Here is a 115,343-nt window from a genome sequence, read left to right as displayed (position 1 = left end):
CCCTTAAGGAGACACTGTGGACGATGGCTGCGAGTCTCGTGACGGGACTTGTGCTTGCTTTGTTTGCGGTTATTCAATCCCCGTTTAATGCCATCACGTCATTAATCGGGGTGGGCGTTGTTATTATGTATTTCCGCAAATTTGATCGTACCGGGCATCGGGTTACTTTTGTCATATTCAGCATACTGTATTATGTACTGAGTGTTTTCATGATCGCTGTCTATCAATATATTCCTGCCCAAACGTAAATGACCTGATCTTCGGGCTTGTCATTGTGGAATAGGGATCGAAGGTTCCGCATAAATATGGTTACATGAGCAGGTTTCTCATGTAGCCTTTTTTGTCGTGTTTGAGGTAAAGAAGGCCTGAAGCATAGGATACGGCGGACGCATGAGCATGATGGGGAGGGTGAATTATGAAATTTTACACATTCAAACTGCCGAAGTTTTTGGGAGGGTTTGTAAAGGCAATTCTTAATACGTTTCAAAAGAACTGATCCGATTGATAAGGTAACAGGGAATACCGCCGCTTTGGCTCAGTCTTATCTGGAATTCGTACCTGCGAAGCGCCATGCGGCGGCCATTCACATGTTAATGAGCGTATTCAAGAATCCCTTTTTTGAATACCAAAAAAGCACCTGCAAGGAACAAGGTGCTTTTTGCTTACCCGATTTATAGTAGCTTTGCGTGATTATACGCGAGTCACTTTACCGGCTTTCAGTGCACGGGTGCTTACGTATACACGTTTTGGTTTGCCGTCAACGAGAATGCGGACCTTCTGAACGTTTACGCCCCAAGTACGACGGTTACGGTTGTTAGCGTGGGATACGTGGTTACCGGTGCCCGGTTTCTTACCTGTCACATAACATTTGCGAGACATAGATTACACCTCCTATCCTAAAATAACCAGTTGCCTTCAGAAACGAAAAGTCATTCCATAAGGACTAAATTGTTCTTCCTGATCATAAAGATCAGGTTTCAGTAGCTAATGGCGTTGTTTAAGCCGGCATGAACCGGATCATTTCCATTACTTAACCTGCATAAAACAATACTTGAATATAATATCATAATTAAAAAAGCTTCGTCAACTGATCCAAAAACTTTATTTATTTCTCCTGTCTAATATAGTACAATGTTGAGTAGTCCATAATACAGTGGTGAACAGGCTGTTGCCGCGAGGAAGTCGGAGAATAAACCGTACTTAGAGGTCGGTGGTCTGCTTTTTGGCAACGCTGTGAGCTGCGGCATTCCATCATTGGCACCAGTCTCCATGCGGCATTCATGCCGGCTCTTGATACCGGTGCATATCCGTATGCCCCGAAGTTAGGGGTGCAGAGAGTGCAGGATATTGGTAGCCCGGCCGCCCAGACCGTTAATCCGGCTGACATGTTGTATTGTATGCCTGTGCCGGACAAGGTATGGACGAAGAATAACGCAGTCCGCGTTAGCGCATGAACAGACCAGACACATCTTGGTGCAAGGTGTTCGTGTATCAAGCTAGGAAGGGGAATTCTCACTTGAGTATACGTTCTTTAAATGGAACAGATTTCACCGCAATGGTACTTGCCGGAGCGGAACAACTTGGACAGCATGCAGAGCACGTCAATTCCCTGAATGTTTTCCCTGTGCCGGATGGTGACACGGGAACGAACATGAATTTGACAATGAGTGCAGGAGTTGCAGAGATTAAAAGAAAAAGTTCTGCCTCCATCGGCGAAGCTGCCGGTATTCTATCGAAAGGCCTGCTTATGGGCGCACGGGGGAATTCAGGAGTTATTCTGTCGCAATTGTTCCGTGGTTTTAGTCGTTCAGCTGCTCCCTATGAGGAACTGAATACGCTCCAATTTGCAGCAGCCCTGCAGAACGGTGTTGACGCAGCTTACAAAGCAGTCGTAAAGCCCGTTGAAGGGACCATTCTTACCGTAGCCAAGGAAGCGGCGAAACATGCCAACTACTACGCAAGACGGACGAATGATATTACTGAATTAATGAATGAAGTTTTGTTAAAAGCAAAAGAAGCACTGGCAATGACTCCGGAATTACTGCCTGTACTGAAACAGGTTGGTGTTGTGGATTCAGGTGGTCAGGGGCTTGTATATATCTACGAGGGCTTTATGGAAGTATTGCTGCAAAGTGACGGAGGGAGTCGTACTTCACTGAACAAAGAAGTAACCCCATCCGCGGCAGCATCTGCTTTGAAACCGGCTGCACCGACAGAAGTGGATATCAAGAAGCCTGCACAGCAGCAGGTGATTGCACCAGAGATGCCATTGTCTGCTCAGGCGAGACTGGAAACGGAAGATATTGAATTCCTGTATGATATGGAATTTTTCATTAACCGCGAGCTTGGAGAGAATGCAGGAGTGGCATTTGATGACGAAGCATTCCGGAAAGCGTTGTCAGTTAATGGGGATTCGATCATTATCATTGCCGATGATGAAGTCATCAAAGTTCATGTCCATTCCAAGACACCAGGCGATGTATTAAACCTGGCGCTGCATTATGGTGAGATTACACAGATTCATATTCTCAATATGCGTGAACAGCATCGGGATCTCTTGACAGCAGGCATGGACATTGCTCCATCACCTGAATTGTTTGCAGAGATTCCACCTGAGGCGGCGCGCAGTATGGAAGAGGCTGTGCTTCCTGCAGATGAGATGGCACCGTATGGTTTTATTGCGGTATCCTCCGGTGACGGTATTGCAGAGATTTTCCAAAGTCTTGGCGTTGATGTTGTTCTGTCCGGTGGACAGACGATGAATCCGAGTACTGAGGATTTTGTAAAAGCCGTTCGTTCCATTGCTGCGGAGCAGGTATTTATACTCCCGAATAACTCGAATATTGTACTGGCTGCGGAGCAGGCTCGTGAATTGCTTGAAGATGAGCGCCGGATTACGGTTATTCCAAGCAAGACCATTCCACAGGGAATGGCTGCTGCTTTTGCTTTCCAGGAAGATGAGTCTGCGGAAACAAACCGTGACCAAATGTTGGAAGCTATTAGCCGGGTACAGTCCGGTCAAGTGACTCATGCGGTTCGTGATACGCAATATGATGAATTGGATATCAAGGCGGGGCACTATATCGGTATTCATAACTCCAAAATTGTAGCGACGGATGAAACTATGCTCCAAGCATGTGAAGGTCTGCTCAAACAGATGATGGAGAGCGGAGATGAAGTGGTGACGATCCTTGAAGGGGACGAAGCTGACCCTGAGGTTACTGCTGCCCTCGCTGCATGGCTTGAAGTACAGTATCCTGATGCTGAGGTAGAGGTACATCTTGGAGGACAGCCGGTGTATTATTATCTGTTCTCCGTAGAGTCCTAATAGCACTCTAGCGAAGAGGAGGAGAGTCATGAGCCACAAAGTTGCGATAGTAACAGACAGTACGGCGGATATTCCCGAAGAACTCATTCGCAAATACGGGATTCATATTGTTCCGCTACGTGTTCTGTTCGGTGAAGAGACCTATGCAGATGGCGTTGATCTGACTTCGGAACAGTTCTACGAAAAGTTGAAGAAGGTATCTGTGTTGCCTACAACTTCACAGCCATCTCCAACCGATTTCATGAATGTGTACCAAGCATTGCTTGATGAGAACCCGGAACGCCCGATTGTATCGATCCACCTGTCATCCGGCATGAGTGGTACCTATCAATCGGCCATGCTTGGCAAGTCTTTGCTGGAGCGTGAGGGTGACATCACCGTGCTGGATTCGAAGTCAGCATCGTATGGATACGGTCTAATGGTGGTACAGGCTGCTGAACTTGCCGAACAGGGCAAGTCAGCAGTCGAAATCGCTGCGGCTATTGAAGGGATGCAAAAATCTCGCAAATTGTTCTTTCTTGTAGATACTTTGGAGTATCTGCAAAAGGGCGGTCGGATTGGCAAAGCTTCAGCCATCTTGGGAACGTTGCTTAACATTAAGCCGATCCTGTCTATTGATGAAGAAGGCGTTATCTACGCAGTTGAGAAAGTCAGAGGTCATAAAAAAGCAATGGCACGCATTATTGAGCTGTTCCAGAAGGATCTTGCAGGCAAACGGGTGAACCTGGCGGTAGGTCATACCGCTGACCCGGGATCAGCGATCGCTTGTGCAGAGCAGCTGCGGGGTCATTTTACACTGAATGAAGTGATCTATACCAATATTGGAGCCGTAATAGGCAGTCATGTTGGACCTGGTGTCATTGCAATCTTTATGTGGCCTGTTCCGGAATGAGGGATTAGACATGAAATTGGAAGAAATATCAGTTAAGCAAATTAACGGCGTGAGTGCTCTCAAAGAGGGAGAGCTTCACGCCTTTGGCATCTCTACTGTTAAAGACCTGCTTGAATATTATCCGTTCCGTTACGAGGATTATCGTCTGCGTTCACTTAGTGAAGTGAAGGATGGGGACAAGATTACGGTCCAGGGACAGGTGATGGGTATTCCTGTATTACAACGATACGGTAAAAAGTCCCGTCTCACCTGTAAGATCATGACGGAAGAGTGGATGATTACAGCCACCTGGTTCAATCGCCATTTCCTCAAAGAACAACTTACCCCCAATCGGGAGATTGTGATTACGGGCAAATGGGAACAAAAACGCATGCAGATGACAGTTACTGACTCGGAGTTCCCCGATAAAGGCGATGGGCGTTCAGGCACACTGCAACCTGTATATTCGGTAACCGGCAAACTGACGCAACAATGGATGCGGAAAACGATCAATCAAGGGTTAATCCAATTCGGAGATATGATTCCCGAGATTCTGCCTCAGTCCTTGATGAAGAAATACAGCTTGATGCCTCGTAAACAGGCGATTGCGGGGATTCATCGTCCACAGGACAACCGGGAAGGTCAACAGGCCAGACAGCGGATGGTGTATGAAGAACTGTTTCTGTTCCAGTTGAAAATGCAGGCGTACCGTGCGTTGAACCGAAATCGCATGGATGGCGTGGTACATACTACGGACAATACGACGATCCGTGAGTTTGTACGCAGTTTACCATTTGAACTGACAGATGCTCAGAAAAAGGTCGAGCTTGAAATTCTGAAGGATATGCGTTCACCCTATGCAATGAACCGGTTATTGCAGGGTGATGTCGGATCGGGTAAAACGGTTATTGCTGCAATTGCCCTATACACGACTGTTCGATCTGGGTTCCAAGGGGCTCTGATGGTGCCTACGGAGATTCTGGCGGAGCAGCATATGCGTTCACTGCAAAAGCTGTTTGAACCGTTTGGGGTAACCGCAGGGCTGTTAACGGGCAGTGTAAATGGACGTAAACGTAAAGATCTGATCGCCTCGTTGCAAATGGGCATGATTGATATCGTGGTGGGTACACACGCCCTGATTCAGGAAGATGTTTTCTTCCGTGATCTGGGTCTTGTGGTGACGGACGAGCAGCATCGCTTCGGTGTGAATCAGCGCAGCGTTTTACGACGCAAAGGATATAATCCGGATGTGTTAACGATGACGGCTACGCCAATTCCACGGACACTTGCGATTACGGCTTTTGGGGATATTGAAGTATCCACGATCTCGGAACGTCCGAAGGGACGGATTCCCATCTCCACGTATTGGGTTAAGCATGAAATGATGGAGCGGGTGCTGGGGTTTATCTCCAGAGAAGTGGATCAGGGCCGTCAGGCCTATCTGATCTGTCCGCTTATTGAAGAGTCGGAGAAGCTGGATGTGCAGAATGCCATTGATCTGCATGTGCAGATGCAGCAGAACTTTCCGAAATATCGTGTAGGTCTGTTGCATGGCCGGATGACGGCTGCGGAGAAAGAAGAGATGATGCGTGACTTCTACAGCAATGATATTCAGTTGCTTGTCTCCACCACCGTTGTCGAGGTTGGGGTCGATGTGCCAAATGCAACGTTAATGGTCATTATGGATGCGGATCGTTTCGGTCTATCTCAGCTGCATCAGCTTCGTGGTCGGGTCGGTCGTGGTGCACATGCTTCCTATTGTGTACTCATTGCTGATCCCAAGACGGAGGTTGGACAGGAGCGCATGAAGGTCATGACGGAAACGGAGGATGGATTCGAGGTATCCCGGCGTGACCTCGATCTCCGGGGGCCGGGTGATTTCTTTGGTACAAAACAGAGTGGATTACCCGAGTTCCGTCTTGCCGATATGGTTGCTGATTTTGCTGTGCTGGAACAGGCCAGAGATGACGTGACCCACTTAATTGAGGATGCGACCTTCTGGACCTCTATGGACTATGCACCTCTGCGCGATTTCCTACAGCAACAGCAAGTATTCAAGGGCGATCTGATTGACTAAAGCTTGCGACGTAAGCTGGTTTTTCGTATTACCTTTGTAAAAAAAGACAAGTGTACAAGCCCTCCCGACATATGAATAAGAAGTGAGTTCATTCTTTTGGGAGGTGCTATACGTTTTGGGTTATCAACAATATGGAATTAGTCCGCAGCTGGTGGAGCGGATCAAATTAAAGATGAAAAATCCCGCTGTCAAAGAGCGTATCAAAAAGTTGATTGATGGCGTGACCAAGTCTGATCTGCAAGATAAGGCCAAGGTCAGAAGGTTGGTCAAGTCTTCGGCAGTCATTATGAATGAGAATTTCTCTCCGGCTCAGGAGGAGCAGTTTGTTGCTTTTGTGCTCGCGCAGAAGATTGATCCAAACAATACGTTTCATTTGATTAAGCTGTGGGGGATGTTTAGGTAGGGATTCTATGTAATGTTGGGTGGGGTAAAACATTCGTTTACACGAGGGCACTACGATGACAGAATAACCTTCCGAGCGCTGTTATCCCCGGATTTTCTGATTGACCCTTTCCAAGGGTAAAATCCGGTGATAAAGGCGCACGCTTCGCTTCTTTAGGTTATTGCTGTCCTCTCCGTTGTTGTGTAAATTGATATATTTTACAAAACCCAAATTACATTCAAGTTGTGTGGTAATTTAGGAAGGGGTGTTTCATTAGTCATGCAGATGACGTAAGGGAACACCCCTTTTTGAACTTATGGTGCCAGGGAGAAGACTGTCAGCTAAGAACCACAACAACGAAAACAAGGAACTGGGCCATCATACATGGCCTAGTTCCTTGTTGTTTGCGGTGAAGGATTTGTGTTGCTTTCGGTATTCCTCTGGGGTCCAACCGGTCAATTTTTTAAACACCCGAAAAAAATATTTTGGATTGTCGTAACCCAGCTGTTTGGCAACCCGGTAGATTTTATCGTCTGTGCTCGTTAAGAGCTGCTTGGCTTGACTGATCCGTAGTCGGTTTACGTAATCAGTGAAGTTCTCGGATGTCTTTTCTTTAAATAAATGACTGAGGTAACTCGGGTTCAGGTAGAACAGGGACGATACCCATTCCAGCGTTAAATCCTTGGTATAGTGATTATCGATATATGTCCTGACGTTGTCGATCACTTGATCTGATGCGTAGGGGTTGTCTTCCTTAAGCAGAAGAGCTGTTCCCGTCAGCACCTTTACCATGTAATGCCTAATGCACTCCATATCGAACGAGACGTTCAGGACGGCCTCCAAGCTGGAAGAGGCGCTACTGTTACCTCCGTTCTGGATATAGTTACTCAGTAGCCGTTTGGTTTCCGTGATAATGTCTCTACACTGCTCCTTCAGGTGGGCAAGCAAAGCGTCAGGCTGGCGTATGTAGAAAGCAAAGAAATCGGTGATGAGCTCTTCCACCTTCGGTACATTCCCGCTCTCTATAAAAAATAACAGTTCATACGTTCGAGCCCACTTCAGTTGATGTAAAGGAATTTGCTCCCGTGAAAATACGTAACATTTTCCAAAATCGGTAATGGCTCGTTCGTCCAACGCAAGGATTGTTTGATGATGAGCTTCTCGGACCCCACCAATGCCTGTATGAGGCAAGCTGATCCCTACACAACAATCCGTAGTTTCGGATTTGTTCAAAATGATACTTGCTGTTTGTTCCGCCATTTTCTGCAAATCAAGCTGGCCTGAGCAACCCAGATCATGCATCAGGAAAAACAATAGCTGATCCGTTTGTGGATGAGGAATGTACAGGCCATTCGAAAAGGTAGGCAGTTGCTGTGCTGTAAGCGGTTGAGGACCATAAATCGTCAAGAAAATGAACTGGTCAGAAGCCATGATGGCGGCAAATTCCGCAGAGCGGAACACAGGTGTTTTGATGGATGAATGGGGAGCCAGCACATAATTCAGGAAGGCTTGCATGTCTGTATCCCTTTTCATCTGCTCCGTTTCTACTTCTCTTAGAACGACTTCCCGCTGAAGAGAGCGCTCCTGTTCGATGGCTTGGATGGCTTGGTGAAGCGTACCGTGGATTTCATCCCGGCTAAAAGGCTTCAGCAGGTAATTTACAACTTTCGCAGAGATTGCTTCCTGCATATAATCAAAATCGGTATGTCCGCTAATGACAATTAACTTGATGCGCGGATATTGCTGGCAGACTGTCCTGATCAACAGCTTGCCGTCGACCTCAGGCATGCGCATGTCCGTAAAGATAATGTCCGGCTTGAACGATTCAATCAAAGCCAAGGCGTCTGCGCCGTTATCTGCTTCGCCTAAGAGTTCAAGCGAGTGCTCAAAAGTCCCGATTTTTTTCAACAAACCTTTGCGGATCAAGGGTTCATCGTCCACAACGATATACGTGTACATCTCTTGGTCACCTCTTTTCCCAATTGGCCGGAATTTCGAGTGTAATTCGAGTTCCTGTATTCAAATCGGTATGAAACGAAAGGCCGTAACCCTCTCCGTAATACAAAGCAATTCGTGAATGCACGTTTTTGATGCCGATGCTTTGTTTATGCCTTTGACCAACGGCGACGAATTCAGGTGGCTGCTGGAGCAATTGTCGAAGTTCTTCCGCTTGTGTTGAGGACATGCCCACGCCATCGTCCCAGATCTCGAACACGATGCTGTCCTCCTGAAACAAACCGGTAATGGTAACGGAACCCTTCCCACGTTTGTTCTCCAACCCGTGATAGATGGCATTTTCCACGAGTGGTTGCAACAGAAGCTTCAGCATGCGACGACTCCGAATTTCCGGGTCTACATTAAGGTTGAACGCGAACTTGTCACCATACCGAATCTGCTGGATGGCCATGTAGTTTTCTACATGTTGAAGTTCTTCACTGACCGGGACCAGCTCGCTATCCGTTTTGATGCTGTAGCGGAACATGTCCCCGAGTGACTTGGTCATCACCACAATACTCTCAACTTCTTCGATCTCGGCAATGCTATTAATCGACTCCAGCGTATTGTAGAGGAAATGGGAGTTGATCTGTGCTTCCAATGCCTTCATCTGGGAGTCCAGCATGAGGATTTTATTCTGGTAACTTTCTCGGATATGCGTATCGATGTCTTTCATCATTTTGTTGAACTCATGGTAAAGGATTCCAATCTCGTCGACTTGCCTCGTTACTTGAGGCTTGATGGTCACAAAACGATGAGATTTGGTTTTGCGCATCAGTTTGGTCAATTCGATGATGGGTTTGGTGATCAGGTTGGATAAGAAAAAGGAAAGCAGAAGGAAAATGACGGCACAGCTTATGGCCACGTATAACAGCAACTTTTGCGAGATGTTGTACTCCTCATACAACCGATCCATAGAGATGTTGGCAATCACGTTCCAATTGCGGCCGGGAACTTTCTGGATTACCGTCATCATGTTATCTTGGATGGATTTGTACTGTGAATTGCTGCCGACTTGATGCGTTGCCGCAGCCAGCGTATCGGAGAGAGGAGTGCTAACTCTACTTCCGTCGCTGGAGTACAAGATCTCGCCAGCGTCGTTCGCCAGATATAGATTGGACAAGCTTGGTGCCGGATTACGTTTTAGACCGTCAAAAATGTTCATACTGCAATCCAGCATAAACACGCCTAGGAACTCGTTGTTGTTGGGATCGTAGAGAGCTCTGGAGAAGCCAATGGATTCCTTGGCGTTAATGATGTAAGGTTTGACGCCAACTTCACCAATATACAAATCGCCTTTACGTTGGATCGTATTTAGATACCACTCATCGCGAAGTGCGACATAATCAAGGCGTAGGTCTGTGCCGCTACTGCCATAGCTTATCCATTTGCCATCTGGTGTGAAAAGGTACAAACCATTGATGTAATTGTAGCCAAGCAGAATGTTTTCAAAGATCAATTTCAATTTGCTGCGGATCATGAATATTTCATATTGATCGTTGGTACCGTTCAACTTGATTAGTTCATCACTCACAGTGCTGTAAGCGGTTGCATTGGAAGACTGCTGAAGGAGTGTGACGGAGATCCGGTCGATGTTCTGCAAAATTTCCTCCATGCTCTTGACCGAATTGCCTATAGTTGTCGACGTCACGAGAGTGGTCTGCTCATTCACCAGCTTCGTGTAACTGCGATAGGAACTGACAGAAACAACGATAATTGGCACGATCGATACGAGGACGAGGACCAGAAAAAGTTTAGTTTTGATGTTGAACAGAATCATACGTGCTCCTCCCGCCATTTGTCAATTCTAAAAATAGTGCACCATACGAGCCAAAGCAAATGCACTTTTGCCCACCGTATGATGAGAATGTGCACAAAGCAAGAATAAACATGAATCGGGGGAATGACAAGATGAAAAAAAGAAAACGACTGTGGTCCCTAACTTTGGTACTGCTCATGATGTTTCTGAGCGCATGTAGCTCCAGTAGTCAGGAGGGGAGCGGTACGGATAATAGCAACGGGAGTTCAGATGAATCAGTAAAGCCGATTACGTTGACGATGATGCTATCGGGAAACAAGGCGTCTGATGGAGAGGATTTCGAGTTGGAAACCTTGCCGCGTCTGGTAAAAGAGAAGTTTCCGAACATTACCCTTGAAGTGCAGAAATTGCCTGATGATCAGTACAATACATCCGTACGTACCAAGCTTGCGGCTGGACAGGGGCCGGATATGTTCTTGATTTTTCCAAAGAATGCAGCTGGCGGCGTCAATGATTTCGCAAAGGCAGGATTTGCTGCTGATCTATCCGATCTGAAGTTCTGGGACAACATCAGCCAAGGAGCGAAGGCAGATATGTCCTATGAGGGAAAACCTTATGGAGTGGCCAAAGGACTAGACTTCCTCGGCGTTTATTACAACAAGGAGTTGTTACAGCAGGCCGGATATTCCGAGTTTCCGAAGGATTGGCCTTCGTTCCTGGAGTTGTGTCAAAAGTTGCAGGCAGCGGGCGTAACACCAATTGCGATGGGTGACAAGGACCCTTGGATGATTCAATTCGGTATGTATCCGATTGCGGCCAATGTCGTGTATCCGAATGAGATGGATTTTGATGTCAAACTGCAGAACGGCGAAAAATCGCTGACTGATCCAAAGTGGGTTCAAACCATAACCAAATACAAAGAGCTCTATGATAACAACTACGTCGTCAAAAACTCGCTTGGCATTGGTAGTGCCCAATCTGCGCAGTTGTTTATCGACGGGAAAGCAGCCATGACCTTTACGGGAACATGGGATTATGCTTCCATGACGTCCAAAGGCGCTGCCGAATTTACTCGCGGATTCGCCTCATTGCCAGGTAACGAGCCGGAACAGCCGGTGTTTGTATCTGCTGCAACATCTGCGGGATACGCTTTGAACGCCAAATCGGCAAACCTGGATGCAGCCAAGGAAGTACTGAACTACCTGTTCGATGGTGAATCAGATCTGTTCAAGGCATTTGTGGAAGCCAACAGTTCCATCAGCGTGTATAAGGACGTAAAACTTGAAAAAGAATTGTTTAAGGAAGTGAATGACAACTATCAACAAACTGGAAATTCCGTCTACTTCAGCAACCAGATGTGGCCAGCCGGAGTATCGGACGTCATGCAGGCAAAGTTTGCCGAAATTATTGCTGGACAGAAAACAACACCGGAAGATGTGGCAAACGCCATGGAAACCAAGTTCAGCGAGCTGTGGAAAAATTAGAACAAAACGATGCTGTCTGCTGTAAAGGGGAGAATGATTGTCCTTCTTCCCTTGCCGCAGGCCCTCTTGGAAAGGATGGAGCAGGATGAGCTCTACTGTAATGAAAAAGTCCATGTACTGGTTTGCTTTGCCGGCATTGATCTTCTACCTGACCTTCTGGATCTTCCCGATCCTGCGGTTGTTCCAGTACAGTATAACGGACTATAACGGGTACGCCCAAGCCTATAACTATATCGGTTTCGACAACTATAAGGAATTGTTCCGGAGCGACATCCTAGGCATTTCTTTAAAAAATACACTGATCTATACGTTCGTCACCGTCATAGCTGGCAATATCATCGGTTTGGCAATGGCATTGCTGTTAAACATGAAAATAAGAGGAACCGGGATTTACCGTTCCCTGGCGTATATTCCCACATTGTTCAGTGCGATTGTCGTCGGCTTTTTGTGGAGTTACGTCTATATGCCGGATTACGGGCTGATTTCTTCCTTTCTCGATAAACTGGGTATCACAAATGAACTGAATTTCCTGGGTGATTACTCTACCGCGCTGTATTCTATTATCTTCGTGGAAATCTGGAAGACGATCGGAACGACAATGATTATCTTCCTTGCAGGACTACAGACTGTTCCAAGCGACCTTTTGGAAGCCGGACGGATTGATGGCTGCGGCTCATGGAGATTGCTACGACATGTGAAGATTCCATTACTGGCAACAGCGATTACAATCAACGTGACGTTAAGTTTGATCAATGGACTCAAAGCGTTCGACTTCCCGTTTATCATGACGAATGGCGGTCCCGGCACGGCTACCAACACGCTGATTTATACTATATACAAGATGGCATTTACCGAACAACTCTTTGGTAAAGCTTCGGCTCTTGGTGTCATTTCCTTTGCCGTAATTATCGTCATTACCGCTGTTTTTGTCCTGAAAATGAACAAACGGGAGGTGTCGGCATGATGCTTCGTAAAGTTTTGGGGAAAGGGTCCGTTCAGGTCGTCGTGTTGTTGGTGATGGCGTTAAATCTGATTCCGTTAATTATTGCCTTTTCGACATCACTCCGAGATCCAAGCAACAACACAAATCCGCTGGTCCTGTTCCAGGAGATGTCCTTTGCAAGTTACAAGGCTGCCTTCGACCGCATGCACTTTCCGGAAGCGCTATGGAACAGCGTGGTGTTAACCGGCGTATCGGTCGTGTTCGTTGTCCTGTTTGCGGCGATGGCGTCCTACCCGATGGCCCGTTTGAAGACAAAGCTAAGCAAGTTCATGTATTTGTTTTTTTTGTCCGGACTCGTGGTACCTGCTCAAATGGTATTGATACCGATCGTGCAAATGATTAATGCGCTGCATATTCCAACGAATCAATATACGCCTATTTTCATGTTCATTACGTGCAGTCTGCCGTTTTCAACTTTCCTGTACACGGGCTTCATTCGAAGCGGTGTGCCTGAGGAGGTAGAAGAAGCGGCGCACATCGACGGGGCGGGATTATTCCAACGGTTCTGGACCGTCGTGTTCCCCTTACTCATTCCGGTAACGGTTTCGGTCATTATTACGCAAGGTGTCTGGATTTGGAACGATTATTTCTTCAATATGATCTTTATTTCCAGCGCAGGAGATTCACCGTTACCGCTGGCCATGCTCGGATTTTTGGGCGATCAGCAAAATCCCACGCAGTGGAACGTCCTGTTTGCAGCGTGCTTTCTGTGCGCTCTACCGTTGCTGCTGGCGTTTCTGTTCCTGCAAAAATATTTTATCGGTGGTATGACCGTTGGGGCGGTCAAAGGTTAAGGAGGACACTGCAATGAGTGAAAATTTGATAAACAAAGCCTGGCTGGAAAAAGCGCAGGGTCTGATGCCGGAGCTTCGCCAGCAGAAGGTCTATCCGGAACACATCGTGAGCGCAGTTCCGGATGCGTCGGCTTTTCAGGGATGGCGTATCGAACCACTCGGCTTAGCAGAACACTTATCGGATCAAGTGCTGTGCAAGGGAGACAGTGTAACGCTGGATTTCGGAGAACATCTCGTCGGTTATCTAACCTTGTCGCTTCTTAACGAGCGCAGTAATGCAGATGCACCTCTCAGGTTGAAGCTCACATTTGGAGAAATGCCCTGTGAGGTCGGTGAGGATTTTGCAGAATATTCGGGTTGGCTTAGCCGTTCATGGCTTCAAGATGAGATCGTGAATGTGGACGTGTTACCCGGCACGCTAACACTGGACCGTCGCTATGCCTTTCGGTATCTGAAAATCGAGGTGGTAGAAACGTCGATCCGTTACGATATTCGAATTAACGATATATATTGCATGACGGTGACTTCAGCAGACATAGGGGTAGTACCTCAATTGCCTGAAGTTATCGACACGGAGCTGCTGGAAATAGATCGCGTGTCCGTGAAGACACTCCGGGATTGTATGCAGACCGTATTCGAAGATGGACCGAAGCGCGATCGACGTTTATGGATCGGAGATCTTCGCCTTCAGGCCCTCGTCAATTATGGAACATTCGGCTGTAATGATCTCGTCAAGCGCTGTCTCTATCTCTTTGCCGGAACAAGATTGGAGGGAGGCCAAGTAGGAGCCTGTTTGTACGAACAACCGGAACCATACGTGGACGACATTTACCTATATGACTATGCGTTGTGCTTTATTGTGACATTATGGGACTATTTTGAGGCTACGAAGGACAGGGGAACGTTGGAAGAACTTTGGCCGGTCGCTCAAGAACAGATTGAAATTGGGCTTAAACGACTCGATGAGCGGGGCATCGTAAGGGATGACGATACATGGTATTGTTTTCTGGACTGGCATGAAGAACTAAATAAACAGGCTGGTGCTCAGGCAGTTCTCATCTATAGTATGAAAAGGGGAAGGTTGATTGCCAAAGAACTAGGGCTGCCGGAGTATGAGGAATGGATTAACGCCCACATCAAAGACGCTGAGCAAGCAGCCCTCACACATCTGTGGGATGGTGAACAGGGCTTTTTCATCAGTGGTGATAAAAGACAGGTATCCTGGGCATCGCAAGTATGGATGGTTCTGGCTGAGATCATGGATGCTCCGACGGCCCGGCAATTACTTGATCGGTTAACGAGTAACGGAGAAGCTATTGGCATGACCACGCCGTACATGGTTCATCATTATGTTGATGCATTGCTTATGTGCGGGGAAGAGGAGAAGGCACTGGAGCAGATCCGAAGGTATTGGGGCGGTATGCTGAAGGATGGAGCGGACACTTTCTGGGAGCTCTACGACCCGGACGACAAAACGTATTCTCCTTATGGCAGCAATTTGGTCAACAGTTATTGCCATGCTTGGAGCTGCACACCAAGTTATTTTATCAGGCGAAATTTTTTATAATTTTGGACTTGAGGTCAACCAGGTACGTCTGGTTGGCCTTTTTGGATTAGTTCCAGGATTAAACTATAGAGCCAGCCATGCCTATTGTTGTTATTTATCTGTTTTTGTTCGTACCGATAAAAGAACGAGTGGCTATTAATGAAGCGATAAATACGAATATTAATATAAAGTTATATGGGTTTCCTTTAAGTATGTAGACTTGAACGATGAGTGTCAGAGTTGAGATGCTTAAGATTATCCGCAGGACAATCGCCGATAAGCGATCAGGATGATGGCTTCGTCTGGAGATAAAATACAGGGTGTACCATAGAAAACTAAAAAGCAGAAGCAAACCTAAGAGTAGAATGGCAAGCATGCTTGAACACCTTTCTGTAATTAATTTCACTCAATAATTGGAATAACATGACAACTAATTATAACATAGGTTTTTCTGGAGTCTGGCATTTTCATAGAAGTGAAGGGATGAACTATCATATGCATGGTGCAGTATAGTTGATGTATTTTCACAGGATGGACTTTGCTTTCCTCCGGGGGGAGCGGTAAACTGTTGCATACGAGCATACGAGCATACGAGCATACGAGCATACGAGCATACGAGCATACGAGCATACGAGCATACGAGCATACGAGCATACGAGCATACGAGCATACGAGCATACGAGCATACGAGCATACGCATACGAGCATACGAGCATACAAGCAACAGCGATCAATGTCATGGATGTTACGTCAAAAAGGCGTGGCTGTGTCGGTATGCATTTTATTTTCAGACAGATGTGGAGGAAGTACGATTGGAAATGTTTACGATGCTGCTGGGTTTATTTGAACGGGCGGCGCTGTTGATTATATTTTTATTCTTTCTGTCGAGGGTGCCGAGATTTAGGCAGATTCTGCAAAAGGGGAAATTAAGGTGGCAGGAGTCTATTGCGGTTACCTTGTTATTTTGTGCTTTTGCCATTTTCGGAACATATACGGGCATTAATGTTGAAGGTTCACTGGTGAATGTACGGATCATCGCCGTGTTATCGGGTGGTATTTTGTTCGGAGCGCCTGTGGGTATTATTACGGGGATAGTCTCCGGGGTGCATCGGTATTTGATCGATATGGATGGAGTTACAGCTATACCGTGTCTAATCACGAGTATTCTGGCAGGTCTGGTCTCCGGTTATATACATAAGTACACGCCCAAGCCTAAGCGATGGATCATCGGTATTGGTGCTGGAATGATCTGTGAAGCGCTGACGATGTTATTAATCTTGTTATTTTCCTATCCTGATCCACTGGGTGCCGATATTGTTTCGAAGATTGCGCTGCCTATGATTCTGGGTGAAGTCAACATTGGGCTGATTGTGCTCCTGGTGCAGAGTGTCGAAGGGGAAAAAGAGATGATTGCAGCCCGTCAGGCGAAGCTGGCACTGGAGATTGCTAACAAAACCTTGCCGTATTTCCGTTCGATTGACGAGGATTCTCTGCGCAAAATTTGCCGGATTATTCAGGAGGATATTCAGGCCGATGCGGTTGCAATTACGGATACCCGGAATGTACTGGCTTATGTAGGATTTGGTGAGGAACGCTATCATATTGGTAATGAGATTATAAGTGAGATGACCAAGCAGACGATATCCAGCGGGGAGATTACGATCAGTAATGATGTCATTGATGAAAAAACACCGGATATCCACTCACTGTTAATCATTCCGCTTAAAGAACGAGGAGACATCACAGGTGCGCTCAAAATCTATTATCGCAAAGCGTACAAAATTACGTATCCATTGCAAACGATGGCTGTAGGTCTGTCGCAGATCATCTCAACCCAGATGGAGGTATCGCGGGTAGAGGAGATCAAGGCTGCTGCCAACAAAGCAGAGCTGCGTGCGTTACAGACAACTATTCATCCTCATTTTCTGTTTAATGCGTTAAATGCGATTGCTTCCTCCATCCGAACCAAACCGGATCGTGCGCGGGAGCTAATTGTGAACCTGTCCGGGTACATGCGTTACAATCTGGAGCTGTCGGATGAGTTAATTGATATTCATAAGGAACTGGAGCAGGTCCGTAATTATGTAGAGATTGAGAAAGCTCGCTTTGGTAGCCGACTGAACGTGATCTATGACATTGATGAGGTCGCGGTGCATATTCCGAGTCTTGTCATCCAGCCGCTCGTCGAAAATGCAATTATTCATGGCATTCTCAAGGTCAAAGGACCCGGGACTGTTCGAATTCGGGTACAGGATTATCCGGAGTTTGTACGAATCAGTGTCAGTGATACAGGAGCAGGCATCAGTGCAGATATTATAGACCGGGTTTACCACGACCGTATGCCTGGTAACCAGATCGGGCTGTATAATGTGCATCGCCGCGTTAAGCTTATCTACGGACAAGGTGTAACCATTACAAGGCTGGAACAAGGAACCGATATTTTATTTGATGTGCCCAAAGGAGATGTCGTAACAAGGTGATGATGGATCAATGAGAGCTCTAATTGTGGAAGACGAGATTCTGGCAAGTGAGGAATTGAATTATTTAATCCAGGAACATAGCCAGATTGAGGTGGTTGACCGCCTTGAAGACGGGCTGGATGTACTGAAATTTTTGCAGGAACAAGAAGTAGATGTCATTTTCCTTGATATCAATATTCCCTCGCTGGACGGTATGATGCTGGCCCATCATATTGGGAAGTTTGCAACGAAACCCTATATTGTATTTACTACGGCGTATAAGGAACATGCAGCGGAAGCCTTTGAGTTGGAGGCGTTTGATTATATTCTGAAGCCGTATGACGAGAAACGAATTGCTGCAATGCTCCATAAGCTGGAGCTCGCATTCAAACGTGATCATGCGCCGGTGGAGCAACATGTTGAGGATGGACCAGCCCCTACGGCGGACGGATCTGCTGCGCATGGTGAACTGGTACGAGAACGAGATACGAATTCCCATACAGACAGAAGAATTAATCTGCTGCGAAATGACAATATTATTGTTACGGATACGGCAGATATCTACTATGCGGAAGCGCAAGAGAAAGTGACGAAGGTATATACCAAAAATGGGGAGTTCACCATGCCAGTGAGCATATCGGATTTTCACAGCCGACTGCCACAGGATACGTTCTTTCGCTGCCACCGTTCGTACGTTGTAAATCTGTCGCAAATCCGTGAAATTGTACCTTGGTTCAACAATACGTATCTGCTCCGTCTGCGCGATTTGGAAGCTGAAGTGCCCGTGAGTCGTGGGAAGGTCAAAGAATTCAGGCAACTCATGCGCATCTAGAAGCATTTCATTCCGCATCTGATGCAACTCATGCTCAAAACGGTGTAATGAATCCCCTTTCATGTATGATTAGCTTGTGAACGCATTCATGTATATGACATCGGCAAAGGGGAGATCACGATGAAAGCAACCATTTCATCCGTTTCATCAACACCTGAATCAACATCTGCACCTACAAAAATGAACCGCTGGCTTATTGTTTTGGGGACCATCATTGTACAAATGGGTCTTGGAACCATCTATACTTGGAGTTTATTTAATCAACCGTTGTCTGATCGTTTCGGATGGGACGTCAGCTCGGTCGCGATAACTTTTTCAATTACCAGTTTTGCTTTGGCATTTGCCACATTGTTTGCAGGACGGTTGCAGGAACGTTGGGGTCTTCAGCGCCTGATCCGTGTAGCCGGGGTTGTGCTTGGGCTGGGTCTTATTCTGAGTTCCCAAGTCACTTCGCTAACACTGCTGTACATTTTGGCTGGATTTGTTGTTGGTTTTGCAGATGGTACGGCGTACATTACGTCACTGTCTAATCTGATCAAATGGTTCCCGGAGCGTAAAGGTCTGATCTCGGGGATCTCGGTCGGCGCCTTTGGTACCGGTAGTTTATTGTTCAAATATGTGAACTCGGCATTGATTGGTGCCGTTGGTCCTGCTCAGGCATTTATGTACTGGGGCATTATCGTTCTGGTTCTGGTCGTTGCGGGATCATTCCTGATTCGTGAAGCGGTTGTTCGTGAACAGGCTCCGGCAAGCAAGGAAGGATCCAAACAAGTCGTGGCACGTCATGACTACACGGTGAAAGAGATGCTGCGTACAAAAGAAGCGTACATGCTGTTTGTTATTTTCTTCACGGCGTGTATGAGCGGTCTGTATCTGATCGGTATTGTCAAAGATATCGGTGTACAGCTTGCAGGTCTCGATGTAGCTACCGCTGCGAACGCAGTGGCCATGGTTGCAATCTTTAACACGGCAGGACGTATTATTCTCGGTGCGCTGTCGGATAAAGTAGGACGAATGAAGGTCATTGCTGGTGCGCTGCTTGTTACAGCCGTAGCTGTCATGACACTTAGTCTGGTTCCACTGACCTTCGGAATTTTCTTCGCCTGTGTCGCGGCCGTTGCATTCTGCTTCGGCGGTAACATTACCGTATTCCCGGCGATTGTGGCTGATTACTTCGGACTGAAGAATCAGAGCAAAAACTATGGTGTGATCTATCAGGGATTTGGATTTGGTGCTTTGGCAGGATCATTCATCAGCGCTCTGCTGGGCGGATTCCATCTAACCTTCATCGTGATTGCTGTACTCTGCGCTGTCTCGCTGTTGCTCGCACTGATCATCACCCCTCCAGGTCAAGGTCGTCGTGCACGTCAACGTGAAAAACAGATGAACCTTAACCCTTCATCACGGGCAAGCTAACAACATGCACTGGAATTACGGAACAGAGAATATTTCTTCATCTTAAAAAGCAAATTAAAAAACAAAATAAACAAAGCGGTCTCCAGACGAGGCCGCTTTTTGGTATCTACAGTTGTCAGATTGCTGACTTGTTGGCCTATCGGACCATCTGGCTGCCTGCAAGCGTGGTGCCCTGTGTGCATTCCATCATTCGCATCTGTTATACTCTAGATGAATTCATCAAGACTAAGACCAAGTTATGTACCCCAGAGGAGGCATATCATGAAGTTCATTAAATACACACAACCTGATTTTGATGATTATTATGCATTGGTTTCCAATATGGAAGTAATGAAACAGATTACAGAACGTGCAATACCGGAGCAAGAGGCGAGAACGCAATTTGAGTCCATGCTGGAGTTTAATGAGCGTTCCACTTGCGGACATTACCGGGTTTTTAGTGAAGATGGTGCCGGTGTGGCGTATGCCAAATTGATTCCGGATCAGGAGGACCCGACCAAGGCTGAGATAGGTTACATGATCCTGCCTGAACATTGGGGCAAAGGCCAAGGCACATCCATAGCGTCACGGTTGATTATTCAGGCACAAGCCGCAGGGATTGGATCCCTCTATGCAGTTATCGATCCGGGTAACGCTGCTTCCCGCCGGATCTTGACCCGCCAGAACTTTGTATCCACCTGGACAGGTGATTACGATGGTCTTCCTGGTGAGATTCTGGAGTTAAATCTTCAAACGAAGCGGTAAAGGAACTGTTCTGAGGGTAATCAGATAATATAGGGCATCTTGCTATGAGATGGCTGAAATTCATTATCACCGTGGGAGTTCACGCATGCACATTTCATGCAAGATGCTTGCTTATATAGAGATGTGGAGGAGATGAGAAATGAGCAATTCAACCATGGAACGTCTGAATGCATTGCTGCCGGAGTGGCTGGAGACCAGTCGTTTGCACACCGGGCAAGGTAAGGTGGCTTCTTATATTCCAGAGCTTGTCAAAGCCTCTCAGGATGAGCTTGGTATACATATCATGGACGCCGAAGGGAACCATGTGTCGGCAGGGGATTGCGGTGTCCCATTTACGATGCAAAGTATCTCCAAAGTATTTACCCTTATTCTGGCCCTGATGGATCATGGGGAAGAAGCGGTTTTCTTTAATGTAGGAAAAGAACCGACAGGCGACGATTACGATTCGATGATCAAGCTTGAATTGGTTGAACCCGGAATCCCGTTCAATCCATTAATCAATGCAGGTGCGATTACGGTGTCCTCGCTTGTTGGAGGAGACTGTAAGGAAGAAAAATCACGCCGCATTCTGGAGTTTTTCCGCAAACTGGCGAATAATGATCAGCTGGGCTATAACGAAGAGGTATTCGAGTCCGAATCAGAGAGCGGTCACCTGAACCGTTCACTTGGTTATTTTCTGAAGCATAATGGTGTAATCAAGGATGACGTGGAAGATGTACTCGCCGTGTATTTCCGTCATTGCTCCATTGAAGTCACCTGTGCAGATTTGGCGCGAATGTCACTTGTTCTCGCCTATAATGGAACAGATCCAATTACGGGAGAAGAACTCATCCCTCGTCGCTATGTTCAGATTGCCAAAACCTTTATGACGACCTGTGGGATGTACAATGCTTCAGGCGAATTTGCCATCGAGGTAGGTTTGCCCGCCAAGAGTGGAGTATCCGGTGGAATTCTGACCCTTGTACCGGGACAATTCGGCATAGGTCTTGTTGGCCCGGCTCTGAATCGCAAAGGCAACAGTATTGCTGGCGTGCATCTGCTCGAGCGTCTGTCCAAGGAATTTGACTGGAGCTTTTTCTAAAAGTTTTTCAGAAAAAAGAAGCTGTACCCTTATATGTAGCCGATGAATCACGTATCCGATATTTTGCTTCTTTAGAACGAAGTGAATGGTCAGGATATGTCTCGTCGGCTATTTTTGGTATTCATCAGGATGTGTAGGAAGGCAGTCCTGCATGTTAACGACTATGCTGCATCTATCATGGACTATCCACAACACCGGGGTGGGTGTATACCCCTTCATTCATTGGCAAGCGCCACATCCGTAATGAGGTTCATTTGAATATCCCGGGACCCATCTTCCATCAGTAGTCTGAGGGTCCGGGCAGGACGGTCCAGCCGAAGCACCTGCCCCGTGTAACGGATATCGTCATGTTCGTGAAACAACGTAATAGTGACTCTATCTCCAAGCATCATCGAGTTGCTGAGCAAACGGGACATTTCTTCCGCGGCCTGGGCATCCAGGGATGGGCGGGTACGAGGAGCAAGTTGTTCCTGATGAAGAATGTAGGCTTCCCGGTGTTCGGGGAGCATCATGCGTGAGGACTCGAAGATACCGTTTTGCTGCAATTTTTTACTCATTTATAATGACCTCCAATTTTATGGGAACGTTCATGGGCTTGCGCGGACGAGCAGAGGGAGGATGCCCGCATGATGGCGGTATCTCCGTACCTGCGCTTGATATCATCCGTGGCACGTTCCAATTCTCTTTTACGTTCACGGTCATCAAACCAGGACAGCTGTACTTCAGAATCGGGTACAAGTCCGGTCAATGACACGCTGATGCGGCGGATGGGTAATCCGTCCCAATGGCGCAGGAACAGAGCTGCTGCCGCATCGTATACTTCATCCGTAATGTTGGTGGGTTCATTCACCTTCATCTGGCGGGAGAAACCAGTTGGCCGATCATAATCCTGTCCGCGACACCCAACGGAGACCACATGACCCATGAGTGATTTGTCCCGGGAACGTCGACTGACGAGTTCCGCCAGTTCAAGCAGTACCACTTTGATATCTTCCCAGGAGTCATAGTCCCGGGGCAGCGTCATCTGATGTCCGATTCCCTGCTGCTGATGAGCATATGTCCCGGGTTTGACCGGGGAATCGTCAATACCGCGGGCGATACGCCACAGTACCTCGCCATTCACACCCCAACGTTCTCTCAGTCGGGACAGTGGGGTCTGGGCCAGATCACCGATCGTATGGACTCCCATCTTGTAGAGATGCTGCGCCATGCGGGAACCGACCATGAACATGTCTCGCACAGGCTTCTCCCAGATGGTTGAAGGCAGATCTTTGCGAGGTAGCGTACAGATGCCTCCAGGGACTTTTTTGGCATACAGATCACAGGCCATTTTGCTAACGACCTTGGTATCGCTGATACCAATTCGAATGTACACACCCGTCTCCTCCATCACTCTGGATTGAATGCTGCGCGCAATCGTCTCGGGGCTGCCAAACAGATCCAGGCTTCCGGTGACATCGAGGAACTGTTCATCAATACTATAGGGTTCCACCAGATCGGTGTAAGACTGAAGGATACGCGTAATATGAAGGGACACCCGAATGTACTCGGCCATCCGGGGGCGAACAACAACAACATCCGGACATTTGGCGAGCGCTTCGCCCAGTCGTTCTGCTGTCGTAATTCCATAGGACTTGGCGAGTGGACAGGCCGCAAGAATAATGCCCGAACGGCGCGCCGGATCTCCCGCAACAACGAGGGGGCGATCCTTGTATTCGGGGTGTGCAGACTTCTCCACACTGGCATAGAATGACTGGCAGTCTGCCAGCATGATGACACGTCTGTCTTGGCGGGGCATAAGACTTCTCTCCTTATTCGTGATGCTAAGCTCTTATGTTAAGAAGCAATTATATTCATTTGAACATCGATAATTAACAGTTTATTTACAGTATGGAACAAGTGTTCTTGTTTTATAAGCATATCCGACAATTCGAAATGCGGCAACCGGAATTATTTTGCAAATTGGACACAATTATGGGTTAGCTATATTAGAGGCAGAAATTAGGAAATAAGATGTGCTTTTTTACATTTAATGTGAGAGATCCATGACTTCCGGGTGATGACCGGGCGTTCATTTGGGTTTTTGTAAAAGGGTTATAAATGGGCACAGTCCTATAGAGGGGGACTGATGTCCTTTTTTGATTTTCTGCATTTTTCAGAAAACCTTGATGTGACGCGGAATATCGCTGATGCGTTATCGGACTATAGTATCAATTTTGTAATCTTTATGGTTAATACTGTAAAATGGTCCGCAACTTTAAAATATAACTCGCGTTTAATGGGGTATGTGTTCAAACGGCAAACGTTGCCTGTACCCGCGTTGCACATAACAATAAAGGTTCCAGAAGTGCAAGATCAGCAGGGTATCTAATCCATGCGATTCCAGCAAATATTAGTGTTTGGGAATCAGACGTATCCTGAAGGCTTTCGGGTGCTAGTTGATGGCGCTTTTTACGAATTATGGGCAGAATGTTCCATTTCATGTTTGCTTCCATCAGCCTAGTTACAAATGCAGAGTCTTAGCGCTATAGTGAGAACTACACCGCTGACATCTCTACCAAGCGGACATCCGAAGCGGAAAGATTCGTAAACTTCATGTTGGACCATTCGATGTTGAAGCAGGATGCATATTAGAGAGGTGAGCAATCTAAAGACATGAGCAGACAAAGACGAAGACGCTGGCTATTAACGGTGTTGACAGGAGCAGTGGTGGTGACCGGTGGGATATTTGCCGGATGGCACTATATGCAACCCAAGCTCGTTACGTACACAGCGGAGAACGGCACGGAGATGAAATTCAAGACCGATGGAGACCGGTTCATGGAATACGGGCCAGATGGAACGTGGAGGGAGATGTTCGTCAAAGGTGTCAACCTGGGCGCAACTTCACCGGGGCATTACCCGGGAGAATTCCCGCTGACCAAAGAGGATTACTTGCGGTGGTTCCAGCAGATCGAGGATCTGGGAGCCAATGTAATCCGGGTATACACGGTTCACGAACCGATTTTCTACTCCGCATTGGTCGAATATAACCGCGGCCGGGAGCAACCGTTATATTTTATACAGGGCATATGGTCACCTGAAGAAGAGTTGATTGAGAAACAGGATGCCTATGCAGCCCATATTGAGCAGACGTTCAAGCAGGAGATTGAAAAGGCCGTATCTGCTGTCTATGGCGATGCGGACATTCCTGCCAAGCAGGGAGAGTCCAGCGGCAAATACAAAACGAATGCAGGAAAATACCTGATGGCCTGGCATGTGGGGACGGAATGGGACCCGGCGATGGTAGACAACACAAACGCAAAACATGCGGACGTACCGCAGTACAAGGGAGTTCATTTCTCGGCGAGTCCAGAAGCGTCACCGTTCGAGAACTGGCTCGCAGAGTTACTGGATCATACGGCGGTCCTGGAGAAGAAGTATGGATGGGAACATCCGATGACCTTCACCAATTGGGTAACGACCGATGTGCTGGATCATCCCGGCGAGCCGCTGTATGAAGAGGATCTCGTCAGTGTAGATGCCCGACATATTCAGCCGGAGGCATGGCAGGGAGGTTATTTTGCAGCCTACCATGTGTACCCGTATTACCCGGATCTGTTCCATATCGATAAAACACTCCAAACGATCAAGGATGAGAACGGTGAGTACAATACGTACAAAAGTTATCTGCGCAAGCTGAAAGCCGAGTTTTCCGATATGCCTGTAATGATTACAGAGTATGGCGTACCCTCTTCTCTTGGTATTTCCCATCTGGGTATGGGCGGACGGAATCAGGGTGGACATAACGAAGTAGAGCAGGGAGATATTGACGCGTCACTGACGCAGGATATCTATGATGAAGGGTACTCGGGAGCAATTGTGTTCATGTGGCAGGATGAATGGTTCAAAAAAACATGGAACACGATGCCACTGGAAATCCCGGCTGATCGCCGTGCATATTGGCTGAACGTACTGACAAACGAGAAGATGTTTGGCCTGCTTGCCATGGACCCCGGTAAACAGGAACAGTTGACCATCGACGGATCACTGGATGACTGGGATGATCTGAAGGATGAAGAGGTCACGACCTGGCAGGGCCAAGTGGACGGCATTCAGGAAATGAAGATGACCCATGATGAAGCCTATCTGTATATTGGGCTGACCTTGGATCAACCGTTTGACCCGGCTAAGACAGTGCTACGAATTGGGACCGATACACTTGCTGGAGGCAGTCAGCCTGACAAGTTACTCCCGGGCCGGACGCTCAGTGATGGTCTTGAGACGGTGATTACACTGGGGCAGGATGAAGAATCACAGGTGGAGATTGCTAAGGATTATGACTTTAATCAGCGTCTGTACGGCAGAGAAGGATACGACATGCTGCCAGATCAGCAGTCCGATTCCGCAGATCCGTTCCACCCATGGAATCTGGCAGTCAGCCTGAGAATGACACCGCCGGATACCCGATCTGCTCATCCATTCATGAATGAAAAGGTCGGAACATTGAAGCGGGGAACGACGGCTCCCGGTCAGCCCGATACGGATTCATTAACGGCATGGCAGTATAACGGCAATCAGGTGGAGATGCGAATTCCCTGGATGCTGCTTGGGTTCGGTGATCCGAGTTCGCTGCAAGCGATCGACTATGGACCGCTCAAGAATGGACGTGAGTTCTCCACAGTTGCTGTGGAAGGCATTACCCTCATTCCGTGGTTAACGGACCGCGCCACGAAGAAAGTATCCTGGCCTGGGGGTGAACAGACGACCCTGGATCTGAAGACATTGCCCGTATATAGCTGGCAGCCTTGGGAGCAGGTGCAGTATAGTGAACGGCTGAAGATAAGCTACGAAAAAATGAAGAAGAGCTATGAAAAAATTCCTAGTTTTCAGATCGAATAAATAAGTATAAAGGAGGACCTTTTCACATGTTTCCAAGTTTGGCTTTGGCCTATCTGTTTTTGTACATCTGTATCGCACTTGTTGTTGTAGGCGTCATCGTATTGTTTGCCATGAAAATGTCCCACAATGGCAAACGACGCAAGACGGCGTTTTATGAATTGAAGCAGCGTGACTACTTCACCTATCTGCAAACAGCTTTGACCGAGAATAGTCCACTCAAATTGCCGCCAGGCAAGCTGGCTCCGCTGGAACGCAGAGTCATTCAGGACAGGCTGATTGAATGGATCGACCAGTTCAAGGGTGAGTATCGCGACAAATTAATCGCACTGTGCCGTGAAGCAGGGTTCGTAGAGCATGATCTGAAGGAACTGGGCCGTCTGCGTTATGGTCGCCAGATTGATGCAGCTTATCGCTTGGGTGGCATGCGTTGTCCCGAAGCTGTTCCGGGTTTGATGGAATTGCTGAAGGATGAGAAACCGGGCCCGATGGCCATTATGATTGGTCGATCCATCTCCAGATGTACGACTCGGCAAGGTGAACTGAAAGACATGCTGGCATTGCTGTTAACCAAAGGCAAGTCCATTCACCATCTGGCAGCCGATATTCTGCTCGAAACGAGTCTGGATACGAGCAGAATTCTAATTGAATTGCTGGAAGACCGGAATCCTGATTTTGTCAAAGTCGGACTGGTTGCCATGTGGGGACAGGCTGTACCTGAAGTGATGCCTGCACTGGACAGACTGGTAGGCGCAGAGCATCAGGATGTACGTGCCGAGGCGGTGAAGCTGTATCTTAGCGCAAGTCCGGCACTCCGGGATGAGACCATTCTGAAGCTGATCCAGGACCCCGATCCGGAAGTTCGCGCCGAAGTGGTACAAGCGCTTGGTTCGAAGCATGCATCTGGCAGTATTCCATTGCTGCGCAAAGCGCTGCGGGATGAGGACTGGAGAGTTCGATATAACAGTGCGGAGAGTCTGAGCAAGCTCGGTGAACCGGGATTCGAAGCACTGTGTCAGGCTGCGGTGCAAGGTACAGTTGCTGAGCGCGAGATTGCGATGCAGCAGATTGAGAGCACCATGCAGCATACGAGAACCGATGACAGAGCTGTAGAGCAGATGATTGCACATAACAAAAAAAGACTGCTGTACGATCGTTATTTTGGCCCTGTCCGAGAGAACAGAACCAGCAAGAAGCGCACAGGTGTCGCTACGGTAGGAGGGGATTACACTGCTTAGGGATCTACTATTAATCTACGGCATGGTCGCAATCTACTATGTTGTTTTTGTAAATACGCTCTACTTTTCCATTCTGGCTTTATCGTTCCGTAACATCTGGACGATCTTCCGGCGGTCGCACTATTCCAAATACAATACATTGTCAGGCTCGGAACTGGTACCTTCGGTTTCTCTGCTGGTACCGGCATACAACGAGGAACTGACGATTATTGAAAATGTGAACTGCCTGATGACGCTGAATTATCCAACATATGAAGTCATTGTGGTGAATGATGGCTCCAGTGATGCGACACTGAATATCCTGTTGGAAGAATATCGTCTGAAGCCAGTACCCAACACGAAGATTCGGGGCAAGATCGCCTGTCAGAAAATTCGTGGGATCTACCACAATCCAGAGTTCCCGGATCTGTATGTCATTGACAAGGAAAACGGCGGTAAGGCCGATTCCCTCAATGCGGGGATCAACCTGTCCCATTATCCATTGATCTCTTCCATCGATGCCGATTCTTTGCTGGAGAAGGATGCCCTGATCCGCATGGCACGCATGTATATGGAGAATCCGGAAGAGACGGTAGCCATCGGTGGAGATGTACGGATCGCCAATGGCTGCAAAATTGAAAACGGGGCAGTGCAAGATGTATCACTGCCAAGCAAGATCTGGCCCATGTTCCAGTCGATTGAATATCTCAAAGCCTTCCTGGGTGGACGGATTGGCTGGAGTCACATGAACGGTCTGATCATTGTCTCTGGTGCCTTCGGCATGTTCCGCAAGGACGCAGTAATCGCCGTAGGCGGATACCGGGATGGTTATCCTGGGGAAGACATGAACATCATCATCAAACTCCACCGTTATATGCTGGAGAACAAATTGAAGTACCGCGTTGCCTTCTGCCCTGAGGCAGTATGCTGGACGCAGGCACCGGATTCCTACCGGATCTTGTCCAGTCAGCGCAAGCGCTGGGGCCGTGGGAACCTGAAGAACATGCTGGAGAATCGGGGCATGCTGTTCAATCCGAAATATAAGGTTATGGGTATGGTGACCATGCCATATAACGTCCTTTTTGAAGCACTCAACCCGTATTTCCGGATTACCGGACTTCTGGCTCTCGCTGGATATGTGCTTCTGGATATGACACAATGGCCGATTCTGGTTCTGTTCGGACTGCTGAACTTTGTGAGTGGTTATCTGCTGAGTGTAGGCGCACTTGTCCTGGAGGAGATTGCTTTCAAGCGTTACAACAAACTCTCCGATCTGGTCAAAATGCTCGTCTACTCCGCGCTGAAATTCGTGGGTTACCATCAGCTGGGCGTACTGTGGAGATTGCAGGGACATGTGCAGTTCATGCAAAACAACAACTCATGGGGTACCATGACACGGCAAAGCTGGTCCGAGGATGAGAAGAAAACAAGCGAAGCCGCTTGATTAAAGAATAATCAAAGCAATTATATGTCCAACTAGACATTTACACGATAACGGAGAGGGCAGAAAAAGCCTGTAGAAGCGAAGCGTGCACCTAAAAGCTTTCTGAAAGAAAGCTGCATCGAAAGCATACCTTTATCCCCGGATTTCCCCTTGTATAAAGGAATCAAAAAATCTGGGGATAACAGTGATCGAAAGGCTGTTCTGTCATCGGAGTGTCAGTGTAAATAATATTTTTTGGACTTATATAGATAATCGAGGAGAAGGGTGGAAAAGAACATGCCAAATACGGCGACATTGCAGCGTGAGGCTGCCGTTAATGTGTACCGAAGTGTAGAACAGGGATTGAAGGAAACGGGTGCCGAAACATGCGGCTTAATGTTCATCCATTGTGCAGGAAACTCTCAACCTGAGCAGCAGGTCAGGACACATCTGGAGCAGACGAGCGGGACATCCTTCCAGGTGTGGAAGGATGGGGCCACTCAGGCGATAGCCGTCCTGCTACCAGGGTTGTCACTGGATGAAGTTCATTATGAAGGACTTCGGATCAAACATGAGTTGCAAGAGACCGTACCTGGTGCCGATCCACAGATTACACTGGCCAGTTTCCCGGAAGGGGAGCGCCCTTCGAAGGCAACCATTCAGCATATGGCTGAATCCTCGAAGCTCGTAGATTCGTCGGAAATTCATATCTACACGCTGGACAATACGGCGGACGAGCCAGAACGAATTTTGATTGTGGACAACGATCCTACAGTACGCGAATTCCTGCAATTGCGGTTGAAGATGCAGGGATACGAAACCTATGAAGCCGTCGATGGACTGGCTGCACTGGAGTTGATCGAGAAGGTTACACCAGACCTGGTGCTCACCGAGCTGAATCTGTATGGCATCGACGGTCTGCCGTTCATCCATCATATTCAGAACCTGGAGATGGAGCAGCCGCCCAAAATTGTCGTGTTGACCGAACAACGTGTTGAGCAGACAATCAGTCAATGCTTCCGCAGCGGAGTGGATGATTACATGACCAAACCGTTCTCACCTGTAGAACTGGATGCCCGAATCAGACGCTGCCTGCATTAGAAGACAGCTTGGAACAACTGATTGTGTGAAGTTCAAAGAAAGAGCTTTTTTGACACTATGAATCAGATAGATTAGAGCAACATTTAGAGCACAGACACTCATCTATTTATATGGATTTTAAGCACTACCAAATACACTGCCCGGAGGGAATATCATGGAGAATCAACAATTCCACACATTACTGAATGCGATTGAAAATAAAGAAGCTGTACTCGGCGTCGTCGGGCTCGGTTACGTAGGACTTCCACTTGCCGTGGAAATGGTCAATCAAGGTTTCACGGTAATCGGAATTGATCTGGATGCGTCCAAAGTAGAAAGTATCTATCAAGGAGATTCCTATATTCACGATATTTCGTCCGATGAGTTGAAAAAAGTAATGCAAAGCGGTCGTTTCCAGCCAACGACAGATTACAGTATGCTGCGCGTGATCGACGCACTCAGTATCTGCGTACCGACACCGCTTAGTGAGAATCAGGACCCGGATACGTCTTACATCGAGACCGTTGTAGATCAGATCAAACTGCATATGAAACCAGGTATGCTGATTACCTTGGAAAGTACCACTTATCCAGGTACAACCGAAGAACTGATCCAGCAGCAGCTGGACAAGATCGGACAAGAAGCAGGTAAAGACTATTTCCTCTGCTTCTCGCCTGAACGTGTGGATCCGTCGAACGGACGTTTCACCACATTTAATACGCCGAAAGTAATCGGGGGCACGACTGAAGCCTGCCTGAAACTTGGAACAGCGCTATATAGCAAATATGTAGAAACCGTAGTACCGGTATCTTCACCAAAAGTGGCTGAGATGTCGAAACTGCTGGAGAACACTTTCCGCAGTGTGAACATTGCCTTTGTAAATGAGATGGCGATGATGTGTGACCGCATGGGAATCGATATCTGGGAAGTTATTGACGCAGCGGCGACGAAACCATTTGGTTTCATGCCATTCTATCCAGGCCCAGGCATCGGTGGACACTGCATTCCGCTTGATCCAATGTACCTGTCATGGAAGGCCAAAGGTTTCCGCTTCTATAGCAAATTCATTGAGCTGGCGCAATCTACCAATGACAACATGCCATATTATGTGTTGAACAAAACGTCAACGATTCTGAACGAATACGCCAAATCCGTACGTAAATCCAATATTCTGCTCCTCGGCATGTCGTACAAGCCTAATATTGCCGACCTGCGTGAATCACCAGGACTGGAAGTATATGAACTGTTCAAGGAAAGTGGAGCTAACGTAAGCTACTACGACCCACATGCGGATTCCTTCCAGGACAAGCATGGGGAGACCGTACACAGCGAAGTGTTCAATCTGGAACAGTTCAAAAAGTACGATTGCATCGTGCTGATCACCAACCACAGCGATTTGCCTTACTTTGATATTGCCGAGATGGGTGTGCCGATTCTGGATACACGTAATGCATTCCGTTCGTACACACATCCGCATATCTACAAGATTGGTCACTCGGTACAGCATCCTGTGCTTGAACCAAGTGAAGCGTTGCTCGTCTGAGGAAATATATGAGGCAACGGGGCAAACTGGTGGGTATGGCGAAATGGGCCATTCTGGCTGTGGTGTTGTGCCTGCTGCTTCTGTCCTGGATGTTCAAATGGTTCCAGGCGGAGGAACACAAAGCGACCTGGCTGTGGGACGCGTCCATTATTGCAGAACAGACGCCTGAGATTATTGCCTTTTCCAAAGAACAGGGCGTGGATACCATCTTCCTGCAAATCCAGGATGAGGTGCCTGACGCAACATACCGCAAATTCATTGCGGCTGCAGGGCAGGCTGAGATTGAAGTGCATGGACTTAACGGTCATGCAGACTGGGCCTATGAGGAGAAGCGGGATGAAGGACTTGCTTTTATCGAGCGAGTACGAGCATACAATGCAGCTTCGGCCAAGAATGAACGTTTCGAAGGCATTCAACTGGATGTGGAGCCGTATCAGCTGAAGCGCTGGGAGAACGAGGAGAGCAGCGTCATTGCAGAGTGGCAGAACAACATGAAGGCCTGGACAAAAGCCGGCGAGGATGCCGGACTGTACATGAGCGCTGCCATTCCGTTCTGGCTTGATGCCCGTCAGTCGGCTGAAGGTGAGGGTACATTCAGTCGCTGGGTCATTTCCCACTTCGATGCGGTAGCTATTATGGCTTACCGGGATAGTGGGCAGCAGATGTATGATCTGTCCAAGGAAGAACTGGACGAAGCCGATGATCTCGGCAAGAAAGTCTGGATCGGAGCGGAACTCGCGGATACACACGAGGGGGATCACCTGACCTTTTTCCGTAAACCGGTTAGCAATATGAATGAAGAGATGGCAAAGGTGTTTGATCTCGGTTCCTCTCATTCTTCATTTGCAGGTGTGGCTGTGCATCATTATGAAGCATGGTATGCGAAAGAGAACGGTATTCCGCTTGCGCGCAAGAATGAGGAGAAGGAATAGCGTCACGTCAACATAAAAAGTTCCTGGTTTCGAGTACGTGCGTCACGACTGTAGTATAGAAAGAAGGCAAGTCCCGGTTAGATGGGGCTTGTCTTTTTTGGTGGTGGATTTATATAAATTGAACTAAGAAAATGTACACTTGCCACAGAAAGCTTTTAGCTCCACTTCTTCAGGTTATTTCTGTCCTCTACGTTCTCGTGTAAATGTTTAGTTCAATTTATATATGCGTTTAGCAGCAATATAATGTACAGGATACGAATCTCAGGAGTCCATTGCAATTTGGTAAAGGAGACATCGTACATAACCGTACACAAGGCGTGGTGCATGAAGCATGGATTTTAGGCTGGGGAGCGAAAGGTCGCTCCCTCATTCTTTCGTGCTCTCCGATGTGCGATAGCGATTGGGCGGCAAACCGACTTGCTTTTTGAACGCTTTGGAGAAGGAGAACAAGTCCGGGTAACCTACGGAATGAGCCACTTCAGTTAAGCTTAGCGGCGTCTGCACCAGCAGGCGTTTGGCCTGATTCATTTTCAATTGTTGGATATATTGCACAGGGGACAGGCCATAGGCTTTGCGGAACTGTTTGGCAAAATGGGTTCGATCCACACCCGCATGAGCGGACACACCTTCCACGGAGATGCCGCCTGCAAAATGAATGTCCATGTATTCCTTGCCTTTCTGAAGCCAAGGTGTGGCCGAATCCGGTTGCAATCCTTTGGTTGCCGGGGAACGGGCTATGCGGTCAAAGAGGGTTAGAAACCGGGTGAGTCGTCCCAGATCGCTCGCTCCATCCTGCGGTTTGCGAACATCCTCCATGAACGAGCGCATCGCACTTGCTGTCTCCGGGGTCAGTACACCTGAACGGTACGGTGAGTCGGGTGTAAGTCCAATTCGGGAAAGCAGTTCCGATGCATGTGCGCCATCAAATGCAATAAATATTTTCTGCAACGTGTCCTCCGGGTCCGTCCAGTACTCATGGGTAACATGCGGAAACAGACAGAACGCATCCCTGGCTCGAAGGGCATGATGCTGTCCGTTCTGTATGAATGTACCTTCCCCCTCCAGCACAAACAGCAAATAATGATAAGGTGTGGTACGAGGGCCAATATGATAGTTGGTCTTGGCTATATTACGGCCAATACGAATCGGCCAGGCGCCACCAGCTTTCTCGAATTCAGATGGAGTGAAGAAAATAATATCCAAAAACTCATGGTGGTCCTCCTTCATGCTCTCGGTCATCAGGAACACCTCTTTATTGTATAAGTATCGTTTGTAGATTTTAAAAGTTTCACTTATAACCTATTATACAGGTGGGTTTTATACATATTCAAGATCAGGAAGACCTAAATCTGAGAAAAGACCACAAAATGACAAAATGAAATTGCCGCGAAATGACATTGATCACAGACAAATCAATTGATATGATGTCCATACCTATTAAACCAAGTTAATTAATCGGCATTTGGATGCTTACTTTGAAAATGAATTAGAAATTAGGCACACTTTAAAAATAAGTTTTAAACGAGTGCAAACGTAGTGGAGGGGACGAAATCGATTCTGAAGAAACGTAGTGTTCACCTTTATCTCCGGATTTTCCCTTAGAAAAGGGAATCAAAAAATCTGGAGATAACAGTGATCGTAAGAACGATTCGTAACCGTAACGGCCAAGTTGCAGAACAGCGATCTTATTTTTAACATGAGACTTTATTTATTCATAGAAGGGATTGACTTTTGTGAGCGAACAGGAAGATATGAAGTTTGGATGGTTTTTGCCAACAGCAGGGGATGGTAAGTATGTAGGGGTTGCCCCGGAGCGGGAACCGAGTCTGGATTATCTGATCGATGTGGCACAGACGGCTGAGAAGGCAGGATTCGAATTTGTACTGATTCCGACAGGGGGAGCCTGTCTGGACGCGTGGGTGGTCGGCTCAGCAGTGATAAGTCACACGAAGACATTGCGTCCCCTTGTCGCCATTCGCCCGGGATTGGTTACACCCGTGCTCGCTGCACGAATGGGAGCCGCACTGGATCAGCTCTCTGGTGGTCGCGCCATGATCAATGTGGTGACAGGCAGTTCTGTTCGAGATCTGGAGGAACTCGGCGATCCACTGGCACATGCGCATGATGAACGATATGTACGAGCGAGCGAGTATATGGAAGTCATGAAGCGTTCATGGACCCAATCGACGGGACTGAACCTGACGGAGTTTGCCGGAAGTGGTTCAAAATCTGGTGCAGATGCACCCAGTGATCCCAATCCTGAATTCAACGGTCAGTATTACAACTTCAAAGGACCGGTAGGCATGCCGGAGACGGTGCAAAATCCGCATCCACCATTCTATCTGGGAGGAAGTTCTCCGATTGCCAAGAAGGTCGCTGTTGAACATGCAGATACGTTCCTCATGTGGGGCGAGCCTCATGACTGGATTCAGGAGCAGATCGAAGAGATTGAGGTCATTCGTCAGCAGGTGAAAGAGGAAACGGGACAAGATCGTCAATTGCGTTACGGCATGCGTGCTCAGGTGCTCATTCGGGATACCGAAGAAGAAGCATGGGCAGCAGCTTGGGAGATTATTAGCAAAGTACCACCAGAAGCGATTGAGAAAGCCAAAGCCGCTTTTGCCGAAACGGATGCAACCAACCAACGCAGACAAAACGAGTTACGGGAACTGTCCGAGAAGCAGCAGTTTGTCGTAGGTCCCAACCTGTGGACAGGCTTGTCCGTTGTGCGTTCCGGCGGTGCGATCCTCATTGTGGGTACAGCCGAACAGGTCGCAGAACGTTTGATGGAATATGGAGATCTCGGCGTTACGACTTTCATTCTCTCGGGTTACCCGCATCTGGAAGAGGCCGAAATCTTCGGTCGGACTGTGATGCCGATCATTCGCGAGAAATGGAAAACAAGACAGAAGCAGCATTCCGTTACTACTAACTAAGTTACTACCAACTCTAGGTAAGTGCCCCTTTTTTTACACTTTAACGGAGAGGGCAGAACCGATCTGAAGAAGCGGAGCGCTCGCCTTTATCCCCGGATTTTAACCATTGAAAGAAATGATTCAAAGAAATCCGGGGATAACAGCGATCGGAAGATGGTACTGCACTCGGAGTGCCCTGTGTAAAAACTTTTGTGCAACTTACATTAATCATCCTCAGGAGGTCGTCTTTCATGAAAAAAAATAAAAAATTGATCCTGCCGCTCGTCAGTATGCTGGTGATGTCCATCCTGCTGTCAGCTTGCGGCGGTGGGGATAACGCGTCATCTGGAGAGAACGGCTCCTCAGGTTCAGGCAAGGTTACGATCAGCTTCATTCACTGGCGTGGAGAAGATGTGGAAGCACTCAACAAGACTATTGACGCATTTGAAAAAGAAAACCCGAATATCAACGTGGAGATGCAGACACTGCCCTCCGATCAATATCAGTCCACCGTTCAATCCAAAATCAGTGACGGTTCGGTAGGGGATGTATTTGCATCCTTCCCGGGTGCACAGTTCGAAGCTTTCACCAAAGCCGGCTTGTTCACTGATCTGACTGGATCCTCGTTCCTGTCGGCCTACAATTCAAAGCTGATTGAATCAGGACAGCACGATGGCAAGCAATATGCGATTCCGTACCAACTCGTATATAACGATCCAATCTATAACGTAAAACTGTTTGAACAATACGGCTTGACGCCGCCGACCGATTGGGAAGGCTTCCTGGCCCTTTGCCAGAAGCTGAAAGACAATGGCATCATTCCGATTGCCTTTGCCGGAGCGGACATTGGCCCAGGGCAATTCATGAATACGATGGTGATGAACAATGCACCGAGTGACGACATTTTTACCAAAGTGGAAGCTGGGGAAGCCAAACTGACGGATGAGTTTTGGGTGAAAACGTTGACTCAAATCAAGGAACTGAACGATAAAGGTTACTTCCAGCAGGATGCACTGGGTACAAAAGACCCTGCGGCTGGCGCACTGTTTATCCAAGAGAAAGCAGCGATGCTGGCAAGTGGATCGTATCAATTGGCTCAGAACAAGCAGCAGAATCCAAATCTGGAGCAAAAACTGCTTGCACCGATTACGGTAAGTGCAGATCAAGCGAAGTATGAAGGAGTGCATACCACTACGTTCATGCTCGCGGTGAACAGCAAGTCAAAACATCCGGAAGAAGCGAAGAAGTTCCTCGAATTCCTGAGCAATCCTGATGTAGCGAGTGACTATGCCAACCAGACGGGACAGAATGTAACGGTGAATGATGTGAAGTACGATACGCCTGAGCTTCAGGTAGCCGGAGAATGGGCAACCAAAAAGACCGTGTTCCAGCCACGGTTCACCATCCTGAACGGAGACAATCAAAAAGCAGTAACCAACTCCATCCAGGCTGTACTGAGCGGCACTTCTCCAGAAGAAGCAGCACAGCAGGCACAAGCGATCATTGATCAGCATATCGGGAAATAAACGATGAAAAACCGTCTACAGCTATCCCTTTTTCTGATCCCTGGGTTGCTGCTGTACGTTGGATTGTTCGTATTTCCTACATTGACGGGGCTGTTCTACTCCTTTACGGATTGGGACGGGGTATCCCCGTCGTATGCATTTGTAGGGCTGGATAATTACAAGGACAGTCTCAGCAGCATCGTATTCCGCAAAGCCTTTGGTAATAACGTGGAGTTCATGTTAACGGTTGTTATAGCACAAACCTTTATTTCTCTTGTCTTAGCCCTGCTCCTGGTACGCAATACCAAGACACGCATTGTGCTTCGGGCACTGTATTTCCTGCCTGCGATTCTGTCTTCCGTATCGGTCGGACTGATCTGGGCATTTATGTATGATCCATCCATTGGATTGATCAACTATGGATTGAATGAAGCCGGGATGAGCAGTATTGCTCGCAACTGGATTGGTGATCCTAAGATCGCCATCTATTCCATCGCTGCGGTCCAAGTCTGGGCCCATGCTGGACAGATGATGATTGTATTCATCGCAGGTCTGCAAGGCATTCCGGCAGAACTGTATGAAGCGGCTCGCATTGACGGCGGCAGCAAATGGCAGGTATTCCGTACCGTGACCTGGCCACTGCTGGCACCTTCGGCAACGATTGTTGTGGCCTATACGACCATTCAGTCGTTCAAGGCATTTGACCTTATTTTCACCATGACGGACGGAGGCCCGAACTACGCAACTGAAATTTTGACAACATATATCTATCATACCGCCTTTGGCAGCTATTCATTTGGTCTGGCTTCTGCCGGTTCCATGATCTTCCTGGTGTTGCTCGCGCTCTTGACGCTCTTGCAGTTCAAGGCACTGCGTGCCGACCGGGTAAGTTATTGAGGTTGATGTTGGAGCATTCATCCTGCAATCGAGGCAGAAGGGAGTTCACATGTTTTTAAAATGGTTCAATCGCCTGATCTTATTGGTGTACGCGCTGCTGATCCTTGTGCCGCTGTACTTTGTATTTGTTTCCTCATTCAAAACAAGCAGCAACTTCTTCACCAGTCCATTCAGCTGGCCGGACCCGTTTACGTGGGATAACATCACGGGCATGTTCCGCAATCAGCCGATGTGGCAATATTTCGGGAACAGTCTGGTTGTGACGCTTGGTACGGTTGCCATTGAGTTAGTGCTGAGCAGCATGATTGCTTACGCCATTGTCCGCTGGGGCGGTAATGTAGGTAAAATCGTGTTTGCTCTGTTCGTAGCAGGGCTGATCGTTCCTTCCCAAGTGAGTATGCTGCCGATCTATTCTCTCACGCGTACACTCGGGTGGTCGGACAGTCTGACAGGTTTGATTGTCGTATCCGCGGCAATGCTGATGCCAGTCTCCGTATTTATGCTGACAGGCTTCATGCGCATGCTTAATTCGGAGATTCTGGAAGCGGGCAGTATGGATGGAGCAAGTGAATGGAGGCTCTATACCCGGATTGCACTGCCACTGGCTGCACCTTCGCTGGCGGCAACAGCTACGTTCCTTCTCGTCATGGTATGGAATGACTTGCTTATTCCGATGCTGATGCTCAGCAGTAAGTCCAAGCTCACTTTACCTCTCGCGCTTATGCAGTTCCGTGGGGAATACGTGACGAACTATCCGATGATGCTTACGGGTGTGCTGGTAACGGCCATTCCGATGATCGTGCTGTTCCTTCTACTCCAGCGTTACTTTGTAGCAGGTCTGACAGCGGGTTCACTCAAGGGGTAAGGTATCGCAGAAATCGGAAGGAAAAGCTTATTTTGCATTGATTTCTGGAGCATTCTGCATAATAATGATTTAGTGTCAGAATGACTACATAGAGATCAAGGGAGCTATAAGTGATGAGCAAACTGGAAGTATTGCGGAATCCCAAGCAGCGCAAGCTGCTGTTCAGTGCCGGCATGAGCTGGCTGTTTGATGCGATGGAAGTTGGTATGATCTCCTTTATCGTGGCTGCACTCGCCAAGGAATGGAGTCTCAGTCCCGGACAAGTCGGCGTGCTTACGAGTATTAACTCGATCGGTATGGCGCTAGGTGCTTTGCTTGCAGGTGCACTCGCGGACCGATTTGGACGGAAGGCCATACTGATGTGGACCTTGTTAATCTTTACGATTGCAAGCGGTCTGTCTGCATTGGCGACTGGATTTGCGGTATTGTGTGCACTGCGTCTGGTTGCGGGTATTGGACTTGGCGGAGAGTTGCCCGTGGCATCCACACTGGTATCGGAGTCGATGCCTACAGCGGAACGTGGACGTGCCGTTGTATTATTGGAAAGTTTCTGGGCTGGGGGCTGGATTGTATCCGCGCTGATTGCGAACTTTGTTATCCCGGAGTACGGATGGAGAATTGCCTTTGCCATTGGTGCACTTCCGGCGTTCTACGCCTTATATCTGCGACGTGCTATTCAGGACCCGCCACGGTACAAGAATCATACCAAGCTTCATAAAATCACGTTCCGCGAGAAGGTGGCTACTGTCTGGTCAGCACCACATCGCCGTACAACGTTGATGCTCTGGATTTTGTGGTTTACCGTCATTTTCTCTTATTATGGAATGTTCCTGTGGCTGCCTTCGGTTGTGATGGCAAAAGGATTTACGTTGGTTAAAAGTTTCCAATACGTGCTGATCATGACGATTGCACAGTTGCCAGGTTACTTCACCGCAGCGTACTTCATTGAACGTTACGGTCGCAAGTTCGTACTGGTTGTTTATCTTACCTTGACCGCATTCAGTGCGATTGCGTTTGGACTGGCAACAACGGAAGCGACGATCTTGGCCGCAGGAATCTGTCTATCCTTCTTCAATCTGGGAGCCTGGGGTGGTCTGTACGCCTACAGCCCGGAATTGTATCCGACTTCCGTTCGTTCGACAGGTGTTGGTCTTGCCACATCAGTTGGCCGGATCGGTGGGGTACTTGCTCCATTAATGGTCGGTATGCTGGTTCAGCGCGAAGTGGCGATCAGCCTGATTTTCACGATTTTCTTCGTGACAATCCTCATTGGCGCAGCGGCTGTACTGTTCTGGGGCCGGGAAACGAAGGGTCAGGAACTTGCTGAGTAATTGTCAATAAATACAACGCAACTTTTGTACGGGTCTGCCTGCCTACGGAAATAACGGGTTGGACAAGCGGTATATGGTTGATACAAGAAGGGGTATGACCATGGTGTGACCATGGGCTCATGCCTCTTTTTGTTATGTTCAGCATCGATTTTTCACTGCGTCATCGGTCCGATAGACTTCATTTTTTCTATATCCTATAATGACACTCGGGATGTAGGACCGCGAGGATTCAGGGGGAAGAAGTGGGATCTGGATTCAGAAAAGTGGAGGTAAATGGCATGATGAACAAGTATAAGCAGATGGCACAAATGAATGAAAAGACTCGCTTGAATAGTATAAATGCAAGCCGTAATAACGTGATTGACATGGTGCGTGCGCATATGAATAACGACATACATGTAACGTACCGCGATAAGAACAGTAATGAACTGAGTGAAATAAACAGAATGTATGATGTGTATGTTGTGGATGAAAGTAAACCCATGAAAGAGATGGAGGTCACCAATACGATGAATAACATGACAATTACGAAAAATATGGAGTGCACAGAGAGCGAGGATGCTCTGACTAGTGCTGGTAGGACGAATGAAGGATCTGATGTGCGGGCGATTGCTGACATCATGGAACCAATCACCGTCAGTCGGAAAGTCACTCATGGAAAGGGGAAAGCCGCTGGTAAAAGAGCAGGACGGGTCAGCATGCTTCTCGGTGCCTGCGCATTGACACTGGGATTGACCGTGGCAGCGCCTTCTGCGGGAGCACAGAAGCTGGAACAGGGTGTTCGCAGTGAACATGTGCTGCAATTGCAGGAACAATTGAGCGATCTGGGCTACTTCGATGCTGGAATGACTGGATATTACGGTACCATCACCAAAGGTGCTGTCCGCAAGTTCCAACAGGCACAGGGGCTGAGTGCAGACGGCGTTGCAGGTCCGGCAACACTGAACAGGCTGAATAAAAAAGCCAAAGCCGAAGGCGAGACACTGCGCCAGCTGGCGAAGCTGATCCACGGTGAAGCTCGCGGGGAATCTTTTGAAGGGCAAGTTGCTGTAGGAGCGGTTGTGTTGAATCGGGTACATTCGAGTGAATTCCCGTCGTCTATTTCGAAAGTTATTTTCCAGAAAGGACAATTCACGGCTATAGACGATGGGCAGTTCAATACGAAGCCGACTCAGACCTCTTACAGAGCTGCTCGCAAGGCTTTGAATGGCGCTGATCCGACAAACGGAGCGCTCTATTATTACAATCCGAAGATAGCCACTTCGGTGTGGAGTAAGAGCAGGCCGACGCTGCTGACCATTGGCCAGCATGATTTTACGAGATGAGATAGTTTGAGTTTATAGATAGAACAAATGTATTTTCTTAATACAACAAGGAACCCCGGCTGTATGCTGCTCATCTGCAGGTACATGGCCGGGGTTTAATAATTATTATATCGTGAAAAAATGGTATCTTAAAATTGAAGCAAATATAAGTTTAATATTACTTCTGGACCGTGAAAGGGATATTCAATGAAGTAGGCTCTACAATGGTTTCTCCAGTGTCATATTCATAGATTCTATTGAAAACCAATTCAATGGATTCCAGCTTGTCGGGGTCATCTGTGTATACTAAACCATAGCCCATATTATCCATGACTACACCGTCATATTGATGATAAACATAGGGTTTTCTCATGAAATTACGATCTGCTGAGATAGGTTTACCTGTGTTTGGATGGATGGAATTCAAACCGTAAAATCCGATATTTTGATCCGTTGTATTTTCCACACTGTAGATGATTTTGATATAAGTTATATCAGGACCGATATCTTCTTGATTCAGAATAGAAATGTTTTTACGAGTATCATCTGGAATATCACTAGCCTCTAATAATTGAGCATCCATCATATGAATAGTCAATGGTCCGAATTCAATACTTTGCTTCAGAGGAACAGTTTTTAACAATTTTAATTGTCCGCCGTAATCAAATGTACCTGTATCTCCGGATTTGGATAGAAGCGGTGGTAGTGCGCTATCCAAAAGCTTGTCCTGAAGAATTTTAGCGGCCTGCTCAAATTGATTATAGTCAGGATCAAATCCTTTGTATGTTAGTTCAGAACGGAAAGGCTTTAAACCGGATTCCAAGACAAGTTCAGAATATGCAGGGTGAGGCTGTAACGGATTGACTTCCAGTTGTGTAGATGTGGCATCATTGGAGCTGTCTGAACCGCCCAAAAGTGCGAGAGCGAGCAGTAGTTGAACAATAAACATAAAAAGCGACACCCTTTCTCTTAAACTCTATTAATTTTAATACATTTTATTTATAATCATAACAAAACAGATCATGGTGACTCATGAGAATATCGACCCGACTTCAGGTAATAGCATATTGACAAGTTTTGATCTGATATAGTAGCAAGGGCCTATTCCAAATAAGCGGGTTCAATCAGTTTGGTGAATTTCGGATCATTAGAATATAAATTAAAGTAAGGGTGAGCAAAATGAAGTTGCTAAAGACCTCCTTAGTTATACTGGTAGTAGTGGTCATTGCTTCTTTTTCATGGTATGGCTCTTATAAGAGTGACATGAAGAAGCTGGAGGATGATTTGAGAACATATTTAACCGCCGAGAAAGGAATAGATGAAAACACGATTATAAGCATCACCGCTCGGCGAAGCAAAATGCCGATGTATCCTGTTGTCGTCAAATTCAAGGACAATCCGCAGGAATATATCTACAACTATACAGATGAATGGATTCAGCTGACGCCTAATCCGAATGAATAAAGCAATCATACTTACTAAGACAAAAGAAGATATTATGCTTCACCATTGGATTCGCCTGTCCAATCCTGAACAATGGATAACAACAAAAAAAACGGAGATTAAGGATGGATTAGCACGATGAGAATTATCATATCACCAGCTAAAAAGATGAAGATCGACACCGATCTTATGGCTATCGCGCAGATGCCGCAATTTATAAATTACTTGTATTCAAACACGAAAATACCTCAGCAGATCAAAGATTGGCTAACTAAAAAAGGGATTGGATTCAAGGGATTTTTAGATTAAAGATAAGGGGGATTTTGCATGTCTGTTTCAATATCCATTGAAATAAGTTTATCAAAGCAAATCTCAAGAATGTCTATTCTTCGCCAACTGGAAGATTTCGGTTGGTCTTATAACGATCAAGGAAAAGTAACTTATCTACCGATTGGAGATGATAATGACTTTAATTGGCAGAATAAATCAATTCCTCTAGAGGAGTTACTAAAGATTTTAGTCATAAAGGATAATCAAAAAGAATTAATTGGAGTGGCAATGACTTGGAAAGATACTGATGTAGGGGGAACATTTTTAATTGAAGAGAATGGTACCATACTTATGAGTCCTGATATCAATCGAAAAGTTCTTGATGTAGAAAGTTATAACAAAATAACTGACGTAAATTGGTATGTAACTAAACTAATACCTGTATTTGGTCAATTATTTGAGTCTATTTCTTATAATGAACATGTATAATTTCCTATGCTTAAACCTTGGGGCAATGTCCTTAAGGTTTTTTCTTTTTGGCCGATAGAATAGAAGTTTCTAAAAGGATCACTGATTGTACTTATATTAGTTGTCATAACTTCTGTCACATGGTACGGCTCATATAAAAAGGATATGAAGGATCTTGAAGATGGTTTAAGAACGTATTTAATCGTTGAAAAGGGTGTGGATGAACATGATATCATTAGCATCACTGCTCGTCGAAGTAAAATGCCACAGTATCCTGTAGTCGTCAAATTGAAGGATAACCCACAGGAATATGTCTACACCTACAGAGAAACGAAATGGGTACAATTATGGCCTGATCCATAATTACCAGATGAATTATTGATTACTTTCTTGAATATGAATAACCGGGTACTGGACGCCCATTCACCCACCTTTCTCTTCTCTACTTTACCTAATAGTACTTCAAGCTCTAAACATCCTTGAAACCTAATACGAATTTACAAAGTATATATAAAAGAGGATATAATTAGTTACCATTTATAAATTTGTACTCGGTTACATCCATAGAGGGGAGGACGAATATGCCATTTATTGGGGGAATCATTTTAATTTTTATCCTAGCATTTATTCTATGGTCATTAATGTTCCCGCTATTCAATAAAATAGGTAGTAGAATTTTGAAGAAATACAATAAATTCAAACAAGAGGAGAATGGTGATGAAAAATTCAAAGACGTTTAGGGTAGGGGCAATTGCGGTTGCATTAGTTATTATTGTGGGCGTGCTACTGGTGACCTTTTTTTTAACACGAATTCCTAATGGATATGTTGGGGTCGTTTATTCACCCAATGGAGGGGTAAAAGATAGTACACTGAGTCAAGGGTGGAAACTCGTTGGAGCGTTTGATAAAGTAACGAAATATCCGATCCGAATTCAAACGGTGGAATACAGAGACATTCAGATTGCAACTTCTGACGGGAAAAACATCACCATTGATTTTGCTTACAACTACCAGGTAGAACCAAGTAAAGTATCTTCTATATTTAATACATTTGGGCCAATTAGTATTCAAGAAATTGAGGATACATATCTCAAAACACGTTTCCGTGATGCAGCTCGTAAAGGTATCTCCAAGTTTACAGTAATTGATGTGTATGGTGAAAAGTCATCCGAAGCAGGAGTGGATGTCCAACAACGTTTTTCTGATGACGTTAAAGAGTTAGGTTTCATTGTATCCAACGTGACTGTAGGTGTTCCTCAACCTGACGCCAAGACTCAGGAAGCAATCGATAAGCGTGTCGAAGCTTCTCAAGAACTGGAACGTAAAACGACTGAACTTGAGATCGCCAAGAAAGAAGCAGATCGCAAGCGCGTGGAAGCGCAAGGTAATGCAGACAAACTATTGATCGAAGCAGAAGGTCAAGCTAAAGCAAACAAAGAGCTTCAACAATCATTATCGAGTCAACTCGTTGAATATGAAACCATCAAGAAATGGGATGGAGCACTTCCATATGTAAGTGGGTCCAACACGCCAATGATTCAATTGCCGACTACAAAAACAGAGCAAAATAGCGGCGCGGGGAGCGTATCTCCCTAATAGCGGTTTGAGTTGCACGCCTTTCTTTCTCACCAATTTAATGTGTTGAATTCTAATGAACAAGCCGGTCCAATCGTGGGCTGACTTGTTCATTTTGAGTCTTTTCAAAGGTACCATGAGGGATTTAGTTAAGCCTTGGCATTGGATTCGCCTGTCCAATCCTGTACAATGGATAACGACAAAAACAACGGTAGATTAAGGATGGATCAGCACGATGAGAATTATCATATCACCAGCTAAAAAGATGAAGATTGATACCGATCTTATGGCTATCGCGCAGATGCCGCAGTTTATAAACGAGTCAGAACAGCTATTGAGTCTGCTTCAAAAGTTATCCTATGACGAACTCAAAGCGATGTGGAAGTGTAACGATGCAATCGCTGAACAGAACGTGGAACGGATTCAGAATATGAATATAAAAGCAAATCTTACGCCAGCCATCTATGCCTATGAGGGCATTCAGTATCAATATATGGCTCCGGGTGTTTTTCAAAATGAGGAATTAGAGTATCTTCAACAGCATTTACGTATTTTATCCGGTTTTTATGGCATGTTGCGGCCTTTGGATGGGGTTACCCCTTATCGGTTGGAGATGCAGGGCAAGCTGCAAGGTCCGGGCTTCAAATCGCTCTATCAATTCTGGGGTAGCAAACTCGCAGAGCAGCTTCAATCAGAAAGCAACCACATCCTAAATCTGGCTTCCAAAGAGTATAGCAAAAATATCACGCCTTGTCTGAGTGAGGAAACCCGGTTCATTACTTGTGTATTCGGACAAATGGTCAATGGGAAGCTTGTTGAAAAGGCAACCTGGGCCAAGATGGCCAGAGGTGAAATGGTACGTTATATGGCAGAGCACAAGATTACAGAGGTGAAGGACGTAAGAAACTTTGATCGGTTGAACTTTGCCTTTTCAGAAGAGCGATCAAACGAGAGTACGTATGTATTCATACAAGCAGAGGGCAAGTAGCCTGCTTTGCGCTGATCATGTACCAGAATGATAACTATTTGATTCACTTAAAAGTCGCCAACTGGCGGCTTTTTTATTTTTCAGATATTAAATCTAAGTCCTAATCAAAATAGGAAAGACGATTAACTCAGTTGAAATAGCATTTGAACTACATCTAATCTATTATTCTATTTCGTATCAGGATAATTGCAGATTATATTTTAAATTGTTATCTGAGATATAAAAGGAAAAAAGTCCCTGAATTTAGGGACTAATTTACTATGTCCTAAAATAAGGAAAATGACGATAATGATTTATTAGGCTCCATTTATACATCTGTTGAGGTAGGAAATGGAGAAAAAACATAAAGGAGGAATATAAATTCCATGAGTTTAAGAAAAGGTTTTATTGTTTTTCTGATGGCTTTGTTGTTGATTGGAACCATCTATCCGACTAGCGGTTATGCGCTTTCGAATCAATTGGATGCCATAATAACAACTGAAAGTAGCACGGAGAAAGTTGATGTTCCTATTGAGGAATCAACTTTAACAGACAACGAATATCTGGAAGATATTGATCCGGATTTCTATGAAGAACCGGAAGGTGTAGACGAATTTATCGAAGAACCGGAAGATGAATCGACGGTTACTGATGATACATACGGGGAGAACTCTTTCTCTGCTCAAGCAATGGCCATGGCAGACGAAACTTTGACCATGAGTCCTGGAGATTCCTATACGTTCACGAATAACGGAAGTGCGACAAGATCGTTAAGTACGAATGCGGCGACCTCAAGAAGTAGTGCGTACGATTACGTTATTTATAGACCAGATGGCAGCATCATGGGCGAAAACATGGACTCTACTAGTAGTTTATCAGTAGGTTCAGGCTATACAGCTGTGATCACCTCGACGGGTCAGAATCCTTTTACGGTGACAATTCGTTCAGAATTTTCCTACAGTGTATCAGCTAACCCTGCCATGCTTAGGGTTATGTTATCCAAAGGAGAGAGCTATCGATACTTTAATGAAGGGACACAGTCAAGAGTTCTAAGTGCCGATACTTCCACAGCTCAGGACAGGAAGATAGATTACGCTTCATACAAAGAAGATGGTAGTCTTGTAGCTTCCAATTTCGAAACGACTGGGAAACCTTCACTTGCGGGAGGGAACGAAATCATTATTACTGGAGCGGGCTCACAGCCTGTTAGTGTTGGTTTTCCCTATGAAGTCTATACCGGTGAATGGAGCGATGAGCCAGCCTATACGCGTACAACGCTATATCAGGGAGATAGCTACCAGTTCACTAATATCAGTTCCAAATCCGATGCACTCCAAACGGATGGAACGACCAAAGATAAGCATGATTACGTTGTTTATCTTCCGGATGGAACGGAAAGTTCTACAGGGACGAATACGACCACTAAACCTACTGTAGCAGCAGGAAGAACCGCCGTTGTAACTTTGGTTACAGCAACGCCTGTAACATATGGTGTGCCCTATCGGACATTTGATGTCCAAAAAGCCGGTGGCGATGCAATTACTCGAATCACTGTATATCCTGGAGAATCTATGATTTTCAGTAATAATGGTTCGTTGGCCAATCCGATAAAAAACAATGCCAGCAGTACCAATGGAGCCCTTTTTGACTATGTTCTTTATACAGCAGAAAACGTCGTTCATTCGGATGGATTCAACAAAAATACTAATCCGATCATTCGTTCACAGGGGTACGCAGTCGTGACCGTAGTTGGGCAAGTCCCAATTGAGTTTAGTTATACGGATGATTTCTCGGTTGAAGAAAGCATGGAACCTGCGTACCATCGCGTAACACTCAAACAGGGAGAAAGCGTGACATTTTGGAATAACACTACTGATCGGGAATATCTCGACAGTGATGCGTCCACCACCCAAGGGCGGATTTTTGATTACGTCACCTATTATCCAGATGGTACAGAACGAAGTACAAGAAAAGCAACAGCGGTTGAACCAGTTGTTTACTATGGAAATAAAGCAGTAATTACAAGTGTATCTGCTCAACCTGTAACCATAGGGGCGATTTACACCATTTTTGATGTAGAGGATAGACCAAATGAAGCACTAAGTAAGATTACCGTATCACCGGGTCAATCGGTCAAATTCCACAATGGGGGTTCACTCAGCAACCCAATACGGAGTAATGCCAAAAAAATAGGTGCACTATTTGATATTGTCGTGTATAAGGCAGACGGCAGAGCGCATAGTGACAAATTCAATAGCAATGTAAGTCTCGCTACCATTCCTTCTGGTGGTGAAGCCATCGTTACTGTAGGGGGAAGTACACCTGTATTATTTGAATACACGGATGATTTCTCTGTAGTGGACAGCCAGGAACCGGCTTATCTGCGCGTGACGTTGAACAAGGGCGAGAGCTATGCCTTCACCAACATAGGCTCAGATCCAAAAAGGCTTCGAAATGATGCTTCCAGCAGCGCGGGACGGGTGTATGATTACACGATTTACAACGTAGATGGAACAGTGTCAAGCAGTAGAACAGCAACAGCGATCGAGGCGTATGTCTTGGGTGGTAAAAAAGTTGTTGTTACCAACATCTCGGATCAACCTATAACGTATGGTGGGATTTACCGCGTTTTCCGTGGGCAAGATGATCAAGTCCCTTCACCAGAAACAGATATTACTGTCAATCAAGGGCAGAGTGCAGTATTTACGAATCCGGATTCAAAACCTGCTCAAATTGAACGAATCGCAGGAGTTGCATCCGTTGTGGATTATACAGTTTACGATAAATCTAATAAAGCATTGTATTTCGTGGAAGGTATGAGTCATGCAACATGGGATATTCCGGCAGGTGCAACGCTTGTTGTTACCGTAGTATCTACGGAACCTGTAACGATTCAATATCAATCTCCCGTGATAGCCAGCTTAAGTCAGGAGCCTGCACTTATCAAGCGGAATTTGACGCCAAATAACACGCTCTTGTTCTCGAATACCTCATCGTATGAGGCTATACTCGTTGGTTCTCCTTCTGAAGGAGGAACCTATGATTACGTTATTCGAAATCAGAATCAAGTTGTTGTTAAGGAAGGTAAGAACGCTACAGGAGGACAATTTGTACCTGGAAAGTCTGAGATTCAGGTGCATAACGTGTCAGCCCAAACACTGAAATTTGTAGGTGCTTATCGGCACTTTACGGTCAAGGAAGTGGAAGTGGAGTTTCTGACTTTGTATGAAAACACAGAGACGGCGCTTCCGACAGTTCAGCAAGGGAATGTGTACTACCGTTTCAGTCCGTATAGCTCTGACAAGTATCGGATTGCCATAAAGGAAACAGGTGATTTTTCCATTGAACCTCGGATTGAATTGTATTCAGATAAGGAATTGAGTATTCCGGTAGCTGCTTCAATAGAGCAAGAGCAGGTATATGGTGAGCAATATACCGTTCTTGAATGGGAGCTTGAAGGTGGACAGAATTATTATCTCAAGCTAAGTGAAAAAGAAGGAAAACCGATTCAGGGAGCCATAAAAGCAGCATGGATGAACATTCGTAATGACAACAGCTATGAATACGGCTATGGCAATCAATTGCTTAAAGTCGTTCTATTTACGGGAGATCAAATTGTGTTTGAGTATGATCGCAACGGTAATTTAACGAAACGAACGAAAAAGATTTTCCCATTTAATTAATGATTGTCTAAATCTAGGTTGAGGTGATGGAGTGTTTAAGAAAATAACGATTACTTGGTTATGCGTCATATTGATTCTTAGTGGGTTCAGTTCTTTTGGATATGGAGGACAAGCAGCAGCGGCGGCAGAAGGTAGGGATTCCCTCCCTTCCGCTACCTACATTACTATCCATAGTTTAAAAGAGCAATTTGGCATCAAGGAAGATTGGGTTGAGAAAAAACTAGATCAAGGTTATTCGCTGTACCAGTTGTATAAAGCTTTACAGACAGATCGCACAGGCGGCGAGGCTGCTGAGAAATGGCTAGAAGCACAAGAAATAAGCGAACCGATTCAAATGGAGGGTTTACTCCCTTCCGGTTCATCACAGCAAAACAACTTTTCGATTAATGCTCTTGGAGAGGATACTCCAGGTACGGGAACAACCGTGGACGAAACTGGACTTAACCATGTCGATATCCGAGATGACGCATCGCTTTATATGACGTCTTATGGAGCGGAATCCATCTCTACTGCTACAGGGGAAATGATGATTCAGAGTACTGACCTTTCTCTACCTGGACTCATTCCGTTTGATCTGACACGCGTCTATGACAGCGCTAGAGCCACTGGGCAACTTGGCGTTGAATATGACGAAACGACACAAACGTACTCCAATATGGTTACGCCACGCAAGGAAGAACTCTCTGCTGGATTGGGGCAAGGCTGGCGTTGGGACATTCCTTTCATGGAAAAACGTGGCGATAATCAATATATTCAGATTCCAGGCGTGGGCTATTATCGCTTAAACGCGAATCTGGAACTGGAAGGTTACGTATGGAATGATTTAACCGTTAAGCGAGATGCGACCGTGACTGTTAATGGTGTATCTAGCACTTATCGTTTATCCATTCGAAACGGCTACGATTATCTATTTAATGAAGCCGGAGAACTGTTGCAAATTACAGATGGCTACCAAAATACCGTGAACTTTCACTATACGACATTGAACGGAAATCAAGCCATTGCACGAATTGAAAACAGTGAAGGTCAGGCGCTGACATTTGCTTATGACGACCTGAAGGTTACTGTACAGCTTGCTGGAACGGATCGGAAGGCAACGTACACGCAACGCGAGGACGAAGGCATTCGTATTTTGCGAGAATACACGGATGCCCTCGATCGGACAACGACGTATACGTACTATTATCCGGAATCCAAATTCAACTTTTTACCTGAGTTGCAGAGCAACCAAAATGCTCAAGGTGTGATGCATACAGCGTTGCTATCGCGCATTACAAGCCCTTCATCAGCTATAACGGATTATGCATATATTCCGGAGTTGAAACATATTGGCGAAGTTTCCTCCCATTTCGTATTCAAAGTAAGAGAGCGCAAAAGCCAGTTTAGTACAACGGAAGGCGAAGGCGTTCTGGACAAGATTAACTTTGAATATTCTGGAGAAGACCTGGAAGCATACGGTCAACCCGCATCATGGACAACAAAAGTGAAAGCAGAGAACACTGTAGATACTTGGACGTTCTCCAAAACGTTTAGCGCTGCAGCGCATCCAGATTTGATTCGCGCAGATAAGCACACGTTAACTGGAGATGACGTGACTTATTCCACGGAGTTGCAGTACGATAACCAGACGAAGCGAAACCTTCCGACTCAAATGACGGAGTGGGTAAGCGAGAATGGCCGTTCGGGCGAGAAGCTAACCACGACCATGACCTACGATGCCAATGGCATGGTGACGTCCGAAAAACAAAGTACAGGACAGGAATCTACCTATGCGTACGAAACTGGCAAAGCTCCGTATAACTGGATTAAGCCAGTGCGGTCTACCACGAAAATTAACAGCTCGTTAGAGCGATATACCGAGACGACATACAACAATCAAGGTGACGCATTACGTACTACCACCAAAAATGGATACGGTGGTCAGTTGCTCACTGAATCGGAAGTGAAGCTGGATGATAAAGGAAGAGTCATCAGCACTACGGATAAAGGCGGCTATTTAGCTAAAGACAGCGTAGCTACGTTGAGTTATCAGGCTAATGCAGGGCATTTGGTGAAATCCAAGTCCATGACCGTGAATGATGCTGCCGGTAAAGCAGAAGCCCTCGTGGAATCGTATGAATATACGAATGCTGGTGAACTGGAAAAGACAACCGATGCATCCGGGGAACAGGAATCGTATCAGTATGATAAGGAAGGGCGACTTCTGCAAATCGTGCATGCTGATGGTACGAAATCAACTACGGCGTACGATGATGTTAAGAACATCATTACAAATACATCACCAGATGGCATTGTCACGACCGAGCGGTATAATCCGCTAGGCCTTTTGGTAGAAGAGCAGACGGCTGAGGCTACGTACAAATACGCCTATGACCGCGAAGGTAATGTAACGGCTGTTGAGGATGCCGAAGGCAATGTTACGAGAGCTGTAGTCGACGCGTTTGGACAAACGATAGAGACAAAGTATCCAGACGGGACCATTGGAACAACCAATATTGATGCTGTGGGTCAAACAGTGACCTATAAGGACGCTGCTGACAATCAAACACGGGAGAAGAAGGATTTACTTGGTCGAGTGACGGCGGTGGAAGAATATCGGAATGGTGCTTATGTTCCGTTACAACAAACCGAGTATGATATCGATGGTAACGTAATTGCATCTATCGATGGTAACGGTCAACAAACGACCTATACGTATGATGCGCTTGGACAAATCACGACGGTAACCACACCGAAGCAAGAGACAAGCCGGTACTTCTATAGCTATCAGGGCCAAGTGACACAGATCGTATCACCGAATACGCAAACAGTCACAAAACAGTATGATGAATTGGGAAGACTCATTAAACAGACGCATCCGAGTCCAGCCGGGTATGCGACAACGTTATATTACGATAAGAAAAGTAATCTGATTAAAAAACAGGATCGACTTGGGAAAGTAACAGAGTATACGTATAACAGTGACAACATGCTCACAGGTATGAAAGCACCGGATACGAATGTATCCTATACGTACGACGAGATTGGCCGCAGAACATCGATGACCGATGATCATGGAAAGACCACGTACAGTTATCAAGCAGCAGATGGGATGTTGAACGGACTGGCGTTCCCGGATGGGACACGACTTGATTTTGAAAACAATACCCAGCAACGTCTAGGGTATACCTTAACGGATGCCAAAGGACAATCCTTGCGCATTCACGGCGAAGTAGATGCCATGAATCGGGTAACCTCCATGGATATTACCTCGGGTTCAGGAGGGGCCTCTGCACTCGCAGCATCGGGAACGACGCCTGTGGATCGTATGACATTCAGTTATGCGTCCAATAGCTTGCTGGAGAAATTGTCGTTTGGCAAGGGCCTCAGCACAAGCTACCAGTTCAGCGGCTATGACCTGTCGGGAATCACGATCTCTCAAGGGACATCTGCGGTGCAACAGTTCGCCTATGAATATGATGGTAATAAAAACATCACGTCCCGTACACAGAATGGGGAAACTGATCAATACACATACGATGAATTGAGCCGGATTCAGACCGAAACGGGTACGCAAAAAGAAACGTATACTTATGACCCGAATGGTAACCGGTACAGTACCGGAAGTGGTAAGGTATACGGCCTAAAGGATGCACAGTATACGTATGACAGCCAGAATCGTCTGATTAAAGCAACGGGGGAAGGCAAAACGGTAACCTACAGCTATAATGGAGATGGACTGTTGTATGAACGTACGGAAGGTGACCAAACGATTCGTTATTACTACGATGAAGAAGCCAAACTTATGGCTGAGGGCACTGTAACGTCTGGAAAAGCAGAGCTGACATATGCCTATATCTATGATCTGTATGGGCAATTATGGGCTCGCCAGGACAAGCAAACAGGTAAACTGGAATACTACCAGTTGAATGGTCATGGCGATGTCGTTGGCCTCGTGGACGATGCAGGCAAAGTGCTGAACAGTTACACTTATGATATCTGGGGTGGACCGTTAACAACAGAGGAAACCGTACCTAATATGCTTCGCTATGCCGGAGAATATTGGGATGATACGGTAGGACTGCAATATTTGCGAGCGCGTTGGTATGATCCAGGCATGGCACGTTTCATTGGTGAGGATACGTACGAAGGGGAACTAAATGATCCGCTCAGTTTGAATTTGTACTCCTATGTAAGTAATAATCCTCTAAAATATGTAGATCCGAGTGGGCATGCGCCAATCGTAGGTGATAGTCCATATAATACTGTTCCGCCAAATACTGCTAATGGATATACAGTATATGTAACAAAAAAACAGTTAACTCAACTGGGATTTCAAAATATAACAAATAACATGGTGAAAGACTTAAATGTTACGTTAGGGACTTTTGATATAACAACTAAAGAGAGGATTAGTCATTTCCTATCACAGGTTATGCAAGAATCCGAATTGGGAAGATGGACTACTGAACTGGGTGGCAAAAAATATTTTTCTAAATATGAGCCTGGAACCAAATTAGGTAAACAACTTGGTAATACTAAAAAGGGAGATGGTTATAAATTTAGAGGCGCAGGATATATACAAATGACAGGTAGATATAACTACCAACGTTTTGCGGACGCTATGGGGGACCAAAAAATAATGAAAATAGGTGCTGAATACGTTGCTGAAAATTATGCATGGCGAGCAGCAGGATTTTGGTGGGATGATAACAAGTTGAATAAACTAGTAGATTCAGGTGCTTCAGTTACCCAAGTGACTAAGCGAGTTAACGGTGGAACGAATCATCTTGCTAATAGAAAAAAATATTATACACTTGTTAAGAAAACTCTACGCTAGTGAGAGACTTATTACTTGAACTGGAGATGAAACGACATGAAACATTGGCTATTGGTTATAATATCAGTTTTACTATTAATCTCCTGTAATACGAAAGCTGAGGTGCACTCGGATCAAGCAAAAGGTAGTAATGAAATGAGTATAAAAAAAAGTTACAAAATTGAAAGTAGTAATTACTCTAAGAATAATATTAACATTATATATCCAAAGGTAGTTAATATTACAAATGATGACAAAATAAATGCGCTGATTAAAGAGGAAGCGACAAGAATAATTAATTCCTATTCACTGGAGAAAGATAGTCTTGATATAAATTATCAGATTATGCTTAAAAGTAACGATTTAATAAGTATTAAATACTTCGGGTCAGCATTTACTGAAGGAGCAGCCTATCCTTTAAATGTTTTTTACACATCGAATATTGATATTAATAAAGGATCGAGAGTAAAATTAATTGATTTAATTGAGGTTAATGAAGCATTCGTGGAAGAATTTAAACAAGGAGATTACAAAAGGTATAATGAGGATTTGAATTTGTTAGATAATGGAGTAATAACAGAAATCTTGAGTGGATATAATAGTATAGATTTAATAAGTTATTTTAAATACTCAGATGAAGTAGGACAAGTAAATGATTCAGGTACATTTAGTTATATCACTCAAGATGCCATTGGAGTAAGTATTTCAGTTCCGCATGCGCTAGGTGATCATTTAGAAATGGAAATTAGTTTTTCGAATTTAATAGATAACATTAATAAGGGAAATAAAGTTTTATTAGGGATCATGGCAGAAAAATAGAAAGTAAGAAATGAGTTTGTCTACTTGGGAGGAGGATGTTAGGGAAAAGTAAGCTTTCTTCTAAAGTCGATATTATGAACTTCCCTTTTTCCCAATAGATAACCTTAAATAGTAGACTTGAGAAACCTTAGGTCGGTACTCAACCGATCTGAGGTTTTTCTTATTGAGAAATGAGATTACCAGATATAATTGTGATAGTATACACTATATATTACTTTAAAAGACATTAATTTTATGATTTTAAATTAATTTCAGTATATGAATAAGTTAGGAAATTTTAATGGTCAAAACGAATATCAAGGCTGAATTTATCATTACAGTAGATCGTTTCGAACCGAAGTTAATTACAGAACAGATTGGAATCAAACGATCAGTAACCTATATAAAAGAAGAGAAAATTGATGAGAGAGATTTGTATCGAAAAGAAACCTGTTGGTTCTTGGAGACGGACTATCAGGAATCTTTCGATATCAATCAGCAATTGAACCAGATCCTCATTCTTTTGTGGCCACATTTTGAAAAGTTGAAAACCTTGAGAATAAAGCATGATTAGAATTTTCCGTTTAGCTTCTCGATCAGGATTATTAATAATGAGACCCCTGCGATTACTATCGAGCAAAAGGCAATTGGTATAGCCTATGACTTGAACGCAGAATTTGATTTTGATTTGTAAATTTTATAACAATAGGTAAAAGTCTTCTTTTCAAATACATACGTATAAAAAAGGTGTCATATTATGTAAGTTGTATCCCTTGCAGAAAAGAGCAATGGGTACAACTTACTTCTGATTCATAATTCCCAGATAGATTGTTGTTGATCACTTTCTTGATAGGAATAACTGGGTACTCGACGTACCTCGCTCACCGTTTTTTTAGCTACTTTTCCTAATAATGGTTCTATTTTCAGGTGCTGACAAGCTCCCTCAAAAGTCGAATCGCATATTCCTTCCCGATCTAGAAATTCTAGGGCTATGAGATGAGACGCTAGAGATCTTTGACACCGAAGGCTAATTTACAAAGTATATATATAAGAGGATATAATTGGTTGGTTATAAATTTGGGTGAACGAAGATTAACATTTAAACAGATGTAGATGAAGCCACAGCATTTTGTGAAGTAGAATTTGGCCATGAGGGTTTAGCATGGGATACGATTAAGGGTAGATAAAACTAAATTAGCTATGCGGATTTATTCGTGCAGATGAGGTGTGTACTCGGTTACATCCAAAGAGGGGAGGACGAATATTCCATTTATTGGGGGGATCATTCTAACCATTATCCTAGCATTTATTCTATGGGCATTAATGATCCCGCTATTCAATAAAATAGGTAGTAGAATTCTGAAGAAATACAATAAATTCAAACAAGAGGAGAATGTTGATGAAAAATTCAAAGACGTTTAGGGTAGGAGCAATCACGGTGGCATTGGTTATTATTGTGGGAGCGCTACTGGTGACCTTCTTTGTCACACGAATTCCTAACGGATATGTTGGGGTTGTCTATTCACCCAATGGAGGGGTAAAAGATAGTACACTGAGTCAAGGGTGGAAACTGGTTGGAGCGTTTGATAAAGTAACGAAATATCCGATCCGAATTCAAACGGTGGAATACAGAGACATTCAGATTGCAACTTCTGATGGTAAAAACATCACCATTGATTTTGCTTACAACTACCAGGTAGAACCAAGTAAAGTATCTTCTATATTCAATACATTTGGGCCAATTAGCATTCAAGAAATAGAGGATACATATCTCAAAACACGTTTCCGTGACGCAGCCCGTAAAGGAATTTCCAAATTTACAGTCATTGATGTGTATGGTGAAAAGTCATCTGAAGCAGGCGTCGATGTTCAACAACGTTTCTCTGATGACGTTAAAGAGTTAGGATTTATTGTATCCAACGTTACTGTAGGAGTACCTCAACCTGACGCCAAGACTCAGGAAGCAATCGATAAGCGTGTCGAAGCATCTCAAGAACTGGAACGTAAAACGACGGAACTCGAGATCGCCAAGAAAGAAGCAGAACGCAAACGCGTGGAAGCACAAGGTAATGCAGACAAACTGTTGATCGAAGCAGAAGGTCAGGCTAAAGCCAACAAAGAGCTTCAACAATCCTTATCGAGTCAACTCGTTGAATATGAAACCATCAAGAAATGGGATGGAGCCCTTCCGTATGTAAGTGGGTCCAACACGCCAATGATTCAATTGCCGGCTTCGACTACAAAAACAGAGCAAGAGAAATAGTAAGATTTTCGAATGATAATGAACAAGCCAGTCCATTAGTGGGCTGACTTGTTTATTTTTGATTACTTTAGTCTAAAATTCGGATTCAAAGTAGTACAAGCGTGGCTAAGTTAACATGATAGAACCAAGATAGCCAATTCAGATTACATCCTTCCTGTTAACGAACATTAATCCAAGCGGTCCATTGTGTTGGAATGTTAATGGAATAGACCGTACCTACAAATTGTCCGCCTGTTGTATTAGGGGATTCATAAACCCAAGAATGGGCAAAAGCATCTACGACACGATCACCGTCCAGATCAATAGCTTCAGACCAGTTGTTTGTCATAGTATTGCCAGCGAGTTTGCCGTAGTGACTACTGTCATAACCGATCTGGAAAGTAATACACTGAATCCAAGCCCCACCATGATCATTGGTCGTAGAGAGTGGGTTGTTATTGAAGCCGTAAATTTCTTGACCGCCATTCGGAGATACGACACCATATACATTAATGTGAGATACTTTCGGAGCAGGCGCAAACAGAACTGGACCACCCGTATCTTTAGCCTTCTGTGCTTCAAATTCAGCCTTAGCTGCTTTCACAGCTTCACGGAATTCTTTGGAATTAATAATTTCTTCCTTTGTCAACGGTTTGGCTTGAGTCACGTCACCATCTGCATAGGCAGCTACATTAAACGAAAGCACTAGAACAAGAATAAGAGCTAAACTAAACATTTTTCTCATAGCAATCAATTCCACCTTTCTTGTTATGGGTATTCTTTTACAAAACATGCCATTACGACAAATAGACCTACTTGCAGATATAAAGCCCCTTGCCCTCCTCTCTTATAAAAATGGTTCTTCCCTCTTTTTCTTTACTGAAAACAGAAATAAAGAGATAGAACTCTACAGGCTAGAAAACTCTATGAAGTAGGAATGTATATGTAAAATGAATGCCTGCCAATGATTATGTGTTGCAGACAAAATGGTAAACTCATTTTAAAGTATTGATATTTTAACTGTGATAGGCCCTGGTACTCATGGTGAAAATATAAGATTTCAAAATAAGAATTTAAATTGAAATATATTCCATATATATAAACATATAGTACATGTAATTATCAATTCAAGTCAAGTTTGTTTATTAACACCATGAGTAGTTAAAGTCTGTTGCTCGTCGCAGTAAAGATGCTACAGTATCCTGTAGTCGTGAAATAAAAGGAACCCTCAGGAACATGTATACACCTGCATAGAAATCGTATGGGACTGAAGGACGGAAATTAATCATTCTTAGCGTGAATTCATGCAGTGAAATCAGGAGATTAGCCGGATGTCATTGGCATTAAACTTCTGCTAACATAGTCTTATCATATTTCGGATGAGCGGTGAAAATGGATGAGTACCATTAAAGTTACCCCTGAACAGTTACACCACGTATCGAATCAAGTAGATCAGGCGATACATCAAATGGAGCATATACGGGAGGATCTCTCAAGACAGATCATGTTCCTTCAGCAGATGTGGCTGGGTGCGACGCAGGAACGATTCTACTATGAATTTGAGCAGTCGCGCCCTGTATTGCAGAAGGCGCTGGAAAGTATGGTGGGCATCTCCAAGGAACTCAAGGATATCGCCATGCGGTTTGAGAATGCTGATGCTCAGAAGGTGAGTCTGGGTAATGCCGTTGGTACTGTTGGCGCTGTAGTGATGATGGAGACCTCGAGATATTATGCCGGTTCGGATGATAAGGGCTATGGGATGGCACAAGTCAATGTTTTTGGGAAGTGGATGTCGATGCCTGTCAACGAGAATGGAGTTACGGATCAGTCTGCGCTCCAAGCTTATGAGAGAGATCAGGGGCATTTGGATATCAATCGGATGCAAGCTACGGATGCTGAAGCGCCCGGGGAAGATATTTATGCGATGCAGATCAAAGCCTTTGAAAATGGAATTCATCCCTTCACAGGTGAGCCTGTATCCGATAAGTATGCTCAGATCATGTTGACTTCTCTAAAGTTCAGCCAGCTATTTATGGCATTTCAGATGGTTCGCGGGAGTATGCCGGGTGGCAAAGGGCCGTTTCGCGTACCTTCTTCTCATCCAGCTATGGCGAAGATTAAAAAGAATTTGGAAGCGGCTGAGGCAAGGAAAGCAAGTAATATTAAAGGGATGGGTAAAGATACATACACTGGAGGCAGGAATCACAAAGAGTTGGATGATTTGGCTCGAGATCCTTCTGGTGGTGGGAAAATAGAACCCAAAAATATAAATGAAAGAGATGTTGGATTACAATTAGAAGCAAGAGGTGATTTAGGGAGAATAATACGTGATTCACAAGCAGATAAGGGCGCAGAGTTCATTGATACCACTACGGGCATAAAGTGGGACGTGAAGAGTTTTGAATCATATCCAAGTGGTAGGAACGGAATACCTATAACCAATCCTAAAAAGGGTGCTTTTACTATTCAAAATGGTATGCAAAAAATACATGAAGAATTTGCTAAGGGGCATGACGTAATTATTGATACGAAAAAAATGGTGCCAGAGCATATTGAACAACTGAAGAAAGCAATTGATAAAGAAGGAATAGCAGATAGAATATTATGGTTCCCCTAAAGGAGTGGAAAAATGGAAGAAAAAGATATTATTAATATGTTTGCTTTGCATAAAAAGTGGGTTGAGACAATTGGTGATGAAGGTGAGCAGTTAAAGTTAGATGAAGTTGATTTAAGAGTTTTTGACTTATCTGATGTATTACTTGAACAATCCTATTTAATAGATTGCACTTTTGATGATCTCAAACTGGAAAATATTGATTTTCATTCATCATTATTAGCCTCATCAACTTTTATCAATACATGTTTAGATAAATGTGATTTTTATAAATCAGATCTCAGGTATACGGATTTTTCCAACTGTATCATTAAAAATAGTAGATTTAGTAAAGGTGATTGTTGGGAAGCAGCATTTAATAACGCATGTTTAGTTGATTGTAATCTGATTAATGTATCTTTCCATTTAACCGATTTTAGAAATGCAAGACTAGAAAATGTAGATATAAGTGTATCGACATTTAAAGATACGTTGTTAAACGGAGTAACACTAAAGGGTATTAAAGGGATAGAAGAAGCTTTTTTTCAGAGTATAAATATTGGCACACCGGAAAAACCATTGCTGTTAGAAAAAGAAGAAGCTAGGAGATGGTTTTTAGAAAAATGTGAATCTTAAATATTTATTTCATTTTCACACGCCATACAATTGTATTCTCAGAGAAGCTAGAGGATTTGCAAAAAAATTGAGGAAGACTCTTTTAATGAAAAATTGGAATAAATTGCAGCAAAATTTCGTTCGATAGAGCAGCACCAAGGTTATCCGTTTGTTTCATTAGAGAAAATGGATTTTTCCCTAATAGAACCACATTTGAATCTTAATGTTTATTAAAACTTTGATTGGTTCCAGTTTGAGGGAGGAGATTACAATCTCATGGGCACTTCAGCTGTTATTTTAACGCAGAAAGATAAATATTCTCCAGAACAACTCCTTGCTGATACGATTGTTGCAGCTTTTCATTCGCAATCTGCTCTTTATTTCTATAACCACAAAACGTATACAAATGAAGGAGAATTTTTATATACAACGCTTAATATTAACCGTAAGTCATTTTCAGATGATAATGAAGCTTCATTGATTTTCCATATTCACAGCATAAGTAGTCCGAGTAATGAATTTTATTATCACGAAGATTTAGGTTTAGATCCTATCGAACCCCTATGCCAGGTCGGGCATATTGAAGATATCTATGGTAACCAAGAGTCAATACTTCATTTTATTTATGAATATCTCAAACTGAAGCCTTATGATTATTTCTGGATAGCAGACAACGATTGGGTGTATAGCTTGGATGACATACAAAGACTTAAATCCGTACCATATGATCCGGATTGGTGTTATCGGAATCCTAGAGACTGACTCCCGGAGGGTAATATGTTATCCTATCACTCGCTTGAAATATAAGCGTCCATTGGTGAACAAGGAAGTGTGTTTTATCAGAAGGGTTCTAGAGGGCAAGATGGGGTCTAATGAGTAAAAGGATGATGGCTTTGACTTTACAAAAAACAGTGGAAACATTGCATCAGTGGATTGATCAGAATTGGTCGAAATTTAATCAGCCAGAATTAAAAACAACGAGAGAGAACGTAGACTCTCTGCATTTAACTCATATCCGAGATAGATCATACGAACGACTCTGATCATTTATTAGAAGCGATAAAATGTTGAGCTTACTCATTTCTTTCTACCGATCCCTTGTGTGATGATGATGTATCAAAGATTGATCCTGTTGAATCCAACTACCCCGTCCTACTATGAATGGTTCACAGATTACCTTTTACAGTATGGTCCTGATTGGCAGGAAGAGGCGAATGTTTTAACCGAACTTTACACGAGTGAAGATTTTCAAAATCCCGCAATTTTGGACAAAAAATTGAGCGTGTTAAGAATTCGGAAGTAAATAAATACCCAGACGTCATCTCACCTTGTTACATTAAAATACCATAGTACCCGTAGGCGTTAAATTTAAGATAACCCATTGGGACATGAATACTCCTAAAGAGGTAAACAATGGATTTGGAGACCATAGGAGGGAATCTAATGGCTTCATTTGTATTATTATTGAAAGATTATGAATATGATGAGAAGGTTATCTATTATTTTTGCCCCAATGAACAAGTTATGGGAAAGATTGAACTAAATAAAAAGAAGGAAACCATTCAAGAAGTGGAGCTAGTAGTAAACGCCAACCACGAATCGAAGTTTTATTTCGATAGAGCGGCTCAAAGGTTGGCAAGATGTCTGTATAGTGAAGATGGACAATATCCAGATAGAACAACATTTGAATCGTAAGAGAAATGCAAGGCCTCGGCTGGTTATCTCACTTTCGGGGGGGGGGGATTTTTTGATGGGATTGGGTTGATCTACAGAGTTGTTGGTGAGTTAGCTACTTAGTCCTCTGTTAGTAGATAGATATAACATTTCAAAAAGCGATAATGAAATAGAATATCAAAATTTAAAATAAGAACCCTTACAGCAACATGAGGATGGTTCCTACTTGGGACAAATCATGGGTGAAATAAAATTAATCCAAAATTAGTTGAGAGAAGAGCTCTGTAGGAGCTCTCCTCTCAACAATATTGTCTCTAATTAAGACTAATTTTCTCTATGGGAGAATTTTGGTGTAGCAACGACATCAAGAATTTCTTTGAAATTTGAAACTGTTTCATCCGAGAGTATTGTAATCTCGTTATTATGCATACGCTCATTAAATTTCTTTGAGACTAGGACCTTATCAAATTTGTTCGTATCTAATGAATCAAGAATAATTTCACTAAAATCTTTTTGCGAAAACATATCTTCAATTACTGAGGTATTCTTGCTTTTTACCGGCGTAAATAGTATTTTATTTTCGTCAATACCACACTCAGCCTTCAATTTCTTTTCAGTTTGCCTCCCTGCCTTATCATTATCTAATAAAATAAAGTATTCCGTTTCAGAATCAACTAATAATGTAAGAACATTAATTATTTGTGCAGAGCCTAAACACGGATATATTTTAAATTTTTTAATTTTTATTCCCAATATTTCCTGAAAATAATATCGCATTGCTTCTAGGTAATAATAATCTGAATAGCCCTCAACCAAAATTAATCTTTCTCCAAAAGTACTGATGTCATTGTTCAACCCCAAGCCTATTGCTGAGAAAATAGGCTTCATGGTGTAAGCATCAGCCCCTTTATGGATTTTGTTTTCTACTTGAGTCTGATCATTCACTTTTAGGACTAATCTGATTCTTTCTAATCTGTTGGGGTCCATCAACCAATGGCTATGTGTGGAAATAACGATGGGACTTTTATCAGAAAGGTTATTAAGCATACCTAAAAGGTCTTCTTGAGCTGAAGCATGTAAATATAAACCTGGTTCGTCAATTAGTAAGACGCTGCCTGTTTTCATCTCCGCCTGAAGCGTCAAATAAAAGGATAGGAACCATTGTAAACCTTGACTTCTCTGTCTTGGCTGAAATGGTTTCTGGGTATCTGTTCCATATACAAAAAAGTTAAGGTCGTCACCGTCTAAGTTAATTTTAAGAGAAACGCTGTCTTGAGAGTAGTAATCCATAAAGTCACCCGAAATCCCTGCCGATATCTTGTCAGATAAAAGTCTCCTTCTCTGAGGGTTGGACTCATCGAACAAAAGTTTCGGATTTTGATTAACGACTTTGAAGAACCTGTTTACAATAGGGGTTATTTCTTCATTGCTTGAAATTGAATCGGGAATAATATCTTCAAAAGAACTAAAATATATAAAATTAGGGATCGTTGCTTTAAATTTTTTGTCAGAGATATAATCAGAAAATCCATTCAACATCTCTAAATGCGAAACAACTTCCTCAATTATTGAATTTAACTTGTTAGATTGTTCTTCATTAAAAAATTCTTTGATAGTTAAGAGGTAACTATCAATTTTTTCAATTAAATCAGACAGCAAATAAGATGATTTAGAATTTATATCAAGTTTAAACGTTCTTTTGAGTTCTCTATTGATTACTTTAATAGCCTCACCTACTGCATCAATAACATACTCAAGGGTGTCTTTAAAGATGTCTACTTCAATTGATTCTAAAAATTCAGATGTTCTAGTTACTGTAACACCACTAATTTTGTGTGCATTTTCTTTATTTATTTTAAGTGTATCGCAAAGGTCAATCACTATATCTTCTTCTAATTGATAATGAACAATAACTTCTGGATATTCTTCTTCTATGTAGTCAATAGGGAAATCAGTATCTTTATTAAATTTATCAAGAGAAAAACATTCCAAAGCTTTCAAAATATTGGATTTTCCTGATTCGTTTTTACCAGCGAGAATTGTTAAATTGGGATTAAAATATATTTTTCCAGAGTCCTTAATTGATCTGAAATTTTTAATTTGAGTCCACACTAATTTCACTTAAAATGCCCCCAATTGTTATAGTTTCCATAAAGACATTATATCTTTATCTTGTATCTAATACTACAAGTTAATTACAAGACTTCATCTAATAAAAAAAATCCAACTTCTCTGTAACTAAACTTTAATTCATCTCCAAATCGTTAGTGCCTTGCCAAGGAAATTTTGTTTTTAATCTTTACTTAGCGGATTTTTCGCTAAATTCCTATCTCACCTCATCCCATGATATACAATCTTCCTGAGGTGACCTTACTATGAAGGATAACATGTCAAACCTGATCGAGGATTTGTTTCACGGGAACCTGCGGTTGGATGAGTCAATTCATCCTGAACATACTGAGTATCAAGAGATCAATCGCCGGATATCGGACCTGATGCAGGACTACAAAACACAGCTTACCGAAAAAGAATACGATGCCTTGGAGCAACTGATCGACTTGATCGGACAATCCACGTCCATGTATGTGGAAGCAGCGTTTGAACAGGGCTTTCGCACAGGCGGCAGACTGATGATTGAGGTTTTAGCCAAACCGTAAGTATCTACCTACTTCATAAGCTAGCGGCAGACAATACAAAGTAATCAAAAATCCCCTTCTACATTACCACCGATCAGGCTGGAATGGGAGAGGGGATTTTGCTTTTAAACTATTCCTTTAACTCAATAACTACAATCTACCGTGCACCAATATTCTTACCCGCTGGTGTACCCGAACCAATCAAATCACTGCCACCCGCAAGCTTCAGGAAATTGCCCAAGACAGGCGTTCCATCCGCGCTACGTGTTACCGAAGGCACGAGGGAGACAAAGTCGGCTGCGCTGGCGAGCAGGCCTTTGGCGTTCTCGCTTTTTTTGTTCTTCCACCAGACGTTGGTGCTGCTGACGTCGGTTCCGCTTGTTTTGTCACTGGCGCCGCCTTGGAAGGACAGGTTGTTGGTGAAGATGTGGGTGCCTAGATCAAAGGCAAAGTTGCTTTGCCCATTATTCCAGGAGGTGTTATTTTTCATCTGGATCGAACCGGGATTGCTATTGTAGGTGAAGCCGTGCTTTTTGTTATTAAACGCAATGTTGTTCTCAACGATATGATTCACCGCAATCTTCTCGCCGCCGAGCTTGAAGCCGTTGCCATCGCTGTTGGAGGTGGAAGTGCCGTCTGCGGTTGCACCGTTCGCGTAGGCGATGCTGTTGCGGATCGTAACCGCGCCGATGGCGCCTGTGTCCGTTTTGCTATAGAGATCCCAGCCATCGTCCACGTTATAAGCCGCAATACAACCGTCGAAGACATTGCCCGGGCCTACGGTCAGTTTGGCCGCAAAACCGTCTGCATCCTCGCCGTCATCCGGATCATAGTTGTTGTGGGAGTAGGAACGAATCACTTCATTATATGCAGGCCATTCACTCTTGGCGGCTGTGGAAGCATAACGTCCCATTTGAATACCCGTATCCCGGTTGTGATGAGCCTCGATCTGCTCCAGGCGGTTGTAGCTGCCTCCGATGAAGATGCCGTTATCGCCTGCACCCTTCACCTCAAGCCCTTTGACGAACCAGTAGTCTCCGAACATTTGCAGTCCACGATTGGTGGAAGCGAAGGTTTGGGCTGAGAAATCAAAGACTGGTTTTTCCGATCCATACGCCACCAGGTTTTTGCGTTGGCTCGATGTGCCGCTATTGCCACGTTCAATGGTAATGGTCTGGGAGAAGTTATAGGTACCGCCGCGTAGATAGATCGTTTTGCCCGGTGCGATCTGGGTTAATGCGTTAGCCAGAGACGTTGGACTGTTGATCGTACCCGGATTGCTGGCTGAGCCGTTAGGGGAGACATAGAGATCACCCGCAGCAAGTGTCATACTTGAGGTGGCGGCTGCTTCTGATGGGTTATTTTGCAAGCTACTCTCGATCAGTTCCGCCGCACCAACCGACCCACCACCAATCAATAATAGAGGGAACGCGGCACTCAGACAGAGTTGGGCCATTTTGGATTTGAGGGAACGTTCCTTCAGAGAACGGGCAGATCGTGCAGATACATGAGTAGATGTGGATGGAAATAATTTCATTACGTAGACCTCCTTGGTTAATGGGAAATAGAATGCGTGAGCTGCTGTTGCTTTGTACCGGACAGGTGAATCATTGGGGTAAGTCATTGCGATTGGACAGAACCCATCTGTACAGCACAGCTTCATGGTAAATGTTGTAAACGTTATCATCAATAATCATTTGCTCAGATTGGTGCACAAGCTGACGTAGCAGGCTTCTCCGGTTCGAACGCCATGTATTGCACAGGTGTCATATAATCCTGCCATCGGTTCATCGCCCTCATTTAACAGCCCATCCTCCCAAATGAATGTAATAAGGCTCTCTTTTGTCCATAAATGACACTCAAACACACCCTTGATCCACCAAAATCAACCTCGGTATCAACCGATGACGATGGGGAAAAGAGCAATGGTGACTGCAAAAAATACGTCCTTCATTTATCGTGTCAAAAAAAAGTTGTCATTCACGTCATGACGTGAGATAATTAACTTTTGCCCAGCGGCCTTTTTGGAACGGAAAATTGAAATTGGACCGCTTTGTCTAAGAATGGAGGCTGACCTAGGATTGTCTACACAACGTTATCCTTTTGCATATGATCCGGCTGAACCTTTTGTATCCCGTCTTGGGGAATGGGTTGCCGATGTTTTTTACGATATTTTGCCAGAGTCCGGCTTCGAGGTACGGGATGAACAGATTTTTATGGCGTACCAGCTCGAACGGGCCTATGGAGATAAAAAGACCATTATGGCGGAGGCCGGTGTCGGAACAGGCAAGACGTTAGTCTATCTGCTCTACGCGGTCTGTTATGCACGTTATACGGGCAAACCGGCAGTGATCGCCTGTGCCGATGAGTCCTTGATTGAACAGCTTGTGAAGCCCGGCGGAGATATTGCGAAGCTGGCTGCACATCTGGACTTGGAAGTGGACGCACGTCTGGGTAAGTCACCGGACCAATACGTCTGTCTGAACAAATTAAGTGCGATGCGATTTGCGGATGAGGATGCGCCTGTTATTGAAGAAGTGCATGAGAGTCTGCCGGATTTTGTGAACACGCCGGGTACACTTCAGGCCTTCCATCCATATGGTGACCGCAAACAGTATCCACATCTGAATGATCGTCAGTGGAATAAAATCAACTGGGACCCGTTCCAGGATTGTTTTGTTTGTCCAAAACGTCAACGCTGCGGCCTGACGCTATCGCGTGACCATTACCGTCGTTCCAAAGACATCATCATCTGTTCCCATGATTATTACATGGAGCATGTCTGGACCTACGATGCGCGCAAACGCGAGGGACAACTGCCCCTGTTGCCTGATCACAGCTCAGTTGTATTTGATGAAGGACATTTGCTGGAAGAAGCAGCCCTGAACGCACTGAGCTACAAATTGAAACACCGCATCTTCGAGGAACTCGTGACTCGCCTGCTTGAAGGTGAGATTCGTGAATCCCTCGCGGAGCGTGTGGATGAAGCGATTGAGAGCAGTGAGCGACTGTTTGCATTGCTGGATACGTATACGGTGGCGATTCCGGGATCGGAACGGAAAGAAGTTCGGGTAGAGCCGCCACTGCTGCGTGAGATTGAACGTCTGACGAGTGTGCTGGATGCGATCGGTGAGGAACTGGTATTTGAGAGCGGATTGTTCTCGCTGGATGGTTATCAGATGCGTGTCGTGGAAGAACATTTGGACATGATTCAGTCTGCACTTGCCTTGTTCCGCAAGGAAGATGGTTACATCTGTTGGGCGGAAGAGAGCGAGGATGAGACAACCTTATCGATCATGCCGCGTACCGTGAAGGAAATGCTGAACGAGCGGGTGTTCAACACAGGTATTCCAATCGTGTTCTCCTCTGCAACGTTATCTGTGGATAGTTCATTCCGTTATGTAGCGGACAGCCTGGGCATTGATGATTTTGTATCGTTCTCGGTAGCTTCCCCGTATGATTATGCGGACAAAATGAAGATGAAAATTACCAATGAAGCTGTGCCGGGTCACCCGGAGAACGAAAATCGCATGCGTGATGCGGTGTCGTTACTCCAGGAGAGTGGAGGACGTGCGCTGATTCTGTTCCGTACGATGGAAGAACTACGCGCGTTCAAACAGGACATCGTTCATGTACCTGAAGCAGAAGGTTTGCGCTTTATGTATGAGGGCGACCGGGAGATCAGTGATCTGATCGCGGCGTTCCAGCAGGATGAGGAGAGTGTGCTGTGCTCCGTTAATCTGTGGGAAGGACTGGACGTTCCAGGACCGTCATTATCCAATGTCATGATCTGGTCGCTTCCGTATCCACCACAGGACCCTGTCTTCAATGCAAAACGCAGTGCGTCGGCAGCACCATACGAAGAGATCGATCTTCCGTATATGCTCTTGCGTGTGAAGCAAGGTCTCGGACGTCTGATTCGGACAAGCACGGATTCCGGTTCTGCGGTCATTCTCGATGAATCGCTGTATACCAAAAAGGAAGCCAAAGACCGCATTGCGGCTCTGCTTCCTGAAGGTGTGGAATGGACAACCCTGATACACTAAACAGTTTACGTTAAATGTTCTTGCTTTATTTTTAATGATAAGGTTTCTTGATAAAATAAGTTCTTGTTCTCTGCGGATTCACCATTCGTATGGGAGCAAGAGCTTATATTTTATTTTGTTGGTTCCTTCAAAGTACTTCTCTTCCCTTTTTTTTGAGGGATTTTCCCTCGCTTCTCGCTACCCCAATCGCTTCAACATTCTAACGAATCCACCGCACCTTATTAGGGTGATAATGAAGAGATGTAAATTCTAACGAATCTCAGTAACGTTATCCCACCGAAAATATCTTTTAAGCCTGTAAATCGACCGAATTTGGAGAAATAACGTCGCTGTGATTCGTTACACGTCAGACCTGCGCAAATAGGTGAGAATAGCGTGTGCCAGGTTCATTAGAACCAATGAACGCTAAATGAACACTAAATGAAATGAGCGATAATAAAGAAGGGCCTCTGTTATGCTCATGACTTATGGGACATGGAAGCCCCTTTTTGATGTGCATAGATTTTTGCTGTGTTAAAAAATATCCATGCTCAAATACCGTTCCCCGGTATCCGGCGCAATGCAGAGCACTCGGTGCCCCGGCCCTAGTTCCTTCGCGATGCGAAGGGAGGCCCACACCGAAGCCCCAGAGGAAGGGCCGAGTAACAGCCCTTCCCGGGCAGCAAGCTGCCGCATCGTCTCCAGTGCGTCCTCATCGGACACCTGGATGATGGCATCCCACACATCGGTATTCAGGATGTCCGGAATGAACCCCGGACTTGTACCGACGAGCTTGTGTGGTCCGGGCTCGCCACCGGACAACACCGGAGAACCTTTGGGCTCCACCGCATAGATGCGGATATCGGGTAACTGCTTGCGCAGTTCCTCTCCCGTCCCGGTAATGGTTCCACCAGTTCCCGCCGTCGCGATGAAGGCATCCAGCTTTCCTTCCATCTGTTGCATAATCTCGGGAGCCGTCGTGATCCGGTGAATGTCCGGGTTCGCCTGATTTTCGAATTGCTGCGGAATGAAACTTCCCGGAATGTCTGCCTGAAGTTCTTTTGCTTTGCGAATCGCACCTGGCATCCGCTCCGCGGCAGGGGTGAGAACCACATCTGCGCCGTAGGCTTTCAGGATATTGATGCGTTCCTTGGACATATTGTCCGGCATGATCAGAATCGCTTTATATCCTTTGGCGGCGGCATTCATCGCAAGACCTATGCCCGTATTGCCACTGGTTGGTTCGATAATGGTTGCGCCGGGTAGCAAGTGTCCCGCAAGTTCAGCCTGAACGATCAGATTGTATGCGGCACGGTCTTTGACGCTGCCACTGGGGTTGAAGTATTCCAGTTTCACGTATACGTCAGCGGAGTCGTTGCCTGTGAGTCGGTTCAGTTTAACGGCAGGTGTCTGGCCGATCAGTTCGGTTACATCTGCGGCAATGCCTGTATGTGCGGGTGTTTGTTTAATCGAATGGGTATTCAAATCCATGAAGTACAGCTCCTTGATTGATAAGACGTTGAGCGTATATCCGGTTGAAATCAATTCATGCCTTATTGGAATGGTTGGATATCTCTATTCCATCTTAATGAACGTAACCTTCCGTGGTCAACTTGTTTTGCTGGGGATGGATATTCTAAGTCTCACTTAAAGCAGTAATGCACATCAACAATTAGTGGTAGTGACGTTTTGTAATGATTCAAACGTAACTTTAGATGGTGAGAAGGTTGATCATATCCATCTGATTTAGATGAACAATAGAAGGGGTTGTATACCCGGGTGCAATATTGTCAAAGTTGCATCAGGTCTGCGCCAAGTCCATCTGCAGATGCCGACTGAGTTCTTTTTTGACTTCATTGCGTGCAAATGTCCACAGCATATAGAACCGTTGCCAATACCCCCTGCACATGTACAGAGTTTCGATACCATCTGCTTCACGTTTCTCTTCCAGTACTTTGACACCACGGTTTCTCATCTGTTTACGAAGGACCAACATCTCCTTGAGCACATTGTTCTGAATGCGGGTCAGCGACAGAATGTAGACTTCAGGCATCTTCAGCATCAGCGTATCCAGTGTACGAATATCTCGTTCAAGTACATCCAGCAATAGCGTGCGCACAACAAGACCTTTAATCAGACGATGGTCTTCATCCGCAGGGGATGGGGCGGAAGTTGAGGATGTCATATGTTCACTTCCTTAGCCATAAATATATCGTTCTAATTAGGAACAAACGTTCCTGTTTATATTATAGCCAGCATAATCCTGAGTCATGCAGGTTTCAATCTGAAAATATTTACATTTTCTCTTTAAGGCCGTTTAAATCACATGAAAACCTTTGTGTAATAAGGCTCTTAGGCAACTTCACCTATTCGAAATGCAGAACATAAAAGGAGAACTTACTCCCTTTGTTTAGAGTTTGTTTATAGTAGCTCGTTATACTATCTTTAAAATTTCAATCCACAACGAAAGGAGTACTAATATTTAAAAAATACATATTTCAACGGATGTACGTCTGATGGGTATATTATCAAGCTCGTTATGTAGCTAGAAAGTAGATTTGTAAGGTTGAGACGGAGATGAAGTCGCGAGGGACAAGGATTTTATATGATGAGTGGAAGGACGATAGTGATGAATAAAAGTTTACTGAGGTTTAAAAAAGTGATAACGATGCTGATTGTAGCTGCATTAATTTTTGGAGGAATTCCAGGGTTTCAGGCGTTAGGTGTAGAACGTGCTTATGCGGCAAGTGGAACATGGGTGGATGTGGGAGGAGTTGGATTTACATCAGGGCAGGCGGAGAATATTACGTTGGTCTTTGATCGGGAAGGTACACCGTACACCATGTTTAAGGATGGAGACAATGGCGGGAAAGCAACGGTTCTAAAATACGTTTCTGGAGCATGGCAAACCGTGGGGCCTGCTGGTTTCTCTACTGGCGTGATACATAACACCTCATCGCTCGCATTTGATTCTCATAATACTCCATACGCAGCTTATCAGGATGGGGATAATGAAAGTAAAGCAACAGTTATGAAATTTAACGGAGAACAATGGGAGATTGTGGGTAGTGCTGGTTTTTCAGCAGGAGCGGCAGTTTACGTTACACTTGCTTTTAGTCCGGATGATACCCCTTACGTGGCCTACCGAGATCATGCTGCAGATACTAAAGTGACAGTTAAAAAAATAAATGGAAATCAGTGGGAGACCGTTGGGACTGCCGGATTTACGACAGGTGTTGCACTAGAGATGTCCAAACTTATTTTTGATGCTAACGGAATTCCATATTTTGCTTTTAAAGATTCAACCAATAATAAATTGACTGTCATGCAGTTTGCAGGTGGTTTATGGAAAAATGTGGGGAATGCAGCATTTACAGCAGACTCGGCATCATATCCTGCACTTGCATTTGGTCCGAACAATGTACCTTATGTTGCGTTTCAAGACGGTTCCAACAGTTATAAAGCAACTGTAATGAAACTGAATGGCAGCCAGTGGGAAGTGGTAGGGAACGTGGGCTTCTCAACAGGATCGACTTATAAACTGTCTTTAGCATTTGATCCCCAAGGCGTACCTTACACGGCTTTCAGAAATAGTGTGAACTATAGCATGGACCCGCAGGGTGTTATGATGAAGCTGGATGGCAATCAATGGACTATGGTTGGGGGCAAGCCATTTTCCGCAGGTCAAATAAACGAAACTTCACTTGCCTTTGGTCCAAATGGCATGCCCTATGTAGCTTATATAGACAACTCAAAAAGTAATAAGCTGACGGTCATGACACTCTCTACAGAACATTCAGTGACTTACAATGCCAATGGCGCAATCACTGGAAATGTCCCCGTGGACAACAATAAGTATCAAAAAGACGAAACAGTAACTGTGCTAGATAACACTGGAGTGCTTGAAAAGGAAGATCATCAGTTCATTGGATGGAATACATCGGCAGATGGTAGCGGAACCAGCTATAGCGCAGCAGATACATTCTCCATTAGCGATAGTGATGTGACGTTGTATGCACAGTGGCAACCACTGTATGTAAATATTAGTTTTGAATCGAATGGCGGAACCGAGATTGACAATCAAAAGGTGAACTACAATAGCTCGGCAGTGAATCCTGATGCTCCGGAAAAAGCAGGATACACGTTCTCGGGATGGTATCAGGATAGCCAACTGCTTCAACCTTTTGACTTCAATACGAACTTGACGCAAAATATTACGCTTTATGCGAAATGGATGTCATCTACAGCAACACTCTCCACCCTTACGGTAAGTTCAGGGCAGCTGACACCGGACTTCTCTGTAGATGAGCTTGATTATCGCGTAGATGTTGAATCTGACGTGACAAGTTTAGACTTCTCTCTAGGCAAAGCAAATGAAGAACAAGTCGTACACGTAACAGGCGCTACAGGTGAAACCATGACGGATGGCATATACACATACACAGTTACGGATCTGGTATACGGCTCAAACCTTGTTAACATTAATGTGCAGGCGGAGGACGGCACCAGTAACGACTATAAACTTAACATCAATCGAATTGACATCACCAATGCCAAATTGAGTGAAATAGCTCTACCTTCGATCATATTATCTCCGACATTCAGCCCGGAAGAAGAGATATATGAAGCGACAGTCAGCAGTTCAGTTAGCACGACTGAAATTAGCGTTAAACCGGATCAAACTGGAGCCGTAGTGAAAATTAATGGTATCAGCGGTAACAGTACAGTCGTGCAATTAGTCAGTGGTATGAACACAATTACGATCGAAGTAACTGCATTGGACGGAATAAGCAAGAAAACATATACGCTGAACATCAAGCGCAATAGTGATGGTTCAGGCGGATCGGGTGGCAATGGAAACTCAGGTGGTTCCAGTTCTGGTGGAAACAGTGTAAGTACACCAGTGACTAATCCCGTCGTAACTCCGCCATCTACAGGTGCTCAGGTGCTAGTGAACGGTAAGGCCGAGAACGCTGGAAGCTTAGCCACTACTGAAGTGAACGGGCGAAAAGTTGTAACCCTTACAGTGGACGCAGTTCTCATTGCACAGAAACTTCAAACCGAGGGGAACAACGCCATTGTCACGATCCCTTTGACAGGTAATGGCCAAGGAGATCTGGTTATTGGTGAACTGACGGGCCAGACAGTCAAACTCATGGCTGACAAACAAGCCGTATTGGTGCTTCAAACGGATATTGCCTCTTACACGTTACCTGCACAGCAGGTTAATATTGAGAAGCTCGCGCAGCAACTGGGTGTGAATTCTGACAATTCCTTGGAGAACATCAAACTGCAAATCGAAATTTCACAGCCAACAGAAGCAGTGATACAGACAGCACAGTCAGCAGCTCAGGAAAATGGATATACTCTTCTGGGATCACCAGTTGATTTCAAAGTAACAGCCACTTTCGATGGCAAATCCGTGAGTGTGGATAAGTTCAATAGTTATGTATCGCGTACGATTGCATTAGCAGCGAACGTTGATCCAAATCAGATCACCACAGGTGTTGTAGTGGATACAGAAGGAACTGTGCGCCATGTACCCACAAAAATTACACAGGTGAATGGGGTATACCATGCGCAGATTAACAGCTTGACGAACAGTGTGTATGCCGTTATCTGGCACCCGCATACCTTCACTGATGTAGCCCAACACTGGGCCAAGACAGAAGTGAATGATATGGGTTCACGTATGGTTATCGAGGGAATCACGGACACCACATTTGAACCGAACCGTGGAGTTACACGTGCAGAGTTCACTGCTATCCTGGTACGTGGATTAGGATTAAAACCTGGAGAACAGCTTAACTCCTTTAACGATGTGAGTGGAAGCCAGTGGTACGCGGGTGCTGTGAACACAGCGTCCAGCTATGGCCTAATCGATGGATATGAAGATGGAACATTCCGTCCACAGGCACAGATTACTCGTCAGGAAGCAATGGCGCTCATAGCACGAGCTATGACAGTGACTGGAATGGAAACAGCTGCATCTGCCGGGAACGTTCAGCAATGGTCTGATTACGCGGATGCTGAGCAAGTAGCAAGTTGGGCGAAGGAAGCAGTAGCATCGAGCATCTCCGCCGGACTGGTGTCCGGACGTGGAAAAGATATAATTGCTCCGAATCAATCGATTACCCGCGCCGAAACAGCTGTGATTATACGCAGATTGCTTCAACAGTCCGGTCTCATCTAGACAGCCCCAGCTTATAAGTACGAAATTACGAAATAATGACTACTGAAACAGGCAGCGCTAAGTTAGCGTCGCCTGTTTTTTTACAGAAAAAAATTAAATGCTATTCAACTCTTATTGAAATTTTTATAGGTCAAAATATATTTCTCTTTTTTATTTACAGAACATATGTTCTTATATTATAATTGGAAATAGCAAGTGCAGGAAAGACGTGAACTATAACGATCATTCCTCGTCTTCTTTAGTTTGCTGAAAGCAATAAAACAGGACAAGCCTGCTCCAAAATAAGGTATAATTTATGGGTTTTGCAGGAAACCTAAGGCCATAAACCAAATAAGCTTATGCAATGCAGTCTGCTACAGAGTAATTACAAGCAATGAATTGCAATCATGATTCAAGGATGCCTTGCCTTAACACGATGGCACCAGGTCGACGAGTAGAAGCAGTTTTTGACGAAAATGAGCAACAAAAAAGCCCCTGCCTTGGGCGGCGGGGCCTATGGATTACTGCCGATTCAGCGGCAGGTTTGATGATGTGTTTAGAAGTTAAGCAAGATATTGAGGCTTTTCGTAGAACGCCTCTTTTTCAAGGATGACCTTATACGGTCTTTCCTTGCCCTTCAGGGAGGGCCCAATGGTTGTTAGCGGTACGGCCGGCTTGTGGAAACGATCTTCTTCCTTGGGTTCCGGAACCGGTCGTGATGATTCGGGCGCAGAACTGAGGCGTACCTTTTTTTCGCTGCCCCAGCGCTTGCTTATTTTTTTCGTTTCCGGTTTCATTCCGGTTCGCCTCCTAACAAATCGTTGATGGCGTTGAACAGTTGACGATTCTGTAGGTCAATCTGCTGAAATACCGCCTCATCCGCTTCAATATGTCCAATAATGTGAACGGTGATTACATACCTCTTGGCTACAGGATAGCATAGCAGATACTCTTTCTCAAGGTAATCATCATACAGGTTAATCTTGATTTTATTCTCCCGGTAAGAATCAATCACCAGGATGCGCTTGGGATCATCCGGTTGTTTGTCGTCGTTAGCGGACAAGTCATACTTTCTCCCCGGTTCTCCAACATTACCACATAATTGCTCAATATAACCACTGTCATCTGTACGGTATATGGCTGTGCCACGTACAGCGAATGGAGGATGAGAGACAAAGGCAGTACGCAGGGCATCGCTCATTCGCTCCAGCATCTTGGCATCTGCTTTGCGGGTACGCAGCAATTCCCTAAAGAACCGCAGCAACTTAAGCAGTTGTAACCTTGCTTCTCCCTCAGTGCGTTTATGCTTCTCAATGATGTTCTCCAATTCTGGATCACTCCAGCGTCCTTGTTCCTCAATACTGTCTGCGATTTTGGAACATGCCACGGACACGGCTGGTGCCCACTTTCCGTCAGAACGGATTTCATATACGAGTGGATTTAATCCCAGAAGATCTGTGGGCATACGCAATCCTTCAACCTTGGTTGTGTCCTTGATGTCTGTAATATCCTCAGGAAGAATGAAAAAAATACGTTTTCGTCCCAGACGACCCATAAACAGACCCATTTCCAGCATTGTATTATCCCGGACCGACGCGTAGTACTTCCCGCGAATTTTGGATATATCATCCGGATGAAAAATAAAAATGGCAAAGTCAGTCGTACGGACCTCTACTTCCAGATCGTCCATGGTATAGCTGCTTGGATTAAAAACCCCGGAATACCAAGGGGTAACTTCGGCTGAAAAACGTAAGTTTTCGTGTACTGCGGCTGCAATCGGCTTCGCTTCCAGCGAGCAGCCAATAAAGACTCTTGGCTTTAACGTTTTCATCAATCCGCCTCGCTTAAACGGTAGTGGGATTCAATTGTTATATTATACCATAAACAGCAGAGTAAGTCTGGAAACGTCTGAACTGGACAAAGAATAAGCCGATTACGTTTGCTATAGTGTATGTGTGAAAGGAAAATGATTCCTTTAAAAAGCGCAAGAAAATAAAAAAAGGCCCCAATTTGTCACAGTTGGGTGACTGACAGTTATTTTTGGAAGCTTTGGTCATAGAATAAAGGAGCAGGTTGCACCATTAGCAAGCATTGCTTATCCTGGTGTTGCCGTATGACTGCTGGAGCAGTCCAAAGGCTGCTTTATGCCCGTTTTTGAGGGGTCTGCTGTTTAGACCCGGTCACGTTGGTGTTATATAATAGAAGAACAAGCAAGTTAGCTTTGGTGTTTAAACTGAATGAACTTGCAACTGCTGTAAGTTGGATTTACAATTTACACAGGAACGAAGAGTGCAGAACCCATCTATAAGAAGCGAAGCGTTCGCCTGAAAGCTTTTTGAATGAAAGCAGCTTCGGAAGCATAAGATCACCGGATTTTCCCCAGAGGGAAAATGGAATTCCAAAAATCCGGGGATAACCGCGATCAAAAGAGGGTACTGTAATCCAAGTGTAAGTGTACAATTAAATGTTCAAGCTTATGCATTGTAGTTATTTTTCAGTTTAACTGAGCACAGCTAACCACAACAGAACAGAAAGGATCAGGATACCATGAGTTCCCGAAGGACAATCTCCCCAAGGACGATCTGGAAACGTTACGATCTCTCATACACATAGCGCCCCTTGTAGAGTACACCAACCGGTTCAAAAAAACGGCTGACTCTGCGAAAGAGGGGATTGGAATGAATATTCGAAGGACGTACACGATGATTTCTTCCAGGCTTACCTTTTGCAGGGTACGGTCGGTCTAAAAACCAACCTACAAACTGCGAGGGAACCTGAATGAAGAGAACATCGTTAACCTTACAACACGTTAAAACAGAGGCGATCAAATTCGCCATTATGCTACTCGGTACATTTATTTTAGCTTTTGCTTATTATCACATTAACTTTCAGAATCATTTATCGGAGGGCGGATTTGTTGGTCTGGCCCTGCTCGGAAAATACGCAACAGGCTTATCACCTGCTATCGGTATGTTGTTACTGGACATTCCGGTCATGATCCTGGCTTGGTTCCTCAAAGGCTGGAAATTCATGATTCAGGCATTGCTTGGCGTCGGTGCATTTTCCCTATTCTATGACGGCTTTGAACGATACTCCACACTGGTATTGTCGTTTAACGGAAATCTGTGGATTCCGGCAGTTCTATCCGGTATATTGACAGGGGTAGGCGCTGGGATCGTGCTTCGATTCGGTGGAGCGACAGGCGGAGACGATATTCTCGCCGTGCTGGTTAGCCGCTGGAAGGGATGGAAGCTGGGAACAGTTTTCTTTGTCAGTGATGCTTTTGTATTGGGATTGTCGCTTTTCTTTCTTCCGGTAAAAGAAACTTTATATACGATTCTGGCCGTATGGATTGCCAGTAAAGTCATCACGTACGTCGTCAGTGTTCCGGCTCGCGGAACCGTGGTTACAACTTCGGCTGTGAAATTGCCGATGCCATCGGCTGCAGCCAAGGCAGTTAACGCTGCTGCTATTTCACAACGGACTACGGTGGCTAGAGGGGTATCCAATTAACCATACGTTTCAGAACCAACCATAACCTGTATGCATCATATTCAGGTCTTGATAGTTAAAGTTCATACAAAATCCCTTTTGACTGCTCTTCAGCAGCAAAAGGGATTTTGTTGTTTTCCGATTCATTCAGGACTTGATCGAAGAAGCAATCTGACCATCCTGATTATGGATAATCGCTCGAATATTTTGTTTACTGCTAAGTTCTTTGGCCTTATCTACAGCTTCTGCCTTAGTATCAAATGTGGATAGATAGGTAGACTTTCCTTCTTCCTTGATCGCCCAGCCAGAGTCGGTAGGTACGACATGGATGTTATCATGACTTTTGGACGAAGAAACGGGCTCGGAATGACGACGATCTGTGGAAGACGACTTGTTACGGTTGGAATTTTCGGAAGAAGATGTGGAGTCCGATTTCGAACTTTCCGGTGCGGGATGATTTTCAACCCATTCTTCCGCCTTAGCTGTCGCTATAGCAATGGAGCGCCCTTCCTCATACCCGTCATCGAGCAGAGCATTGGCAATCTCAATGGCTTTATGTCTAACACGTGGTTCCAGGTTCTTCATGGATACCGGATAATCCTGTTTGTTCCAAGGCATATAAACCCCTCCTGTACGATGATGGATTAGTTGTATATTACCCTGTGAGGGGAGGGATAAACGATGAACAGGAGGTCAGTGGACGTGATTAAGGATGATCTAGAAGGATCTCGTTCCTATACTTTTGCAAGCCAGAGGAGTATAATGCTGTCCATGAAAGAAATAAGTTCAATAACAGGAATATAAAGGAGTACATACATATGTTTAGTCTTAGCCTGGCAATTCCTATGCTGTTCACCATGCTGATTCATGCCGCAGACAGCTTGTCATACGCGCTGCGTCTTGGAGGGCTTCGCACCCGCAGAATTGCGCTGGCCATTTCTTTGGCGGGTATCTTGCTGCTGGTTTCTAGAACCTCGAATATGGCCCAGGGCCCAATGGTAGGTAATCTGGTGGATACTGCAACACGTGGAGCCAATCCACACTTTGCGGCACAGCTACACTGGTTAATGGGTGCGGCAACGATTGGAACGGCATTAGCCATATTGTGTTTTCCAACCATGGTGAAGCTGTCTTCGAGAATGGTTGTACATTTTGAAGCAGCCGGTTCTATCCCAGCAATGGTTCGCGGTATGCTGAAGCGAAGCAAGATTAGAAATGCAACGTATTACATCACCCCGCCATCCTGGAAGATGGCCAAACGATTGGTACAACATGGGATGCCAAGACGGTTAATGCTGCTGAATGTAGCGGTAACCGCAATCTATACCACAGGTGTCCTGTCCAGCTTATACGCAGCGTATCTTTACCCAGGGCAGGCTGTAGCTGCATCCCAATCAACCGGGCTAATTAACGGAATAGCGACTATTTTGTTAACCATCCTGATTGATCCGCGGATTTCTCTGCTCAGTGACCGATCATTACGTGGCGAGATCCGTTTGGATCGCATGAATCAGATCTATGGCTGCATGCTCGTATCCCGTTTGTTTGGTACTCTGTTGGCACAGTTGTTATTAATTCCATTTGCGTATTGGATCGGTTGGATCGTAAGTATGATGTGACAACTCCTTTCCTGAATTTTAGCCAGGCACTCTCTTGAACATCTTTTGAAGTAGAAAACGAGAGGGTGCCTGTGCAAATTGAATTGACGGGGTATTTGTGCTGTGATACTATTAGACCGAATAGTCGGTTTAGTTTATGGGGGTTTTTCCAATCGAAGTCAAACGAAGAAAAGACGTTGCCCAGATAAAGAAAGACATTGCGCGTAATACCAAGGAACTGTTTGCTCAAAAGGGATATAGTGCAACTTCCATGGAAGACATATGTACGATTAACAATCGGAGTAAAGGCAGCATCTATTATCATTTCAAAAGCAAAGAAGAGTTATTCATGTATCTAATCAAGCTTAACAATGAAGATTGGATGGATGCTTGGCTGGACAAAGAATCCGGGTATAAGACTGCCATAGACAAACTGTACGGACTTGCTGACCATTATGTAGATGATTTGGCTAACCCGCTGAATCACGCCATTAACGAGTTTGTCTCGGGTCAGGTCGTCAGCCAGGAGATGCTTGATGAGATGCTTTCCCTGATCCGTATTCCGTATGCGACATATGAGTCCATTATTACTAAAGGCATGGAGGATGGGGAATTAAAACAGGATGACCCACAGGATGTAATGCATATTATCTACGGTCTGTTTAGCGGATTGACCACACTCTATTACGAGAAGGACCTGACGGATATTCGTCGTATTTACCACAAAGGCATGGCCGGTCTGCTGGCAGGCATTCAACAACGTTAACCATGAAAAGCTGATGTAACAGTCAGTTTTTCTTTTTAAATATTAATAAACCGGACAGTCGGTTTAAAAGAGGAGATGGAGAATGAACACATTGTTCAGGAATAAAGCTTTTTTAATCGTGACAGGGTCTGATCTGCTGCAAAATCTGGCGATATGGATCCGAAATATGGCGATCCTCTATTATGTGATGGATCGAACTCAGGGAAGTCCAATAGCCGTCTCGCTGATTACCGTACTTGAATATGCCCCGATTTTTGTTTTCTCCATCATAGGCGGTGCACTTGCTGATCGCTGGAATCCCAAACGTACGATGATACTGGGGGATATTCTGAGTGCGTTGTCTATTGTCATGATTATTGGCGTTTTATCTTCCGGGTATTGGCAGATTCTATACGTAGCCACGTTTGTATCGTCTATCGTTAGCCAGTTTTCTCAACCATCTTCTCTAAAGATTGTGAGGCGAAATGTAAAGGGAGAACATTTGCAGTCTGCAATTGCTATTACACAGAGTGGTCAATCGTTGTTTTTAATTCTCGGACCAATCGTCGGAACCTTTATCTACACTGCAATGGGAATTCAGGCATCCATGTACGCATTACTCATTCTATTCCTCATCTCTGCGCTTCTACTCACATTTCTGCCTAAAGACGCCACTCAGCGGGAAACAAATACCTCATTACTAGCGGATATCAAAGAGGGCTGGCAATATGTTGCTCGATCTCGCTCGTTGAAAATGCTTAGTCTGGTATTCATCTGTATAGGGCTTTCTGCAGGTCTCATCAGCCCACTTGGAATATTTCTGATCACCGAACGTCTGGGACTTGAAGCAACGTCGTTACAGTTTTTGTCAGGTGCATCTGGAATAGGTTTATTGATTGGAGGAGGTATTGCGGCTGCTGTAAGTGACAAGTTGAATCAGACTTTAACTCTAATCGTAGGTGTGCTGTGTCTGGCTGTAGCCACGATGGGGGAAGTGTTATCCAGTTGGTTCTGGCTGACTCTTGTCATCAGCTTTTTGAGTTCAATCAGTTTGGCATTTATCAACGTCATCATCTCTACGTATTTGGTCACCCGGATAGATGAGCACTTGATCGGGAGGGTGAATGGCACCATCACACCTCTATTCATAGGAAGCATGCTTCTGGGATCTTCCATGGCAGGTGTACTGATGAACAGCACATCCATTTATATCGTCTACGCCATTTCGGTTACCGTGATGATGCTGGGTATTGTTCCAGCGATGCGAATTCAATTTCACAATCATCAGACGGCTTCTGCCAGCCAATTGAATTCGAAAATCTCTTCGAGCCAAACCTAATCCATGCATTCTCGTGTAACAATAGTTCGTCTATTAAAAACAAAAATGTACAACAAAAAAAGCAGCGGGATCATCCCACTGCTCTTTTTGTATCTGTATTATAACTTATTGAAAAAGGACGGCGTACTCACCGTATCCTTCTTTTTGCAAGTCTTCTTTGGGTACAAAACGAAGTGCCGCAGAGTTGATGCAATAACGCATTCCACCTGCTTCGGCAGGACCATCGTTGAAGAGGTGACCCAGATGGGAATCACCCTCACGACTTCTCACTTCGGTACGAATCATGAAATGGCTGAGATCGGTTTTTTCCTTCACGTTGTGGTCACGTAATGGACGTGTGAAGCTCGGCCAGCCGCAGCCGGAATCGTATTTGTCGGTAGAACTGAACAATGGCTCGCCAGATACGATGTCCACATAGATACCATCACCGTGGTGATCCCAGAATTCGTTATGGAATGCAGGCTCGGTCGCGCTGTTCTGCGTAACTTCATATTGAAGCGGCGTCAAACGCTCTTTCAGCCCGTCTTTATCCACGTTACCGGACCAGTTGCGTTCGATAAAGTCTACGCGTCCAGAACCTTTGCTGTAGCGTTTATAGTGCGCAGGGTTCTTCCGGTGATAATTTTGGTGATGTTCTTCCGCTTCATAGAACGGTTTGGCTGGCAAAATGGGTGTGAAGATTGGTTTGTCAAAACGTCCACTTTGTCCCAGCTCCGCTTTGGAAGCTTCTGCAATCTGGCGCTGTTCTTCGCTGTGATAGAAGATGGCCGTCTGATAGGAAGATCCACGGTCATGGAATTGTCCGCCTGTATCCGTAGGATCAATCTGCTGCCAGAACAGTTCAACCAGTTTCTTATAAGGGAAGATGGCAGGGTCGAACGTAATTTGTACAGCCTCTACATGTCCTGTTGTCTCCGAGCAGACCTCTTCATATGTTGGATTCTCGGTATGTCCTCCTGTATAACCCGATACGATCTTATGAATACCGGGCAGTTCTTCAAAGGGGGATACCATACACCAGAAGCATCCGCCTGCAAAAGTTGCTAACTCACTTGAATGTTGTTCCATGCTATAGTCACTCCATTTCTGATGAAGATTTAGCGCTCGTGTTCGAGCTCCAGCAATCTACCGTTTTATTAAACTTGTTACACAAGCATTAGGCTTGCTCTTCTATTATATCCTGAATTGGCAAGCCAACCAAGCCGGAATGAAAACAAGCTGAATCTGAACGGTTTGCGAATTCTGAATTCAGGCTTTGTTGCGTGACCGAAAGCGAAATAAGAGCAAAACAATGGCCATGAACACCAGATATCCGGCAAGGATGGCCAGGCTCAGCCAGATTGAGGTTTCAGCTTGTGCACCTGCGTAGGCAAATACAAAAATCGCTGGCATTTTCCCAATGGCGGTGGCAACCATGAAGACCCAGAATGGCGTGTAAGTTATACCTGCGTAAATATTAACGGCCATCTGAGGCACGATCGGTAACAGTCGCATCGACATGACGCCCATGAACGGATGTGCTTCCATCCATGTGGTAAAACGGTTCAGACCCCGAATGCGTTCGAGGTACGATCTCGCCTGATGTCTGAAAATGGTTCTTGCTCCGCCATAAACGAGCATGGCTGCAAGTGTGGTGCCAAGCCAGCATATCCAGGCTGCCGTGGTAGTACCGTAACTGTAACCAAAGGCGATAATAACAAACTTATAAGGAATTACTGGCACAAGAGCAAACAATGTTGCCATGGCGAGTAATAGCGGGATGGACTGATGGAGATCGGTCCAGGCCAGCAGTTCATATCTGTAAATAAACGTGACTCCTGCAAGTAAAACATATAACAGAAGCCATAACCATTTTCGCAAAATCCCAAACGCTCCTTTCAGATCAGGCAGGTCTAGTCGTGTCCCGATCTGTACTGCTGTTCCTCCTAAGTTTACCACGTTCGCCCATTGTCTGAACAATTCGTGCGAAGTCTGCTGCAATCACTGGCAAGTTGCTGTCCGAAGAGTTACACTATAGGACGTGGAAATATAGAACCGAACTGAAGGTGGAATGATCATCATGGAAACAACCCAACGTAAACGAGTTGCAATTATCGGCCTGGGCGATATTGCACGTAAAGTATATTTGCCGCTGTTAACAGCTCATCCGAACGTGGAGATTGTAGGCATTATGAACCGATCTCCGGAACCGGTCAAAGCCGTTCAGGAGGCGTATCGATTAGAACGGGGAACAACGGATCTGAAAGAACTGTTGTCCTGGGATCTGGATGCGGTGTTTGTACATACAGCAACGGAAGCGCACTTTGACATTGTCATGCAATGTCTGGAACAGGGATTAGCCGTGTACGTAGACAAACCGTTATCCTATACGATTCGGGAGTCGGAAGAGATGACTGCTTTTGCCGAGGCACAAGGTCTGCTACTGGCAGTGGGCTTCAACCGCAGATTCGCACCGATGTACCAAAAAGCCAAAGAATGGATGCAGGGTGGAAAAGGTTTTGAATCCTTGACAGTGACCAAACATCGTACAGGCATACAGGATCGTCCTGCGGCAGAAACCATCTATGATGATCTCATCCATATGCTGGATCTGATGTTGTGGTACTCGGATCATAATGTGGAGTTGCTTCATCAATGGATTCGGAAGAATGATCTGGACAGACTGCTGCATGCAACCGGAACGGCCAAGCTGGGCAGAACAGCCTACGGTCGATTCGATATGGTGCGTGAAGCTGGGGCAGATCTGGAGAAGATCGAATTGCATGGTGGTGGACGATCTGTTGAAGTGGTGAACATGGACACGATCAGCTACATGGAACAGGGGAGTCCGGAAACCAAAGAAACGTTCGGGAGTTGGGACACCGTGTTAGCACGCAGAGGTTTTAGCGGAGCAGTGGACAATTTCCTGGCTTGTCTAAACTCACCTGATGATTGCCTGATCAGTGCAAGTCATGTCATGGACAGTCATGAACTGGCGGAACAATTGATTCGCAAATAATTGCAGAATACACATACGGAGGAATTCAAGTCATGGATGAATATGAAAAGGAACGTAATAAACAGATCGAGGAAGCTGTTGTAGAAACCTATAAACAGGAAGAAGAGATGATGATCCTCGTATTTGCCCAGTGGTGTGTCAATAATGGTTTAGACCCGGAAGAGATGTACCGGCAAGCCTACCCGAATCAGCAGAGCAACGAGCGTTTGCAGCAGGTGCAGAAGCTGATTGTATCCAAGGAGGAAGCCGGTGAGATCCCGGATGATACGGTACTTGGCGTGTTGTCCATGTTTGGCAATGAAGATCTGGCGATGGTTGTATCCGAGGCCATAGCCGCGCGCAAATAAGTTCAACTTACGTATACTAATATGTTTACATCTGTTCCCGGTGAATGACGCGGAATTCCTTCGGGGACATGCCGAACCGGGAACGGAATACCCGATGGAAATAGGTATAGTTGTTAAAGCCGGAAGACTCAGACACTTGCTCCAGGGTCATTGGACTGAAAATAATCCGTTCCCTGGCCATGTTGAGCCTTACGTCAAGCGTGTATTGCATGATGCTTTTGCCAAACGCTTCTTTGAAGAGATGAACCCCCCGTGAGACACTGATGCCAATATGTGTTGCCACATCATCGAGCTTGAATAAAGAGGAAGCGTTTTCTTCAATATAGTTTTTGATCTCATAAGCCACATAATTGGTGTTGGTTATCGTTGGATGCTCCGCGAGCAGACGATCCACTTCGAGACATAAAATCCGCATATAATAACTTGAAATTTCCGGATAAGGATTGGAGATGCGGCGCTGCTCCAGTACGAGCTGTCGAAACAGGACCAAGAGGCTTTCCGTCAGTTCGACTTTGATCCGGGTCGGCCGTTTGTGACGCTTCCACCACTCATCCACCCAGGAACCATTGAAGAAGATGTGATAGTCGCCACTCTCCACCAGTCGTTCTCCCATCGGATTGGTTTCATTGTCTATTCTCAGCTCATAAGGCTCGTCAGGATCAAAAAGAAGCAGATCGCCCGCATCCACCAGGGACATGTCTCCGTCTATGCGTGCGCGGCAACGTCCGTCTGTTTGCAGTCTTAACAGGTAGTTCTTCACCCCTTCAGGCTGCACCATAGCGTAGGGTTTACGATGAAATGAAAAGCCTGCTGTAAGAACTTGGCAGGAAGAATCTGTCGGCATGGGCATACTCCTTGCAATTTGAAAATTATGACCAGATAGTTCATGTTTCAATCATATTATTCATTTTAATTCAAGCTGAAACGGAATACCATAGTATTAGATTTAAGGAACAGGAAACATCCAACAAAACATATGTATCTCAACCATTCAAACGCAGATTTTCACCATGCGTAAGGAGATGAACGTCACAGTGGAGAAAATGAAAGCAGGCATCATCGGGTGTGGTAACATCAGCGCCATCTACTTGGAAAATCTCAAAAACAACCCGGTCATTGAAGTCGTGGCTGTTGCGGATTTGATTCGTGAACGCGCTCAGGAACGGGCAGATGAATTTAATATCGCAAACGTTTACAATGTAGATGAGTTGCTGCAAAATAACGAAATTGAACTTGTGTTGAACCTTACGGTTCCTGGAAGTCACGCCATGACCGATCTGGCTGCACTCGAAGCAGGCAAGCATGTGTATGCCGAGAAGCCGCTGGCAATTTCTCTTGAGGATGGTCGCAAGGTTGTTGAGCTGGCTGAGGAAAAGGGATTGTATGTTGGTTCTGCACCGGACACCTTCCTTGGTTCAGGCATACAGACAGCTCGTAAAGCCATTGAGGATGGGCTGATTGGCAAGCCGGTTGCAGCGACTTCATTCTTCATGGGTGGAGGACCAGAAGCTTGGCATCCTAATCCGGAGTTCTTTTATGTTGCAGGTGGCGGACCGATGTTTGATATGGGACCTTACTATCTGACCGCTCTGATTACGTTGCTTGGACCGATACGCAGAATCAGCGCCTCGGCAGGCATACAGATTGCAGATCGCAAGATTGGCTCCGGACCGAAGGAAGGTACAGCGCTGCAAGTAGAGACGCCTACCCACTTGGCAGGAACCATTGATTTTGCAGAAGGTGCCATTGCAACCATGATTACCAGTTTCGATATTCGCGGAGCTTCGGATCTACCACGTATTGAAATCTATGGTACAGAAGGTACGCTTAGTGTACCTGACCCCAACTATTTTAACGGGGAAGTGAAGGTTCGCAGATACGGTCAAGACACTTGGGAGACGGTCAAACCAGTCTTCGAAAGTGGACAAAACGAACGAGGCATCGGCGTAACGGAAATGGTTGAATCCATTCGTGCCGGACGGGAACACAAAGCCAGTGGCAAGCTTGCTTATCACGTACTGGAAGCCATGCATTCATTCCAGCGTTCTTCACTTGAAGGCAAGCACGTACATCTGGAGAGTAGCTATGATTCTTTTGCAGTAACTCGCACAGTTCAAACTGAGATTGAAACCGTGGAATCCCACTAGTCTGAGTAAAAAGTGTTCGAAGCTTGATGCTCTTGCGAGTGAAGCAGAATAACCAGTATTCTTACGTTCAATTTCAGGATAGAAACACTCTCGATTTTCCACACTAATCAAACAGGCATGTGATCTGAACGGTAATTGTATACAGTTCAATATTCATGAATTCAGCAATCATACGATATCTAATCCAGGGAGGAATCGCACTTGAAACTCGGCGTATTTTTGGTACTATTCGGAGGACGTAAATTGGAGGATGCTCTTGATTATGTAGCATCCAAGGGATTAAAAGCAGTAGAGATTGGAACAGGCGGACATCCAGGCAATGCACATTGTAAGCCAGATGAGTTGTTAAGTAATCCTACAGCATTGAAAAACTTCAAAAATGCAGTGGAATCACGTGGTTTGACGATCAGTGCACTGAGCTGTCACGGTAACCCGCTACATCCGCAAAAGGATATTGCCAAAGGATTTCACGATGATTTTGTTAAAACGGTAGAACTGGCTGAGAAGCTGGAAGTACCTGTAGTGAATACATTCTCCGGTTGTCCGGGAGACCATGAGGATGCCAAATATCCGAACTGGCCTGTTGCACCATGGCCAAATGACTTCCAGGAGATCCTGAAGTGGCAGTGGGAGAACAAAGTTATCCCTTACTGGACAGAGTGGGGTAAATTTGCAGCAGATCGTAACGTAAAAGTTGGATTGGAGCTGCACGGCGGATTCTCCGTTCATACTCCAGCAACCCTGCTGAGACTGCGTGAAGCAGCAGGTGAAGTGATCGGAGCCAATCTGGACCCAAGTCACATGTGGTGGCAAGGTATTGATCCGGTTCAGGCAATTCACATCCTGGGACGTGAAGGAGCCATCCATCACTTCCATGCAAAAGATACAACGATTGATCCGGTAAACGTGAACAAACACGGTGTAACGGATATGCAGGACTATACCAATATGCTGGATCGGGCTTGGCAGTTCCGCTCGGTTGGTTATGGACATGATAACAAGACTTGGGCAGATATTATGAGTGCCTTGCGTCTGGTCGGATATGATTATGTAGTAAGTATTGAGCACGAAGACGGTCTGATGTCGGTTGAAGAAGGATTCTCTAAAGCCGTGCAAAATCTCCAGCAAGTATTGATTGAAGAACCGCTGGGCGATATGTGGTGGGTTTAGAGCTACACTAGGGGGAAATTGAATATGATCAACGTCACCATTTGGAATGAATTTGTCCATGAGAAAATTCACGATGAAGTAAGGGAAGTCTACCCGGATGGTCTGCATCGAGCACTGGCTGACGGACTTGGCGGCGAAGGCTTTGCTATTCGTACAGCTACACTGGATCAGCCTGAACACGGATTAAGTGATGAAGTGCTGAATTCCACAGATGTGCTCATATGGTGGGGACATATGGCACATGATCGCGTAAGCGATGAGATCTCACAGAAGGTTGCGCAGCGAGTGCTGAACGGGATGGGAATGATTGTGCTCCATTCAGGTCATTTCTCCAAACCATTCAAAGCGCTGATGGGAACCAGCTGCGATCTGAAATGGCGTGTAGCTGACGAGCAGGAAATTGTATGGTGTGTTAACCCATCTCATCCGATTGCGGATGGCATCGAGGGCAAGATTGTATTGGAAAAAGAAGAGATGTACGGTGAATTCTTCGATATTCCAGTACCGGATGAACTGGTGTTTGTAAGCAACTTCCAGGGTGGGGAAGTATTCCGGAGCGGATGTACGTTCCGGCGTGGTGAAGGTAAAATCTTTTATTTCCGACCAGGTCATGAGACGTATCCGACCTATTACAAACCGGAAATATTAAGAGTGATCAGCAACGCAGTAAAATGGGCATACCCTGCCCGCAGCTTTAAGCCGGAATTTGGCAAGAGCGAACCTGTAAGACCATTTGGTGGCGTGCTGGTTTAATTTACTAATTGCTTCGTGAAAGATATATATATATATAATTTCAATTAACCTTTACACAATAACGGAGAGGGCAGAAATAACTTGAAGAAGCGGAGCGTGCGCCTTTATCCCCGGATTTTCCCTTTAGAAAGGAATCAAAAAAATCTGGGGATAACAGCGATCGGAAAGTTGTTCTGACGTCGTAGTGGTAGTGTAAATATTCTTTAGGTGAACTTATACGAATAATGTATACGAAGGAACCCTTCTCCGAGTCAATGATGACTGTGGCAGTGGGGTTCTTTTTGGGTAAGATAGTACTATGGGGAAGTTATACGATATTTCCCATGGTTACGACGCAGCGTGTAATGTATACTGGGATGTATGATCCATTTGGATGTTATGCTTCTAAAATTTAAACTTTTTAGTTGCAGGCGTTTTCTTTGAAGCTTAAATATGTTATTATGAAATATACTAACAAAATGTAAGTTGATTTGAGTGATCTCTAAAGAGGTGATTAATGTGGAAGGTCAAGACTTGCGGATGTGTCCGCGTTTTGAGACGGCGTTTTCTTTTTTGGGCAAACGCTGGAATGGTTTAATTATTCAAACGTTGATGAGTGGTTCGAAGCGATTCAAGGATATCTCCAATCTGATCCCGTCCATGAGTGACAAGATGTTGTCCGAACGGATGAAAGATCTGGAGAGTGAAGGTATTCTGGTTCGTCACGTCTATCCCGAGACGCCGGTTCGTATTGAATATGAACTGACGGATAAAGGTAGAGCGCTCCAGCCTGTCATGAATCAAATTCAAGACTGGGCTGAGAAGTGGGTTGACTAACGTATAAACATCACCCACTTTCGTTGCATGAATGACATAGACTCCTGATTTCCGTGGAAATCAGGGGTTTTTGTCTTAAGTATAACGTGGATCGGCGTTTTTCTCTTGGGCTATGCACATGTTGTCATGAGTTGTAGTATAATCTATAGAAAATGGCCACAGACGGCCGGAGCGAAGGAGGCCCACTTGTCATGAGAGAAGAAAGCTTATCCCGTGAAGTACGCTACGGCAAAAAAGATATTGCAGAACTTGAGAGCGCATCCATTCAGGTACATCTGATTTACAAAAAAGCTGCGGAGTTGTTTAAGCGCACAGCATATTCCCGTTCGGTTAAGGATGATCTTGCCGAAGTGAATACGCATTCTGTGAACAGCGATGGTCCGAGATTAGCTCCGGCGGTGCTGCAAAAATGGATTCAAACGTCCAGGGGCTGGAAGTGTATCGGATGTGAGCTGGGACAACCTGATTCAACGACTTCTCAGATGGAGGAAACCATCCATGGTAAGCGATTGGTTCTGGATGTGGGAGAAGGTCGGTTGGTTCAGGCAGAAATGCTGATTCAGGCGGTTGTCTGGTCTCAATATGAGAAGATTCGAATGTTTGCACCATGGCTTGGTGATGAACCCTTTTATAGCGTGCAGGAACTGGATGTCATTGCCCGTTATATTGTGCCTACCTATTTCTCGGAACGGCCTTTGCATGAGCAAGGTAAGGTATTCAAGGTCCATCAACAATATGGGCAGATTCCGTTGTATCAGGAGTATGTAGACGCACCTTCATGTTGCGTGCAGGTGGACGGTGGATTGCTTGAAGGGCGATTGCTGACGGGGGTATACGTATCTGAGGAGCAGTTCTTCGGGCTTAATCCATATCTGAAAGATGGCGATGGAGGACGGACATACATGCAGGCTAGTGTCCAGTGATAAAGTAACCAATTAGAACATAAAAATGAATTAGATTGGAGAGCCTGTATGCAGGCTCTCTTTCTTGTAGAAGCCCTATTTGGAGGGGACACCCTATAAAAAGTAACGGCTTTGACACTTTTTTTTGCCGAAAGTTGTGCCATAATAGAGGTTATGGACAACAGGGTGAATGATTTTACGCAGGGTGGTGTTACCTACATGATGAAGAAAATCCCCGGTTACATAGGTGTATGTATGCTCCTACTGGCGATCTTGGCTGGTTGTAGTGAGACACAGCCTTCTGAGCAGCCAATTGTCAAAGAGACAGAAACAGCGAATACGATCACAGTGGCTGTAGATGGCAGTACGTTTTTGCCTGATGCCACAAAGTCCATTAAGCGAGATTTTAGTGAGGGTTTGACACTCAAAAAAGCATTACTCAATAGCGGACTGGTAGATTTTACGGCAGATGGTAAACGGATTCAATCCGTCGGTGAAGTTTCTCTGGATTCTTCGCTTAGCTGGGCTGTCAAATTGAATGGCAAGGATATTGAACAGGAAGATTGGGACATGGAACTTCATGCCAAAGATGAAGTGATCATTTACGTTAAAGCCGCTGACAGTGGGGGGGATGGCGTTGCATATCAGACAACGTTACTCAAGGTTAGCGGTGGAAACATTATGCCAACCCTTAATCGTCAATATGCCGGCGTCTACGTTCAAGAGTGCACAGTTCGTGATGTGTTGAAGTCCAGCGGCATTGTAAGAATGTCGGAGAATAACAAATTTGTCGTTTCGGTCGAGAATGTCACACCTCGTATGAATGAGCGGTGGGTCATTATGGTGAATGACAAAGAATTAATGGAAAATGGTCTGGACATGAAATTGAATCCACGTGATGCGGTAAAGCTTGAATTGACCAATGCATCCTAAGCATACCAAGAAGCCCAATCTCTTTTTAGAGAACTGGGCTTTTTTTCATTCATTAAATATATAAGCAATATCCGATTAGCATAGTCAAATATTAAATACGACAGATCTCGTTCGGGCAAAGTTCACAGTGACAGATCCCTTGCAGCATCTTCAGATCTTTGATAACAATCATGCCATTGTCGTATTCAATCGCATCTTTCTTACGCAGGTCGCTTAACATGCGGTTTACACTTTCACGAGTGGCTCCAATCATATTGGACAGATCCGTGTGGGTAATTTTTTTGTGAATAATGACATGCTCTCCATGAGGCTCACCATACGAATTCGACAACCGAATGAGGGTGGAGCAGAGTGCACCCGGTTTACCGTATAACATGAGATCCCGGAATTTGGTCTGTGTCAACCGGTGGTGGATGCCCATCCATTTCATAAAGTCGATCGCAAAGTCACAATGCTGGCAGATTAACATCTCCAGGTCTTTATGCTCCAGTACACCAATCTCACTATCCTCCAGCACTTCCGCTGAGAAGCTGTGTTTAGAGCCAAAGAAGGGATCAGCCTGCCCAATCATATCACCGGATTGATACATGTACATGATCAGTTCCTTGCCTTCATCCGTGGATTTGGTGATCTGGGCACGACCCCGTTTCATATAATAAAGTTTGTCAGAGATGTCGCCTTCCCAGTACAGATGTGTACCTTCCGGATAGGTTCTATCTTTCATGGTAACCAGCAGATGGTTGAAATTTGCTTCCGAGAAACAGTTGGTATTACCGCGCTTTTCCAGTACAGTGGTTAGTTCTCTCATAAGTCTATCTCCCCTTTATGTCCATCGGACGACCTTCTGTAATAAGCAGTAGCCTCCGAGGTTCGCCGCAAACCGTTGCCGTCCTGATCAGGGTCATCTCGGCCGGGAGGAAGGACGGTACAAATTGCGGTGGTTCAATTTTTAAGTTCAGTATATACCTAATCTTACCGTTTGAGGGGGAAGGAAAGGGGGCAAAAATGACGAAATTTCAAACATTGTGATAAAATTCACTTTTAATGGAGAGGATGAATTTTACAGCCCTATATTTTAAATAGGAAGTGAAAATGGTCGTATGAAGGACACTACAAAACTTAAATTAAATTTGTTATACTTTGTGAAAAAAATCACATAATTAAGTTTATTGTCATGTTACGATGTGAATGTAAACGAGAGAGACAAACTAATACGAACCTTTAGGAGGATGAGGGAGATGGCTGTAAAGAACGAAGTCGCCCCAGCAAAAGAACCGACAGCAGGTCAGTATATTCAAACGTTAATCGACAAAGCGAATAAAGCACACGCCGCATTCATGAAGATGGACCAAAAGCAGATTGACCGGATTGTGCAAGCAATGGCGCTTGCGGGTCTGGATAAACACATGATGCTCGCCAAGATGGCCGTAGAAGAAACAGGCCGCGGAGTGTATGAGGATAAAATCACCAAAAATATATTTGCAACAGAATATGTGTACCACAGCATTAAGTATGACAAAACCGTAGGTGTGATTGAAGATAACGAATATGAGAGCTTCCAGAAAATTGCGGAGCCGGTTGGTATCATCATGGGTATTACACCAGTAACCAATCCAACATCAACAACGATGTTTAAAGCACTGATCTCCATCAAGACGCGTAACCCAATCATCTTTGGTTTCCACCCATCTGCACAGAATTGTAGCCGGGAAGCTGCCAAAATCCTGCTGGAAGCTGCTGTGAAACATGGTGCACCAGCAGATTGTATTCAGTGGATTGATGATCCTTCCATGGATCGTACAAACGAACTGATGAATCACAATGATGTGGCTCTCATTCTGGCAACAGGCGGATCAGGTATGGTACGTGCAGCGTATAGCTGTGGTAAACCTGCACTGGGCGTAGGACCGGGTAACGTTCCTTGCTTTATCGAGAAAAGCGCAGATATCAATCAGGCAGTGACGGATTTGATCCTGTCCAAATCTTTCGATAACGGCATGATCTGTGCTTCCGAACAAGCGGTCATCATTGAAGAACCGATCTTCGATCAAGTGAAGAAAAAAATGATTGCGAATGGCTGTTACTTTGTTAACAAAGATGAAGCAGCAAAATTGACAGCAGGTGCGATTAATGCCGAGAAATGTGCGGTGAACCCGGCGATTGTTGGTCAATCTGCGGTAAGCATTGCGAAATTGTGCGGTATTGAAGTTCCAGCAGGCACCAAAATTCTCGTGGCCGAGATTGAAGGGGTAGGTACCAAATTCCCATTGTCGGCTGAGAAATTAAGCCCGGTACTGGCTTGTTACAAAGTTAAAACGGCAGCAGAGGGAATTGAACGTGCAGCAGAAGTGGTTGCATTTGGCGGCATGGGTCACTCCTCGGTTATCCACTCCACAAATGAAGAAGTGATCGGCAAATTCGCAGATCGTCTGCAAACCGGACGGATTATTGTGAACTCGCCATCCACACACGGTGCCATCGGGGATATCTACAACACAAACATGCCGTCATTGACACTGGGATGCGGATCATACGGACGTAACTCGACTTCTTCCAACGTAACCGCTGTGAACTTAATCAATGTGAAAAGGGTGGCTCGCCGTACCGTGAATATGCAATGGTTCAAAGTGCCGAACAAAGTCTACTTCGAAAAAGGCGCAACACAGTATCTTGCCAAAATGCCTGATATCACACGTGTGGCGATTATTACGGATGCCATGATGGTGAAACTTGGATATGTTGAAAAGGTAGAACACTATCTGCGTCAACGCCAAATGCCAGTAGCGATTGAAGTATTCTCCGATGTTGAGCCAGATCCATCGACAACAACGGTAGATCGCGGAACCGAAATGATGCGCCGCTTCCAACCGGACTGCATTATTGCACTCGGCGGTGGATCACCGATGGATGCTGCCAAAGCCATGTGGTTGTTCTATGAATATCCAGACACGGACTTCAACGATTTGAAACAGAAATTCATGGATATCCGCAAACGGATCTACAAATATCCACGTCTCGGCGTAAAAGCGAAATTTGTAGCGATCCCAACCACATCCGGTACAGGTTCTGAAGTGACATCGTTCGCGGTTATCACAGATAAAAATCAAGGTAACACCAAATATCCATTGGCCGACTATGAGCTGACACCAGACGTAGCGATTGTTGATCCGGAGTTTGTATACTCCCTGCCTAGAACAGCCGTTGCAGATACAGGTATGGACGTACTGACGCATGCGATTGAAGCTTATGTGTCTGTCATGGCAAATGATTACACGGATGGACTTGCGATCAAAGCAATCCAACTGGTGTTCCAATACCTGGAGCAATCTGCACTGCAAGGTGACAAACTGGCACGTGAGAAAATGCATAATGCTTCCACGATTGCAGGTATGGCGTTTGCCAACGCATTCCTGGGTATTAACCACAGCTTGGCGCACAAATGGGGCGGTCAGTATCACACCGCACACGGACGCACCAATGCAATCCTGATGCCACACGTCATTCGTTACAACGCGAAAAAACCGACCAAATTTGCATCGTTCCCGAAATATTCGCACTTTGTAGCGGATGAGCGGTATGCCGAAATCGCCCGCATCTTGGGATTGCCTGCTCGTACGACAGAAGAAGGCGTAACCAGTCTCATCAATGCGATTCGCAAACTGAACAAAACATTGGGCATTGAAGAATCGTTCCAGGAAATCGGATTTGATGCCAAAGACTTTGAAGCACATGTGGATTATCTGGCTGACCGTGCCTTCGAAGACCAATGTACAACCGCCAATCCGAAGTTACCGTTGGTAACTGAACTGGCTGATGTATACCGCAACGCTTTCTACGGAAAGTTTGAATAATAAATTTAGAACGAAGCGTGCCTTACGGCAAGAAGATCAGGGTTCCCCGAGAGGGGAGCCCCGATTGCCGTCTTTCACATAATAAAGAAAAGGGCAGAAAAACAGAAGAGCGAGCATCTGTTTTTCAGGGTTTATTCTAAGCTTTGTTTTGCTCCGAACATGGAGGAGCAAAGGTTCTTAAAGAGGTTACACGGAATCCGTGACGTGGCTGTTTGAGCCAGATGTTCACACAAGAACGAAGAGGGCAGAAAAACAGAAGAGCGAAGCATCTGTTTTTCAGGATTTATTCTAAGTTTTGTTTTGCTCCGAGCATAGAGGAGCAAAGGTTCTTAAAGAGGTTACACGGAATCCGTGACGTGGCTGTTTGAGCCAGATGTTCACACAAGAACGAAGAGGGCAGAAAAACAGAAGAGCGAGCATCTGTTTTTCAGGGTTTATTTTAAGATTTGGTTTGCTCCGAGCATAGAGGAGCAAAAGGGTTCTAAAGAGGTTACACGGAATCCGTGATGTGGCCGTTTGAGCCAGATGTTCACACAATAACGGAGAGGGCAGAAAAAACTGAAGAAGCGGAGCGTTCGCCTTTATCCCCGGATTTTCCCCTTTGAAAAATAAAATTGAAAAAATCCGGGGATAACAGCGATCGGAAGTTGTTCTGCCCGCGCAGTGGCTAAGTGTGAATTTACCGGGTTCAATGGGACACAGCGCAGGTGGAGTGAGTTAGTTCACTGACTTTGTGACAAAAATCACAGATGATGAAAGCCCCAAGTCGTATACTGAAAATGTAAGAAAAACATTCATCCCGCGGTTCCGGTTCCCAAGTAGAGAGAACATGTTCCGGTTTATGTGAAACAATTCACATTTATCGCGGCTCTGGGCACACAATGCTACGAATGAAGCAAGATGTTATGTGTCCAGAAATCCAAATTAGTGGAGGGATTAAGATGTCGGTGATTGAAAAAGATGTCAAACAACAAACAGGCTGGAGAAACTTTACCAAAGGAACATGGACCAAATCCGTAGATGTGAATGATTTTCTGGCACACAACTTGTCTCCGTATTACGGCGATGAAGCATTTCTCGCAGGTGCAACCCAGAATACCAAAGAATTGTGGGATATCGTATCTGATCTGACCAAAAAAGAACGGGATAACGGCGGTGTCCTTGACGTTGATGTGAACACACCAGCGACTATTGTTTCTCACCAACCCGGTTATCTGGATCAATCCAAAGAGCAGATTGTCGGCGTTCAGACCGATGCTCCGTTCAAACGTTCCATTCAACCAACAGGCGGAATCCGGATGATGATTGATGCATGTGAAGCATACGGCTTCGAATTGCCTCAAGGCGTCATTGATATATTTACGAACATTCGCAAAACTCATAACCAAGGTGTATTCGATGCTTATACTTCCGATATGCGTGCAGCGCGTAAAGCAGGGATTATTACAGGTCTTCCAGATGCGTATGGCCGTGGCCGGATCATCGGTGACTATCGTCGTGTAGCTTTGTACGGGGTAGACTTCCTGATTCGTAACAAAAAAGGCGAATTGAACGCACTTGAAGTTGATGTTATTGATGAAGATGTCATTCGTCTGCGGGAAGAATTGTCTGAACAGATTCGTGCATTGCAAGAATTGAAACAATTGGGCGATATGCACGGGTTCGATATTTCCTTGCCAGCGACAACAGCAAAAGAAGCATTCCAATGGTTGTACTTCGGTTATCTCGCTGCAATCAAAGAACAGAACGGTGCTGCGATGTCCCTGGGACGTGTATCTTCTTTCCTGGATATCTACATTGAACGTGACTTGCAAGAAGGCATTCTGTCAGAAGAACAGGCTCAGGAATTGGTTGACCATTTTGTAATGAAACTGCGGATTGTCAAATTCCTGCGTACACCGGATTACAACGAACTGTTCAGTGGAGATCCAACATGGGTGACGGAGTCCATCGGTGGTATGTCCGTGAATGGTGAAACACGCGTAACCAAAAACAGCTTCCGTTTCCTGCATACACTGCACAACCTGGGACCTGCACCAGAACCGAACCTGACTGTTCTCTGGTCCACGAAACTTCCAGAAGCTTTCAAAGATTATTGCAGTAAAGTTTCCATTGAAACCAGCTCAATTCAATATGAAAATGATGATCTGATGCGTCCGATCTATGGTGACGATTACGGTATTGCTTGCTGTGTATCGGCGATGAAGATCGGGAAACAAATGCAATTCTTCGGCGCTCGTGCCAACCTGGCAAAAGCTCTCCTGTATGCGATCAACGGTGGTCGTGATGAGAAATCCGGAGCACAAGTTGGACCTGAGTATCCTGCAATCACTAGCGAAGTACTGGATTACAATGAGGTTATGAAACGTTTCAAACCAATGATGGAGTGGCTGGCGAAACTGTATATGAACACCCTCAACGTCATTCACTACATGCACGATAAATACAGCTATGAGCGTATCGAGATGGCATTGCATGACCGTGACATTGTACGTACGATGGCTTGTGGTATCGCTGGTCTCTCGGTTACAGCAGATTCACTGAGTGCGATCAAATATGCCAAAGTAAAACCAATTCGTAACGAACAAGGCATCGCTGTTGATTTTGAAATCGAAGGAGACTTCCCTTGTTACGGTAACAATGAAGACAGCGTAGACAGCATTGCTGTTGAACTGGTCGAGAACTTCATGGGCATGATTCGCAAGCACAAAGCTTACCGTAACGCAGTGCCAACACAATCCGTTCTGACGATCACTTCCAACGTGGTATACGGTAAGAAAACAGGGACTACACCGGATGGTCGTAAAGCAGGTGAACCATTTGCTCCAGGTGCGAACCCAATGCATGGTCGTGACAAAAAAGGTGCACTGGCATCCCTTGGATCTGTAGCCAAATTGCCTTATGAACACAGTCTTGACGGGATTTCCAATACCTTCTCCATCGTGCCAAAAGCATTGGGTAAAGAGGAGAATACACGTAAATCCAATCTGACTGCGATGATGGATGGTTACTTCGGTCAAAACGCTCATCACCTGAACGTTAACGTATTTGATCGTCAGCAATTGATTGATGCGATGGATCACCCGGAAAACTATCCGCAACTGACTGTACGGGTTTCTGGATATGCGGTTAACTTCATTAAACTGACTCGTGAACAACAGTTGGATGTCATCAACCGTACGTTCCATGGCTCGATGTAAGTAATTTGCAAGTAGAAGACCGCTAGAGCAAGGCATTCCAAATCATATTAAACGCACAGCGGATGCGGATACAGAAAGGAAGAGGCAGCATGGTTAACGGACATATTCATTCACTCGAAACTTTCGGGACGGTTGACGGCCCAGGCATCCGCTTTGTGCTTTTTATGCAAGGATGTCTACTCAAATGTCAGTATTGCCACAACCCGGATACATGGGCGCTGGATGGCGGAAAAGAAATGACGCTAGAGGAGGTATTGGCTGAAATTGAGCCGTACCTATCCTACTACCGCAGCTCTGGAGGCGGACTCACGATATCTGGCGGAGAACCAACGTTACAGGCTCACTTTGTAGCCGAGATCTTCAAAGAAGTGAAGCGCCGCTGGGGATTGCATACGACACTGGACAGCAACGGGTTTAACGAGCCGGATCGGATTCACGATCTGCTGGATCACACAGACCTGGTTCTGTTGGACCTCAAACATATTGATGACGAGAAACATATCAAGCTGACAGGCAAATCCAACGAGAGAACGTTGAAAACGGCCAAATGGTTATCGGAGCAAGGTCGGAAAATGTGGATACGTCACGTGTATGTGCCTGGCATTCATAACGAGGAAGAGGATCTGCTTAACCTCGGACGGTTTATTGGAACATTAAATGGCGTCGAGAAGTTCGAAATTCTTCCATACCATCAGATGGGGATCTACAAATGGGAAGCGCTCGGTAAAGTATATCCACTGGATGGAGTTCCTTCACCAACTGAAGAAGAAGTGGAACGGGCGTATCGCCTGATCGAACAAGGTAGCCAGGAAACGGCTGGCGTGGCTTGTTCAGGTAAGTAATCTAACCTTTAAATATAACGTACCAATGACCAACCAAGCAGTCCTTGCGAACCTACTTCGCAGGGACTGTTTTTGTTGCTCCTCAACATATGGCAAGAGAGATTATGGGTCCAGTGAAGGATTTTATCCCTCCATTGATGAATTGTCATCCTTACGATGTAAGCTCCGGCTTTTTATAATCAGAGTGTAAAGCCAAATGCTCAATATCTTGAGGAGGGTCAACCAGATGAAAAAAAGAATGACATTACTACTTTCATTATTGCTTATCACTTCATGGACTTTGGCGGGATGTGCAAGCTCAAGTAACGAGCCACAGCAAGGCGCAGGCAACACACCTGTGGAGGAAACAAGTAAGGAACCGGTTGAGATGCTTCTCCGTCACACACAGGTGGGGGCCGACAAACAGAAAAGACTGGCCATTCTGCAGGATGTTGTGGACAAAGTGGAGGGAGAGGTACCCAATCTGACCTTTACGCTGGATGGCGTCGAATCTGATGTGAATCGTAAGGAAAAGCTTCGCGGAGAGATGGCGGCAGGTAACCCGCCGGATATATTTGAACTGTTCGGTAGCCCGGATTCCAAAGTTTATGCCAAGGAAGGTATGCTGCTTGATCTGACCCCAATCCTGCAAGAGCTGGGCATTCAAGACCAGTTTACATCCCTTGAACCGTTTACGTATGAAGGCAAAGTATATGGACTGCCGATTGGCGGTTCGGGCGAAGGTTTTTTCTATAATAAAGAGTACTTCGAACAAAAAGGATGGAAAGCTCCAACCACCATGGCTGAACTGGACAATATACTGGCCGAGATCAAGGCCGATGGCAAAGTGCCGCTTGCTTCCGCATCCAAGGCGGGCTGGGTGCCGCTTATGTTAACCAACCACCTGTGGTCCCGGTATGCCGGACCGGAGATTACCGCAAAGTTTGCAACAGGTGAAGCGAAATGGACCGATCCGGGTGTGGTCCAAGGATTTGCCAAACATAAGGAATGGGTCGATAAGGGTTATTTCAAAAAAGGTGAACTGGGCTTTGAGTATGCCGAATATACCACGCAATTTACGAGCGGAGAAGCGGTGTTGATGTATGACGGAACATGGAAATCATCTGTATTCAAGGAAGGTCAGAGCGGTGAATCGCTCATTGGCAAGGTTGGATTCTTCAATATGCCTCCGGTAGAGAACGGCGCAGGCGATCAGACGTCTTTGATGCGGGATGTGAACAATGGATACGGTTTCTCGGCAGCAGTGGCGGATGACCCGCAGAAGCTGGAAGCAGTGAAAGCTTTTATCAAAAATTTCTACAATGAAGATATGCAGGTCCGTGGCCTTGTGGAAGATGGTGTGTTGCCTGCGATGAAGCTGGATGAGAAAGTGCTGACCGACAGTATTACCGATGATCTGATGAAAGAAATTGTGGCTGTGCTTAATGCGTCCAAGACATCGTTCCCGGCATTTGATGCACTCGTTCAGGCCGATGTGACGACAGAGATCAGCAATCTGCAAATCCAGAAGTTGATTGGTGGGCAGACGACGCCAGAGAAAATGGCAGAAGAGCTGCAAAAGGTGCAGGAGGAAGCAAACGCTTCCGTAGAATAAATCAATCCAAGTTGAAACTGCGATCGTTGAAGTGACTGAAGGAGGCTGACTATGAATACTTCACTCCGCAGCCCGTTAATCTATACGCTGTTTGTAATGCCAGCCCTAATTCTGTTTGTAATGTTCTTCTTATATCCTATTGGTAGCTCCCTGTATTACAGTCTAACGAGTTGGAATGGGGTATCGGCTGAGCCACGTTTTGTGGGTTTATCCAATTATGTGAAGGCACTGACCGATGAACGTTTTTGGATTTCCACACGGAATAACGGCTTTTTCATCGGATTTTCGGTACTGATTCAGGTACCCCTCATCGTCCTGTTTTCGCTTCTTATTGCCAATGTGAAAAGACTAAAAGGTCTGTATAAAACAGCTGTTTTTTTACCATCCATTATGTCGACAGCCGTTATCGGTATCTTGTGGGGGTTCATCTATGAACCCAATATCGGACTATTAAACAAAATACTTCATGTGCTGGGCATCGATCCAATCTACTGGTTATCGGATAACCGATTCGCCATGTTGTCCATTTTGGTGACCAATGCCTGGCAGTGGACGGGATTTTACATTGTCATGGTGCTGGCGGCCATACTGGCGATTCCCCGTGATCTGGATGAAGCGGCTGCAATCGATGGGGCAACAGCGGTACAACGTGCAATGCGAATTACGTTGCCGCTGATCCGGCCGATCATTTCAGTGGTGATCATGTTGTCCATTGCAGGTGCCATGAAAGCAGCCGACATCGTGATTGTCATGACCAAAGGTGGGCCCGCTGGGTCCACCGAGGTTCTGGCCACATATATGATCAAATACGCGATTACCAACTTCAAATATGGCTATGGCAATACCATTGCAGTGCTGATCTTTGCTCTGACGCTTGTGCTCACTGCGGTGTATCAACTGCTGGTAGCGAGGCGGAGCGAGAAGGTGGAATATTGATGGCAAAAAGCTTAAAAAGCAGTATACCTCATGTGTTGTTAATATTGTATTTAATCGCGATTTTGTTTCCCTTTTTATTTGTAATCTTCTCTTCATTTAAGCAGGATAACAATGAAATCGCCTTGAATCCATTCGGTCTGCCTACAACATGGGAGTTTAACAATTACGTGGAGGCTTGGGTGAATGCAAAGATTGGCACATATTTCTGGAATAGCCTGTACATTTCGGTTTTATCGTCGGCGTGTACGATTGTGCTCGGTGCCATGTTTGCTTTTGCCGTAACCCGGATGAGACACCGGAGATGGAGCCTGTTTCTGTACAGCTTAATTCTGGCAGGTATGCTTATTCCCAACAATGCACTTATGCTGCCGATCTATCTGCTTGTTCGCAAAATGGGCATATTGGATACCCATCTGGCATTGATCGTGCCCTATGTGGCCAATGCGATCCCTTTTACCATTATTATACTGGCGGCTTTTATGCGTTCTCTGCCTGGAGAAATTGAGGAAGCGGCGGTCATGGACGGCTTGAGGGCACCGGGTATCTTTGCTAAAATAGTGATACCTCTTACGGTTCCGGCTATTGTTACCGTTTTTATCGTTAATTTCCTCGGCAACTGGAACGAATTTTTACTCGCCAACTATTTCTTATCCACCGATAAATTGCGTACGCTGCCAGTGGGCATGGTCCAGTTTCGGGATCAATATCAGATGAACTATGCCCAGATGTCGGCAGGTATTGTATACAGTGTTGTACCTGTACTTGTGATCTACGCTATACTCCAGGAGAAAATTATAGAAGGAGTAACTGCAGGTGGTGTCAAAGGTTAATACCATGAACCAGTTGATAGGGAGAACGGGATATGAACTTGCGAATGAAGCTGGCCTTGGCATTTCTGCTGCTGATTATTGTACCGATGTGTGCGCTAGGCATTGGCATGTTTCTGGTCACATCACATACGATTGAGAAAAAATACAATCAACAGGCCGAATATGCGCTTCAGGCCATTAGTTACAATATCGAGAATGTATTTCAGCAGATTAATAGTGTTACCGACAACGGGATAGCTACATCGGTTTTTCAAATGGCGCTGAACGCCAAAGATCCGACCAAGCAGGATCTGGGAACCGGTAATCAGTTATCCCTGAATGCCAGCCAGCGCAATTTCCGTTCCCTTCTATATAATTATCCGTTCATCAGTTATGCCTTTTTATATGATTTGCGTTCTTCCGAGAACAACCAGATTGTCTCCATTTTCACCAAAGAGAACTTTCAAGCCCTTCCTTTTCAGCAATTCAAAGTACATCCCTTATTCAACGAAATTCAGCAACTTAATGGCGTGCCTAAATGGCTCGCACCTTTGGAATATCCCGAATTAACCGGGATAGAACCTGTCTTTACCCAGATCAGACTGGTCAAAGAACTCAGTTATTTTCAAAATATCGGGGTGCTTGTTGTTCAGATCAAAAAAGGAGAGATCGACAGGATCTTCCGTCACCTGCAGATCAGCGATTCGGCACAGGATACATCTTTCCTGTTAATTAATGAAGAAGGCCTGATCGTCTATGATCCTGCTGGTATTTATAACGGTGAGAACATGCAAAATCTTGGTGCTGAATCTGACAGGTACGGTCCCGGTTTTAGCAGTGTCAGAACGGTCTTTGACGGCAAGGAAAGTATCATTTCGCAATATCATCTGAAAAACTATAACTGGAGCCTCGTCAGTGTGACTTCATGGGAAGCCTTATCTGCGGAAACCAATGCCTTTGCAGGTTGGTCTGTCATCATTATTCTGTTATGCCTGCTCGCAGCGATGATCTTTAATCTTTTTTTCATGAATCGCATTACGGGTAACATTGCTGTACTTGTAAGGTTTATGCGTCGTGTGGATGATGGTGATTTTAATGCGAGGGTGGAAGGAAAAGGGTTCGATGAAATGCAGCTGCTTGCGCAAGGGTTCAATGAACTATTGGATCGTATCGGGGGATTATTCCGTCGTGTTCGGGCAGAGCAAGAGCAGAAGGCCCAAGCGGAACTACGTGTACTACAGGCCCAGATCAAACCTCATTTTCTGTTTAACACATTGGAATCCATTAATGGATTAGCGCTGCGTGGGGAGGGCCGCAAAGTAAGCGAGATGGTGACCAGACTTGGCAATATGCTTCGTATCAGCATTCAGGATCAGGAGGAGATTCCGCTGGGTGAGGAAATCAGGCATTTGCAGAGTTATCTGGAGATTCAACAGTACAGGTTCAGTGATTTGTTCACCTATGAGATTGACATTCCACCTCATTTATACAGCTCAATCCTGCTCAAGCTGACCCTCCAGCCTCTGGTGGAAAATAGCATTCAACATGGGTTTGAGGGGATCACCTATCCAGGTGTACTGCGGATAAGCGCATATGCGGAACGGGATCATCTGGTGTTATGTGTTGAGGATAATGGGATCGGTATTCCCCAGGAAATGCTCGCACGATTTGAGTATATGGCAGAAGATCCGCCGGAAGATATGCTCGCGGAAGGGGCGGAATCATTATCGGCCATAACGGAACGCAGGGGATTGGGATTACGAAGTGTGGCAGATCGAATTCGTATTCAATACGGGGCCGGGTATGGCATATTTATATGTTCAGCACCGGGGTATGGCACTGTTATTCGATGCATCATTCCATTATATGAGCAGGAGGAAGCCGGATGAATCTGACTGCAATGCTGGTTGACGATGAGCTGCCGATTCTGGAGAATCTGAACTACATTTTACCCTGGGAAGAGATGGGGATTGAAATCACAGGTACAGCGAGAAGTGGTGTAGAAGCGCTGGGGAAAGTAACAGAAAGTCATCCGGACATTCTCTTGTGTGATATTCGGATGCCGTCTATGGATGGATTGGAACTTATTCGATTGCTGCGAGAGCAGGGTGAAACGTGTGAAATTATTTTGCTGACCGGTTATCAGCAGTTTGAATATGCTCGAACCGCTATTAAATATAACGTACATGAATACATATGTAAGCCAATTGATTATTTGAATCTGGAACATAAACTGCGTGAGCTTGCCGTTCAGATCCAGAAGAGACGTCTGGAAAACGAATCGCAACGTTATCGCAGCCAAGAGATGGAAAGCTGGATCAGACACAAACAGTTGATTGACCTGTTGCGAGGAGAAGCACCATTGAAGATTGCCTATCCTGCTTCTGTTCCTGAATTTATAACAACTGCTGCACCGTATACGTTGCTGCTGGTGGATGCGGTCGGTTATTTTCGCCATTCGATCGGTTGGTCCGAGCTTCAGCACCAACGATGGCATGAGACCGTAATTTCCAGACTTAGGGAAGTGGCAGAGAGAATTACGGGTGACTGTCAGATTCTTTCGACCCGCAAAGGTGAGTGGTGCATCCTGCTGGAGGCATCGGGGGAGTGGAAACGTCTCTCAGAGGAATTGGCCCATCAACTGTGTCTCGAATTAAATGTGATATTATCCTTGGATTCAGGTGTGAAGGTCAGGGTTGTTCAGGATGCTGTGCCCGTGAACCTGGAAAGTCAAATTTTGGAGCGATATCGGCATTGTCAAAAAATACTGATGTCCCATGCGGAGAGTGAAGACAAGGTGCTGAAGGCGAGTTGTCCCGAAACCGCCTTATCGCATGATCATACGGCCTCCAAAGGGGCTAACTCATGGATTACAAGAGAAGATCTGGAGCTTGTTACTCGGTGGATTCGTCAAGGGAACAAGCAGGGGTTACGTGATGTATTGGATCGGCTTAAACAGCAAATGGGGAATTCAGGACAATCCTTCAACAGGGTAGATGAAACCAATCTTCGGTTTATGCTTGTGCACATGCTTCGTGAACTGCGGGAAGTACAGGCCTTCGCTGAAGAGCACGAAGTGAATTTTTGGAATGCACTGCAAGGGGCCGTATCCATGAGGGAACTCCTTGAACTTGCAGAGGTTGTTATCCATGCCTATCAGGGCAAACAAACGCAGCCACGTCCTTCTGTATCGGAACTGATCCTGTCTGCATGTGAGTATATGGATGCACGGCTGCAACAGGACTTGGGAATAGATGAAGTCTCAGATTGGCTCGGAATCAGCCCAGGTTACTTTTGCCAGCTGTTTAAAACCCAAATGGGTGTTACTTTTGTGGAATACATGACGCAGAAACGGATGGAAAGTGCAGCTTTATTGTTGAGTACAACCGAATGGAGCATTACAGCGATTGGAGAAGCCACAGGGTTCAAGGAGCGCCGTTACTTCTCCAAGGTGTTTCATAAACACTTCCACATGAAACCCTCCGAGTACAGGCAGAGTAAACGATTGGGTTCGTAGGGGCAAGGGAACCGGGAGGAGAGGTCAAATGAAACTCTTAAATAATCTGACATTGGAGCAAAAGGTAGGACAATTGTTGATGTGTGGATTTCACAGTCAGCACGCAGATGAACAGATTGCTCGCTTAATCCGTGACTATCACGTCGGGGGCATCATTTATTTCCGGCGCAATGTCAAAAGTGTAGATCAATTGACACGGCTGTCCGCCGAACTGCAAGATATGGCTGCTGAAACGGGGGCCTTACCACTCATGATTTCGGTGGACCAGGAAGGTGGCATGGTTGCACGGATTGACAAAGAGGGAATGACCCAAGTGCCGGGTAATATGGCACTTGGTGCAACAGGAAATCCGGAATATACCCTGGAGTGTGCCCAAATTCTGGGGCGTGAGTTGAAAAACATCGGTATTGATATGAACCTTGCGCCAGTGGTCGACGTGAATAACAATCCGCTTAACCCGGTTATCGGTGTGCGTTCGTATGGTGAACATGCTGAAAGTGTGGCCGCTCATGGCGTAGCAGCCATCACCGGATATCAATCACAGGGCATAGCTGCTACTGCCAAACATTTTCCGGGGCACGGAGATACCGCCGTAGATTCTCATCTTGGTATGGTTACGGTACCTCATGATCGAAACAGGCTGGAACAGATGGAGTTGTTGCCGTTCCGCAAGGCGATTGAGGCCGGAGTTGACGCTATTATGACAGCTCATGTGATGTTCCCTTCGATTGAGCCCGAGCCCATTCCGGCAACATTGTCGCATAAGGTGTTAACGGGTCTGCTACGTGAGGAAATGGGTTTTGAAGGCATTATTATTACAGACTGTCTTGAAATGCATGCGATATCCAAGCCATATGGTGTAGCTGAAGCTGCCGTTCGTGCTGTGGAAGCAGGAGCAGATCTGATTCTGGTGAGTCATACCTTGCAAGATCAGGTTGCTGCGCTGAAAGGCATATACGAAGCAGTTCGAACGGGGCGCATTTCGGAAGAGGTTATTCATCAGGCGGTTGAACGCATTATGACATGGAAAAGAAAGCGCTGTGGGCAGCAGAATGATCATCTTGTTTCGCCGAAAGCGAGTGAAACGGTCGAATCAACCGATGTCGAACCTGTTGATTGCACTGAATCCACTAAACCTACTGAGCCCAGTGTGCCCAACGAATTGACGTTGTTCAAGATTGCTTCAAGCAGTATTACCATCGTTCATAATGATGGGCTGCTGCCATTGGACCCAGAGAAGGACGTATATGTCATCTGGCCTGAGGTTGTGCAACGTACAGAGGTGGATGAACCATGGTCTCATACAGAATCGCTGGGTATGGCGCTATCGCAACTGCGAGGCAGAGTTCGCGAGCACATCATTACAACTCAGCCCACTTATTATGAAACAGATCGGATATTGGCGGAAGTGTCGGAGAGTGAGCAAGTTATCGTATGTACGTACACGTCGGCTGGACATCTTCCGAAAGGGCAACAGTATTTGGTTGAAAAGCTTAGTGAGAATCATACCTTGATTGTAATTGCTCTGCGCAATCCATATGATCTGCTGGAGATTTCGAGGCCGGGTAGTTATGTTTGTACGTATGAGAATACACCTGCAGTTGTTCGGGTATTGTCCCATGTGTTAACCGGTGGAATGCAGCCAACAGGAAGTCTGCCTGTCCGTTTGCGCTAGACCTATTCAATCCTTACATCTCTCTGCGATATGGTGCTGATTGACCATCTCCTGGAGAGATTTTTTTGTTGGAATTTTCTATTGGTTAATTTTGGGATACGAATGCTAAAAAGATAATTGATAGATAACTATTTTCATAGTATTTTCCTTCTATTAAAAGTTTACAATTCTCCTCTTAACTTTTTAGCAACTTTTCCCGGTTCCAAGCGTCTAATAATATGACTTTTTGAGGGGGATATTTATAAAATGGGAGCAGAAGGAGCCAAAGACAAAGAATGAATTTGAAGAAGAAATTGTCCATACTTACCGCTTTTGCTGTGTTTCAGGCGTTTGCAGTCATTCCTGCCAATGCACAATCAGCAGATCAGAGCGATACTACATCAGTGAATACAGCCAAAGTTAAATCCGTGGAGGTTGTGAAGAAAGAACAAACCATCGCGGAATCCGAAGTGAAATCCGGAACAAACACTCCAACATCAAATAATGAAACAACTGAAGAAGTGAACCCTGAGACAGATGTTCCTACAGGAACAGACGCGACTCCTGTTGAGCCGGTAATTGAACCTACGGACGAAGAAGGTACAGCTGAGGAAACACCAGCACCTGCACCGGTAGAAGTGGAACAACCGTCTACAGGGAGTTCATCTGTTGCTGGAGGCGGGGGTGGAGACCTCACTCTTTATATGAACAGTAATAAAATGATGCAAGATGGCAAAACGTATCTTGCTGGACAGCCGATGGCTGTTAAAAATGGTGTATCCTATGTAGCGATCCGTGCTCTCGTTGATCGGGTTGGCTACGATGTCAAATATGATAACACAACTAAAGAAACGATCATTATTAGTGGTGAAGATGAGCTGCGTTTCAAAACAAACAGCAAGATCTATACCGTTAATGGTGTGTCCAGAACGATGAAGGGTGCGGCTTATCAACAAAAAAATACGTTCATGGTGCCGTTGACTTCAATTACCCAAGCTTTGGACATTACGTATAAAGTAAATCAATCTGCCAAAACGGTTGTATTGAATCTGAGTACCAAACCGGTGGCAAGCTTCACGGTACAAAAAGAGGTTTTTGCCGGAGACCAGGTAACCTACACAACCAGATCCAGCTCTCCCAAGGGACTCAGCATTGTAGATGAGCGTTGGACAGGTCGTCAGGATTCATTCGACCAACCAGGTGTATACACAGTAACCTATGCGGTCCAGGATTCAAGTGGTCAATGGAGTGATCCGTATTCGGTTACGATTAAGGTTGAAAGACCAAATCTGCCACCTGTCGCAATGTTTACGACAGATAAAGAAGAATACAAAATGGGTGAGAAAATCACTTATATTGATCAAAGCACAGATGATGAGAACGCAATTGTAAAAACAGAATGGGATAACAATGCACTTGCATTCTTTGTTCCAGGACCGAAGACCGTAACGATTACAGTTACCGATAAACATGGTGCTAGCGATAGCTATACCAAGATGATCAATATTACGGGAGAAACACTTTATAGTGTGACTGACTTCAATCAATTGTTCACACCAGTCGGTGAGAAGTTCACTTTTGACGGTGGTGGAGTACCGGCATTGGAGAAAGTTCCTTTCACGTATTATGACGAACCAAGTCTGCTGATCCGCAGTAACAGCCCGGAAACCGTGAATACAGAAGGCATTGTGTACAAGGAATCTTCCTTCGGACAGACACGCTTCATGATTCACCATGTGAACAACACGGGCAAAAACGTGAAAATGTATGTTGTAGCGACAAACAACAATGCATACACGGCGTCCATTGACCAGCAAAACATGGGTTTTGCAGGACCGTCTCCTTTTGCAACGGTAGCTGGAAAGTTGTCGATTGACCGTTGGTTCCAATCCATGCAGAATGGTACCGGACAAAAGAAAGTTTACATCCAGCCAGGAGAAAGCAAGCTGATTCTCAATGATCTGAGCGTTCTTCCGATGAAACAGGGACAAGTCATTTCCTTGTATTCGGATGTATTCAGTGACTATGAACTGGATTACAACATTATCATGATTGAAGAAAACAAGGACCCGATGGAAGTGTTGTCGAGCCTGCCGGTTCTGGATCGTGATGGTGTTCACAACCGCGGAACGTACCCGAATGCAACACGGATCATTACGTACGATCAAGAATTAGGATCGAAGCCTGCACGTCTTCCACTTGGAGACAATGCAAGTGATCCAAACCTTGTGGGAACGGACCCTATGGCTTACACGGAAGCTTCCAACGCAGGTAACTTCGGTGTATTGTACAAAATTACATTGAATAATGTTGCTCCGCGCACGTTGATTTCATTCAACCCTCGTGGTGGCAGATACTCAGGTGTGGCACTTGTGAATGGACAGGTCGTTCAGATTTCCACAGGTAAATCTGTAACTGCACCTAATGAGCAAAGTGTAATGTATCGCACAGGTTCGTACGGCGAGAGTGTAACCATTCTCTTCTCGGCGGCACCAGGAAGTAACTTGCCTGTTAACCTGCTGTTCACGCCGCTTCCGGCTGAAAAATAATAACATGAACATGCACGGACGGTTTGGAGTGAAAGCTTATATCATATATACCCGTTCACCCCAAAAGTCGCCCGAACGATTGATCATCTGAACCGTCAGGAAGGGACTCCATCAAATGCAATGTCATTAGCTCCAAGCTAAACGTAATGGCAATGCATGGGTATGGAGTCCTTTTTATGTGATGTTGGAATGACCCAACCCGGTGTCTTCGTTGACTCTAATCGTAATTTGATGCATTATTAGAGGTATACAAGAAAGCAAAAGTTTTTGCTTTTGCGAATAAACTGTCGCTCTATGAATGATGCAAAATGCTCGTATGACAGGAGGTGCTTTAGATCATGCTGTCGACAGAACAGATTATTTCAACCATGTCCTCACAGGGACTTCGCATTACCGATCAGCGGAAAACACTGGCCCGGTTATTTGCCGAGTCTCCCGGGTATCTTACACCCAAGGACGTCTATGAATATATGGGTAAGACTTACAGCGGACTGAGTTTTGACACAGTATATCGTAATTTGCGGGTGATGCAGGAACTGGGTGTACTGGAACAGGTCATCTTCGAAGATGGCGTTAAATTCAAAGCACACTGTAGTGAAGATCATCATCACCATCATATGATCTGTCTGAAGTGTCAGAAGACATATCCTATTATTTTTTGCCCGATGCAGCTTGCGGATGCGCCTGAGCAATTTCAGGTTGTAGACCACAAGTTCGAGGTATTTGGATATTGTAAGGACTGTGCAGAGCATGCTCCGGCCAAAGCGGCGTCGGGACATCAACACGCTCATGGGAAGCACTGACCATGAAGTTATCGCGCAGAATTGCTCAGGCACCTATTCGGGTGTACCGCAACTATATCTCTCCATTAACACCGCCAACATGTCGGTTCTATCCGAGCTGTTCGGCTTACGCCATGGAGGCGATTGAAGTGCACGGTGCGCTCAAAGGTTCGTTGTTAACAGCGAAACGTATTGCCAAATGTCACCCGTTTCATCCTGGTGGTGTAGATCTGGTACCACCAAAGGCAGAGAAGTCTACTCTGGTATCAGAGTAACGTTATAGCCGGAAGCATTAGGGTGGCCTGGAAGCAGGCCAGGATTGAACTTGAGTATGCTGTCCACTTGACAAAGGGGTCCGCATTTCAGTATATTTTTCCTATATATGCGAGTTCAAAAAGTCTAGTTTTCAGTACCAAGAAGATGGGATGAAGTTAGAAATGGAGTAGCGGAGCGTAGGAAACCTACGTGAGCAACGGACATTTCGGCTGAATTTCAACTTCGATGCTGATGATGCCGGTAGGCATGATTCGTAATCAAAAGTGGACTTTTTGAACAACTTCTATATGATTTCCAGTGAAGGGATAAGTACAGACACACCCCCAGTGCAGAGAGCCGGATGAGCTGAGAACCGGTCTGGGAGGAGGATGGAATATGGTCCCGGAGGAACCTCTTTCGAGCGTGCAGACAGTGATTTCAGAGCTGCTGTCGTAAGGCTGAGGCGTGATCCAGCGTTAATGGGCGGTCGAAGGACCGACAGAGCCTGTGTTTTGCGAAAAACATGGGGAATTTGGGTGGTAACACGTGAGAGCAACTCTCGTCCCATAGGGGCGGGAGTTTTTTGTGTTCTTTTTTAGTTGTTTTGGACGAAGGGATCACATGAAGATGGAACATTTGAAGGAGGAGAAGTCATTCATGGCTGACCAAAAAACATTTTATCTGACAACCCCGATTTATTATCCGAGTGACAAATTGCATATTGGGCATGCGTATACAACGGTGGCGGGAGATGCGATGGTTCGTTACAAGCGTTTACGCGGTTATGATGCTCATTATCTGACAGGAACCGATGAACATGGCCAGAAGATTGAGCGCAAGGCACAAGAGAAAGGACAGACACCGCACGCTTTTATCGACGATATCGTTGTGGGGATCAAGGAACTGTGGAACAAGCTGGACATTTCCAATGACGACTTTATCCGTACAACCGAAGAGCGTCACAAAACCATTGTTCAGGATATCTTTGACCGTTTGCTGAAACAGGGAGATATCTACAAAGGTGAGTACGAAGGATGGTACAGCATTCCGGATGAGACGTATTACACTGAGACTCAACTGGTGGATGTAGAGAAGAATGAGAAGGGTGAGATTATCTCGGCCAAGAGCCCGGATAGCGGACACCCGGTTGAATTGGTCAAAGAAGAATCTTACTTCTTCCGTATGAGCAAATATGCAGATCGTTTGTTGAAATATTATGAAGAGAATCCAGGCTTTATTCAGCCGGAATCCCGTAAGAACGAGATGATCAACAATTTCATCAAGCCAGGTCTTGAAGATTTGGCCGTATCGCGGACTACATTTGAATGGGGCGTCAAAGTTAAAGGCGATCCAAAACACGTGGTTTACGTGTGGATTGATGCGTTGTCCAACTATATTACAGCACTGGGCTACGGTTCATCCGATGCATCTCTGTACAACAAGTTCTGGCCTGCGGATGTACATCTGGTAGGGAAAGAAATTGTTCGTTTCCATACGATCTACTGGCCAATTATGTTGATGGCGCTGGACTTGCCTTTGCCGAAGAAAGTGTTTGCACATGGCTGGTTGTTGATGAAGGACGGCAAAATGTCCAAATCAAAAGGTAATGTCGTTGATCCAGTGACTCTGATTGACCGTTACGGTCTCGATGCACTACGTTATTACCTGCTGCGTGAAGTACCGTTTGGTTCCGATGGTACGTTTACACCAGAGAGCTTCGTAGAGCGTGTCAACTCCGACCTCGCGAACGATCTGGGTAACCTGTTGAACCGTACAGTTGCCATGGTAGACAAATATTTTGAAGGCAAAGCCCCTGCGTTTGCTTCGAATGTAACAGAATTTGATGCTTCGCTGGAAGAAGCAGGTCATGCTACGGTGGAAAAAGTGGAACAGGCAATGGAAAACCTGCAGTTTTCCGTAGCACTGACGGCGATCAGCCAGTTTGTCAGCCGCACCAACAAATATATTGATGAGACGCAGCCATGGGCGCTGGCTCGTGATGAAGCAAAACGCGATGAATTGGCATCCGTTATGGCTCACCTGATCGAAAGCTTGCGAATTGCTTCCATTCTGTTGCAACCGTTCCTGACACGTGCTCCTCATAAAATCTGGGCACAGCTGGGCATTCAAGAAGGTGAACTTACGGCTTGGGATACAGCCAAGCAATGGGGTCTGGTTCCAGCAGGAAACGCCTTGCAAAAAGGGGATCCAATCTTCCCGCGTTTGGATTCCGAACAGGAAATTGCTTATATCTCCGAAGCCATGACTGGCGGCCAAAAAGCGGCACAGCCTGAAGCAAGTCAAGCAGATGCTGGAGCATCAGCAGCTGTTGAACCGGTAACAGCCCCTGAAGGTACCGAAGAGATCGGTATTGACGATTTTGCCAAAGTTGAACTGCGTGTCGCGCAAGTCATTGCCTGCGAACCGGTCAAAAAAGCGGATAAGTTGCTGAAATTGCAGCTCGATCTGGGTTATGAGCAGCGCCAGGTCGTAT

89 protein-coding genes (2 of these 89 only partly in view) are annotated in these 115,343 nt (G+C 45.4%); 70 read left to right on the top strand and 19 right to left on the bottom strand.

Annotation, left to right across the window (positions count from 1 at the left end; all coding sequences use genetic code 11):
- Nucleotides 1–248 carry the 3' portion of a hypothetical protein gene (locus tag MKY87_RS05590; RefSeq protein ID WP_091014322.1) on the top strand. The gene continues 4 nt to the left of window position 1, outside the view, so 248 of the gene's 252 nt are visible here — the last part of the coding sequence; the start codon falls outside the window, past its left edge; it ends in the stop codon at nt 246–248.
- Nucleotides 249–415: 167 nt separating this feature from the next.
- Nucleotides 416–496 (top strand): stage V sporulation protein SpoVM, encoded by an 81-nt coding sequence (gene spoVM / locus MKY87_RS05585; RefSeq protein WP_019424875.1) that lies wholly within the window; start codon nt 416–418, stop codon nt 494–496.
- A gap of 194 nt (nt 497–690) precedes the next feature.
- On the opposite strand, the gene rpmB is transcribed toward spoVM, so the two are convergent.
- Complete coding sequence (rpmB, locus tag MKY87_RS05580) at nt 691–879, bottom strand: 50S ribosomal protein L28 (protein ID WP_017687459.1); 189 nt, start codon at nt 877–879, stop codon at nt 691–693.
- A gap of 401 nt (nt 880–1,280) precedes the next feature.
- Between rpmB and MKY87_RS05575 the strand changes: the two genes are divergently transcribed.
- The 5 genes from MKY87_RS05575 to MKY87_RS05555 all read left to right on the top strand — a co-directional run bounded on the left by MKY87_RS05575 (nt 1,281) and on the right by MKY87_RS05555 (nt 6,679).
- Complete coding sequence (locus MKY87_RS05575) at nt 1,281–1,454, top strand: hypothetical protein (RefSeq protein ID WP_155985128.1); 174 nt, start codon at nt 1,281–1,283, stop codon at nt 1,452–1,454.
- Nucleotides 1,455–1,516: 62 nt separating this feature from the next.
- Nucleotides 1,517–3,328 carry a DAK2 domain-containing protein gene (locus MKY87_RS05570; protein WP_339782776.1) on the top strand — a complete coding sequence of 604 codons (1,812 nt, stop codon included), beginning with the start codon at nt 1,517–1,519 and terminating at the stop codon, nt 3,326–3,328.
- Nucleotides 3,329–3,356: 28 nt separating this feature from the next.
- Nucleotides 3,357–4,220: a DegV family protein gene (locus MKY87_RS05565; RefSeq protein WP_339782778.1), complete on the top strand. Its 864-nt coding sequence runs from the start codon at nt 3,357–3,359 to the stop codon at nt 4,218–4,220.
- Between the two features lie 10 nt (nt 4,221–4,230).
- Nucleotides 4,231–6,276, top strand: coding sequence for an ATP-dependent DNA helicase RecG (recG, locus tag MKY87_RS05560; protein WP_339782780.1), 2,046 nt, complete (start codon nt 4,231–4,233; stop codon nt 6,274–6,276).
- A 115-nt stretch (nt 6,277–6,391) separates the two neighbouring features.
- Entirely contained in the window at nt 6,392–6,679 is a 288-nt protein-coding gene (locus MKY87_RS05555) for a stage VI sporulation protein F (RefSeq protein ID WP_036614589.1), read from the top strand.
- 357 nt (nt 6,680–7,036) lie between these two features.
- On the opposite strand, the gene MKY87_RS05550 is transcribed toward MKY87_RS05555, so the two are convergent.
- Entirely contained in the window at nt 7,037–8,617 is a 1,581-nt protein-coding gene (locus MKY87_RS05550; protein WP_339782781.1) for a response regulator transcription factor, read from the bottom strand.
- A gap of 7 nt (nt 8,618–8,624) precedes the next feature.
- Nucleotides 8,625–10,433, bottom strand: a complete 1,809-nt coding sequence (locus MKY87_RS05545; protein WP_339782782.1) for a sensor histidine kinase — start codon at nt 10,431–10,433, stop codon at nt 8,625–8,627.
- A 131-nt stretch (nt 10,434–10,564) separates the two neighbouring features.
- Between MKY87_RS05545 and MKY87_RS05540 the strand changes: the two genes are divergently transcribed.
- The 9 genes from MKY87_RS05540 (at nt 10,565) to glsA (ending at nt 21,771) form a co-directional block, all read left to right on the top strand.
- Nucleotides 10,565–11,896 carry an ABC transporter substrate-binding protein gene (locus MKY87_RS05540; protein ID WP_339782783.1) on the top strand — a complete coding sequence of 444 codons (1,332 nt, stop codon included), beginning with the start codon at nt 10,565–10,567 and terminating at the stop codon, nt 11,894–11,896.
- 100 nt (nt 11,897–11,996) lie between these two features.
- On the top strand, nt 11,997–12,860 hold the full coding sequence (locus MKY87_RS05535) for a carbohydrate ABC transporter permease (RefSeq protein ID WP_340963270.1): 864 nt from the start codon (nt 11,997–11,999) through the stop codon (nt 12,858–12,860).
- Complete coding sequence (locus tag MKY87_RS05530) at nt 12,857–13,693, top strand: carbohydrate ABC transporter permease (protein ID WP_339782785.1); 837 nt, start codon at nt 12,857–12,859, stop codon at nt 13,691–13,693. The genes MKY87_RS05535 and MKY87_RS05530 overlap by 4 nt, the downstream gene beginning before the upstream one ends.
- 13 nt (nt 13,694–13,706) lie before the next feature.
- Nucleotides 13,707–15,260 (top strand): alpha-L-rhamnosidase-related protein, encoded by a 1,554-nt coding sequence (locus tag MKY87_RS05525; RefSeq protein ID WP_340963267.1) that lies wholly within the window; start codon nt 13,707–13,709, stop codon nt 15,258–15,260.
- 806 nt (nt 15,261–16,066) lie between these two features.
- Nucleotides 16,067–17,719 carry a LytS/YhcK type 5TM receptor domain-containing protein gene (locus MKY87_RS05520; protein ID WP_445669450.1) on the top strand — a complete coding sequence of 551 codons (1,653 nt, stop codon included), beginning with the start codon at nt 16,067–16,069 and terminating at the stop codon, nt 17,717–17,719.
- 10 nt (nt 17,720–17,729) lie between these two features.
- Complete coding sequence (locus MKY87_RS05515) at nt 17,730–18,530, top strand: LytR/AlgR family response regulator transcription factor (RefSeq protein WP_047843671.1); 801 nt, start codon at nt 17,730–17,732, stop codon at nt 18,528–18,530.
- A 180-nt stretch (nt 18,531–18,710) separates the two neighbouring features.
- The gene (locus MKY87_RS05510; protein WP_091034815.1) at nt 18,711–19,946 is read left to right on the top strand and encodes an L-lactate MFS transporter; all 1,236 of its coding nucleotides are present in this window, start codon (nt 18,711–18,713) and stop codon (nt 19,944–19,946) included.
- 261 nt (nt 19,947–20,207) lie between these two features.
- Nucleotides 20,208–20,690 carry a GNAT family N-acetyltransferase gene (locus MKY87_RS05505; RefSeq protein ID WP_091028682.1) on the top strand — a complete coding sequence of 161 codons (483 nt, stop codon included), beginning with the start codon at nt 20,208–20,210 and terminating at the stop codon, nt 20,688–20,690.
- 139 nt (nt 20,691–20,829) lie between these two features.
- Nucleotides 20,830–21,771 carry a glutaminase A gene (gene glsA, locus MKY87_RS05500; protein ID WP_338587844.1) on the top strand — a complete coding sequence of 314 codons (942 nt, stop codon included), beginning with the start codon at nt 20,830–20,832 and terminating at the stop codon, nt 21,769–21,771.
- Nucleotides 21,772–21,986: 215 nt separating this feature from the next.
- Here the strand turns inward: glsA and MKY87_RS05495 are convergent, their stop codons facing one another.
- Both MKY87_RS05495 and MKY87_RS05490 read right to left on the bottom strand, forming a co-directional pair.
- A complete protein-coding gene (locus MKY87_RS05495) occupies nt 21,987–22,328 on the bottom strand; it encodes a YolD-like family protein (RefSeq protein ID WP_091028686.1) in 342 nt (113 codons plus the stop codon).
- Nucleotides 22,325–23,569 (bottom strand): DNA polymerase IV, encoded by a 1,245-nt coding sequence (locus tag MKY87_RS05490; protein ID WP_339782791.1) that lies wholly within the window; start codon nt 23,567–23,569, stop codon nt 22,325–22,327. Before MKY87_RS05490 ends, MKY87_RS05495 begins: the two co-directional genes overlap by 4 nt.
- An 857-nt stretch (nt 23,570–24,426) precedes the next feature.
- Between MKY87_RS05490 and MKY87_RS05485 the strand changes: the two genes are divergently transcribed.
- The 6 genes from MKY87_RS05485 to MKY87_RS05460 all read left to right on the top strand — a co-directional run bounded on the left by MKY87_RS05485 (nt 24,427) and on the right by MKY87_RS05460 (nt 32,844).
- Nucleotides 24,427–26,652 (top strand): hypothetical protein, encoded by a 2,226-nt coding sequence (locus MKY87_RS05485; RefSeq protein ID WP_339782793.1) that lies wholly within the window; start codon nt 24,427–24,429, stop codon nt 26,650–26,652.
- Between the two features lie 26 nt (nt 26,653–26,678).
- Nucleotides 26,679–27,887 (top strand): HEAT repeat domain-containing protein, encoded by a 1,209-nt coding sequence (locus MKY87_RS05480; RefSeq protein ID WP_091018251.1) that lies wholly within the window; start codon nt 26,679–26,681, stop codon nt 27,885–27,887.
- Between the two features lie 22 nt (nt 27,888–27,909).
- The gene (locus MKY87_RS05475) at nt 27,910–29,310 is read left to right on the top strand and encodes a glycosyltransferase family 2 protein (RefSeq protein WP_340963261.1); all 1,401 of its coding nucleotides are present in this window, start codon (nt 27,910–27,912) and stop codon (nt 29,308–29,310) included.
- A gap of 276 nt (nt 29,311–29,586) precedes the next feature.
- On the top strand, nt 29,587–30,390 hold the full coding sequence (locus MKY87_RS05470) for a response regulator transcription factor (RefSeq protein ID WP_339782795.1): 804 nt from the start codon (nt 29,587–29,589) through the stop codon (nt 30,388–30,390).
- Nucleotides 30,391–30,544: 154 nt separating this feature from the next.
- Nucleotides 30,545–31,912, top strand: coding sequence for a nucleotide sugar dehydrogenase (locus tag MKY87_RS05465; protein WP_091028694.1), 1,368 nt, complete (start codon nt 30,545–30,547; stop codon nt 31,910–31,912).
- 8 nt (nt 31,913–31,920) lie between these two features.
- Nucleotides 31,921–32,844 carry a hypothetical protein gene (locus MKY87_RS05460; RefSeq protein WP_339782796.1) on the top strand — a complete coding sequence of 308 codons (924 nt, stop codon included), beginning with the start codon at nt 31,921–31,923 and terminating at the stop codon, nt 32,842–32,844.
- Nucleotides 32,845–33,210: 366 nt separating this feature from the next.
- On the opposite strand, the gene MKY87_RS05455 is transcribed toward MKY87_RS05460, so the two are convergent.
- A complete protein-coding gene (locus MKY87_RS05455; protein WP_339782798.1) occupies nt 33,211–34,083 on the bottom strand; it encodes a helix-turn-helix transcriptional regulator in 873 nt (290 codons plus the stop codon).
- 512 nt (nt 34,084–34,595) lie between these two features.
- On the opposite strand from MKY87_RS05455, the gene MKY87_RS05450 reads away from it, so the two are divergent.
- From MKY87_RS05450 to MKY87_RS05425, 6 genes are all read left to right on the top strand, one after another.
- Nucleotides 34,596–35,780 carry an LLM class flavin-dependent oxidoreductase gene (locus MKY87_RS05450; RefSeq protein WP_340967387.1) on the top strand — a complete coding sequence of 395 codons (1,185 nt, stop codon included), beginning with the start codon at nt 34,596–34,598 and terminating at the stop codon, nt 35,778–35,780.
- 230 nt (nt 35,781–36,010) lie between these two features.
- Nucleotides 36,011–37,285 (top strand): ABC transporter substrate-binding protein, encoded by a 1,275-nt coding sequence (locus tag MKY87_RS05445; RefSeq protein ID WP_339782802.1) that lies wholly within the window; start codon nt 36,011–36,013, stop codon nt 37,283–37,285.
- Nucleotides 37,286–37,288: 3 nt separating this feature from the next.
- Nucleotides 37,289–38,161, top strand: a complete 873-nt coding sequence (locus MKY87_RS05440; RefSeq protein ID WP_339782804.1) for a carbohydrate ABC transporter permease — start codon at nt 37,289–37,291, stop codon at nt 38,159–38,161.
- A gap of 49 nt (nt 38,162–38,210) precedes the next feature.
- A complete protein-coding gene (locus MKY87_RS05435; protein WP_339782806.1) occupies nt 38,211–39,026 on the top strand; it encodes a carbohydrate ABC transporter permease in 816 nt (271 codons plus the stop codon).
- 113 nt (nt 39,027–39,139) lie between these two features.
- The gene (locus MKY87_RS05430) at nt 39,140–40,357 is read left to right on the top strand and encodes an MFS transporter (RefSeq protein ID WP_074095747.1); all 1,218 of its coding nucleotides are present in this window, start codon (nt 39,140–39,142) and stop codon (nt 40,355–40,357) included.
- Nucleotides 40,358–40,635: 278 nt separating this feature from the next.
- Nucleotides 40,636–41,682 (top strand): cell wall hydrolase, encoded by a 1,047-nt coding sequence (locus tag MKY87_RS05425; RefSeq protein WP_339782808.1) that lies wholly within the window; start codon nt 40,636–40,638, stop codon nt 41,680–41,682.
- Nucleotides 41,683–41,839: 157 nt separating this feature from the next.
- On the opposite strand, the gene MKY87_RS05420 is transcribed toward MKY87_RS05425, so the two are convergent.
- Nucleotides 41,840–42,610: a hypothetical protein gene (locus tag MKY87_RS05420; RefSeq protein WP_339782810.1), complete on the bottom strand. Its 771-nt coding sequence runs from the start codon at nt 42,608–42,610 to the stop codon at nt 41,840–41,842.
- Between the two features lie 230 nt (nt 42,611–42,840).
- Here MKY87_RS05420 and MKY87_RS05415 point away from each other — a divergent pair, with 230 nt between their 5' ends.
- From MKY87_RS05415 to MKY87_RS05370, 10 genes are all read left to right on the top strand, one after another.
- On the top strand, nt 42,841–43,125 hold the full coding sequence (locus tag MKY87_RS05415) for a DUF3139 domain-containing protein (protein ID WP_339782812.1): 285 nt from the start codon (nt 42,841–42,843) through the stop codon (nt 43,123–43,125).
- A gap of 306 nt (nt 43,126–43,431) precedes the next feature.
- Nucleotides 43,432–43,863, top strand: a complete 432-nt coding sequence (locus tag MKY87_RS05410; RefSeq protein ID WP_339782814.1) for a hypothetical protein — start codon at nt 43,432–43,434, stop codon at nt 43,861–43,863.
- Between the two features lie 144 nt (nt 43,864–44,007).
- Nucleotides 44,008–44,205 (top strand): hypothetical protein, encoded by a 198-nt coding sequence (locus tag MKY87_RS05405; protein ID WP_445259821.1) that lies wholly within the window; start codon nt 44,008–44,010, stop codon nt 44,203–44,205.
- 354 nt (nt 44,206–44,559) lie between these two features.
- Nucleotides 44,560–45,438: a prohibitin family protein gene (locus tag MKY87_RS05400; protein WP_084174706.1), complete on the top strand. Its 879-nt coding sequence runs from the start codon at nt 44,560–44,562 to the stop codon at nt 45,436–45,438.
- A 214-nt stretch (nt 45,439–45,652) separates the two neighbouring features.
- On the top strand, nt 45,653–46,405 hold the full coding sequence (yaaA, locus tag MKY87_RS05395) for a peroxide stress protein YaaA (RefSeq protein WP_340963254.1): 753 nt from the start codon (nt 45,653–45,655) through the stop codon (nt 46,403–46,405).
- 365 nt (nt 46,406–46,770) lie between these two features.
- Nucleotides 46,771–50,067 (top strand): hypothetical protein, encoded by a 3,297-nt coding sequence (locus MKY87_RS05390; protein ID WP_340963252.1) that lies wholly within the window; start codon nt 46,771–46,773, stop codon nt 50,065–50,067.
- 31 nt (nt 50,068–50,098) lie between these two features.
- Nucleotides 50,099–54,886, top strand: a complete 4,788-nt coding sequence (locus tag MKY87_RS05385; protein WP_340963250.1) for an RHS repeat-associated core domain-containing protein — start codon at nt 50,099–50,101, stop codon at nt 54,884–54,886.
- Nucleotides 54,887–54,922: 36 nt separating this feature from the next.
- The gene (locus tag MKY87_RS05380) at nt 54,923–55,684 is read left to right on the top strand and encodes a hypothetical protein (RefSeq protein WP_339782824.1); all 762 of its coding nucleotides are present in this window, start codon (nt 54,923–54,925) and stop codon (nt 55,682–55,684) included.
- Between the two features lie 280 nt (nt 55,685–55,964).
- The gene (locus tag MKY87_RS05375; RefSeq protein WP_339782827.1) at nt 55,965–56,237 is read left to right on the top strand and encodes a DUF4279 domain-containing protein; all 273 of its coding nucleotides are present in this window, start codon (nt 55,965–55,967) and stop codon (nt 56,235–56,237) included.
- A gap of 825 nt (nt 56,238–57,062) precedes the next feature.
- A complete protein-coding gene (locus MKY87_RS05370) occupies nt 57,063–57,926 on the top strand; it encodes a prohibitin family protein (protein ID WP_339782829.1) in 864 nt (287 codons plus the stop codon).
- 157 nt (nt 57,927–58,083) lie between these two features.
- Here MKY87_RS05370 and MKY87_RS05365 read toward each other — a convergent pair whose 3' ends face one another.
- Entirely contained in the window at nt 58,084–58,650 is a 567-nt protein-coding gene (locus tag MKY87_RS05365) for a DUF4879 domain-containing protein (RefSeq protein ID WP_340963247.1), read from the bottom strand.
- Nucleotides 58,651–59,301: 651 nt separating this feature from the next.
- On the opposite strand from MKY87_RS05365, the gene MKY87_RS05360 reads away from it, so the two are divergent.
- The 4 genes from MKY87_RS05360 to MKY87_RS05345 all read left to right on the top strand — a co-directional run bounded on the left by MKY87_RS05360 (nt 59,302) and on the right by MKY87_RS05345 (nt 62,808).
- Nucleotides 59,302–60,522: a WXG100 family type VII secretion target gene (locus MKY87_RS05360; RefSeq protein ID WP_339782833.1), complete on the top strand. Its 1,221-nt coding sequence runs from the start codon at nt 59,302–59,304 to the stop codon at nt 60,520–60,522.
- A 12-nt stretch (nt 60,523–60,534) separates the two neighbouring features.
- Nucleotides 60,535–61,134, top strand: coding sequence for a pentapeptide repeat-containing protein (locus MKY87_RS05355; protein ID WP_339782835.1), 600 nt, complete (start codon nt 60,535–60,537; stop codon nt 61,132–61,134).
- A 255-nt stretch (nt 61,135–61,389) separates the two neighbouring features.
- Nucleotides 61,390–61,875, top strand: a complete 486-nt coding sequence (locus MKY87_RS05350; RefSeq protein ID WP_340963242.1) for a hypothetical protein — start codon at nt 61,390–61,392, stop codon at nt 61,873–61,875.
- A gap of 681 nt (nt 61,876–62,556) precedes the next feature.
- A complete protein-coding gene (locus MKY87_RS05345) occupies nt 62,557–62,808 on the top strand; it encodes a hypothetical protein (RefSeq protein ID WP_340963239.1) in 252 nt (83 codons plus the stop codon).
- 303 nt (nt 62,809–63,111) lie between these two features.
- Here MKY87_RS05345 and MKY87_RS05340 read toward each other — a convergent pair whose 3' ends face one another.
- Nucleotides 63,112–64,908 carry an ATP-dependent nuclease gene (locus tag MKY87_RS05340; RefSeq protein WP_340963237.1) on the bottom strand — a complete coding sequence of 599 codons (1,797 nt, stop codon included), beginning with the start codon at nt 64,906–64,908 and terminating at the stop codon, nt 63,112–63,114.
- A 254-nt stretch (nt 64,909–65,162) separates the two neighbouring features.
- On the opposite strand from MKY87_RS05340, the gene MKY87_RS05335 reads away from it, so the two are divergent.
- The gene (locus tag MKY87_RS05335) at nt 65,163–65,444 is read left to right on the top strand and encodes a DUF6809 family protein (RefSeq protein WP_340963235.1); all 282 of its coding nucleotides are present in this window, start codon (nt 65,163–65,165) and stop codon (nt 65,442–65,444) included.
- Nucleotides 65,445–65,580: 136 nt separating this feature from the next.
- Here the strand turns inward: MKY87_RS05335 and MKY87_RS05330 are convergent, their stop codons facing one another.
- A complete protein-coding gene (locus MKY87_RS05330) occupies nt 65,581–66,960 on the bottom strand; it encodes a right-handed parallel beta-helix repeat-containing protein (RefSeq protein WP_340963233.1) in 1,380 nt (459 codons plus the stop codon).
- A 544-nt stretch (nt 66,961–67,504) separates the two neighbouring features.
- Between MKY87_RS05330 and MKY87_RS05325 the strand changes: the two genes are divergently transcribed.
- Nucleotides 67,505–69,469 carry an ATP-dependent DNA helicase gene (locus tag MKY87_RS05325; protein ID WP_340963230.1) on the top strand — a complete coding sequence of 655 codons (1,965 nt, stop codon included), beginning with the start codon at nt 67,505–67,507 and terminating at the stop codon, nt 69,467–69,469.
- Between the two features lie 513 nt (nt 69,470–69,982).
- Here MKY87_RS05325 and cysK read toward each other — a convergent pair.
- Together cysK and MKY87_RS05315 are read right to left on the bottom strand one after the other, a co-directional pair.
- Entirely contained in the window at nt 69,983–70,939 is a 957-nt protein-coding gene (cysK, locus tag MKY87_RS05320; protein ID WP_339782878.1) for a cysteine synthase A, read from the bottom strand.
- A 310-nt stretch (nt 70,940–71,249) separates the two neighbouring features.
- On the bottom strand, nt 71,250–71,633 hold the full coding sequence (locus tag MKY87_RS05315) for a hypothetical protein (RefSeq protein ID WP_340963229.1): 384 nt from the start codon (nt 71,631–71,633) through the stop codon (nt 71,250–71,252).
- 444 nt (nt 71,634–72,077) lie between these two features.
- On the opposite strand from MKY87_RS05315, the gene MKY87_RS05310 reads away from it, so the two are divergent.
- Entirely contained in the window at nt 72,078–75,641 is a 3,564-nt protein-coding gene (locus tag MKY87_RS05310) for an S-layer homology domain-containing protein (RefSeq protein WP_340963226.1), read from the top strand.
- A 542-nt stretch (nt 75,642–76,183) separates the two neighbouring features.
- Here the strand turns inward: MKY87_RS05310 and MKY87_RS05305 are convergent.
- Nucleotides 76,184–76,417: a hypothetical protein gene (locus MKY87_RS05305; RefSeq protein ID WP_017687536.1), complete on the bottom strand. Its 234-nt coding sequence runs from the start codon at nt 76,415–76,417 to the stop codon at nt 76,184–76,186.
- On the bottom strand, nt 76,414–77,451 hold the full coding sequence (locus MKY87_RS05300; RefSeq protein WP_051447360.1) for a nucleotide-binding protein: 1,038 nt from the start codon (nt 77,449–77,451) through the stop codon (nt 76,414–76,416). The genes MKY87_RS05305 and MKY87_RS05300 overlap by 4 nt, the downstream gene beginning before the upstream one ends.
- Before the next feature lie 947 nt (nt 77,452–78,398).
- On the opposite strand from MKY87_RS05300, the gene MKY87_RS05295 reads away from it, so the two are divergent.
- A complete protein-coding gene (locus MKY87_RS05295) occupies nt 78,399–79,133 on the top strand; it encodes a YitT family protein (protein ID WP_036614465.1) in 735 nt (244 codons plus the stop codon).
- 126 nt (nt 79,134–79,259) lie between these two features.
- Here MKY87_RS05295 and MKY87_RS05290 read toward each other — a convergent pair whose 3' ends face one another.
- Nucleotides 79,260–79,730, bottom strand: a complete 471-nt coding sequence (locus MKY87_RS05290; protein ID WP_339782884.1) for a DUF2188 domain-containing protein — start codon at nt 79,728–79,730, stop codon at nt 79,260–79,262.
- A 200-nt stretch (nt 79,731–79,930) separates the two neighbouring features.
- On the opposite strand from MKY87_RS05290, the gene MKY87_RS05285 reads away from it, so the two are divergent.
- The 3 genes from MKY87_RS05285 (at nt 79,931) to MKY87_RS05275 (ending at nt 82,794) form a co-directional block, all read left to right on the top strand.
- Nucleotides 79,931–80,731, top strand: coding sequence for a lipid II flippase Amj family protein (locus MKY87_RS05285; protein WP_076216967.1), 801 nt, complete (start codon nt 79,931–79,933; stop codon nt 80,729–80,731).
- Between the two features lie 136 nt (nt 80,732–80,867).
- Nucleotides 80,868–81,476, top strand: coding sequence for a TetR/AcrR family transcriptional regulator (locus MKY87_RS05280; protein WP_340963224.1), 609 nt, complete (start codon nt 80,868–80,870; stop codon nt 81,474–81,476).
- Nucleotides 81,477–81,558: 82 nt separating this feature from the next.
- Nucleotides 81,559–82,794: an MFS transporter gene (locus tag MKY87_RS05275; protein ID WP_340963221.1), complete on the top strand. Its 1,236-nt coding sequence runs from the start codon at nt 81,559–81,561 to the stop codon at nt 82,792–82,794.
- 105 nt (nt 82,795–82,899) lie between these two features.
- Here MKY87_RS05275 and msrA read toward each other — a convergent pair whose 3' ends face one another.
- Complete coding sequence (gene msrA / locus MKY87_RS05270) at nt 82,900–83,862, bottom strand: peptide-methionine (S)-S-oxide reductase MsrA (RefSeq protein WP_091028748.1); 963 nt, start codon at nt 83,860–83,862, stop codon at nt 82,900–82,902.
- A gap of 180 nt (nt 83,863–84,042) precedes the next feature.
- The gene (locus MKY87_RS05265) at nt 84,043–84,753 is read right to left on the bottom strand and encodes a TVP38/TMEM64 family protein (RefSeq protein ID WP_340963218.1); all 711 of its coding nucleotides are present in this window, start codon (nt 84,751–84,753) and stop codon (nt 84,043–84,045) included.
- A 100-nt stretch (nt 84,754–84,853) separates the two neighbouring features.
- On the opposite strand from MKY87_RS05265, the gene MKY87_RS05260 reads away from it, so the two are divergent.
- The gene (locus MKY87_RS05260; protein WP_340963215.1) at nt 84,854–85,792 is read left to right on the top strand and encodes a Gfo/Idh/MocA family protein; all 939 of its coding nucleotides are present in this window, start codon (nt 84,854–84,856) and stop codon (nt 85,790–85,792) included.
- Nucleotides 85,793–85,824: 32 nt separating this feature from the next.
- Nucleotides 85,825–86,139, top strand: a complete 315-nt coding sequence (locus MKY87_RS05255; RefSeq protein ID WP_036614451.1) for a hypothetical protein — start codon at nt 85,825–85,827, stop codon at nt 86,137–86,139.
- 25 nt (nt 86,140–86,164) lie between these two features.
- Here MKY87_RS05255 and MKY87_RS05250 read toward each other — a convergent pair whose 3' ends face one another.
- Complete coding sequence (locus MKY87_RS05250; protein WP_133385436.1) at nt 86,165–86,983, bottom strand: AraC family transcriptional regulator; 819 nt, start codon at nt 86,981–86,983, stop codon at nt 86,165–86,167.
- A gap of 190 nt (nt 86,984–87,173) precedes the next feature.
- On the opposite strand from MKY87_RS05250, the gene MKY87_RS05245 reads away from it, so the two are divergent.
- From MKY87_RS05245 to MKY87_RS05220, 6 genes are all read left to right on the top strand, one after another.
- Complete coding sequence (locus MKY87_RS05245) at nt 87,174–88,286, top strand: Gfo/Idh/MocA family protein (protein ID WP_091028759.1); 1,113 nt, start codon at nt 87,174–87,176, stop codon at nt 88,284–88,286.
- A 201-nt stretch (nt 88,287–88,487) separates the two neighbouring features.
- Nucleotides 88,488–89,456, top strand: a complete 969-nt coding sequence (locus tag MKY87_RS05240) for a sugar phosphate isomerase/epimerase family protein (protein WP_036674961.1) — start codon at nt 88,488–88,490, stop codon at nt 89,454–89,456.
- Nucleotides 89,457–89,480: 24 nt separating this feature from the next.
- Nucleotides 89,481–90,209: a ThuA domain-containing protein gene (locus MKY87_RS05235; protein ID WP_017687549.1), complete on the top strand. Its 729-nt coding sequence runs from the start codon at nt 89,481–89,483 to the stop codon at nt 90,207–90,209.
- Between the two features lie 519 nt (nt 90,210–90,728).
- On the top strand, nt 90,729–91,025 hold the full coding sequence (locus tag MKY87_RS05230; RefSeq protein ID WP_076333333.1) for a winged helix-turn-helix transcriptional regulator: 297 nt from the start codon (nt 90,729–90,731) through the stop codon (nt 91,023–91,025).
- A gap of 191 nt (nt 91,026–91,216) precedes the next feature.
- Nucleotides 91,217–91,948, top strand: coding sequence for a hypothetical protein (locus MKY87_RS05225; protein WP_253501636.1), 732 nt, complete (start codon nt 91,217–91,219; stop codon nt 91,946–91,948).
- Nucleotides 91,949–92,146: 198 nt separating this feature from the next.
- Nucleotides 92,147–92,860, top strand: a complete 714-nt coding sequence (locus MKY87_RS05220; RefSeq protein ID WP_133385433.1) for a hypothetical protein — start codon at nt 92,147–92,149, stop codon at nt 92,858–92,860.
- A 91-nt stretch (nt 92,861–92,951) separates the two neighbouring features.
- On the opposite strand, the gene MKY87_RS05215 is transcribed toward MKY87_RS05220, so the two are convergent.
- Complete coding sequence (locus tag MKY87_RS05215) at nt 92,952–93,668, bottom strand: Crp/Fnr family transcriptional regulator (protein ID WP_076333276.1); 717 nt, start codon at nt 93,666–93,668, stop codon at nt 92,952–92,954.
- 430 nt (nt 93,669–94,098) lie between these two features.
- Here MKY87_RS05215 and adhE point away from each other — a divergent pair, with 430 nt between their 5' ends.
- The 13 genes from adhE to metG all read left to right on the top strand — a co-directional run.
- The gene (adhE, locus tag MKY87_RS05210) at nt 94,099–96,711 is read left to right on the top strand and encodes a bifunctional acetaldehyde-CoA/alcohol dehydrogenase (RefSeq protein ID WP_074095716.1); all 2,613 of its coding nucleotides are present in this window, start codon (nt 94,099–94,101) and stop codon (nt 96,709–96,711) included.
- Between the two features lie 941 nt (nt 96,712–97,652).
- Entirely contained in the window at nt 97,653–99,911 is a 2,259-nt protein-coding gene (gene pflB, locus MKY87_RS05205) for a formate C-acetyltransferase (RefSeq protein WP_340963211.1), read from the top strand.
- A gap of 89 nt (nt 99,912–100,000) precedes the next feature.
- Entirely contained in the window at nt 100,001–100,753 is a 753-nt protein-coding gene (gene pflA / locus MKY87_RS05200) for a pyruvate formate-lyase-activating protein (RefSeq protein ID WP_340963209.1), read from the top strand.
- Nucleotides 100,754–100,979: 226 nt separating this feature from the next.
- A complete protein-coding gene (locus MKY87_RS05195) occupies nt 100,980–102,347 on the top strand; it encodes an ABC transporter substrate-binding protein (RefSeq protein ID WP_076215708.1) in 1,368 nt (455 codons plus the stop codon).
- Nucleotides 102,348–102,398: 51 nt separating this feature from the next.
- Nucleotides 102,399–103,283 carry a carbohydrate ABC transporter permease gene (locus tag MKY87_RS05190; RefSeq protein WP_036614432.1) on the top strand — a complete coding sequence of 295 codons (885 nt, stop codon included), beginning with the start codon at nt 102,399–102,401 and terminating at the stop codon, nt 103,281–103,283.
- Nucleotides 103,283–104,113 (top strand): carbohydrate ABC transporter permease, encoded by an 831-nt coding sequence (locus MKY87_RS05185; protein ID WP_091028779.1) that lies wholly within the window; start codon nt 103,283–103,285, stop codon nt 104,111–104,113. Before MKY87_RS05190 ends, MKY87_RS05185 begins: the two co-directional genes overlap by 1 nt.
- A 32-nt stretch (nt 104,114–104,145) precedes the next feature.
- Nucleotides 104,146–105,981 carry a cache domain-containing sensor histidine kinase gene (locus MKY87_RS05180; RefSeq protein WP_340963206.1) on the top strand — a complete coding sequence of 612 codons (1,836 nt, stop codon included), beginning with the start codon at nt 104,146–104,148 and terminating at the stop codon, nt 105,979–105,981.
- Entirely contained in the window at nt 105,978–107,609 is a 1,632-nt protein-coding gene (locus MKY87_RS05175) for a response regulator transcription factor (protein ID WP_340963202.1), read from the top strand. Before MKY87_RS05180 ends, MKY87_RS05175 begins: the two co-directional genes overlap by 4 nt.
- Before the next feature lie 28 nt (nt 107,610–107,637).
- Nucleotides 107,638–109,284, top strand: a complete 1,647-nt coding sequence (gene nagZ / locus MKY87_RS05170) for a beta-N-acetylhexosaminidase (protein WP_340963199.1) — start codon at nt 107,638–107,640, stop codon at nt 109,282–109,284.
- Nucleotides 109,285–109,559: 275 nt separating this feature from the next.
- Nucleotides 109,560–111,812, top strand: coding sequence for a stalk domain-containing protein (locus MKY87_RS05165; protein WP_340963197.1), 2,253 nt, complete (start codon nt 109,560–109,562; stop codon nt 111,810–111,812).
- Nucleotides 111,813–112,150: 338 nt separating this feature from the next.
- Nucleotides 112,151–112,615: a Fur family transcriptional regulator gene (locus MKY87_RS05160; RefSeq protein ID WP_074095707.1), complete on the top strand. Its 465-nt coding sequence runs from the start codon at nt 112,151–112,153 to the stop codon at nt 112,613–112,615.
- Nucleotides 112,616–112,617: 2 nt separating this feature from the next.
- Nucleotides 112,618–112,869 carry a membrane protein insertion efficiency factor YidD gene (gene yidD, locus MKY87_RS05155; protein WP_091018158.1) on the top strand — a complete coding sequence of 84 codons (252 nt, stop codon included), beginning with the start codon at nt 112,618–112,620 and terminating at the stop codon, nt 112,867–112,869.
- Nucleotides 112,870–113,476: 607 nt separating this feature from the next.
- A protein-coding gene (gene metG, locus MKY87_RS05150; RefSeq protein ID WP_340963194.1) for a methionine--tRNA ligase crosses the window boundary here: on the top strand, nt 113,477–115,343 show its 5' portion. The gene runs 188 nt beyond the window's last position; only the first 1,867 of its 2,055 coding nucleotides appear in the window; it begins with the start codon at nt 113,477–113,479; its stop codon lies beyond the right edge, outside the window.

The sequence above is a fragment of the Paenibacillus sp. FSL R7-0198 genome, from assembly GCF_038000415.1.
Taxonomy (GTDB): Bacteria; Bacillota; Bacilli; order Paenibacillales; family Paenibacillaceae; genus Paenibacillus.
The sequence above is the reverse complement of the archived record's forward strand: the minus strand, read 5'-3'. Positions and strand labels throughout refer to the sequence as shown.

Bases quoted from the DNA above. Each gene is read 5' to 3' on its own strand.
- MKY87_RS05260 (WP_340963215.1), top strand. From the start codon at position 84,854: ATGGAAACAACCCAACGTAAACGAGTTGCAATTATCGGCCTGGGCGAT.
- pflA (WP_340963209.1), top strand. From the start codon at position 100,001: ATGGTTAACGGACATATTCATTCACTCGAAACTTTCGGGACGGTTGAC.
- MKY87_RS05430 (WP_074095747.1), top strand. From the start codon at position 39,140: ATGAGCAAACTGGAAGTATTGCGGAATCCCAAGCAGCGCAAGCTGCTG.
- MKY87_RS05345 (WP_340963239.1), top strand. From the start codon at position 62,557: ATGGCTTCATTTGTATTATTATTGAAAGATTATGAATATGATGAGAAG.
- MKY87_RS05315 (WP_340963229.1), bottom strand. From the start codon at position 71,633: ATGACATCCTCAACTTCCGCCCCATCCCCTGCGGATGAAGACCATCGT.
- spoVM (WP_019424875.1), top strand. From the start codon at position 416: ATGAAATTTTACACATTCAAACTGCCGAAGTTTTTGGGAGGGTTTGTA.
- MKY87_RS05540 (WP_339782783.1), top strand. From the start codon at position 10,565: ATGAAAAAAAGAAAACGACTGTGGTCCCTAACTTTGGTACTGCTCATG.
- MKY87_RS05215 (WP_076333276.1), bottom strand. From the start codon at position 93,668: ATGAGAGAACTAACCACTGTACTGGAAAAGCGCGGTAATACCAACTGT.
- MKY87_RS05175 (WP_340963202.1), top strand. From the start codon at position 105,978: ATGAATCTGACTGCAATGCTGGTTGACGATGAGCTGCCGATTCTGGAG.
- recG (WP_339782780.1), top strand. From the start codon at position 4,231: ATGAAATTGGAAGAAATATCAGTTAAGCAAATTAACGGCGTGAGTGCT.
- MKY87_RS05410 (WP_339782814.1), top strand. From the start codon at position 43,432: ATGTCTGTTTCAATATCCATTGAAATAAGTTTATCAAAGCAAATCTCA.
- MKY87_RS05375 (WP_339782827.1), top strand. From the start codon at position 55,965: ATGGTCAAAACGAATATCAAGGCTGAATTTATCATTACAGTAGATCGT.
- MKY87_RS05310 (WP_340963226.1), top strand. From the start codon at position 72,078: ATGAATAAAAGTTTACTGAGGTTTAAAAAAGTGATAACGATGCTGATT.
- pflB (WP_340963211.1), top strand. From the start codon at position 97,653: ATGTCGGTGATTGAAAAAGATGTCAAACAACAAACAGGCTGGAGAAAC.
- MKY87_RS05355 (WP_339782835.1), top strand. From the start codon at position 60,535: ATGGAAGAAAAAGATATTATTAATATGTTTGCTTTGCATAAAAAGTGG.
- MKY87_RS05165 (WP_340963197.1), top strand. From the start codon at position 109,560: ATGAATTTGAAGAAGAAATTGTCCATACTTACCGCTTTTGCTGTGTTT.
- MKY87_RS05220 (WP_133385433.1), top strand. From the start codon at position 92,147: ATGATGAAGAAAATCCCCGGTTACATAGGTGTATGTATGCTCCTACTG.
- MKY87_RS05525 (WP_340963267.1), top strand. From the start codon at position 13,707: ATGAGTGAAAATTTGATAAACAAAGCCTGGCTGGAAAAAGCGCAGGGT.
- MKY87_RS05230 (WP_076333333.1), top strand. From the start codon at position 90,729: ATGTGTCCGCGTTTTGAGACGGCGTTTTCTTTTTTGGGCAAACGCTGG.
- MKY87_RS05370 (WP_339782829.1), top strand. From the start codon at position 57,063: ATGAAAAATTCAAAGACGTTTAGGGTAGGAGCAATCACGGTGGCATTG.
- MKY87_RS05565 (WP_339782778.1), top strand. From the start codon at position 3,357: ATGAGCCACAAAGTTGCGATAGTAACAGACAGTACGGCGGATATTCCC.
- MKY87_RS05445 (WP_339782802.1), top strand. From the start codon at position 36,011: ATGAAAAAAAATAAAAAATTGATCCTGCCGCTCGTCAGTATGCTGGTG.
- MKY87_RS05255 (WP_036614451.1), top strand. From the start codon at position 85,825: ATGGATGAATATGAAAAGGAACGTAATAAACAGATCGAGGAAGCTGTT.
- MKY87_RS05425 (WP_339782808.1), top strand. From the start codon at position 40,636: ATGATGAACAAGTATAAGCAGATGGCACAAATGAATGAAAAGACTCGC.
- cysK (WP_339782878.1), bottom strand. From the start codon at position 70,939: ATGGATTTGAATACCCATTCGATTAAACAAACACCCGCACATACAGGC.
- MKY87_RS05280 (WP_340963224.1), top strand. From the start codon at position 80,868: ATGGGGGTTTTTCCAATCGAAGTCAAACGAAGAAAAGACGTTGCCCAG.
- MKY87_RS05390 (WP_340963252.1), top strand. From the start codon at position 46,771: ATGAGTTTAAGAAAAGGTTTTATTGTTTTTCTGATGGCTTTGTTGTTG.
- MKY87_RS05490 (WP_339782791.1), bottom strand. From the start codon at position 23,569: ATGCCCCGCCAAGACAGACGTGTCATCATGCTGGCAGACTGCCAGTCA.
- MKY87_RS05335 (WP_340963235.1), top strand. From the start codon at position 65,163: ATGAAGGATAACATGTCAAACCTGATCGAGGATTTGTTTCACGGGAAC.
- MKY87_RS05415 (WP_339782812.1), top strand. From the start codon at position 42,841: ATGAAGTTGCTAAAGACCTCCTTAGTTATACTGGTAGTAGTGGTCATT.
- MKY87_RS05285 (WP_076216967.1), top strand. From the start codon at position 79,931: ATGTTTAGTCTTAGCCTGGCAATTCCTATGCTGTTCACCATGCTGATT.
- MKY87_RS05300 (WP_051447360.1), bottom strand. From the start codon at position 77,451: ATGAAAACGTTAAAGCCAAGAGTCTTTATTGGCTGCTCGCTGGAAGCG.
- MKY87_RS05190 (WP_036614432.1), top strand. From the start codon at position 102,399: ATGAATACTTCACTCCGCAGCCCGTTAATCTATACGCTGTTTGTAATG.
- MKY87_RS05305 (WP_017687536.1), bottom strand. From the start codon at position 76,417: ATGAAACCGGAAACGAAAAAAATAAGCAAGCGCTGGGGCAGCGAAAAA.
- MKY87_RS05535 (WP_340963270.1), top strand. From the start codon at position 11,997: ATGAAAAAGTCCATGTACTGGTTTGCTTTGCCGGCATTGATCTTCTAC.
- MKY87_RS05185 (WP_091028779.1), top strand. From the start codon at position 103,283: ATGGCAAAAAGCTTAAAAAGCAGTATACCTCATGTGTTGTTAATATTG.
- yaaA (WP_340963254.1), top strand. From the start codon at position 45,653: ATGAGAATTATCATATCACCAGCTAAAAAGATGAAGATTGATACCGAT.
- MKY87_RS05330 (WP_340963233.1), bottom strand. From the start codon at position 66,960: ATGAAATTATTTCCATCCACATCTACTCATGTATCTGCACGATCTGCC.
- nagZ (WP_340963199.1), top strand. From the start codon at position 107,638: ATGAAACTCTTAAATAATCTGACATTGGAGCAAAAGGTAGGACAATTG.
- MKY87_RS05520 (WP_445669450.1), top strand. From the start codon at position 16,067: ATGCTGCTGGGTTTATTTGAACGGGCGGCGCTGTTGATTATATTTTTA.
- MKY87_RS05515 (WP_047843671.1), top strand. From the start codon at position 17,730: ATGAGAGCTCTAATTGTGGAAGACGAGATTCTGGCAAGTGAGGAATTG.
- MKY87_RS05495 (WP_091028686.1), bottom strand. From the start codon at position 22,328: ATGAGTAAAAAATTGCAGCAAAACGGTATCTTCGAGTCCTCACGCATG.
- MKY87_RS05510 (WP_091034815.1), top strand. From the start codon at position 18,711: ATGAACCGCTGGCTTATTGTTTTGGGGACCATCATTGTACAAATGGGT.
- MKY87_RS05295 (WP_036614465.1), top strand. From the start codon at position 78,399: ATGAAGAGAACATCGTTAACCTTACAACACGTTAAAACAGAGGCGATC.
- MKY87_RS05235 (WP_017687549.1), top strand. From the start codon at position 89,481: ATGATCAACGTCACCATTTGGAATGAATTTGTCCATGAGAAAATTCAC.
- MKY87_RS05465 (WP_091028694.1), top strand. From the start codon at position 30,545: ATGGAGAATCAACAATTCCACACATTACTGAATGCGATTGAAAATAAA.
- MKY87_RS05530 (WP_339782785.1), top strand. From the start codon at position 12,857: ATGATGCTTCGTAAAGTTTTGGGGAAAGGGTCCGTTCAGGTCGTCGTG.
- MKY87_RS05440 (WP_339782804.1), top strand. From the start codon at position 37,289: ATGAAAAACCGTCTACAGCTATCCCTTTTTCTGATCCCTGGGTTGCTG.
- MKY87_RS05485 (WP_339782793.1), top strand. From the start codon at position 24,427: ATGAGCAGACAAAGACGAAGACGCTGGCTATTAACGGTGTTGACAGGA.
- MKY87_RS05195 (WP_076215708.1), top strand. From the start codon at position 100,980: ATGAAAAAAAGAATGACATTACTACTTTCATTATTGCTTATCACTTCA.
- MKY87_RS05545 (WP_339782782.1), bottom strand. From the start codon at position 10,433: ATGATTCTGTTCAACATCAAAACTAAACTTTTTCTGGTCCTCGTCCTC.
- MKY87_RS05225 (WP_253501636.1), top strand. From the start codon at position 91,217: ATGAGAGAAGAAAGCTTATCCCGTGAAGTACGCTACGGCAAAAAAGAT.
- MKY87_RS05435 (WP_339782806.1), top strand. From the start codon at position 38,211: ATGTTTTTAAAATGGTTCAATCGCCTGATCTTATTGGTGTACGCGCTG.
- MKY87_RS05365 (WP_340963247.1), bottom strand. From the start codon at position 58,650: ATGAGAAAAATGTTTAGTTTAGCTCTTATTCTTGTTCTAGTGCTTTCG.
- MKY87_RS05350 (WP_340963242.1), top strand. From the start codon at position 61,390: ATGGGCACTTCAGCTGTTATTTTAACGCAGAAAGATAAATATTCTCCA.
- MKY87_RS05290 (WP_339782884.1), bottom strand. From the start codon at position 79,730: ATGCCTTGGAACAAACAGGATTATCCGGTATCCATGAAGAACCTGGAA.
- MKY87_RS05400 (WP_084174706.1), top strand. From the start codon at position 44,560: ATGAAAAATTCAAAGACGTTTAGGGTAGGGGCAATTGCGGTTGCATTA.
- MKY87_RS05250 (WP_133385436.1), bottom strand. From the start codon at position 86,983: ATGCCGACAGATTCTTCCTGCCAAGTTCTTACAGCAGGCTTTTCATTT.
- MKY87_RS05575 (WP_155985128.1), top strand. From the start codon at position 1,281: ATGCCGGCTCTTGATACCGGTGCATATCCGTATGCCCCGAAGTTAGGG.
- MKY87_RS05275 (WP_340963221.1), top strand. From the start codon at position 81,559: ATGAACACATTGTTCAGGAATAAAGCTTTTTTAATCGTGACAGGGTCT.
- adhE (WP_074095716.1), top strand. From the start codon at position 94,099: ATGGCTGTAAAGAACGAAGTCGCCCCAGCAAAAGAACCGACAGCAGGT.
- MKY87_RS05455 (WP_339782798.1), bottom strand. From the start codon at position 34,083: ATGACCGAGAGCATGAAGGAGGACCACCATGAGTTTTTGGATATTATT.
- MKY87_RS05405 (WP_445259821.1), top strand. From the start codon at position 44,008: ATGAAGGATCTTGAAGATGGTTTAAGAACGTATTTAATCGTTGAAAAG.
- rpmB (WP_017687459.1), bottom strand. From the start codon at position 879: ATGTCTCGCAAATGTTATGTGACAGGTAAGAAACCGGGCACCGGTAAC.
- MKY87_RS05470 (WP_339782795.1), top strand. From the start codon at position 29,587: ATGCCAAATACGGCGACATTGCAGCGTGAGGCTGCCGTTAATGTGTAC.
- msrA (WP_091028748.1), bottom strand. From the start codon at position 83,862: ATGGAACAACATTCAAGTGAGTTAGCAACTTTTGCAGGCGGATGCTTC.
- MKY87_RS05480 (WP_091018251.1), top strand. From the start codon at position 26,679: ATGTTTCCAAGTTTGGCTTTGGCCTATCTGTTTTTGTACATCTGTATC.
- MKY87_RS05180 (WP_340963206.1), top strand. From the start codon at position 104,146: ATGAACTTGCGAATGAAGCTGGCCTTGGCATTTCTGCTGCTGATTATT.
- glsA (WP_338587844.1), top strand. From the start codon at position 20,830: ATGAGCAATTCAACCATGGAACGTCTGAATGCATTGCTGCCGGAGTGG.
- yidD (WP_091018158.1), top strand. From the start codon at position 112,618: ATGAAGTTATCGCGCAGAATTGCTCAGGCACCTATTCGGGTGTACCGC.
- MKY87_RS05505 (WP_091028682.1), top strand. From the start codon at position 20,208: ATGAAGTTCATTAAATACACACAACCTGATTTTGATGATTATTATGCA.
- MKY87_RS05475 (WP_340963261.1), top strand. From the start codon at position 27,910: ATGGTCGCAATCTACTATGTTGTTTTTGTAAATACGCTCTACTTTTCC.
- MKY87_RS05460 (WP_339782796.1), top strand. From the start codon at position 31,921: ATGAGGCAACGGGGCAAACTGGTGGGTATGGCGAAATGGGCCATTCTG.
- MKY87_RS05380 (WP_339782824.1), top strand. From the start codon at position 54,923: ATGAAACATTGGCTATTGGTTATAATATCAGTTTTACTATTAATCTCC.
- MKY87_RS05550 (WP_339782781.1), bottom strand. From the start codon at position 8,617: ATGTACACGTATATCGTTGTGGACGATGAACCCTTGATCCGCAAAGGT.
- MKY87_RS05360 (WP_339782833.1), top strand. From the start codon at position 59,302: ATGAGTACCATTAAAGTTACCCCTGAACAGTTACACCACGTATCGAAT.
- MKY87_RS05420 (WP_339782810.1), bottom strand. From the start codon at position 42,610: ATGTTTATTGTTCAACTACTGCTCGCTCTCGCACTTTTGGGCGGTTCA.
- MKY87_RS05160 (WP_074095707.1), top strand. From the start codon at position 112,151: ATGCTGTCGACAGAACAGATTATTTCAACCATGTCCTCACAGGGACTT.
- MKY87_RS05450 (WP_340967387.1), top strand. From the start codon at position 34,596: ATGAAGTTTGGATGGTTTTTGCCAACAGCAGGGGATGGTAAGTATGTA.